This window comes from Phyllobacterium phragmitis, assembly GCF_002980495.1.
Taxonomy (GTDB): Bacteria; Pseudomonadota; Alphaproteobacteria; order Rhizobiales; family Rhizobiaceae; genus Paramesorhizobium; species Paramesorhizobium phragmitis.
Genome location: NZ_PVBR01000002.1, coordinates 228,662 through 341,302 on the forward strand (window position 1 = coordinate 228,662; position 112,641 = coordinate 341,302).

Annotated in this window: 113 protein-coding genes and 1 tRNA gene (2 of these 114 only partly in view); 50 read left to right on the forward strand and 64 right to left on the reverse strand. The window is 60.5% G+C overall.

Annotated elements, in window-relative coordinates; genetic code table 11:
* Both carB and C5748_RS03235 read left to right on the forward strand, forming a co-directional pair.
* A protein-coding gene (gene carB / locus C5748_RS03230) for a carbamoyl-phosphate synthase large subunit (RefSeq protein WP_105740496.1) crosses the window boundary here: on the forward strand, positions 1-430 show its final stretch. 3,056 nt of this gene lie to the left of the window's left edge; 430 of the gene's 3,486 nt are visible here — the last part of the coding sequence; its start codon lies beyond the left edge, outside the window; the stop codon is at positions 428-430.
* A gap of 254 nt (positions 431-684) precedes the next feature.
* Positions 685-894, forward strand: a complete 210-nt coding sequence (locus C5748_RS03235) for a cold-shock protein (RefSeq protein ID WP_105740650.1) — start codon at positions 685-687, stop codon at positions 892-894.
* A 78-nt stretch (positions 895-972) separates the two neighbouring features.
* Here the strand turns inward: C5748_RS03235 and C5748_RS03240 are convergent, their stop codons facing one another.
* Complete coding sequence (locus tag C5748_RS03240; RefSeq protein WP_105740651.1) at positions 973-1,587, reverse strand: glutathione S-transferase family protein; 615 nt, start codon at positions 1,585-1,587, stop codon at positions 973-975.
* A 243-nt stretch (positions 1,588-1,830) separates the two neighbouring features.
* Here C5748_RS03240 and C5748_RS03245 point away from each other — a divergent pair, with 243 nt between their 5' ends.
* Entirely contained in the window at positions 1,831-3,033 is a 1,203-nt protein-coding gene (locus C5748_RS03245) for a pyridoxal phosphate-dependent aminotransferase (RefSeq protein ID WP_105740497.1), read from the forward strand.
* A 492-nt stretch (positions 3,034-3,525) separates the two neighbouring features.
* Here the strand turns inward: C5748_RS03245 and C5748_RS03250 are convergent, their stop codons facing one another.
* Both C5748_RS03250 and trxB read right to left on the reverse strand, forming a co-directional pair.
* Positions 3,526-4,431: a LysR family transcriptional regulator gene (locus tag C5748_RS03250; protein WP_105740498.1), complete on the reverse strand. Its 906-nt coding sequence runs from the start codon at positions 4,429-4,431 to the stop codon at positions 3,526-3,528.
* A gap of 82 nt (positions 4,432-4,513) precedes the next feature.
* Positions 4,514-5,488 (reverse strand): thioredoxin-disulfide reductase, encoded by a 975-nt coding sequence (gene trxB, locus C5748_RS03255; RefSeq protein WP_105740499.1) that lies wholly within the window; start codon positions 5,486-5,488, stop codon positions 4,514-4,516.
* Between the two features lie 344 nt (positions 5,489-5,832).
* Between trxB and C5748_RS03260 the strand changes: the two genes are divergently transcribed.
* Both C5748_RS03260 and C5748_RS03265 read left to right on the forward strand, forming a co-directional pair.
* Positions 5,833-7,233: a TrkH family potassium uptake protein gene (locus C5748_RS03260; RefSeq protein ID WP_105740652.1), complete on the forward strand. Its 1,401-nt coding sequence runs from the start codon at positions 5,833-5,835 to the stop codon at positions 7,231-7,233.
* Positions 7,234-7,337: 104 nt separating this feature from the next.
* On the forward strand, positions 7,338-7,808 hold the full coding sequence (locus tag C5748_RS03265) for an Lrp/AsnC family transcriptional regulator (RefSeq protein WP_105740500.1): 471 nt from the start codon (positions 7,338-7,340) through the stop codon (positions 7,806-7,808).
* On the opposite strand, the gene C5748_RS03270 is transcribed toward C5748_RS03265, so the two are convergent.
* The 3 genes from C5748_RS03270 to greA are packed head-to-tail and all read right to left on the reverse strand — an operon-like array spanning position 7,805 to position 10,077.
* On the reverse strand, positions 7,805-8,545 hold the full coding sequence (locus C5748_RS03270) for a glycosyltransferase family 25 protein (protein WP_105740501.1): 741 nt from the start codon (positions 8,543-8,545) through the stop codon (positions 7,805-7,807). The two genes, C5748_RS03265 and C5748_RS03270, sit on opposite strands and share 4 nt — an antisense overlap.
* Complete coding sequence (locus C5748_RS03275) at positions 8,542-9,594, reverse strand: glycosyltransferase family 4 protein (RefSeq protein ID WP_245428756.1); 1,053 nt, start codon at positions 9,592-9,594, stop codon at positions 8,542-8,544. Before C5748_RS03275 ends, C5748_RS03270 begins: the two co-directional genes overlap by 4 nt.
* A 9-nt stretch (positions 9,595-9,603) precedes the next feature.
* Complete coding sequence (gene greA / locus C5748_RS03280) at positions 9,604-10,077, reverse strand: transcription elongation factor GreA (RefSeq protein ID WP_105740502.1); 474 nt, start codon at positions 10,075-10,077, stop codon at positions 9,604-9,606.
* A 232-nt stretch (positions 10,078-10,309) separates the two neighbouring features.
* Here greA and C5748_RS03285 point away from each other — a divergent pair, with 232 nt between their 5' ends.
* Positions 10,310-11,458, forward strand: a complete 1,149-nt coding sequence (locus tag C5748_RS03285; RefSeq protein WP_105740654.1) for a PQQ-dependent sugar dehydrogenase — start codon at positions 10,310-10,312, stop codon at positions 11,456-11,458.
* A 174-nt stretch (positions 11,459-11,632) separates the two neighbouring features.
* Here C5748_RS03285 and C5748_RS03290 read toward each other — a convergent pair whose 3' ends face one another.
* The gene (locus tag C5748_RS03290; protein WP_245428758.1) at positions 11,633-12,706 is read right to left on the reverse strand and encodes a DUF1176 domain-containing protein; all 1,074 of its coding nucleotides are present in this window, start codon (positions 12,704-12,706) and stop codon (positions 11,633-11,635) included.
* A gap of 158 nt (positions 12,707-12,864) precedes the next feature.
* Between C5748_RS03290 and C5748_RS03295 the strand changes: the two genes are divergently transcribed.
* On the forward strand, positions 12,865-13,752 hold the full coding sequence (locus tag C5748_RS03295) for a DMT family transporter (RefSeq protein ID WP_105740503.1): 888 nt from the start codon (positions 12,865-12,867) through the stop codon (positions 13,750-13,752).
* A 3-nt stretch (positions 13,753-13,755) separates the two neighbouring features.
* Here the strand turns inward: C5748_RS03295 and C5748_RS03300 are convergent, their stop codons facing one another.
* The gene (locus tag C5748_RS03300) at positions 13,756-14,106 is read right to left on the reverse strand and encodes a DMT family protein (protein ID WP_105740504.1); all 351 of its coding nucleotides are present in this window, start codon (positions 14,104-14,106) and stop codon (positions 13,756-13,758) included.
* Between the two features lie 297 nt (positions 14,107-14,403).
* Here C5748_RS03300 and C5748_RS03305 point away from each other — a divergent pair, with 297 nt between their 5' ends.
* A complete protein-coding gene (locus tag C5748_RS03305; RefSeq protein WP_105740505.1) occupies positions 14,404-15,183 on the forward strand; it encodes an extensin-like domain-containing protein in 780 nt (259 codons plus the stop codon).
* Positions 15,184-15,219: 36 nt separating this feature from the next.
* Here the strand turns inward: C5748_RS03305 and C5748_RS03310 are convergent, their stop codons facing one another.
* On the reverse strand, positions 15,220-15,618 hold the full coding sequence (locus C5748_RS03310; protein WP_105740656.1) for an acyl-CoA thioesterase: 399 nt from the start codon (positions 15,616-15,618) through the stop codon (positions 15,220-15,222).
* Between the two features lie 289 nt (positions 15,619-15,907).
* On the opposite strand from C5748_RS03310, the gene C5748_RS03315 reads away from it, so the two are divergent.
* The 3 genes from C5748_RS03315 to uvrB all read left to right on the forward strand — a co-directional run bounded on the left by C5748_RS03315 (position 15,908) and on the right by uvrB (position 20,841).
* Positions 15,908-17,065, forward strand: a complete 1,158-nt coding sequence (locus tag C5748_RS03315) for an alpha/beta hydrolase (RefSeq protein ID WP_105740506.1) — start codon at positions 15,908-15,910, stop codon at positions 17,063-17,065.
* Between the two features lie 231 nt (positions 17,066-17,296).
* Positions 17,297-17,836 (forward strand): SH3 domain-containing protein, encoded by a 540-nt coding sequence (locus C5748_RS03320; protein WP_105740507.1) that lies wholly within the window; start codon positions 17,297-17,299, stop codon positions 17,834-17,836.
* A gap of 140 nt (positions 17,837-17,976) precedes the next feature.
* Entirely contained in the window at positions 17,977-20,841 is a 2,865-nt protein-coding gene (gene uvrB / locus C5748_RS03325; RefSeq protein WP_105740508.1) for an excinuclease ABC subunit UvrB, read from the forward strand.
* A 700-nt stretch (positions 20,842-21,541) separates the two neighbouring features.
* On the opposite strand, the gene C5748_RS03335 is transcribed toward uvrB, so the two are convergent.
* From C5748_RS03335 to C5748_RS03345, 3 genes are read right to left on the reverse strand one after another with little or no spacing between them, the layout of a single operon-like run.
* The gene (locus C5748_RS03335) at positions 21,542-21,892 is read right to left on the reverse strand and encodes a VOC family protein (RefSeq protein ID WP_105740510.1); all 351 of its coding nucleotides are present in this window, start codon (positions 21,890-21,892) and stop codon (positions 21,542-21,544) included.
* A gap of 22 nt (positions 21,893-21,914) precedes the next feature.
* Entirely contained in the window at positions 21,915-22,322 is a 408-nt protein-coding gene (locus C5748_RS03340; protein ID WP_245428760.1) for an SRPBCC family protein, read from the reverse strand.
* Between the two features lie 54 nt (positions 22,323-22,376).
* Positions 22,377-22,838 (reverse strand): Kazal-type serine protease inhibitor domain-containing protein, encoded by a 462-nt coding sequence (locus tag C5748_RS03345; protein ID WP_245428762.1) that lies wholly within the window; start codon positions 22,836-22,838, stop codon positions 22,377-22,379.
* 204 nt (positions 22,839-23,042) lie between these two features.
* On the opposite strand from C5748_RS03345, the gene C5748_RS03350 reads away from it, so the two are divergent.
* The gene (locus C5748_RS03350; RefSeq protein ID WP_245428763.1) at positions 23,043-24,026 is read left to right on the forward strand and encodes a transglycosylase SLT domain-containing protein; all 984 of its coding nucleotides are present in this window, start codon (positions 23,043-23,045) and stop codon (positions 24,024-24,026) included.
* On the opposite strand, the gene C5748_RS03355 is transcribed toward C5748_RS03350, so the two are convergent.
* A complete protein-coding gene (locus C5748_RS03355) occupies positions 23,988-24,287 on the reverse strand; it encodes a hypothetical protein (protein WP_146119467.1) in 300 nt (99 codons plus the stop codon). The genes C5748_RS03350 and C5748_RS03355 overlap by 39 nt on opposite strands.
* A gap of 91 nt (positions 24,288-24,378) precedes the next feature.
* Here C5748_RS03355 and C5748_RS03360 point away from each other — a divergent pair, with 91 nt between their 5' ends.
* Positions 24,379-24,594 (forward strand): cold-shock protein, encoded by a 216-nt coding sequence (locus C5748_RS03360; RefSeq protein WP_105740513.1) that lies wholly within the window; start codon positions 24,379-24,381, stop codon positions 24,592-24,594.
* A 211-nt stretch (positions 24,595-24,805) separates the two neighbouring features.
* The gene (locus tag C5748_RS03365) at positions 24,806-25,273 is read left to right on the forward strand and encodes a BA14K family protein (protein ID WP_105740514.1); all 468 of its coding nucleotides are present in this window, start codon (positions 24,806-24,808) and stop codon (positions 25,271-25,273) included.
* 135 nt (positions 25,274-25,408) lie between these two features.
* Here the strand turns inward: C5748_RS03365 and C5748_RS03370 are convergent, their stop codons facing one another.
* From C5748_RS03370 to C5748_RS03380, 3 genes are all read right to left on the reverse strand, one after another.
* Positions 25,409-26,056, reverse strand: a complete 648-nt coding sequence (locus C5748_RS03370; RefSeq protein ID WP_105740515.1) for an MBL fold metallo-hydrolase — start codon at positions 26,054-26,056, stop codon at positions 25,409-25,411.
* Between the two features lie 236 nt (positions 26,057-26,292).
* Entirely contained in the window at positions 26,293-26,574 is a 282-nt protein-coding gene (locus tag C5748_RS03375; protein WP_105740516.1) for a hypothetical protein, read from the reverse strand.
* A gap of 149 nt (positions 26,575-26,723) precedes the next feature.
* Positions 26,724-27,614 (reverse strand): branched-chain amino acid aminotransferase, encoded by an 891-nt coding sequence (locus C5748_RS03380; RefSeq protein ID WP_105740517.1) that lies wholly within the window; start codon positions 27,612-27,614, stop codon positions 26,724-26,726.
* Positions 27,615-27,900: 286 nt separating this feature from the next.
* Between C5748_RS03380 and C5748_RS03385 the strand changes: the two genes are divergently transcribed.
* The 3 genes from C5748_RS03385 (at position 27,901) to C5748_RS03395 (ending at position 30,630) form a co-directional block, all read left to right on the forward strand.
* Positions 27,901-28,422, forward strand: coding sequence for a MarR family winged helix-turn-helix transcriptional regulator (locus C5748_RS03385; protein WP_105740518.1), 522 nt, complete (start codon positions 27,901-27,903; stop codon positions 28,420-28,422).
* Between the two features lie 29 nt (positions 28,423-28,451).
* Positions 28,452-29,177 (forward strand): response regulator, encoded by a 726-nt coding sequence (locus C5748_RS03390; protein ID WP_105740659.1) that lies wholly within the window; start codon positions 28,452-28,454, stop codon positions 29,175-29,177.
* 112 nt (positions 29,178-29,289) lie between these two features.
* Entirely contained in the window at positions 29,290-30,630 is a 1,341-nt protein-coding gene (locus tag C5748_RS03395) for an ATP-binding protein (RefSeq protein ID WP_105740519.1), read from the forward strand.
* A 159-nt stretch (positions 30,631-30,789) separates the two neighbouring features.
* Here the strand turns inward: C5748_RS03395 and C5748_RS03400 are convergent, their stop codons facing one another.
* The 3 genes from C5748_RS03400 to C5748_RS03410 form a co-directional block, all read right to left on the reverse strand.
* Positions 30,790-31,137, reverse strand: coding sequence for a tRNA-binding protein (locus tag C5748_RS03400; RefSeq protein ID WP_105740520.1), 348 nt, complete (start codon positions 31,135-31,137; stop codon positions 30,790-30,792).
* 35 nt (positions 31,138-31,172) lie between these two features.
* Positions 31,173-31,673 (reverse strand): type III secretion system chaperone family protein, encoded by a 501-nt coding sequence (locus C5748_RS03405; protein ID WP_105740521.1) that lies wholly within the window; start codon positions 31,671-31,673, stop codon positions 31,173-31,175.
* Positions 31,674-32,014: 341 nt separating this feature from the next.
* The gene (locus tag C5748_RS03410) at positions 32,015-32,335 is read right to left on the reverse strand and encodes an accessory factor UbiK family protein (RefSeq protein ID WP_105740522.1); all 321 of its coding nucleotides are present in this window, start codon (positions 32,333-32,335) and stop codon (positions 32,015-32,017) included.
* Between the two features lie 199 nt (positions 32,336-32,534).
* Here C5748_RS03410 and lgt point away from each other — a divergent pair, with 199 nt between their 5' ends.
* The 6 genes from lgt to C5748_RS03440 all read left to right on the forward strand — a co-directional run bounded on the left by lgt (position 32,535) and on the right by C5748_RS03440 (position 38,330).
* A complete protein-coding gene (lgt, locus tag C5748_RS03415; RefSeq protein WP_105740523.1) occupies positions 32,535-33,383 on the forward strand; it encodes a prolipoprotein diacylglyceryl transferase in 849 nt (282 codons plus the stop codon).
* A 10-nt stretch (positions 33,384-33,393) separates the two neighbouring features.
* A complete protein-coding gene (locus C5748_RS03420; protein ID WP_105740660.1) occupies positions 33,394-34,494 on the forward strand; it encodes a class I SAM-dependent methyltransferase in 1,101 nt (366 codons plus the stop codon).
* A 77-nt stretch (positions 34,495-34,571) separates the two neighbouring features.
* A complete protein-coding gene (pgeF, locus tag C5748_RS03425; RefSeq protein ID WP_105740524.1) occupies positions 34,572-35,363 on the forward strand; it encodes a peptidoglycan editing factor PgeF in 792 nt (263 codons plus the stop codon).
* 4 nt (positions 35,364-35,367) lie between these two features.
* Positions 35,368-36,519, forward strand: a complete 1,152-nt coding sequence (locus C5748_RS03430; RefSeq protein WP_105740525.1) for a M24 family metallopeptidase — start codon at positions 35,368-35,370, stop codon at positions 36,517-36,519.
* Positions 36,520-36,601: 82 nt separating this feature from the next.
* On the forward strand, positions 36,602-37,174 hold the full coding sequence (locus C5748_RS03435; RefSeq protein ID WP_105740526.1) for a hypothetical protein: 573 nt from the start codon (positions 36,602-36,604) through the stop codon (positions 37,172-37,174).
* 223 nt (positions 37,175-37,397) lie between these two features.
* Positions 37,398-38,330 carry a ribose-phosphate pyrophosphokinase gene (locus tag C5748_RS03440; protein ID WP_105740527.1) on the forward strand — a complete coding sequence of 311 codons (933 nt, stop codon included), beginning with the start codon at positions 37,398-37,400 and terminating at the stop codon, positions 38,328-38,330.
* Positions 38,331-38,518: 188 nt separating this feature from the next.
* On the opposite strand, the gene C5748_RS03445 is transcribed toward C5748_RS03440, so the two are convergent.
* The gene (locus tag C5748_RS03445; protein ID WP_105740661.1) at positions 38,519-40,030 is read right to left on the reverse strand and encodes a helicase HerA domain-containing protein; all 1,512 of its coding nucleotides are present in this window, start codon (positions 40,028-40,030) and stop codon (positions 38,519-38,521) included.
* A gap of 264 nt (positions 40,031-40,294) precedes the next feature.
* Positions 40,295-40,951: a class I SAM-dependent methyltransferase gene (locus C5748_RS03450; protein ID WP_199194689.1), complete on the reverse strand. Its 657-nt coding sequence runs from the start codon at positions 40,949-40,951 to the stop codon at positions 40,295-40,297.
* Positions 40,952-41,194: 243 nt separating this feature from the next.
* On the opposite strand from C5748_RS03450, the gene C5748_RS03455 reads away from it, so the two are divergent.
* From C5748_RS03455 to C5748_RS03475, 5 genes are all read left to right on the forward strand, one after another.
* Positions 41,195-41,824 carry a 50S ribosomal protein L25/general stress protein Ctc gene (locus tag C5748_RS03455; RefSeq protein WP_105740528.1) on the forward strand — a complete coding sequence of 210 codons (630 nt, stop codon included), beginning with the start codon at positions 41,195-41,197 and terminating at the stop codon, positions 41,822-41,824.
* A 30-nt stretch (positions 41,825-41,854) separates the two neighbouring features.
* Positions 41,855-42,628 carry an aminoacyl-tRNA hydrolase gene (gene pth, locus C5748_RS03460; RefSeq protein WP_105740529.1) on the forward strand — a complete coding sequence of 258 codons (774 nt, stop codon included), beginning with the start codon at positions 41,855-41,857 and terminating at the stop codon, positions 42,626-42,628.
* A 117-nt stretch (positions 42,629-42,745) separates the two neighbouring features.
* Entirely contained in the window at positions 42,746-43,849 is a 1,104-nt protein-coding gene (gene ychF / locus C5748_RS03465) for a redox-regulated ATPase YchF (protein WP_105740530.1), read from the forward strand.
* 121 nt (positions 43,850-43,970) lie between these two features.
* Entirely contained in the window at positions 43,971-44,459 is a 489-nt protein-coding gene (locus tag C5748_RS03470) for a MaoC family dehydratase (protein ID WP_105740531.1), read from the forward strand.
* Positions 44,456-44,920, forward strand: coding sequence for a MaoC family dehydratase (locus C5748_RS03475; RefSeq protein ID WP_105740532.1), 465 nt, complete (start codon positions 44,456-44,458; stop codon positions 44,918-44,920). Before C5748_RS03470 ends, C5748_RS03475 begins: the two co-directional genes overlap by 4 nt.
* A gap of 215 nt (positions 44,921-45,135) precedes the next feature.
* Here the strand turns inward: C5748_RS03475 and C5748_RS03485 are convergent, their stop codons facing one another.
* The 6 genes from C5748_RS03485 to C5748_RS03510 all read right to left on the reverse strand — a co-directional run bounded on the left by C5748_RS03485 (position 45,136) and on the right by C5748_RS03510 (position 52,810).
* Positions 45,136-45,681 (reverse strand): adenine phosphoribosyltransferase, encoded by a 546-nt coding sequence (locus C5748_RS03485; protein ID WP_105740533.1) that lies wholly within the window; start codon positions 45,679-45,681, stop codon positions 45,136-45,138.
* A 234-nt stretch (positions 45,682-45,915) separates the two neighbouring features.
* Positions 45,916-46,785, reverse strand: coding sequence for a cytochrome c1 (locus C5748_RS03490; RefSeq protein WP_105740534.1), 870 nt, complete (start codon positions 46,783-46,785; stop codon positions 45,916-45,918).
* Between the two features lie 29 nt (positions 46,786-46,814).
* Positions 46,815-48,116, reverse strand: a complete 1,302-nt coding sequence (locus C5748_RS03495) for a cytochrome b (protein ID WP_105740535.1) — start codon at positions 48,114-48,116, stop codon at positions 46,815-46,817.
* A gap of 74 nt (positions 48,117-48,190) precedes the next feature.
* Positions 48,191-48,754 (reverse strand): ubiquinol-cytochrome c reductase iron-sulfur subunit, encoded by a 564-nt coding sequence (gene petA / locus C5748_RS03500; protein WP_105740663.1) that lies wholly within the window; start codon positions 48,752-48,754, stop codon positions 48,191-48,193.
* A gap of 266 nt (positions 48,755-49,020) precedes the next feature.
* Complete coding sequence (locus C5748_RS03505; RefSeq protein ID WP_105740536.1) at positions 49,021-50,868, reverse strand: ABC transporter ATP-binding protein; 1,848 nt, start codon at positions 50,866-50,868, stop codon at positions 49,021-49,023.
* Between the two features lie 82 nt (positions 50,869-50,950).
* Positions 50,951-52,810, reverse strand: a complete 1,860-nt coding sequence (locus tag C5748_RS03510; protein WP_105740664.1) for an ABC transporter ATP-binding protein — start codon at positions 52,808-52,810, stop codon at positions 50,951-50,953.
* 435 nt (positions 52,811-53,245) lie between these two features.
* Here C5748_RS03510 and C5748_RS03515 point away from each other — a divergent pair, with 435 nt between their 5' ends.
* Positions 53,246-53,701: a tRNA (cytidine(34)-2'-O)-methyltransferase gene (locus C5748_RS03515; RefSeq protein WP_105740537.1), complete on the forward strand. Its 456-nt coding sequence runs from the start codon at positions 53,246-53,248 to the stop codon at positions 53,699-53,701.
* 73 nt (positions 53,702-53,774) lie between these two features.
* On the opposite strand, the gene C5748_RS03520 is transcribed toward C5748_RS03515, so the two are convergent.
* Entirely contained in the window at positions 53,775-54,035 is a 261-nt protein-coding gene (locus tag C5748_RS03520; protein WP_105740538.1) for a hypothetical protein, read from the reverse strand.
* Positions 54,036-54,188: 153 nt separating this feature from the next.
* Between C5748_RS03520 and hemF the strand changes: the two genes are divergently transcribed.
* Complete coding sequence (hemF, locus tag C5748_RS03525; RefSeq protein ID WP_105740539.1) at positions 54,189-55,103, forward strand: oxygen-dependent coproporphyrinogen oxidase; 915 nt, start codon at positions 54,189-54,191, stop codon at positions 55,101-55,103.
* 180 nt (positions 55,104-55,283) lie between these two features.
* Here hemF and C5748_RS03530 read toward each other — a convergent pair whose 3' ends face one another.
* From C5748_RS03530 to C5748_RS03540, 3 genes are read right to left on the reverse strand one after another with little or no spacing between them, the layout of a single operon-like run.
* The gene (locus tag C5748_RS03530) at positions 55,284-56,504 is read right to left on the reverse strand and encodes a CCA tRNA nucleotidyltransferase (protein WP_105740665.1); all 1,221 of its coding nucleotides are present in this window, start codon (positions 56,502-56,504) and stop codon (positions 55,284-55,286) included.
* A 56-nt stretch (positions 56,505-56,560) separates the two neighbouring features.
* Positions 56,561-57,217, reverse strand: coding sequence for a CoA pyrophosphatase (locus C5748_RS03535; RefSeq protein ID WP_199194691.1), 657 nt, complete (start codon positions 57,215-57,217; stop codon positions 56,561-56,563).
* On the reverse strand, positions 57,214-57,873 hold the full coding sequence (locus C5748_RS03540) for a DUF1285 domain-containing protein (RefSeq protein ID WP_105740540.1): 660 nt from the start codon (positions 57,871-57,873) through the stop codon (positions 57,214-57,216). Before C5748_RS03540 ends, C5748_RS03535 begins: the two co-directional genes overlap by 4 nt.
* A gap of 202 nt (positions 57,874-58,075) precedes the next feature.
* On the opposite strand from C5748_RS03540, the gene C5748_RS03545 reads away from it, so the two are divergent.
* Genes C5748_RS03545 through C5748_RS03560 form a run of 4 tightly spaced genes read left to right on the forward strand, consistent with a single transcriptional unit; the run spans position 58,076 to position 65,037 of the window.
* Entirely contained in the window at positions 58,076-59,083 is a 1,008-nt protein-coding gene (locus tag C5748_RS03545) for an AAA family ATPase (protein WP_105740541.1), read from the forward strand.
* Positions 59,083-59,997, forward strand: a complete 915-nt coding sequence (locus tag C5748_RS03550) for a DUF58 domain-containing protein (RefSeq protein ID WP_105740542.1) — start codon at positions 59,083-59,085, stop codon at positions 59,995-59,997. Before C5748_RS03545 ends, C5748_RS03550 begins: the two co-directional genes overlap by 1 nt.
* On the forward strand, positions 59,994-62,933 hold the full coding sequence (locus C5748_RS03555) for a DUF4159 domain-containing protein (RefSeq protein WP_105740543.1): 2,940 nt from the start codon (positions 59,994-59,996) through the stop codon (positions 62,931-62,933). Before C5748_RS03550 ends, C5748_RS03555 begins: the two co-directional genes overlap by 4 nt.
* 19 nt (positions 62,934-62,952) lie before the next feature.
* The gene (locus tag C5748_RS03560; protein ID WP_105740667.1) at positions 62,953-65,037 is read left to right on the forward strand and encodes a hypothetical protein; all 2,085 of its coding nucleotides are present in this window, start codon (positions 62,953-62,955) and stop codon (positions 65,035-65,037) included.
* 202 nt (positions 65,038-65,239) lie between these two features.
* On the opposite strand, the gene C5748_RS03565 is transcribed toward C5748_RS03560, so the two are convergent.
* The gene (locus tag C5748_RS03565; RefSeq protein WP_105740544.1) at positions 65,240-65,746 is read right to left on the reverse strand and encodes a GNAT family N-acetyltransferase; all 507 of its coding nucleotides are present in this window, start codon (positions 65,744-65,746) and stop codon (positions 65,240-65,242) included.
* Positions 65,747-66,154: 408 nt separating this feature from the next.
* Between C5748_RS03565 and C5748_RS03570 the strand changes: the two genes are divergently transcribed.
* Positions 66,155-67,147: a glutathione S-transferase family protein gene (locus tag C5748_RS03570; protein ID WP_105740545.1), complete on the forward strand. Its 993-nt coding sequence runs from the start codon at positions 66,155-66,157 to the stop codon at positions 67,145-67,147.
* 164 nt (positions 67,148-67,311) lie between these two features.
* Positions 67,312-68,007, forward strand: a complete 696-nt coding sequence (locus C5748_RS03575) for an OmpW/AlkL family protein (protein ID WP_105740546.1) — start codon at positions 67,312-67,314, stop codon at positions 68,005-68,007.
* A 134-nt stretch (positions 68,008-68,141) separates the two neighbouring features.
* On the opposite strand, the gene C5748_RS03580 is transcribed toward C5748_RS03575, so the two are convergent.
* Entirely contained in the window at positions 68,142-68,597 is a 456-nt protein-coding gene (locus C5748_RS03580; protein WP_105740668.1) for an NUDIX domain-containing protein, read from the reverse strand.
* A 97-nt stretch (positions 68,598-68,694) separates the two neighbouring features.
* Between C5748_RS03580 and C5748_RS03585 the strand changes: the two genes are divergently transcribed.
* Complete coding sequence (locus C5748_RS03585) at positions 68,695-69,627, forward strand: metallophosphoesterase family protein (protein ID WP_105740547.1); 933 nt, start codon at positions 68,695-68,697, stop codon at positions 69,625-69,627.
* A gap of 25 nt (positions 69,628-69,652) precedes the next feature.
* Here C5748_RS03585 and C5748_RS03590 read toward each other — a convergent pair whose 3' ends face one another.
* The 5 genes from C5748_RS03590 to putA all read right to left on the reverse strand — a co-directional run bounded on the left by C5748_RS03590 (position 69,653) and on the right by putA (position 79,549).
* Entirely contained in the window at positions 69,653-70,300 is a 648-nt protein-coding gene (locus C5748_RS03590; protein ID WP_105740548.1) for a hypothetical protein, read from the reverse strand.
* A gap of 140 nt (positions 70,301-70,440) precedes the next feature.
* Positions 70,441-72,159 (reverse strand): 2-isopropylmalate synthase, encoded by a 1,719-nt coding sequence (leuA, locus tag C5748_RS03595; protein WP_105740549.1) that lies wholly within the window; start codon positions 72,157-72,159, stop codon positions 70,441-70,443.
* A 524-nt stretch (positions 72,160-72,683) separates the two neighbouring features.
* Positions 72,684-73,592 (reverse strand): cation diffusion facilitator family transporter, encoded by a 909-nt coding sequence (locus tag C5748_RS03605; RefSeq protein ID WP_105740551.1) that lies wholly within the window; start codon positions 73,590-73,592, stop codon positions 72,684-72,686.
* A gap of 84 nt (positions 73,593-73,676) precedes the next feature.
* Positions 73,677-75,863, reverse strand: coding sequence for an anthranilate synthase (locus C5748_RS03610; protein ID WP_105740552.1), 2,187 nt, complete (start codon positions 75,861-75,863; stop codon positions 73,677-73,679).
* Between the two features lie 569 nt (positions 75,864-76,432).
* Complete coding sequence (gene putA, locus C5748_RS03620) at positions 76,433-79,549, reverse strand: bifunctional proline dehydrogenase/L-glutamate gamma-semialdehyde dehydrogenase PutA (protein WP_105740554.1); 3,117 nt, start codon at positions 79,547-79,549, stop codon at positions 76,433-76,435.
* 210 nt (positions 79,550-79,759) lie between these two features.
* On the opposite strand from putA, the gene C5748_RS03625 reads away from it, so the two are divergent.
* Complete coding sequence (locus C5748_RS03625) at positions 79,760-80,221, forward strand: Lrp/AsnC ligand binding domain-containing protein (RefSeq protein WP_105740555.1); 462 nt, start codon at positions 79,760-79,762, stop codon at positions 80,219-80,221.
* Between the two features lie 35 nt (positions 80,222-80,256).
* On the opposite strand, the gene C5748_RS03630 is transcribed toward C5748_RS03625, so the two are convergent.
* The 5 genes from C5748_RS03630 to C5748_RS03650 form a co-directional block, all read right to left on the reverse strand.
* A complete protein-coding gene (locus tag C5748_RS03630) occupies positions 80,257-80,469 on the reverse strand; it encodes a DUF4287 domain-containing protein (RefSeq protein WP_105740556.1) in 213 nt (70 codons plus the stop codon).
* 118 nt (positions 80,470-80,587) lie between these two features.
* On the reverse strand, positions 80,588-82,000 hold the full coding sequence (gene chrA / locus C5748_RS03635) for a chromate efflux transporter (protein ID WP_105740557.1): 1,413 nt from the start codon (positions 81,998-82,000) through the stop codon (positions 80,588-80,590).
* Between the two features lie 5 nt (positions 82,001-82,005).
* Positions 82,006-82,818: a chromate resistance protein ChrB domain-containing protein gene (locus C5748_RS03640; RefSeq protein ID WP_105740558.1), complete on the reverse strand. Its 813-nt coding sequence runs from the start codon at positions 82,816-82,818 to the stop codon at positions 82,006-82,008.
* Between the two features lie 176 nt (positions 82,819-82,994).
* A complete protein-coding gene (locus tag C5748_RS03645) occupies positions 82,995-83,957 on the reverse strand; it encodes a small ribosomal subunit Rsm22 family protein (protein ID WP_105740559.1) in 963 nt (320 codons plus the stop codon).
* 27 nt (positions 83,958-83,984) lie between these two features.
* Complete coding sequence (locus C5748_RS03650; protein ID WP_105740560.1) at positions 83,985-85,223, reverse strand: DUF2333 family protein; 1,239 nt, start codon at positions 85,221-85,223, stop codon at positions 83,985-83,987.
* Positions 85,224-85,575: 352 nt separating this feature from the next.
* Here C5748_RS03650 and C5748_RS03655 point away from each other — a divergent pair, with 352 nt between their 5' ends.
* The 3 genes from C5748_RS03655 (at position 85,576) to choV (ending at position 88,627) form a co-directional block, all read left to right on the forward strand.
* Positions 85,576-86,520, forward strand: a complete 945-nt coding sequence (locus C5748_RS03655) for a choline ABC transporter substrate-binding protein (protein ID WP_105740561.1) — start codon at positions 85,576-85,578, stop codon at positions 86,518-86,520.
* A 169-nt stretch (positions 86,521-86,689) separates the two neighbouring features.
* Positions 86,690-87,520: a choline ABC transporter permease subunit gene (gene choW, locus C5748_RS03660; RefSeq protein WP_105740562.1), complete on the forward strand. Its 831-nt coding sequence runs from the start codon at positions 86,690-86,692 to the stop codon at positions 87,518-87,520.
* A 63-nt stretch (positions 87,521-87,583) separates the two neighbouring features.
* The gene (choV, locus tag C5748_RS03665; protein WP_105740563.1) at positions 87,584-88,627 is read left to right on the forward strand and encodes a choline ABC transporter ATP-binding protein; all 1,044 of its coding nucleotides are present in this window, start codon (positions 87,584-87,586) and stop codon (positions 88,625-88,627) included.
* Positions 88,628-89,146: 519 nt separating this feature from the next.
* Here the strand turns inward: choV and C5748_RS03670 are convergent.
* The 6 genes from C5748_RS03670 to C5748_RS27760 all read right to left on the reverse strand — a co-directional run bounded on the left by C5748_RS03670 (position 89,147) and on the right by C5748_RS27760 (position 94,920).
* A complete protein-coding gene (locus tag C5748_RS03670) occupies positions 89,147-89,995 on the reverse strand; it encodes an ABC transporter ATP-binding protein (protein WP_105740564.1) in 849 nt (282 codons plus the stop codon).
* Positions 89,992-90,843 carry an ABC transporter ATP-binding protein gene (locus tag C5748_RS03675; RefSeq protein WP_105740565.1) on the reverse strand — a complete coding sequence of 284 codons (852 nt, stop codon included), beginning with the start codon at positions 90,841-90,843 and terminating at the stop codon, positions 89,992-89,994. The genes C5748_RS03670 and C5748_RS03675 overlap by 4 nt, the downstream gene beginning before the upstream one ends.
* 4 nt (positions 90,844-90,847) lie before the next feature.
* Positions 90,848-91,756, reverse strand: coding sequence for an ABC transporter permease subunit (locus C5748_RS03680; RefSeq protein ID WP_105740566.1), 909 nt, complete (start codon positions 91,754-91,756; stop codon positions 90,848-90,850).
* Positions 91,757-91,763: 7 nt separating this feature from the next.
* Positions 91,764-92,771, reverse strand: a complete 1,008-nt coding sequence (locus tag C5748_RS03685) for an ABC transporter permease subunit (RefSeq protein WP_105740567.1) — start codon at positions 92,769-92,771, stop codon at positions 91,764-91,766.
* Positions 92,772-92,836: 65 nt separating this feature from the next.
* A complete protein-coding gene (locus tag C5748_RS03690; RefSeq protein ID WP_105740568.1) occupies positions 92,837-94,432 on the reverse strand; it encodes an ABC transporter substrate-binding protein in 1,596 nt (531 codons plus the stop codon).
* A gap of 236 nt (positions 94,433-94,668) precedes the next feature.
* On the reverse strand, positions 94,669-94,920 hold the full coding sequence (locus C5748_RS27760) for a hypothetical protein (RefSeq protein WP_146119469.1): 252 nt from the start codon (positions 94,918-94,920) through the stop codon (positions 94,669-94,671).
* A 28-nt stretch (positions 94,921-94,948) separates the two neighbouring features.
* Between C5748_RS27760 and C5748_RS03695 the strand changes: the two genes are divergently transcribed.
* The 3 genes from C5748_RS03695 to C5748_RS03705 all read left to right on the forward strand — a co-directional run bounded on the left by C5748_RS03695 (position 94,949) and on the right by C5748_RS03705 (position 97,092).
* Complete coding sequence (locus tag C5748_RS03695) at positions 94,949-95,779, forward strand: HugZ family pyridoxamine 5'-phosphate oxidase (protein ID WP_105740669.1); 831 nt, start codon at positions 94,949-94,951, stop codon at positions 95,777-95,779.
* Between the two features lie 129 nt (positions 95,780-95,908).
* On the forward strand, positions 95,909-96,244 hold the full coding sequence (locus tag C5748_RS03700; protein ID WP_105740569.1) for an ArsR/SmtB family transcription factor: 336 nt from the start codon (positions 95,909-95,911) through the stop codon (positions 96,242-96,244).
* Positions 96,241-97,092, forward strand: a complete 852-nt coding sequence (locus tag C5748_RS03705) for a TrmH family RNA methyltransferase (protein WP_105740570.1) — start codon at positions 96,241-96,243, stop codon at positions 97,090-97,092. The genes C5748_RS03700 and C5748_RS03705 overlap by 4 nt, the downstream gene beginning before the upstream one ends.
* On the opposite strand, the gene C5748_RS03710 is transcribed toward C5748_RS03705, so the two are convergent.
* Together C5748_RS03710 and mnmA are read right to left on the reverse strand one after the other, a co-directional pair.
* Positions 97,076-97,747 carry a DUF2268 domain-containing putative Zn-dependent protease gene (locus tag C5748_RS03710; protein WP_105740571.1) on the reverse strand — a complete coding sequence of 224 codons (672 nt, stop codon included), beginning with the start codon at positions 97,745-97,747 and terminating at the stop codon, positions 97,076-97,078. The genes C5748_RS03705 and C5748_RS03710 overlap by 17 nt on opposite strands.
* Before the next feature lie 64 nt (positions 97,748-97,811).
* A complete protein-coding gene (gene mnmA / locus C5748_RS03715; RefSeq protein ID WP_199194692.1) occupies positions 97,812-98,990 on the reverse strand; it encodes a tRNA 2-thiouridine(34) synthase MnmA in 1,179 nt (392 codons plus the stop codon).
* Between the two features lie 302 nt (positions 98,991-99,292).
* Between mnmA and sciP the strand changes: the two genes are divergently transcribed.
* Together sciP and C5748_RS03725 are read left to right on the forward strand one after the other, a co-directional pair.
* A complete protein-coding gene (gene sciP, locus C5748_RS03720; protein WP_068882250.1) occupies positions 99,293-99,568 on the forward strand; it encodes a CtrA inhibitor SciP in 276 nt (91 codons plus the stop codon).
* Between the two features lie 294 nt (positions 99,569-99,862).
* Positions 99,863-100,147: a GNAT family N-acetyltransferase gene (locus tag C5748_RS03725; protein ID WP_105740671.1), complete on the forward strand. Its 285-nt coding sequence runs from the start codon at positions 99,863-99,865 to the stop codon at positions 100,145-100,147.
* Positions 100,148-100,185: 38 nt separating this feature from the next.
* Here the strand turns inward: C5748_RS03725 and C5748_RS03730 are convergent, their stop codons facing one another.
* Positions 100,186-100,572: a flagellar export protein FliJ gene (locus C5748_RS03730; protein ID WP_105740572.1), complete on the reverse strand. Its 387-nt coding sequence runs from the start codon at positions 100,570-100,572 to the stop codon at positions 100,186-100,188.
* Between the two features lie 470 nt (positions 100,573-101,042).
* Between C5748_RS03730 and ctrA the strand changes: the two genes are divergently transcribed.
* A complete protein-coding gene (gene ctrA, locus C5748_RS03735; RefSeq protein WP_105740573.1) occupies positions 101,043-101,744 on the forward strand; it encodes a response regulator transcription factor CtrA in 702 nt (233 codons plus the stop codon).
* Positions 101,745-101,810: 66 nt separating this feature from the next.
* On the opposite strand, the gene C5748_RS03740 is transcribed toward ctrA, so the two are convergent.
* Positions 101,811-102,179: a response regulator gene (locus C5748_RS03740; RefSeq protein ID WP_105740574.1), complete on the reverse strand. Its 369-nt coding sequence runs from the start codon at positions 102,177-102,179 to the stop codon at positions 101,811-101,813.
* Positions 102,180-102,282: 103 nt separating this feature from the next.
* Positions 102,283-102,930 (reverse strand): histidine phosphotransferase ChpT, encoded by a 648-nt coding sequence (chpT, locus tag C5748_RS03745; RefSeq protein ID WP_105740672.1) that lies wholly within the window; start codon positions 102,928-102,930, stop codon positions 102,283-102,285.
* A 477-nt stretch (positions 102,931-103,407) separates the two neighbouring features.
* On the opposite strand from chpT, the gene C5748_RS03750 reads away from it, so the two are divergent.
* On the forward strand, positions 103,408-103,929 hold the full coding sequence (locus C5748_RS03750; RefSeq protein ID WP_105740673.1) for a DUF1134 domain-containing protein: 522 nt from the start codon (positions 103,408-103,410) through the stop codon (positions 103,927-103,929).
* Positions 103,930-104,110: 181 nt separating this feature from the next.
* A complete protein-coding gene (locus tag C5748_RS03755; RefSeq protein WP_105740575.1) occupies positions 104,111-105,082 on the forward strand; it encodes a hypothetical protein in 972 nt (323 codons plus the stop codon).
* 306 nt (positions 105,083-105,388) lie between these two features.
* On the opposite strand, the gene C5748_RS03760 is transcribed toward C5748_RS03755, so the two are convergent.
* Both C5748_RS03760 and C5748_RS03765 read right to left on the reverse strand, forming a co-directional pair.
* Positions 105,389-106,513 carry a DegT/DnrJ/EryC1/StrS family aminotransferase gene (locus tag C5748_RS03760; RefSeq protein WP_105740674.1) on the reverse strand — a complete coding sequence of 375 codons (1,125 nt, stop codon included), beginning with the start codon at positions 106,511-106,513 and terminating at the stop codon, positions 105,389-105,391.
* Between the two features lie 182 nt (positions 106,514-106,695).
* On the reverse strand, positions 106,696-107,673 hold the full coding sequence (locus tag C5748_RS03765) for a Gfo/Idh/MocA family protein (RefSeq protein ID WP_105740576.1): 978 nt from the start codon (positions 107,671-107,673) through the stop codon (positions 106,696-106,698).
* Positions 107,674-107,851: 178 nt separating this feature from the next.
* On the opposite strand from C5748_RS03765, the gene C5748_RS03770 reads away from it, so the two are divergent.
* Positions 107,852-107,928, forward strand: a tRNA-Met gene (locus C5748_RS03770).
* Between the two features lie 124 nt (positions 107,929-108,052).
* Here C5748_RS03770 and C5748_RS03775 read toward each other — a convergent pair.
* The 8 genes from C5748_RS03775 to C5748_RS03810 all read right to left on the reverse strand — a co-directional run.
* Positions 108,053-108,367 (reverse strand): hypothetical protein, encoded by a 315-nt coding sequence (locus tag C5748_RS03775; protein ID WP_146119470.1) that lies wholly within the window; start codon positions 108,365-108,367, stop codon positions 108,053-108,055.
* A 166-nt stretch (positions 108,368-108,533) separates the two neighbouring features.
* A complete protein-coding gene (locus C5748_RS03780; RefSeq protein WP_105740578.1) occupies positions 108,534-109,343 on the reverse strand; it encodes a DNA adenine methylase in 810 nt (269 codons plus the stop codon).
* 130 nt (positions 109,344-109,473) lie between these two features.
* Positions 109,474-110,019: a DUF4376 domain-containing protein gene (locus C5748_RS03785; RefSeq protein ID WP_158259802.1), complete on the reverse strand. Its 546-nt coding sequence runs from the start codon at positions 110,017-110,019 to the stop codon at positions 109,474-109,476.
* A 1-nt stretch (position 110,020) separates the two neighbouring features.
* Entirely contained in the window at positions 110,021-111,124 is a 1,104-nt protein-coding gene (locus tag C5748_RS03790; RefSeq protein ID WP_105740580.1) for a pyocin knob domain-containing protein, read from the reverse strand.
* Positions 111,114-111,470, reverse strand: a complete 357-nt coding sequence (locus C5748_RS03795) for a hypothetical protein (RefSeq protein WP_146119471.1) — start codon at positions 111,468-111,470, stop codon at positions 111,114-111,116. Before C5748_RS03795 ends, C5748_RS03790 begins: the two co-directional genes overlap by 11 nt.
* Positions 111,471-111,486: 16 nt before the next feature.
* The gene (locus C5748_RS03800) at positions 111,487-111,840 is read right to left on the reverse strand and encodes a hypothetical protein (RefSeq protein ID WP_105740582.1); all 354 of its coding nucleotides are present in this window, start codon (positions 111,838-111,840) and stop codon (positions 111,487-111,489) included.
* Positions 111,837-112,268: a hypothetical protein gene (locus C5748_RS03805; RefSeq protein WP_105740583.1), complete on the reverse strand. Its 432-nt coding sequence runs from the start codon at positions 112,266-112,268 to the stop codon at positions 111,837-111,839. The genes C5748_RS03800 and C5748_RS03805 overlap by 4 nt, the downstream gene beginning before the upstream one ends.
* Positions 112,269-112,641, reverse strand: partial view of a hypothetical protein gene (locus tag C5748_RS03810; RefSeq protein ID WP_105740584.1) — the 3' portion only. Its footprint extends 44 nt past the window's final position; the window shows 373 of its 417 coding nt (coding positions 45-417); the start codon falls outside the window, past its right edge; the stop codon is at positions 112,269-112,271. It lies immediately after the preceding gene.

Consider the following 112,641-nt stretch of genomic DNA (forward strand, 5'->3'; position numbering starts at 1 on the left):
GGCACAGCTCGGTGCCGGCGTCGACCTGCCGCGCGATGGCACGCTGTTCGTCTCGGTGCGCGACGAGGACAAGGCCGGCATCCTGCCCGCAGTGAAGCGCCTCGCCGGCATCGGCTTCAAGGTGCTCGCCACCGGCGGCACCCAGCGCTTTTTGGCCGAAAACGGCGTCGAGGCGACCAAGATCAACAAGGTTCTCGAAGGCCGCCCCCACATCGAGGACGCCATCCGCAACCGCCAGGTCCACATCGTCTTCAACACCACCGACAGCGCCAAGGCGGTCTCCGACTCCAAATCCATCCGCCGCGCCGCCCTGATGCAGAAGGTGCCGTATTATACGACGCTTGCCGGCGCAGGAGCCGTGGCGGAGGCCATCGCTGCGCTGAAGGCCGGATCACTGGAAGTGCGGCCGGTGCAGGATTATTTCAATTGAGGCGTGCGTACCGGCAAGGCCCCCTCTCGTTTCTGCAGGGGGCTCTCCACATATGCCCTGTATTCAGTTCAGAGGCGGCTTGTAATCAAGGCAATTGTGTCATAGAATTTTGCCATCGATATTTCGGTCGAGTGACTTTGCGACCCGTGCGGCTAGTTCGCGCTTCCTGACGATCTCCTCTCTATAATCTCGATCCACGGGCACGTATGCAAATCCATACGGGCCTTTATTTTTACGACGCAAAGGAGTTTCCCATGGCTACGGGAACAGTGAAGTGGTTTAACGGCACGAAGGGCTTCGGCTTCATTCAGCCTGATCAGGGCGGCGCGGACGTTTTCGTCCACATCTCCGCCGTCGAACGCGCAGGTCTGCGCGGCCTCGATGAAGGCCAGAAGATCAACTACGAAATCGTGCAGGACCGCCGTTCCGGCAAGTCCTCCGCAGACAACCTCACGGTTGCCTGATCTTCCGCTTCACAGCGATATAACCGAATGAAAAAGGCGGGGGAATCCCGCCTTTTTCTTGTTTTGATCTATTGAACTCTACTCCGGCAGCCAGCCGAGCGGCACATGTCCCGGATCGGCGGCGACACGGCCGAGCCAGGCCGACACGGCGGGACAGCGCCTCAGGTCGAAGCCCCCGCGCTCCGCCTCATGCGTATAGGCATAAAGCGCGATATCGGCGATGCTGATCTCCTCGCCGGCGAGATAGGGCGTCTTCTGCAATTGTGCTTCCATGACGCCAAGCGCCTTGTCCCCGCCTTCCAATGTCGCGGCGAGCCGCTCCGGCGTCGCTTCCTTTGCCCGCTCAGGATAGACCATCAACGCGCGCCGCACGGCGATATAGGGCTCATGGCTATACTGCTCGAAGAACAGCCATTGATAGGCGAGTGCGCGCGCATAGGCATCAGACGGCAGAAATCGCGTGCCTTCGGCGAGATGCAGCAGGATGGCGTTGGATTCAGCGAGAAAGCGCCCATCATCCAGTTCGAGCAGCGGCACCTTGCCATTGGGGTTCTTCGCCAGATAATCCGGCGTGCGCGTCGAACCGTCGAGCGCCGACACCGTCACATGGCGAAAAGACATCCCCAGCTTCGCCATCAAAAGCCGCGGCTTGTAGCAATTTCCTGAGTCAGGCTGTGAATAGAGGATGGGCATCGGTTCGTTCTCCAGTTTCCCCACGAGCATTGTCACGGGCGCCTTTTCCCGTCCAATCAGTTTGGCTGAACTGTTCATCAAGGATTGCTGATGGTTCAGCTGTTTTCGGCAACACGCATATCAAATCGCCGCCTTGTGAAGCCTGAAAGCAAAGCTTTTCTTGCGATCCGTCCCGTACTGCGACATAAAAACCCCGCGAAATCATGCGGCTCCAACCACAGCTGCCATTCAGGAGAACGAACCATGGCATTCCTCGCCGACGCCCTTTCCCGCGTAAAGCCTTCCGCCACCATCGCGGTCAGCCAGAAAGCACGCGAACTGAAGGCGAAAGGCAAGGACGTCATCGGCCTTGGCGCTGGCGAGCCGGATTTCGACACGCCGGACAACATCAAGAAGGCGGCGATCGCGGCCATCGAGCGCGGCGAGACAAAGTATACGCCGGTCTCCGGCATCCCCGAATTGCGCCAGGCGATCTCCGCCAAGTTCAAGCGCGAGAACGGCCTCGACTACAAGCCGGAGCAGATCATCGTCGGCACCGGCGGCAAGCAGATCCTGTTCAACGCCTTCATGGCGACGCTCAACCCCGGCGACGAGGTGATCATCCCCGCCCCCTATTGGGTTAGCTACCCCGAAATGGTGGCGATTTGCGGAGGCACCCCCGTCTTCGTCTCCACGACAATCGAGAATGATTTCAAGGTCACCGCAAAGGATCTCGAAGCCGCCATCACGCCGAAGACCAAATGGCTGATCTTCAACTCCCCATCCAACCCTTCCGGCGCGGCCTATACGGAAGCCGAACTGAAGGCGCTCACCGACGTGCTGGTGCGCCATCCGCATGTCTGGATTCTCACCGACGATATGTATGAGCATCTGGTCTATGGCGATTTCGTCTTCACCACGCCGGCGCAGGTCGAGCCGTCGCTCTATGAGCGCACGTTGACCATGAACGGCGTGTCGAAGGCCTATGCCATGACAGGCTGGCGCATCGGTTATGCCGGCGGCCCGCTCCAGCTCATCAAGGCGATGGACATGATCCAGGGCCAGCAGACCTCGGGCGCCTGCTCCATCGCCCAATGGGCAGCCGTCGAGGCGCTCAACGGCCCGCAGGACTTCATCCCGCAGAACAAGAAGATCTTCCAGGGCCGCCGTGATCTGGTGGTTTCCATGCTCAATCAGGCCAAGGGCATCACCTGCCCGACGCCGGAAGGCGCCTTCTACGTCTACCCCTCTTGCGCCGGCCTGATCGGCAAGACGGCCCCCTCGGGCAAGATCATCGAGACCGACGAGGATTTCGTCACCGAGCTTCTGGAAAGCGAAGGCGTGGCGGTGGTGCAGGGTTCGGCCTTCGGCCTCGGCCCCAACTTCCGCATCTCCTACGCCACCTCGGAAGCGCTTCTCGAAGAAGCCTGCTCCCGCATCCAACGCTTCTGCGCCTCGCTGCGTTGAAGCAGTCGAAGAAAAATTGAGGTTGAGGGGCCGCAAGGCCCCTTTTCTTTTGCCTGCGGTAATGGCCTTGCAGCAGATGTTTAGGAAAAAGGTCAAAAAAAAGCCGGACAAGCTGTCCGGCTTATAGTTTTGAAGGCGCCGTTTCCGGCAAAACCTCCAGAGGGGAACACTCAAGGATGCGCAATGGGAGGAGGAGACGCATCATTGAGATGATGTGGATATGCGCGCTTCAGCCCGTTAATTCAAGTATACGAAATCGCAAGGCAGCCATGCGTTTACTGCATAGCAAAAAAATCCTGAAATTACCCTTAATTTCAAAGGCTTATATGATTATCACGGGAACGTGACTTCTACTGGAGGTGAAAAATCTCAGCCTGAACGGGTATTTTCCTGCCTTCCAAGCGTGCAACGCAGCATGAATTCGGGCAAATCACTGATGAGAAAAGCAGCTGCCTGCCCGATTCCGCGGCGAAAATCCCGCCACAACGCCGGTCAATAGGACCAGGTCCGCGCCTTGGAAAACAGGAAATCGCGGAAGACATGCAGCTTGGCGGAATTCTTCAGCGCTTCGGGATAACAGAAGAACGTATCGAAGGAGGGTATCTCCTCCATCTCAGGAAGAAGCTGCACGAGACCGGATTCCTTTTCGACCATATAGTCGGGCAGGACCGCGATGCCGACGCCGCGATGCACGGCGCGCTTGACCGACAGGAGATTATTGACCTGCAATGTCGGAATGCGTGGATTGCCGTCGCTGCGGCCCGCCACTTCGAGCCAGTTGAGCCCGGTCAGATAGCTCGGGGCCGGTTCACCGAAAGTCACGATGCGATGTTCGTCGAGTTGGTCCACAGAGGCCAACTTGCCATGCTTGGCAATATAGCTCGCGGCGGCATAGACATGCATGTGCACGGTGAAGAGACGGCGCTGGATCAAATCCGGCTGCTGCGGCTGACGCAGGCGGATAGCGCAATCCGCATGCCGCATGGTCAAATCGAGTTCCTCATTGTCGAGGATGAGTTGCAGCCGGACGTCGGGATAAAGCTCGATGAACTCCTGCACCCGCTCGATCAGCCAGCCCGAACCGAGACCGACCGTCGTGGTCACGCGCAGGCGGCCGGTGGGCTTCTCCCGGCTTTCGGCAAGCCGCGAGCGGACATTTTCGAGCTTCATCAGCACGTCATGCGCAGTGCGGTAGAGTAGTTCGCCCTGTTCGGTGAGGATCAGTCCACGCGCGTGCCGCTGGAACAGCGGCACGCCGACATCCTGCTCCAGCGCGCTTACCTGGCGCGAGATCGCCGACTGCGAAAGATGCAGCGTCTGCGCGGCATGGGTGAACGACCCGGCCTCGGCGGCGGCATGGAATATGCGCAGTTTGTCCCAGTCGAGCGGTGCAACCAATTTCCCGTCCTTTAGAGCATGATCCCGAAAAGTTGCAGACTTCCAGGTAAGATCATGCGTGAAGAATGCTCTAATTTGCCAGCTATTCGGCGGCCTGGCGGATCGGCTCTTGTGCAGCCAGCCAGCGCTCCGCTTCGAGCGCTGCCATGCACCCCATGCCCGCAGCCGTCACCGCCTGACGGAACACGTCGTCGGTGACGTCGCCGGCGGCAAAGACGCCGGGAACGTCGGTCGCCGTCGAATCCGGCGCCGTCCACAGATAGCCGTTCGGCTTCTGCTTCAATTTGCCGGTGAAAAGCTCGACCGAGGGCGCATGGCCTATGGCGACGAAGACGCCATGCGTCTCCAGTTCGCTCACCAGCCCCGTATTGACATTCTTCAGCCGCACCCCGGTGACGGTCGCTCCCATGGGCGGCTTGGCCTGCGTCCCGACAATCTCCTCGACGACGCTGTCCCAGATGACCCGGACATTTTCCTTGGAAAGCAGCCGGTCCTGCAGGATCTTTTCGGCGCGGAAGCCATCGCGGCGGTGGATCACCGTGACCGATTTCGCCAGATGCGAGAGATAAAGCGCTTCCTCGACCGCCGTATTGCCGCCGCCGACGACCACGACATCCTTGCCGCGGTAGAAGAACCCGTCGCAGGTGGCGCAGGCCGAGACGCCGCCGCCCATGAACGCCTGCTCACTGTCGATGCCCAGCCATTTGGCCTGTGCGCCGGTGGCGATGATCAGCGCATCGCAGGTATATTCCGTGCCGGAATCGCCCTTCAGGCGAAACGGCCTGACCGAAACGTCGGCTTCGACGATGATGTCATGAATGATCTCGGTACCGACATTTTCAGCCTGCTTGGCCATCTGCTCCATCATCCACGGCCCTTGCACCGTTTCGGCATAGCCCGGATAGTTTTCCACGTCGGTGGTGATCATCAGCTGCCCGCCCTGCTGCAGACCCGCGATGAGCAGCGGCTTCAGCATGGCCCGCGCCGCATAGATCGCTGCCGTGTAGCCGGCAGGACCGGAGCCGATGATGAGGACGGGCGCGTGGCGCTGTGACATGGCAGATCTTTCGCTTTAGCTGCGAGCGGCAGAATGTGACGGTTCTTCAGGCTCGGCGACGTTCCATTTGCGCAGTGCCTGGAAGGACATTGCGCCTGATATCGCCAAGGTAATGTTTCGCATACCTGTTTTGCAAGGTTTGCACAGCGTCGCGAGCGGTTTAGCCACAGCTTCTCCTACCAGCTCCACAGCGGCTCAACACCGGCATTGATGATGCGAGGAGGCAATTGCCGCCCGACATTTATCGCGTTAAGAAGACCGCAATCGAAACAAGGCAGCAGCCAACCGGGATTCCCACCATTTTTCGCACAGTCAGCAACATTTGCGCGCGTTTCGGCCTGGTGATGGCGTTCGCCATGCTGCTTCCGGCCGCCGTGGACCTCAGCGACGGCAATCGCGATTGGCTGGTCTTCGTTCATTCCGCCATCTTCACCGGTATGATCTCCGGTCTTGTCGTGATGGCGACGCAGAATAATACCGTCCGCTTTTCACCGCGCCTCGGCTTTCTGCTGACCGCATCGCTGTGGCTGACCGCCGCGTTTCTTGGCGCCCTGCCACTCTATTTCTCGCATCTGCCGCTCAGTTTCGCCGGCGCTTTCTTTGAAGCAACGTCGGGCATAACCACCACCGGCTCGACCGTTCTCTCCGGCCTCGACGACATGCCGCGCGGCATCCTGCTGTGGCGTTCGCTGCTCTGCTGGATCGGCGGCGCCGGCTTCATCGGCCTGGCTCTGTTGCTGCTGCCGTCGCTGCGCGTTGGCGGCATCCAGCTCCTCCATATGGAATCATCCGACAAATCGGAAAAGATCCTGCCGCGCGTCAACCAGATCGCGCTCGGCATCGTGCTCGCCTATACCGGGTTGACGGCGCTTTGCATGCTTTCCTATTTCGCCGCCGGAATGAGCATGTTCGACGCCATCAACCATTCCATGACCACGATCGCCACGGCAGGATATTCGACCCACGACACATCGCTCGGCTTTTATGCGCACAACCGGCTGCTGCTGGTGATCTCGACCATCTTCATGATGCTCGCCGCACTGCCCTTCGTGCTCTACATCAAGGCGGTCATGCCGCGCCGCCTCGCCTCGCTGATCGACCCGCAGGTCACGCTTTTCCTCTTCCTCGTCGTCGGCTTCAGCTTCATGCTTGCCATCCTGCTGCGCGTCGGTTCCGGCCTCCCATTCGGCGACGCACTCGTCACCGCCGCCTTCAATCTCGTCTCCATCATCACCACAACCGGCTATGCCACGGAGGACTATTCGCTCTGGGGACCGCTATCGATCGGGATATTCTTTCTCGCCTCGTTCATGGGCGGCTGCGCCGGATCGACGTCAGGCGGCATCAAGATGAACCGCCTGATCATCCTGTGGCGGCTGACCATCGCCAACCTGACACGGCTCATCATGCCGCACGCCGTCGTCAAGATTCGCTATGGCGAGACGGAGGTTTCCACCGAGGCGGCGCAGACCGTGCTCCTGTTCTTCTTTCTCTACATGGCCTCGCTCATCCTCGGCGCCATGCTGCTTGCCACGCTCGGCCTTGATTTCGTCTCAGCCTTCACCGGCGCGCTCACCGCCCTTTCCAATGTCGGTCCCGGCCTCGGCGATACGATCGGCCCGTCCGGCAATTTCTCGAGCTTCAAAGATCCCCTACTCTGGGTTCTGAGCTATCTCATGCTCGCCGGACGGCTCGAGATCGTCACCATCGTCATTCTCTTCACACGCAGCTTCTGGGCACGCTGATGGGCTGCGGATAGGGGCAACATCCGGTTGCGGCAAAGCAGGAATCGGGTATTATTATTACCCGCAAGCGCAATTTCCTTGCGCCGTAGGGAGCCCTCATACTGATGCCGATCAAGGCCGATCTCGACGACATAGACTGGAAAATCCTGCGCGAGTTGCAAAACGACGGACGCATCACCAATGTCGAGCTGGCGGATCGTGTCGGCATATCGGCGCCGCCCTGCCTGCGCCGCGTGCGCAAGCTGGAGGAAAGCGGCATCATTCGCGGCTATCGCGCCATTTTGAACGGTGCCGCGCTCGGGCAGGATCTCGTCGCCTTCTGCTCGGTCGGGCTGCACCGGCAGGCGGATGCGGACCTCAAGGCATTTGCCGAGAAGACCAAGCACTGGCCGCTGGTGCGCCGCGCATGGATGGTCTCGGGCGAATCGGATTTCCTGCTCCATTGCGTCGCCCGCGACATCAACACCTTCCAGACCTTCGTGATCGAGGAACTGACGGCGGCGCCCAATGTCGATTCCGTGCGCACCGCACTCACCATCCGTCCGGTCAAGGACGAAGCACTGATGCTGATCTAACCCGGCGATTTGGCCAGCGCGTTGCGAATGGCGACCGATACGCGGTAGAGCGGCCTCCTGATTTCACGGCTGACGATCTCGGCGGGCGTCTTCGACTTGTTCTGCACCACCGTGCCGCCAAGCGTGCCCGAGATTTCGCGGATGCAGATCGGACGAGCGGAAAGAACGCGGACCTCGTTGACCCAGCGCATCTGGGCCGTCGTGTCGACAGGACGGTCGAACTGCCGTGTCGTATCGAGCAAAAGCCTGGCCGCCTCGCGCCCGATCAGCTGCATCTGCATGCCCAAGCCGGGCGAACGCGGCGCAATCAGCGATATTTCGCCGGCCTCGGCCACCACAGGCCCCCTTTCGCCACGCGCGGTGCAGGGAAAACGGATCAGATCCCGCGGCCGGATCGTCTCCAGCGCCAGCCGCAGGACCGGCGCGAACCCTTGCGCGTCGGGCTGCACATCGTCTTCGACGATGAGGCCGACGTCGAGATCGCGATCGATGATCGCCTGCCATGCCCTTCGATGCGACAGGAAGCAGGCGATTTCCGTCCGGCGCAGTGCAAAAGGATAGGCCGGACGATGGAGATTGCTGCGATAGACCGCCGCCACATCTTTCTCGGATAGTGCCGTTGCATCCACCGCATCGATGATCCGCGCCGGCGGACCGAGCTCGCCGAGCAGCTTTTCGGCCTGAGGCCTGCGTGCCTCCGCGCGCGCAAGATGAATGACGAAGGCTTCGGCTTTCATGAGGCGAACACCTGCTCATAGACAGCCGTGACCGCCGCCGCTTCCTTTTCCAGCGGAAAATTTTCCCGCACATGGGCAAGCGCATTGTCGCCATGCATCGCCGCCAAAACGGGATCGGCGAGATAGGCCCGGATCGCCCCCTGCAGGGCGGCGCCATCGCCCGCCGGCACGACCGCCCCGGTCCTGCCGGTCTCGATCATTTCGGCATAGGCTCCGGCATCGCTCGCCACCACCGCCGTGCGTGAAGCCATCGCTTCCAGCGGCGTCAGTCCGAATCCCTCGTTGCGCGACGGTGCGACATAAAGCGCAAGCCGCCGGTACCAGACCCTGATATCCGGCACCTCGCCGAGAAAGCGGATGCGGTCCTGCAGCCCCGCCTCTGCGATCCGTGCCTTCAGCCCGTCCTCGAAACTCTTGTGCTCCGCTGTGGTCCGTCCGGTGATGACAGCCGTCCAGTCCGGATAGTCCGGCAGGAGTGCGATCATCGCATCGACGAAAAGATCCGTGCCCTTTTGATGACGCACCCGACCGAAGCAGCCGACGGCATAACGCCCCGGCAGGCCGGAGGCCAAAAATTCATCGTCTATGGTCTGTGCTGGATGAAACCGCTTCGTATCGACGCCGTGCATGATCACGGTATGCGGCACTTCGAGATAGCTGCCGGAACGCGCACTGGTGGCGATCACCGCATCCATGCGCCGGATCAGCCATTTGGTGAAAGGCTTGTGGTTACGCTGCGCGGCGGAGGTGAAGACGAGGCGCAGCGGCATGCGCAGCACGTCGCGCATGAGAACGCCCGCCACCATCTCATTGTTGCGCCGCGCATGCCAGATGCGGACATCGCGCGCCTTCGGCCTGCGCCACAGGCCGAGCAGCGACGGCCAGCCGATCTTGGGCAGACCGTCCGGCAGACCAGGCCCGAGCGTCGCAATCCGCAAGCCCTGCTGCCGCTGCAAAGGGATGAGCTGCACGATGGTCGAGGTCACGCCCGAAAGCTGGCGCTTGAAATTGGGCGCCACGACCTCGACCTCGTTTATCGGTTCTGACACGCCCGTTGCTTAACTGAACTTGAGACCGATGATCTCATAGGAACGGAAGCCGCCAGGAGCATTGACCTCGATCGTATCGCCCTCGGTCTTGCCGATCAGCGCGCGCGCGATCGGCGAAGAGATGGAAATGCGGCCCTGCTTCACGTCGGCTTCCTGATCGCCGACGATCTGGTATACCTTTTCCTCTTCGGTATCCTCGTCGACCATGGTCACCGTGGCGCCGAATTTGATCTTGCTGCCCGAAAGCTTCGAGATATCGATGATCTCCGCGCGCGCGACATAATCCTCGAGTTCGCCGATACGGCCCTCGTTGAGGCTCTGCGATTCCTTGGCGGCGTGATACTCCGCATTCTCGGAAAGATCGCCATGTGCGCGTGCCTCGGAAATCGCTTCGATAATGCGCGGGCGTTCCTCCTGTTGACGCCAGCGAAGCTCTTCCTTGAGCTTATCGAAGCCGCTTTGAGTCATCGGGAACTTATCCATGCCCAGTCCTTTCCTCTGCCTATGCTGCGCCATCAAGGGGCATTGAGACACAAAAAGAAAACGGCCCCCGGAGCAAAGCTTCGGAACCGTTCAAATTGTCATTGAACATAATATAGCACTGATCGCGGCGATTTCACGAAGAAAATTAAGCAGTCGGAGATAGTTCGGATCGTGCCGCTCACGGGGTAGTGACTTGAAGCTCGCCGCCGCGCCGCTAGATTTGGGAGCCATGATGAACAGAACGACAGCCATCCTCGCCAGCCTCTTCACCATGGCGGTTGCCAGCTTGGCCCCCGCCAACGCGCAGGAAATCACCACGGAAAAGGTCAGGATCAAGGCGGAGACGGTGGCGACCGGCCTCGCCTCGCCCTGGAGCCTGGCCTTTCTTCCCGACGGCTCGCTTCTGGTGACCGAAAAGGCCGGAACCATGCGCATCGTTCGCGATGGCGAACCTTCCGACCCCATATTGGGCGTGCCGCAGGTCTGGGACCGTGGGCAGGGTGGATTGCTCGACGTCGTGCTCGCGCCGGATTTCGCCACGAGCGGCACCATCTATTTCACCTATTCGGAACCCGGCGGCAGTGGGGCCGGCACGGCAATCGCTAGCGCGCGCCTCCAACAGGATGACGAAACGGCCCGCCTCAGCAATGTGAAAACGTTGTTCTCGACGCCGAAAAAGACGTCGCGCGGCCAGCATTTCGGCTCGCGAATCGTCGTCGCCCCCGACGGCACGCTTTTCGTCACCTTCGGCGAGCGCGGCGATAGGAAACGGGCGCAGGACTATCAGGATCCCGCCGGTTCGGTGCTGCGGATCAACGCCGACGGCTCGATCCCCGGGGACAATCCATTTGCCGATGGCCAAGAGGCGCTGCCGCAGATCTGGTCGACGGGACATCGCAACCCGCAGGGCGCCGCCTGGGATCCTCTCACCAATTCGCTTATGCTCACCGAGCACGGTGCGCGCGGCGGCGATGAGGTCAACCGCCCCGAACCGGGCAAGAACTATGGCTGGCCGGTCATCAGCTATGGCCGGCACTATTCCGGCGGCAAAATCGGTGTCGGCACAGCGGCCGAAGGCTATGAACAACCGCTCTATTACTGGGATCCGTCGATCGCGCCGTCCGGCCTCGCCATTTATGATGGAGAAATGTTCCCGGAATGGAAGGGCGATCTTCTGGCCGGCGCGTTGAAAGATCAGATGCTGGTGCGCCTCGACCGCGACGACAACGCGCGCATCACCGGCGAAGAGCGGATGCTCAAGGGCACGTTCGGCCGTATTCGCGATGTGCGCGTCGCCCCCGACGGTTCGGTTTACCTGCTTCCCGATAGCGGCGACGCATCGATCATCCGGCTGTCACGCGCTGGTGCGATGAGCGATTAGAGTGGTCCCTGTTTTGATGGAACCGCCGGATTTTGGATCATTCTGCACCGCTGGCACAGCCTTGTGCTTGTCACAGAAATCCATGCCTCAACGCCGTCGTCGCGGCTTCGGTGAAAATGAAAATGCCGTGCTGATATGATGGGAGTTACTATCTGAAAGTGAACCGCTCTAGAATCAGGACTTCCGCTTCGCCGGCCAGATGGCGGGCCAGTTCTCCGGACCGCCGCCATCATTGCCGTCGCAATCGTCCTTGCTGCGTGACTGCTGCAGCACGAAACTGATCCCGTCCTCATCGCTTTCGCTCGCCTTCCACACATTGTAAACGCCGCAATCGCCAATGCCGCGCGCCCGGAAGAAGGCCGTCAAGGTTTTGGTGCCCTGGTTCCAATCGATATTCCAAGCGGTGCCGCTCGTCGTCGGGCCCGCGTCGCCCATGACAGGCAGCGCCAGCGGCGTCACCCGTCCCCCCTGCTCCTGATAAAACACATAGGGCTGGTTATAGGCGCCGCCCGCACTGCACGGCAGACCAAGCAGGGTCCTGTCGCCGATCTTGGCTGCAAAGCCGCCGACCGTGCTGAACCTGTCGGCATCGATCCCGCCACAGACCGAATCCTCGCCGGTGAAATCAGCACGGATCGGCTTGGGTATCTCGTCGAAACTATCGATTGCACTGACCTGAGGCAGCGGTGCCGGCAGCTTGTTGCCTTTCGCCTGCAAGGCGTCCACCGTCCCGACACGCCCCTGGGTCTCGTCCATGAAGATCAGCCCGCCGACAAAACCGGCAAGCGAGAATTCGGCTTTCAACGGTCCTTCCGTAGTCCGCAACTGGACTTCCGCCGCGTTTCCGGCCTTCAGCGCATCGATCAGCTTTGTCATTCCCGCCTTGTCGGCATAGCGATACTCGCCGTCTTCCCCGCGTGGTGCGAAGGACGAAACCGGGATATCCAATATCTTCCTGCCGTCCACCGAAATGCTGACCGTCGATCGCGGTGCAAGCTCCGATGGGGCAAGCACCAGCACCGGCTCCGTCCGAGGGCCGGCTTTACGTTCGATCGACAGCGTATAGAGCCCCGATACCTTGTCCTGCGAGGTGGAAAGCGTGCAAGTCTCGATGAAGCCGCAGGTAACGGAGATATCGCGCACCTTCTTATAGGCGGCGAAAGCCGGCAAAGCGGAACCCGCTATCAGAGCCGCAGCCAAAACAGCAGCCGGCGCAGTGCGCTTCATCATGATTGTCTTCCGGGCCATCTGCCTCTCCTTGATCGTTTCCCGAACACATCCGGCACTTGCCGCAGCAACTTACAATGGATAAGGCTCGGTGCAAATTCGGTCCGGACAATGAAACAGGCAGCTTTCCCTCACAAGAGGGCGGCCTGAAAAAACAGGAACCGCTCTAGGAGTTCGAAATGCCGCGCACCCGCGCCAATCTGGTTCTTCTTCTTGCCGGCACGATCTGGGGGCTCGGCTTCGTCGCGCAGTCGACGGCAATGGCCAGCATAGGACCGCTGATCTTCATCGGCATGCGTTTTGCCCTCGCAGCGCTGACGGTGCTTCCTTTTGCCATCCGTGAAGCACAGCAGGCACCCAAGGCGCTGAAATCATCCGACCATTTCGCTTTCCTGTTCATCGGCTTCCTGTTGTTCGCGGGCATCACCGCGCAGCAATTCGGCATGCTGACCACATCGGTCACCAATGCGGGCTTCCTGACGGGGCTTTACGTGGTGATGGTGCCGTTTGTCGGCGTCATGCTGTTTCGCAACTGGCCCCACCCGATCATCTGGCCTTGTGCGCTCGCGGCGCTTGCCGGCATATGGCTCTTATCAGGCGGAACACTCGACGCTCTGGCGCCGGGCGATTGGATGGTCATCCTCGGCGCCTTGTTCTGGGCGCTGCAGGTGCTTTTCATCACGCGCTATGCCAACCGCACCGGCAGACCGCTGACGCTCTGCCTGGTTCAGTTCACCTTCTGCGCCGTCATGGGGCTTTCGCTCGGCCTGGCGCAGGAAGGCATCGATTGGACGGCGGTGCAGACCGCGGCGCCCGAAATCCTCTTCACCGGCATCTTCTCTTCCGGAGTGGCGTTCACGCTTCAGGCCATAGGCCAGCGCTACACCACCGCGCCGCAAGCTGCGATCTTCCTGTCGTCGGAAGCGCTTTTCGCGGCTCTTTTCGGCGCAATCCTGCTCGGCGAACGCCTGCCGCCCACCGGGTTTGCCGGCTGCGCGCTGATCTTCGCCGCCATGCTCGCCGTCGAACTCATCCCGATGATGCGCGAGCGCAGCGTCAGCCAATAAGGCTCAAGCCTTGAAGATCAGCGCCGCGCCACAGGCGATCAACGTGAAGCCTGCCAGATGCTGCCATGTCAGCGGCTCCTTGAGGTAGAGCACCGAGAACGCCACAAAAACGGTAAGCGTGATGACTTCCTGTATCGTCTTCAACTGCGACGTCGAATAGACCGCGTGCCCTATGCGGTTGGCGGGGACCGCGAAGCAATATTCCAGCAGCGCGATGCCCCAACTGACCAGGATCACCGTGATCAGCGGCACTTTGGTGAATTTGAGATGTCCATACCAGGCGAATGTCATGAAGACATTTGAAGCGACCAACATCAGGATGGGCAGAATGGCAGGGGATAACAGCACCCGCATGGGACGTCCTCGGAATTAATAAAAGTAAGTCCAGGAAAAATGTGAAGCGGTTTTCCGTCCGGACTTGCGTAAAAACAAACAAACCGCGCCATTGCGCGGCGAATGGCGGGGAAAGCAAGAGCTCAATATCACTGAGGCCCTATCTCCGCGATGATTTCACGGCGGTGCCGCTTTTCGGACACAGCCCTTAACCGCGGCGCTGACTCTTCCTTTACGCTTGCCGCCTATCGTCGCCTCATTCCCGCATCGATGTGGATCATGCGCCGACGTTGAGGCGCGAGATGGAAGTCATTGGACATGAGTACAGCGTTGTCCCTGCCGCCGTTGCGGCCTCGCCGCCTTGCCGTGCTTTTGACCGTCGGCGCGGCACTCTTTATCACTTCATGCTCACGCGAGACGGTCCGCCGCCCCGAGGCCGATGTCGGCATGTCGCTTTCGGCCCCGGCCAGCGAAGACCAGAGCTATGGCTTCCTGCCCCCGGTCGATAATCCGGTCACCGCAGGCGAGAACATCTATGCGCAATCCTCAGACGAAATGGCCTGCCGCCTGCGGCTGAAACGGCTCGGCGTGGTCTTCTCCGAACTGCCGCCCATCAATGGCGGCGGCTCCTGCCGCATCGACAATCCCATTCTGGTGTCGGGCTTTGCCGGCGGCGCCATCGGCTTCAAGCCGGCCGCCAAGCTCAATTGCGCCGTGACCGAAGCCTTCGCTCGCTGGGTCAAGGGAGACCTCGTACCCGCGACGCGCTTCCGTTATTTCTCCGGCGTCGATACCATCTACAATGCCGGCGGATATTCCTGCCGCACCATGAACCACCGGCGCGGCGCCAAGATGTCCGAACATTCGCGCGGCAACGCCATCGACGTCACCCGGATCAAGCTCAACAATGGCAAGGCGGTGAAGGTGCACAAGCCCGGCTGGTTCTCCTTCCGCGAGCGCGGATTGCTCAATAGCGTGCGCGCCGACGCATGCGATTATTTCACCACCGTGCTTGGACCGGGCTACAATCGCGCCCACAACGATCATTTCCACTTCGATCTCATGCACCGGCGCAATGGCTATCGCGCCTGCCGATAAGGATTCAGGAACAGGCGCTTGGATTGAGAAGCTGAATCAGACCATGAGCGGCGCTTCGGGCACCGGTGTCGGCTTGCCATCCTTGTCGAGAGCCACCATGACGAATTCGGCTTGGGTCACGAGTTCCATGGTGAGCGTCAGATATCGCTGCGCCCACGCCTCCACCTTCAGCGTGATCGAGCTGCGTCCGACCCGGACGATGTCGGTATAGACGCAGAGCGTATCGCCGATCTTGACCGGCTTGGCGAAGGACATTTCCTTCACCGCGGCGGTCACGACGCGCCCCTGCGCCCGCTCCGCCGCACGCATCCCGCAGGAGGAATCCATCTGCGCCATCACCCAGCCGCCGAAAATGTCGCCCGCCGCATTGGCGTCACGCGGCATAGCCTGGGTGCGCAGGGTGAGCACCCCCGTGGGATTTGCCTCTTCCGTCATCATCAATCGTCCTTTCGCTGGATATCGGGGAAACAGAATCGCACCCTCGACCGCCATGATGATGCAGGGAAGAACCGCTGAGAAGCGCTTTGTATGGGCCTGGGGGGATAGGCTCCGTATGCCGCAGGTGTATGCCAGAAGCAATACTGCGTGCCCTGCTCCATCCATCCGTGGATAGGTGCGATATCGGGTTGCGGCACCGCCCGATTGCTGGTTTTGTGCATGCACTCGCCCCGGGTGGGCGGCCGGAATGATACAACTTACGACCGCAAGGCAAACCCAGGGCACGATGACGATTGCACGAATTTCTGCGCTTTTGCTGACGGTGCTGCTTCTGGCGGGTTGCGGAGGGCCGCGCGCGGTGCTGTGGCTCGGACCGAATGCGACCATCCCTGTCGCCGCGGCGGCAAAGCCTGAAGCCATCGTGCCGATTTATGTCGCCACCAGCCGCCAGCGCTCCGATAATCTGTCCCTGCCCTACAATGCCAAGCGCTCGGCCACGCTCAATTTCGCGCGCGTCGATGTCGGCATTCCGCCCGCTCACAAGAACGGTCTCGTCGAGAAGACGGGCTACAAGCCCAATCCGGCCAAGCATTTCGCTGCCGTCGCCTTCCAGACGTTCGACAACAGCAAGATCTTCACCGAAAAGCTGAACGCCGCCCTTGCCGCCCGTCCGGCCGACGAGCAGGAAATCCTGATCTTCGTGCATGGCTACAACAACAATTTCGCCGACAGCACCTTTCGCGAGGCCCAGTTCGTCCACGATTACGGTTTCAAATCGGTCGCCGTCCATTATGCTTGGCCATCCGGCGGTTCGCTCGGCCTCTACGCCTATGACCGTGACAGCGCCAATTTCGCCCGCGACGGGCTTGCCGAACTGCTTGAGATCGTCAGCCGGACCAAGGCCAAGCGTATCCTGCTGGTCGGCCATTCCATGGGCACGCTGGTGGTCATGGAAGCGCTGCGCACCCTCGCCATCTCCGGCAAGCGCGGCCCGCTCGACCGGCTGACCGGTGTCATGCTCGCCGCCCCCGATATCGATGTCGACGTGTTCGAGGAGCAGGTCAGGGATATCAAAAAATTGCCGCGCCCCTTCGCCGTCCTCGTTTCCAGCCAGGACCGGGCGCTCAACATCTCCGGCCGCATCACCGGCGGCCATCCCCGTGTCGGCGACGGCTCAAGCATCCCGATGCTGCGGGACAACGGCATCACCGTGCTCGATTTGTCCGCCGTCGATGGCGGCAGCCATGACGTCTTCGCCAGTTCGCCCACCTTGATGACGCTCGTGCGCCGGGGCGGACTGACGCAGCGCACGCTGGAAGGCGAAGGTCCAACGCCGGGCGAGTCGATCCTTGCCGATGGCTCCTCGGTCATCCAGGGCGCCGCCTCGCTGGTGATCTACCTGCCGGTGCGCCTTCTCACCGCGGCCGCCGAGCTGCCCCGATAAGCCTTTGGGAAACACCCGGCATCTCCGCTGAAGTCGAATATCAGTAAATGTCGCCATAGGCTGAAAATGATTCAACAATCGCGCTGCACGATCACCCTGCCACGGAGGCAAAGATTCGCCGGGGATTCGGTCAATATTTCCTTTACCCTATAGCGGTCAACCGGAACATTAATCCGCAATTGGCGTTATCATGTGCGGAGGGATGGATGGTCTGCAACACGGAGCATATCCATGAAACCATTACTGAGAACAACTTTTCTGGTCGCAGGACTGCTGGCCACCAGCGCTGCGCAGGCGGCAACCGCGCTCGTGACCACGGATCTGAACCTGCGCAACGGGCCGGGAACCAGATATGCCACCATCGGCGTGCTGCCCGATGGCGCACGCGTCAATGTCAGCGGCTGCACATCCGGCTACGGCTGGTGCCGCGTCAACTATGGCGGCAGGTCAGGCTGGGCGTCTTCGCGCTATCTCGCTACGCGCCAGGGCTCGACGGGATATTCCGGCGATTTCAGCAACAGTGCTGCCGCCATCGGCATTCCGCTGATCGCCGGCGCCCTGATCGGTTCGGCCCTGAGCGACCGCCATTATCACCGTGACCGCCGGCACTATCGCGATCGCTGGGATCGCCCGCGCTGGCGTCATCGCGACCGCTGGAACCGGCCGCGTTGGCGGGGTCGTGATCGCTGGGATCGCTCGCGTTTCGACCGGGACCGCCCACGTTGGCGTGGCAGCAGGCGCATCGTGCCGAATATGGATGGTCCCCGGTGATCAGCCGCCGTGATCAGGCGAAAAGTCGAATGCACTCCTGACAACCTACTGTCAGGAGACGCCGATAGAGTATGAGGGGACGTAGAGGTTTTGCCTGCTGCGCCCTTTTCATTTTTCCGGACTCTCTCCATATTAGCGCCATGGCATCTTCAGCGAAGAATTCATCTGCTCCGCGCCCGAGCGAGCCGGACAACAACGATACGTCTGAGCCCACCGGCTTCGGCGAAGCGCCGCAAGCTGCGCTGACAGGCGCCCCCCTGTCCGGCTCCATCGCGGATTGGGCGGCCGGGATCGGCGCCGAGGCGGAAAAGGCAAAGCCCGACAAACCGAAGCAGGGGTCGAAACAGCCGAAGAAGATACCCGAGCGCAGCAGCGCGCCCTCACGCTCCGGCCGCGGCACTTCGATGGGCGGTGCGGCTTCGGCCAAGGAGCGTGCAGCTGCGGGCCTGAATCCGGTCTCCGGTCTCGACATCAGCCTGGAGGACGCGACAGGGCTTTCGCCTTCCGGCGCGACGGCGACCGTCGATGCCCTGTCGAAGCTGATCGAATCCGGCAACCCGCTGTTCAAGAATGGCGAGATGTGGACACCGCACCGCCCGGCGCGGCCTGCGAAATCCGAAGGCGGCATCCAGATCCGCATGGAGACCAGCTTTCAGCCCTCCGGCGATCAGCCGACGGCGATCCGCGACATCGTCGCCGGCATCGGCGACGATGACCAGACGCAGGTGCTGCTTGGCGTCACCGGCTCCGGCAAGACCTTCACCATGGCCAAGGTGATCGAGGAGACGCAGCGCCCGGCGCTCATCCTCGCCCCCAACAAGACGTTGGCCGCGCAGCTCTACGGCGAATTCAAATCCTTCTTTCCCAACAACGCGGTCGAGTATTTCGTCTCCTATTACGACTACTACCAGCCCGAGGCCTACGTCCCGCGCTCGGACACCTTCATCGAGAAGGAATCCTCCATCAACGAGCAGATCGACCGCATGCGCCACTCTGCCACCCGCGCCCTGCTCGAGCGCGATGACGTGATCATTGTCGCCTCTGTCTCCTGCATCTACGGTATCGGCTCGGTCGAGACCTATACCGCCATGACCTTCGAAATGAAGATCGGCGACCGGCTCGACCAGCGCCAGCTTCTCGCCGATCTCGTCGCTCAGCAATACAAGCGTCAGGATATCAATTTCGTCCGCGGCTCGTTCCGCGTGCGCGGCGACACGATCGAGATTTTTCCGGCCCACTTGGAAGATTGCGCCTGGCGCATCTCACTCTTCGGCGACGAGATCGAGACCATCACCGAATTCGATCCGCTGACCGGGCATAAGACCGGCGATCTGAAATCGGTCAAGATCTACGCCAATTCGCACTATGTCACGCCGCGCCCGACGCTCAACCAGGCGATCAAATCGATCAAGGAAGAGCTGAAGCACCGGCTCGACGAGTTGAACCATGCCGGACGCCTGCTCGAAGCGCAGCGCCTGGAACAGCGCACCACCTTCGATCTCGAAATGCTGGAGGCGACCGGCTCCTGCGCCGGCATCGAGAACTATTCGCGTTATCTCACCGGCCGCAAGCCGGGCGAGCCGCCGCCGACGCTGTTCGAATACATCCCCGACAATGCGCTGGTATTCATCGATGAGAGCCACGTCACCATTCCGCAGATCGGCGGCATGTATCGCGGCGACTTCCGCCGCAAGGCGACATTGGCCGAATATGGCTTCCGCCTGCCCTCCTGCATGGACAACCGGCCCCTGCGCTTCGAGGAATGGAATGCGATGCGCCCGCAGACCATCGCCGTCTCGGCCACACCGAGCAAATGGGAGATGGAAGAGGCGGGCGGCGTTTTCGCCGAACAGGTCATCCGCCCGACCGGCCTGATCGACCCGCCGGTCGAGGTGCGCCCGGCCAAGTCGCAGGTCGATGACGTCCTGGGCGAGATCCGCGACACCGCCAAAGCCGGCTACCGCACGCTGGTCACCGTGCTGACCAAGCGCATGGCCGAGGATTTGACGGAATATCTGCACGAGCAGGGCGTGCGCGTGCGCTACATGCACTCCGACATCGACACGCTGGAGCGCATCGAGATCATCCGCGACCTGCGCCTCGGCGCCTTCGACGTGCTGATCGGTATCAATCTCCTGCGCGAGGGCCTCGACATCCCCGAATGCGCGCTGGTCGCCATTCTTGACGCCGACAAGGAAGGCTTCCTGCGCTCCGAAACCTCGCTGGTTCAGACCATTGGCCGCGCCGCGCGCAATGTCGATGGCAAGGTCATCCTCTATGCCGACCGGATCACCGGCTCGATGGAACGCGCCATGGCGGAAACCACGCGGCGCCGTGAGAAGCAGACCGAATACAATGTCGCCCACGGCATCACGCCGGAGAGCATCAAGAGCAATATTTCGGATATTCTCAATTCCGTCTACGAACGCGACCATGTGCGCGCCGATATCTCCGGCTTCGCCAAGCAGGGCGCGCTGGTCGGCAGCAATCTCAAAGCGCACCTCGAACATCTCGAGAAGGAAATGCGCAACGCCGCCGCCGATCTCGATTTCGAAAAGGCCGCGCGGCTGCGCGACGAGATCAAGCGCCTGCGCGAGACGGAGCTTGCCATCGCCGACGATCCGCTTGCCCGCGAGGTCGAGATGGAAAGCCCCGTGACGGGCCGCACCAAGGGCCGGCACAATGCCGGTCGCAAAGTGCATCGCACCGTCACCGATGAGGGATCCGGCGGCGAACCCGGAAAAGCGTCCCTCTTCCAGAAGCCCACGCTGGACAATATGGGGCCGGGAACCGACATGGCCAGGCCGCGCCATGAAGGCCCACAGCCGGAAAGCCGGTTCCGCAAGAATTCGCTCGATGAGATGACCGTGCGCCGCACCGAAGTGCCAGCGGGCGGCGAGGCCCCGATCAAGCGCGAACGCGCCGGCATCGGCTCCTACGAGGATCCGGCCGAAGCATCCCGCAAGAAACGGCGGCCGGGCAAGACCGGCCGGCCTGGGCAGTAAGCCCCGTCCCGAAAGCGCAGACGCGTTTTCCCTGCCTTACCATCAACCGCCGGTGGATCGGAAAGCGGGATGATGATCGTTGCCCCGCCTCGAGTCACACGCTATAGTAGCTGCTATGCCGGAATTTCGGTTGCACTTGGCTATCTAATTATATTTTTATTAAGCGCATTTCAAACATATTTTTATTGCCGGAGAAATGAATGAACTTCATAAATGATCGCGAACTTGCATTGCGTTTTAAGAATAACGCAGTTCATTCGAATGAACGTTTTTTGTACTTTATTATATATATGACCATTTCGACACTCTTTAGCGGATACATACTTGGATCGACGCTTTATGCGGATCCGATAAATAAATTCGATGTTTTATCCGACATTATAAATGTTATTATTATTATTGCCGGCACGACTATCTGTTATAGAACGAATAGGGCTGGAGACGATAGAGAATTCATAGAAAGAATGATGTGCATAGGTTTTCCAGCCGCAATTAGATCATTCATTATATTATTTATTTTTATTATATTATACTTAATATTTATCGGATCGATTGAACGAGAAAGAACATCCGAAGAATATTCACTCTACGCCATTCCGCCCGTGATCGCATATGGGTTGTATTTTTACTGGCGCATGAATGCCTCTATCAGGATAGCGGCAAATTAGGCCGACATCGGCCATTTCGGCGTCCATATCAGTCACATATGGCTGAGAATATTGACGAGCCGCCCGAACGGATCGCGCACATAGAACCGCCGCACGCCCCAAGGCTCGTCGGCCGGCCCGTATTCTATTGCAAATCCCGCCTGCCTCATACGCTCCAGCGCGGCATCGACATCATCGACTTCGATCGACAGATCGGGCACCGGCGTGCCGGAGCCGCCCTGTGTGGCAAAACTGATCTGGACACTCATCGCCTCGCGCGAACCATAGGTTTCGATCCAGCCATGATCCATCAACAGGTCGAGACCGAGCACATCCCGGTAAAACGGCTTGGCGGCGGCGATATCAGCCGTGGCGATATTGGCGACGATCCGCTTGACCTTCATCGCACTTCTCCCACTCCAGGCCTCAGGACGGCGCATTCTCCATTAATGCCTTCAATGTCTCCAGGTCGCGTTCGACCCATTCGGCATCTGATTGGAACCGCGCCTCGTCCATGCCCTCGATCCGGAACAGCGTGAATACGACCTCGCTGCCGTAGCCATTGCGGATGACGCGCAGCGGAATGTAAACCTCCGCCCCGTCGCCAAGCATGACCGTATGGTCGACGACACCGAAATCATTCGGCAGAGAAAACCGTATCCGGACGCGGCCCGATGGACCGTCTGCGAACCATTCGTCGCCGGATTTTTCAAGGCCGTTGACGAGGCCGGAAGCCCATAGAGGGAAGTTCTCCGGCCTCGCCAGAAACGTGTAGACCTCGCGCCAGTCGCGATCAATGGTGATGCTGATGCTGCGGCATTCATAGGTGCTCACCAGCATTCTCCTTCAATTCCAGTACGCTTATCAGCACCAATTCCATTGCCTTCGCTACCGGCAGGCGCCTCTGCCGACGATGCTGTAGCCGCCGCGCTCCGCCTCGCAGGAGTTCGAGAAGGTCCGAACGGAACTGCCTCGACGTGCGCAAACCGGCGCATATTCGCGTGTACAGAACTCCGGTCGCTCCGGTCGTTCCGGCCTTCCTGGACGCGGCGGACGAACAGGTCCGGGCCCTCCCCCACCATTCCAGCCGCCGCTGCCCGGACGGCCGCTGCATTCACCGCGACGCACGATCCGGAAGCCTTCCGCATTCGCCTGGCAGCTATTACCGAAAGTCCGGCGCGACCCACCACGCTCACCACAGACCGGCGCATAGATCATTGGACACATTTGCGGCTTGTCTGGCCGCGGCTTCATAGGACCGCCACCATCCTCGACCGCAACGCAGCCCGTCAGCAGCAGCACTGCAGCAAGCGCACCCAGCCTAGGCATTTCCGTACGGATAAATGTCATGAAACCCTCTCCTCGCCATTTGCCCCGACCGCGTCCGCTTCAAGGCGCGCGATTCCACCCCGGCGCCATCGTAAGCCAGCGCGCCTGAATGACAAGACGGGAGGTAAGGAAGCCATTACCACCACGCGCATTGCAGCTTCGCTTTTTGCCGTGTCTGTGCTTATCCTCTGTCAAACGGCGGCAGCTGCGGATAAGGACACAGTATTGGGAAAAACGGAACGCAGCTTCGGGACGGATGGCGAATATGAGCGCCTTGGCTGGCTTTTTCGAAGCGCCGCCCTTTTGAGCTTTGCCCTGGGTTTGGCCCTGGATTTGCCTGGCGCATTGGCGGATCCCCAGCCCGCCATAACCGAGGAAAAAGTCTCCGCTGCCGGAACGACGGCATCGCCGCCGGAAACCTCACCGGCGAAACCAAAGGAAGCGCCCGCCCCGACCGTTGCCCAGATCTGTTCGCTGATCGCCACCAATGCCGACGGCTATGGCCTGCCGCGCGAATTCTTCGCCCGGCTGATCTGGAAGGAAAGCCGCTTCGATTATCGGGCCGTCAGCCCCGTCGGAGCGCAGGGCATCGCCCAGTTCATGCCCTACACGGCGAAGGAGCGCGGCCTGGCCGATCCATTCGACATCAAACAGGCCATCCCCGCCTCCGCGTCGCTTCTCAAGGATTTGCGTACCGCCTTCGGCAATTGGGGGCTGGCGGCGGCAGCGTATAATGCCGGCGCCGGAAGGGTCTCGTCATGGCTGAAATCGGGAGGTTTCCTGCCGCTCGAGACAGAGGGATATGTGCTCGATATCACCGGCCAGGCGGCGGATAATTTCGCCGCAGGCGCAAAACTGCAGTCAAGGCCGCTTGATGCCAAGCTCTCTTTCGACCAGGCCTGTCGCCGCATGCGCATCATCAAGACAGCGACCATCCCCATGGCACGTATCAAGCCCAAGCCATGGGGCATCCAGGTGGCGGGCAATTTCCGCCGCTCGGCTGCCGTCAGGCAGTGGAAGCGGACGAGACGCCAATTCCCGTCCATCCTCAAGGGACATCCCGCCGTGGTCAGTCGTATCCGCTCGCCAATAGGCAGGCGCGGCATCTATACCGTCAGGATCGGCGCAGATAGCCGAGCGGAGGCGGACCGCATCTGCAGCAATCTGCGCTCAGCTGGCGGCGCCTGCATCGTTCTGAAAAACCGTTGACAACTTTTGTTCCAAGAAGAATTTCTCTGTGAAGTCAGGCGTTCGAAGCTTATGCTGCGCATGGCTGAAATAAGGCGAAAAACTTTTGCCCGCCAAAATTCGCTTGCCAAAATTCGCTTCATAGATCAGTCTCATCTCGTTCGGGCATTTTGCGAACAATGGAAGACTGGAAGAACGGCGCGCCGGAACCGCTATAAGTACCGGGCCGGGAATTTCCTGGCAATGATCGGCTCCTTCCCTGATTTCGAGAACTGCCTGCATGACCCCTCCGCCGGGCGTGGTGCGCATGGCGGTTCGACTAAATCCGCTTTTCCCAGAGGGGGAGCGGCGCCAAGGAAAAGGAACGGATCCCATGGCACAGACCGGTTTGGTCAAATTCTTCAACAGCGAAAAAGGCTTCGGCTTCATCAAGCCGGATGATGGCGGTCCGGACATCTTCGTCCACATCTCCGCCGTACAGGCTTCCGGCCTCACGGGGCTTGCCGATAACCAGAAAGTTTCCTTCGACACCGAGCCGGACCGCCGCGGCAAGGGTCCGAAGGCTGTGAATATTTCGGTCGCTGACTGACCTTTCGTTCCCGGTCGAACCGGAACGAACCCCGGCCTCCGAGCCGGGGTTTTTTGTTATCCCACTTCGATTTCTCCATACCGATTCAGGCCATAATTATACCGTGTTGACCGTTCAGCTTGCGTTCATACGGTTTTGGATAGACCTGCAATCAGGTTGGTATCGAAATACTGTCCAGCCGGAATATCCATGCTTCTGAAGGAGGCAAAAAATGAACCGCATTGTTAAGGCAGCAATTCTGGCAACTGCGTCGGTGGCAGCCGTGATAGCCCCCATATCGATGACCACAGCGTCCGCCGGCGACTGGGGCCATCGCGGCGGCTGGGGCCACCATCGCCACGGGTGGGACCGTCCGCATTACCGTCATCGCAATCGTAGCGGGGATGCGCTCGCAGCCGGTGCCATCGGCCTCGCCGCCGGCGCCCTGATCGGCAGCGCGCTGTCGCAGCCGCGCTACGTCGAAGAGCCGCGCGTCATCTATCAACCGCGCCCGGCCTATAATGGCGGTTACTATCCGGCCGCTCCGCGCCGTGTCGTGACCTATCAGCGCTCCGGCGGCTTCGAGCCGTGGACGCGCGAATGGTACCGCTATTGCGCCGACCGTTACCGCTCGTTCAACCCGCAGACGGGCACCTATCGCGGTTATGACGGTGCGGACCATTTCTGCACCGCCAACTGATCACTACTAAGGGAGTAAGGGAGTAAGGGAGTAAGGGAGTAAGGGAGTAAGGGAGTAAGGGAATGAAGCCGATTCTTCGGCCATTTCTGCCCTTATTTTCTGCCTTACTCCCCTATTCACTTATTCCCTTACTCTCTATTCCCCTATCAAAAACGGATTTGTCCGCCGCTCCTCGCCGAAACGTCCGCCTGGCCCATGGCCGCAGATGAAGCCTATGTCGTCGCCGAGTGGCAGGAGCTTTTCCCTGATCGAGCGGAGCAGTGCCGCGTGATCGCCGCCAGGCAGATCGGTGCGCCCGATCGAACCGTGGAACAACACATCGCCTACATGGGCGAATTTCGCATCCCGGTTGAAATAGATGACATGACCCGGCGCGTGGCCCGGACAATGCAGCACCTCGAATACATGGCTGCCGAAGGAAACCCTGTCCCCGTCCTGAAGCCAGCGGTCCGGCGTTACATTGCGGACGCCGCCGCTGATCCCGTATTTCTGCGCGACCAGCTCGAGATTATCGAGGAGGAATTTGTCGGCCTCATGCGAGCCGATGATCTCGACGCCGAGCGCATCCTTGAGATCGAGCGCGCCGCCTGCATGATCGATATGGCCATGGGTGAGCCAGATGGCCTCGATTGTGATCCCGTTGGAACGCACCGCTTCCAGGATCTGGTCCACATCACCTCCCGGATCGATGACCACACCCGTCTTGTCCTCGTCATCGAACAGAATCGTACAGTTCTGCTGGAACAGCGTGACGGGAATGATCAGTGCTTTCAGTTGACCCATGGACTGCCTCCGGTAGGAAAAGAAACGGGGTTTTGAATGGTTTTAGTATCTTTCGCCTTCGGACGGAAGCAGAACGGAAAACGGGCGGTCGAAGACCGCCCGTAAACCGTAGAGTGTGGCAATTCCCCTTTTGATCGGCCGCAACGCGAACGATCAATTTCCCATCCCAGCATTCTCGCATGGGCAGCCGGAAGGCCGATATCAGGCCTTATTCCGAGATGCCCATACAGTCTCGCTCAAGCCTTGCTGGCAACAGCGTTCTTGATCAGCCCGACAACAGCGGTCAGCACCAGTCCGCCGATACCGCCGCCGGCAATGTGGCCGACAACGCCGCTGAGCGCGGAATCAAGGCTGCCATTGGTCAGAAGCGGTAGAAGCTGGCTGAGCACGACGCCGCCGATGCCGCCTGCTACTGTATTTCCAGCAGTACCGAGACTGAGGTTCTTGGCTGCGCCGGCAATATTGCCGCCGACAGCACCCGAAACCAGCTGAATGATGATAGGAAGAAGAGCTTCCATAATTGTCACCCCGTCAAAGTGTTTCTCGCCAAAGCAGAATCTCCGGCAAGGTGATGTTGGACGGTTTACCGGCAAAGTCAAACCGGATCGCAGTTCAAAAAGAAAAATGCGACGGAAACTGCCGCATTTCTTGTTTAAAACTTAACAGATTATTCTGCTGCGGCCCGTTTTGGTTGAACTTCAGCCATATAATCGTGCATCAGGTTGGTGGCGACATCGCCGACGGTGAACCGATATGGCCCGATTTCGGCAACTGGAGTGACTTCCGCCGCCGTGCCGGTGAGGAAGCATTGCTCGAAATCTTCAAGCTCCTCCGGCATGATGACCCGCTCCACCACTTCGTAGCCACGGCGCCTGGCCAGGTCGATGACCGTGCGGCGCGTGATGCCGTCGAGGAAGCAGTCGGCGAGAGGCGTGTGGATGACGCCGTCCTTGACGAAGAAGATGTTCGCGCCGGTCGCCTCGGCCACCTGGCCACGCCAGTCGAGCATCATCGCATCGGCGTAACCCTTGGCCTCTGCCGCATGCTTGGAGAGCGTGCAGATCATATAGAGACCTGCGGCCTTCGATTTCGAGGGCGCGGTTTTCGGGTCTGGACGGCGATATTCCGCGATATCGAGGCGGATGCCCTTCAGCTTCTGCGCCGGATCGAAATAGCTTGGCCACTGCCAGATGGAGATGGCGAGATTGATCCGGTTGTTCTGTGCCGACACGCCCATCGATTCACTGCCGCGCCAGGCGATCGGGCGGACATAGGCATCCTCGAAACCCTGCTTGGCCAGAAGCTGGCGGGATGCCTCGTTGATCTCGGCGACGGAATAGGGAATATCGAAGCCGAGGATATGGGCGGATTCGTGCAGGCGCTCGGTATGCTCGTTGAGCTTGAATATCTCACCGCCATAGGCGCGCTCGCCTTCGAACACGGCGCTGGCGTAGTGCAGACCATGGCTCAACACATGCACCTTCGCATCCGCCCAGCGAAGGAACTCGCCATTCATCCAGATGGTACCTTGAAGCTGATCGAACGGAACGGATGCCATGTTAACCTCCAGGCGTTTTCATTCCCCAAGCATGATCCGGAAAAGTTGCAGACTTTTGCGATAAGATCATGCGGTTAAAAAATTTCCGGGTCTTGTGCGGTGCCGCCCGTTCCCGGTTACCAGACGGCAGACTATTGGACAAAAATGATTATATACGCAATTCAGAGAGGGATTATGTCTTGAAAAGCCGTACTAACTTTACGTTTCATTCAAAATATGGCCAACAGCTTAGCGAAAATTATCAGCGCGCCTAAATTAAGTCAATAAAGCTGACATATCTTTTCAGATGACCGGAGCCCGTAAAGTGAAGCGCACCAGGGACGCATCCTATATCACCGAGGCCCTTTCCAACGAGGACGCCGCGGATCTCAACATTATCGAGCTCCTGTTCTTTGCCTATCGGGACTTCACCGCCGATCCGGACCTGATCCTGGAAAAGATCGATTTCGGACGGGCGCACCATCGTGTTCTCTATTTCATCAACCGAAAACCGGGCATGACGGTCGCCGAACTCCTGGATGTGCTGAAGATCACCAAGCAGAGCCTTGCCCGCGTTCTCAAGCAGCTGATCGACACGGAGCACGTCGTGCAGGTGACAGGCCCGCGCGACCGCCGCCAAAGGGAACTTTATCCCACCGCAAAGGGGCGCGAGCTGGCGCTTGCCCTCGCCCTGCCACAGTCCCGCCGTATCGCCCGGGCGCTGCAGGAAAGCGGCCCCGACAACCGCGCGGCGATCGAACACTTCCTCAAAGCGATGGTCAATCCCGACCAGCGCGTGCAGATCGACAGTTTGCCCGCAGCAGGTTAGAATTCGTGAAGAAAGCAGGTGGCGAGATGATGAAGACAAAGGATGCCGACATGGTCATCGAAGAAAAACTGGTTACCGACGACGCACCGCATCTTCTCGTTGTCGATGATGATACCCGTATCCGCAGCCTTCTGTCGCAATATCTCACCGGCAGCGGCTTCCGCGTCACCGTGGCGGCGAATGCGGCGGAGGCACGGCGCAAGCTGGAAGGTATCGATTTCGACCTGCTGATCGTCGACATCATGATGCCCGGAGAGAGCGGCGTTTCGCTGACGAAATCGCTGCGCGAGCAGAAAGAGGTGCCTATCCTGATGCTGACCGCCCTTTCGGAGACCGACAGCAGGATCGACGGTCTGGAAGCGGGCGCGGACGATTACCTGCCCAAGCCTTTCGATCCGCGCGAGTTGATCCTGCGGATCAACAATATTCTTCGGCGCGGCGCGCCGCCGCTGCAGCCGAAAATCGAGCAGGTGGTCTTCGGTCCCTACACCTTCTTCATTCCGCGCAAGGAGCTGAAGAAGGCGGGCGAAAACATCAAGCTGACGGATCGCGAACAGGACATCATGGCGATCTTCGCCAAGCGGGCGGGCGAGACCGTACCGCGTCACGAACTGACAGGACAGGAAGGCGAAGTGGGCGAGCGCACCATCGACGTGCAGATCAACCGGCTGCGCCGCAAGATCGAGCAGGACCCGGCAAATCCAATCTGGCTTCAGACCGTGCGCGGCATCGGATACAAGCTCAGTATCGAATGAGACATTTCGCATCCATTGGGGCTAGCCGGGATTTTGGAGCGGTTCCTGTTTCGATGGAATCGCGAGGCGCCCCCTCTGTCCCGCCAGCATTTCTAAAAATGAATTGCTCCATATGAAATCGCTCTGGACGCAATTTGCCAGATGGCTGGCGCGCAAGATGCCGAAGCGGCTTTATGCCCGCTCGCTCATCATCATCATCGCGCCCATGGTGCTGCTGCAGTCGGTCATCGCCTTCGTCTTCATGGAGCGCCACTGGCAGATGGTCACCGAGCGCCTCTCGACGGCGGTCGTGCGGGATATCTCCGCCATCATCGACATTCTCGAGACCTACCCGCAGGATCCGGGATATGAAAACATCATCCGCATCGCCCAGCAGCGCCTGGCGCTCAACATATCCATCCTGCCGCCCGATCCCCTGCCCCCGCCCGGTCCCAAGCCGTTCTTCTCCATCCTCGATTATTTTCTGAGCGAGGAGATCACGCGCCAGATCAACCGGCCATTCTGGATCGATACCGTCGGCGATTCCGATCTGATCGAAATCCGCGTCCAGCTCGAAGACAAGGTGCTGCGCGTCTTTGCCCGGCGCAGCCAAGCCTATGCCTCCAACACGCTGATCTTCCTGATCTGGATGGTCGGAACCGCGCTGGTGCTGCTCACTATCGCCATCCTGTTCCTGCGCAATCAGATCAAGCCGATCCAGCAACTCTCCCAAGCCGCCGAAAGCTTCGGCAAGGGGCAGCCGATGCCGCAGGGCTTTCGCCCGCGCGGCGCCGAGGAGGTTCGCCGCGCCGGCCTGGCCTTCATCCAGATGCGCGAACGCATCGAGCGCCAGATCGAGCAGCGCACGGCAATGTTGAGCGGCGTCAGCCACGATCTGCGCACCATATTGACCCGCTTCAAGCTGCAATTGGCGCTTGCCGGCTCCAAGATCGATGCCGAGCCGCTCAACCAGGATATCGCCGACATGCAGACCATGCTGGAGGGTTATCTGGCCTTTGCCCGCGGCGAAGCCTCCGAGGAGCAGGGAACCTTCGATCTCGCCCGCCTTTTCGACAAGCTGGATGAGGAGGCGAAACTTCGCCAACGCGATTTCACCTCGCGGATAGAAGGCGACAGCATCGTGCAGGTCCGCCCCAACGCTTTCGCCCGCCTGATCAGCAATCTCGTCGCCAACGCCTTCCGCCATGCGCAGACGGTGGAGGTGACGGCAATCCACAGCGCAGCCGGGCTGACCGTCACGGTCGATGATGACGGGAGCGGCATTCCCGCTGAAAAACGCGAGGATGTCTTCAAGCCGTTCGTCAGGCTCGACGAGGCGCGCAACCAGGACGCGGGCGGCACCGGCCTCGGCCTCGCCATCGCCCGCGACATCGCCCGCAGCCACGGCGGCGACATCACGCTCCACGACAGCCCGCTGGGCGGCCTGCGCGCCATGGTGAGAATACCGGCCTGAGGCTTGGGATAGCTGACGCAGCCTGTCCGACGACGCTATATTTTCATCGTAGCATCAACGGTAACGCCGAGGATTCCTGTGACAATCACAGGAATCCATGCCTCGGCCTCTCCACCGCGTTAACAGTATGATGATCTCAAGGCCAAGCACATAAACGTTCTAAAACAGCTTGCCGCCGTTCGGCACCGGCTTATCGACGGATGCAAGCACGACCGCGCCCTCATCGTCCGGCAGGCCGAGCGTCAGCACTTCGGACATGAACGGGCCGATCTGGCGCGGCGGGAAATTGACCACCGCCAGCACCTGGTAGCCGACCAATTGCTCAAGCGTATAGTGCTTGGTGATCTGGGCCGAGGATTTGCGGATCCCGATCTCCTCACCGAAATCGATCTTCAGCTTGATGGCCGGCTTGCGCGCTTCCGGGAAGGGTGCGGCTTCGATGATCGTGCCGCAGCGTATATCCACCTTCTCGAAATCGTCCCAGCTGATCGTATCAGGCTTGCTCATTCCTCTATATCCCGAAAGGATTACGTGGCCGCGCGTCAGGCGTGGCCAACGGTTTCGAACAGGACGCTATCCAGCGCCTCGCGCGCCGAAACACCCGACCAGACGACGAACTGGAACGCCTGGAAATAGCATTCGCAGGCATCGAGCGCACTCGCCAGAAGCACTTCCACCTGCCGGCTCGTCGGCTCGGCGCCACCGGCCAGAAGCAGCGACTGGCGGAACATGACCGCGCCTTCTTGCTGCCAGAGGTCGAAATGTCCCATCAGCAATTGCTCGTTGATCAGCGAGAGAAGCCGCATGACTTCGTTGACGCGTGGCTCAACCACTTTGATATCGAACGCGCAGGCCAGATGGAGCGCCTCGAAATCTTCCATCCACGAGAAGGAAACGTGATAATCTGTCCACAATCCCGCCACCGACATGGCAATTTCATCGTCGCCTGTACGCTCGAACGACCAGTCGTTTGAATGCGCGACCTGCTCGATGACATCCACGGGATGCGCATCGCGAGCGATTTCAAGCTCAAGAAGGCTCATAACCATTTCCTGTATCTGGAGCAGACCTTCACAAAGAGGTCATACTCGAAATCTTGACGAGCGCACCACACGCCCGCCTGAAAGCACACGCAAACACATACTGATACTGGAGAACGGCCTGTAAGGCACTTGACCCGCTAACACCCCCCGCGCCGTCACCACATGACCCGGTTTCGAATCATGTAGTGTTTTCAGTCTATTGATGCTGAGTCACAGCGCTACCCCCTTTTCGAAAAGAGGCGCGAAAGCATGTGGACAGAGCCTGTCGCGCAGATTCACGCGGCACCTGTAACTGACTCTAAGACAAGGGTTTTTACTGTCCGGAGCCTGTTGATAAAATTTTAGGAATTATCTCTGGATTTTGACGAAGCAGAAGGCGATTTCGTCGATTTGGGCGCGGATTGCCGCTCGATTTTAGCAAGACGCGCTTCGAGCGCTTCGATCCGCGTGATGAGTGCACTGTTCTCGGTGCGTGCCTTCACGGCCATTTCGCGCACGGCCTCGAAATCCTCGCGCTGCACGACATCCATGGAATTGAGGATTCGCTCGACCTGTGCGCGCATGGCGGTTTCCACTTCGCGCCGGACGCCCTGAGCCGCTCCGGCCGCATCCGTCACAAGTTTGGCGAGTTCATCGAGCACCCGGTTCGTTCCGTTGGTCATGGCAAGTCACCTCTATTGAGCGCCCTAAAGGTCGCACGGCGCTGTGTGTGAAATAAGCCTCCATATTATGCGATGCAAGCACCGGATTGAAATCGTGATGAATTCATGCACCTAAGAGCTGCCTGACATGATGGCCTGACACGATACTTGACCGGCGCGGGATCGTCTTGCATGGTCCGCGCAATTTTCGGAGAGACCCATGATCGAGCCGCTTCTGCCGCTGTCCGCCCTCGCCTTTCCCGACATCGATCCGGTGATCTTCTCGATCGGCCCGCTGGCGGTGCATTGGTATGGTCTCGGCTATGTCGTCGGCATCCTCTTTGCCTGGTGGTACGGCAAGCGCCTTCTCTCAACCCCGCGTCTTTGGGCAGGCGACCAGCCGCCGATGAAACCGGATATGCTCGACGATTTCGTGGTCTGGGCTGCTCTCGGCGTCGTCCTTGGCGGCCGCATCGGCTACGTGCTCTTCTATAATTTGAGCTATTATCTCGCCAATCCCCTTGCCATTGTTGCGGTGTGGGATGGCGGCATGTCGTTTCACGGCGGCATTCTCGGCACCACGCTCGCCATGTTCCTCTTTGCCCGCTCGCGCGGCATCGGCGTGTGGAGCATGTTCGACACCGTCGCGGCGGGCGTTCCCGTCGGGCTCGGACTGGTGCGCATCGCCAATTTCATCAATTCCGAACTGTGGGGCCGTGTTACCGACGTCCCATGGGCCTTCTATTTCCCCAATGGCGGCCCGCTGCCGCGCCATCCCAGCCAATTATATGAGGCGGCGCTGGAAGGTCTCGTGCTTTTCACGGTTCTGTGGCTGCTCATCCATAAGAGCCTCAAGCTCAAGGTATCAGGCTATATCAGCGGCATCTTCGTCGCCGGCTACGGCCTCAGCCGGATCATCGTGGAATTCTTCCGCGAGCCGGACCCGCAACTCGGCTATCTCTTCGGTGGCTGGCTGACCATGGGCATGGTGCTTTCCCTGCCGATGGTGCTGATCGGCCTTTGGGCGGTGCTGCGCGCCAAGAATGCCGCACGCCGCACCCTGGCTTGATGATGTCGCGATGACGGCCCTGAAACAGCGCCTTGTCAGGCTGGTCGAGGCGGCAGGACCGATCAGCGTCGCCGAATATATGACGGCCTGCCTCGGCGACCGCGAGGCAGGCTATTACACGACGCGCGAGCCTTTCGGGCGCGATGGCGATTTCATCACCGCGCCGGAGGTGAGCCAGATGTTCGGCGAGTTGATCGGCGTCTGGTGCGTCGGCGCTTGGGCTGCGCTCGGCCAGCCGCAGAATGCAGTGCTTTGCGAAATCGGCCCCGGACGCGGCACGCTGATGGCGGATATGCTGCGCACCCTGGCACGAATTGCCCCGGCCTTCCTCCGCTCCGTCCGCATCGCCATGGTCGAGACCAGCCCGCGCCTCACCGAAATCCAGCAGCAAAAATTGAGCGGTGCTGCGCCGTCTATCAGTTGGCATCAACACATCGAGGATATCCCCGAAGGGCCGCTGATCCTCGTCGCCAATGAGCTTTTCGATGCGCTGCCGATCCGCCAGTTCGTCAAGATCAATGATCGCTTCGTCGAACGCCTCGTCACAACAGTGTCAACGGATGAGGGTACGGGCCTGGGCTTCACAGCAGGCGCCGGCTCGATCGATGCCGCACTTCTGCCCGATGGTCACATGCAGGCACCCGACGGCGCGATCTTCGAGGCAGCGCCCGTCCGCACCGCATTGATGCAGCAGATCGCTGAGCGCATCGGCGCCGGCCGGGGGGCCGCCCTTCTCATCGACTATGGTCATCTCGAAGCCGGCTTCGGCGACACGCTGCAGGCGGTTTCAAAGCACAAGCCGCAGGGCGTGTTCGAAAGACCCGGCCAAGCCGACCTGACCAGCCATGTGGATTTCGCCGCACTGGCCGAGACGGCGCGCGCCCTCGCCTGCCGGACAGGCACGATGACGCAGGGCGATTTCCTGATCGCCATGGGGCTGCTCGACCGCGCCAGACAACTTGGCGCGAACAAGGATGAAACCTATCGCGAGCAGATAAGGCATGATGTCGAACGCCTCGCCGGCCCCGACCAGATGGGGACGCTCTTCAAGGTGCTCTGCGTCAGCGATCACCAGAGCCGCATCTTTCCGTTCGACCGGCAATCGGAGTAGAATTCGCCCTCCGAAATGCAGCGATTGACTTCCCTTCCCCCCTCCCTCACCATCCCGCGCCTTGAGGAACCCCGCCGATGCCGACAATCGACCGCCCCGCCCCGATACGCTCGCCGCTGCTCGAAACCGGAGACGGCAAATACATTGTGCATGGCTTCTTCACACGCCAGGGCGGCGTCTCCCAAGGAATTTATCACGGCCTCAATGTCGGCGCCGGCTCCCATGACGAACCGAAAAACGTTGCGGAGAATCGCCGCAGGGTGGCCCATAGCCTTGGCGTGAAGCCGGAGAATCTCCTGACCGTCCATCAGGTGCATTCCCCCGACGTCATCACCGTTACCGGCCGCTTCGACGGCGAAAGGCCGAAGGCGGACGCCATGGTCACCAACACGCCGGGCATCGCGCTCGGCGCGCTCAGCGCCGATTGCGGACCGGTGCTCTTCGCCGACATCGAGGCCCGTGTCATCGGTTCGGCGCATGCCGGCTGGCGCGGCGCGATCGGGGGCATCCTCGAGAATACGGTGGAAGCCATGATCGCGCTCGGCGCGGATCGCTCGCGCATCGTCGCCGTGCTCGGACCGACGATCGGACCGGAGAATTATGAGGTCGGCCCGGAATTTTTCGCCGAATTCATTGCGAAGAATGCCTCCTATGCCCATTATTTCAGCCCGTCCCGGCAGGAGAACTATAAAATGTTCGACCTGTGGAGCTTCATCCTCGACAGGTTGAAAGCATCAGGCGTAAATGCCGATGCGCTCAAGAAATGTACTTATGCCGACGAAGCGCAATTCTTTTCCTATCGGCGCACCACCCACCGCAACGAAGCGGATTATGGGCGCCAGATTTCAGCCATAGCCATCGTGGAGTAGACTAATGGCCCTTCATTTCGAGCCGGAAGAATATACCGCACGCCACGACCGCCTGGTCCTGAAAATGGCGGAAGAAAAACTCGACGCGCTGCTCCTGTTTTCGCAGGAGAGCATGTACTGGTTGACCGGCTACGACACGTTCGGCTTCTGCTTTTTCCAGTGCCTGGTCGTCAAGGCCGACGGTTCGATGCTGCTCATGACCCGCTCGGCGGATCTGCGGCAGGCGCGCCAGACCTCCAATATCGAGAATATCGTGCTGTGGACCGACAGGGAGAACGCCAATCCGGCGATCGACCTGCGCAATATCCTCAACGAGATGGACCTGCTCGGCTGCCGCATCGGCATCGAATATCAGACCCATGGGCTGACCGCTGCCAACGGTCGCCTGCTTGATGAGCAACTGACTTCCTTCGGCAAGCTGATGGATGCATCCGGCCTCGTCGACCGGCTGCGGCTTCTCAAGAGCCCGGCGGAAATCGCCTTTGCCCGCAAGGCAGCCGGCTTGAGTGACGATGCGCTCGACGCTGCTTTGAAGATCACCAAGGCAGGTGCCAGTGAAGCCGATATCCTGGCCGACATGATGAGCGCGAACTTCCGCGGCGACGGCGATTTTCCCGCCAATGAATTCATCATCGGCTCGGGCCCTGACGCCCTGCTTTGCCGCTATAAATCCGGCCGGCGCAAGCTGACGAAGAACGATCAGCTGACGCTCGAATGGTCGGGCGTCTATAGGCACTATCACGCGCCCATGATGCGCACGATCCTGACCGGAAAGCCGTCCAAGCGTCACATGGAGCTTTATGACGCCGCCCGCGAGGCGCTCGAAGCCGTCGAAGCGGCGATGACCCCCGCCTGCACCTTCGGCGATGTGTTCGATGCCCATGCCAAGGCGATGGAAGCCCATGATTTGACCCGGCACAGGCTGAACGCCTGCGGCTATTCGGTCGGCGCACGCTTCACGCCGTCATGGATGGACCCGCAGATGTTCTATTCCGGCAATCCGGAGCGTATCGAGCCTGACATGACGCTCTTTGCCCATATGATCATCATGGATTCAGACAGCGAAACCGCGATGACGCTGGGGCGCACCTATCTGACCACAAGCGGCGCGGCCGAGCCGCTTTCCCGTCATTCTCTCGACTTGATTGTCAAGTGAATCGAAATCCTTATAAGTTGGCAATAGTATAGGTTGGAGATCAGCGGGGATCGCCGCAGCTTCTGGAGCAAGCAGCCGAAAAATGAAAAAACAGATCACTTCGATTGTTCTGCTGTTCGTCGGAGCGCTTGCCGGCTGCAACAGCACCGAAGCAACACTGTCCGTGCCGAATTCCAGTGGTACGGCTGCAGCCGCGGCGTCAACCGGCCAGGCGGCGGGACTGACCACCAACCAGCCATCGACGACCCAACCAGGCATGGCATCCCAGACTGCCGGAACGCTGCGCCTCGACAAGCTGCAGATCGCCCCCATCGTCGGCGCCCCTGTCAGCGTCGTCACGCCGCTGTCGCGCCGGTTGGCCGCCGATGCGAAAGCCAGCGGCGTGATGCTTGCCGGCGCCAGCGAAACCGGCCAGGCCTACGTCATGAAGGGCTATTTTTCGGCACTTCCAGAAGGTGCCCAGACGACGATCGTCTATGTCTGGGACATCCTCGATCCCTCAGGCAACCGCCTGCACCGCATCCAGGGCCAGGAAAAGGTCGCAGGCAGCGCACTGCAGGAACCCTGGAGCGTGGTTCCCGCCTCGGCGATGGAAGCGATCGCCGCCCGCACCATGCAGGAATACGCAGCCTGGCTTGCGGCAAACCGCGCATGAGCCACATAGGCGTTGCGTGCCAGACCGATAGTAGGAAAGCAGCATAAACCTCTGAAACCAAGAAGATAATGCCGCCTCACGACCTCGGTTTCCGTTACTGGAGCCCGAAAATTTTTCAGTGATTGTTAGCCACATATCGTGATTGCGCGCTTGCATTGTGCGAGAGTCGCGGTAAAAGGCCGCTCATCCATAAGGCTCGACCAGCGCCAGGGGCAGATGAAGCATGAAACTTTTCGCGGGCAACTCCAATCGTGTGCTGGCTGAATCCGTTGCAAAATATCTGAACATCCCACTCGGCAAAGCCAGTGTCAGACGCTTTGCCGATCAGGAGATTTTCGTCGAGATTCAGGAAAATGTCCGCGGCGAGGATGTGTTCGTCCTCCAGTCCACGTCTTACCCGGCAAACGATCATCTGATGGAACTGCTCATCATGATCGATGCGTTCCGACGTTCCTCCGCCCGCCGCATCACCGCCGTCCTGCCCTATTTCGGTTATGCCCGGCAGGACCGCAAGCCCGGCCCCCGCACGCCGATTTCGGCCAAGCTGGTCGCCAATCTCATCACCGAGGCCGGCGCCAACCGCGTCCTGACCCTTGATCTCCATGCCGGCCAGATCCAGGGCTTCTTCGATATTCCGACCGACAATCTCTATGCGGTTCCGGTCATCGCACGTGATGTGAAGGCGCATTACAGCACCTCCAATGTCATGGTCGTTTCGCCTGATGTCGGCGGTGTGGTGCGCGCCCGCTCGCTGGCAAAGCGCATCGACGCGCAACTCGCCATCGTCGACAAGCGCCGCGAACGCCCTGGCGAATCGGAAGTCATGAACGTCATCGGCGACGTGACAGGCAAGGATTGCCTGCTATTCGATGATATCGTCGATTCCGGCGGCACACTCTGTAACGCCGCCGAGGCGCTGCTGGCCAAGGGTGCGAAGAGCGTTACCGCCTATATCACCCATGGCGTGCTTTCCGGCGGGGCCGTCGCGCGCATCGCCGCTTCCAAGCTGAAGGAACTGGTGATCACCGATTCCATCCAGCCCACCGCCGCCATCACCTCGGCCCATAATATCCGCGTCCTGCCGATTGCCGACCTGATCGGCGAAGCAATCTCGCGCACAGCTTCCGAAGAGTCCGTCTCCAGCCTCTTCGACTGAAGCGGTTCCCCCTTCCTTCTCCCCTTGTGGGAGAAGGTGGCCGAGCGTGAGCGAGGTCGGATGAGGGGTCGATGCGCGCATTCCCGCTCGCCGAGCCGCCATCGAGGCGGCTTACTCACCACCCCTCATCCGCCTTCACTTCGTTCAGGCACCTTCTCCCACAAGGGGAGAAGGAAGGGGAGAAACATTTATTCCGCAGCAGACCGTTCTTCTGACGCCTCATCAGGCGCATTGGGATCGCCCGGTCCCGTCTCGCAGCCAAGATCGGGAAAGGCGACGACGCGTTTTCCCGTGAAGTCGGTGCGAACCACCAAAAGCCCCCTCTCCTCGAAATAGGTCAAAAGCCGCCGCGCCCGGCTGGTCGAGTGCGTGCCATAGGCACGCGCCAGCACCGCATCCGACGGGCAAGGCGCGCCCGTGACGGCCGCCTGCGCGACGATCAGGAACACACCCTGCACATCGTCGGTCAGGCTTTCCGAAAGGTTCAGCGCCTGCTGCCAGGCCTGGCCCGAGGCGGTTTCACCGTCAAGATTGGTCTGCGCCAGCGCCAGCCTGCGGCGGAAGGCGGGCAAGGCCAGGGGCTCTCCCGATACGCGGTGGATGCGGCAACGGACGAGAAAATCCTGATAGAGCACGGCGACGGAGCGGAACGAGGCTTCGGGATCGTCGATGATCTCGCGCATCACCTTATCGATGCGGTTCTCGCGCTCGGCATCGGCAATGCCCGGGAAAAGTGGTTCCACCGGCGCTTCGGGCTCCGGCTTGGCCTTGGTGAGCTGGGCCAGGATCTCGGCGGTCGGGCGCGGCGGCGGCGCGACGGGCGCACGCCTTGCGATGGGGCGTATCTCGCCGGGGCTCGGCGTGAAGATGAGTTCGCGCGCATCTTCAGGCGCATCCGGCAGCGGCATCAGCTTGGGGCTGCCCGACCGGGCGGAGGTTTCCACCGTGCCGATCTTGATCGGCAGCGGCCGCCGTGACAGCGCCGGCCCGAGCGCCACGAAATGGCCGCGCGCCAGATCGCGGAACATCTCCGCCTGCCGCCGTTCCATGCCGAGTAGATCGGCGGCGCGCGCCATGTCGATATCGAGGAATGTCCGACCCATCAGGAAGTTCGAGGCCTCGGCCGCCACGTTCTTGGCGAGCTTCGCCAGCCGTTGCGTGGCGATGACGCCGGCAAGCCCGCGCTTGCGGCCGCGGCACATCAGATTGGTCATGGCGCCGAGCGACAGCTTGCGCGCCTCGTCAGCCACCTCGCCGCCAACGGCGGGAGCGAAAAGCTGCGCCTCGTCGACGACGACCAGCATCGGATACCAGAAATCGCGGTCGGCATCGAACATGCCACCGAGGAAGGCCGCGGCACAGCGCATCTGCTGTTCGACATCGAGCCCTTCCAGATTGAGAATGACCGAAACGCGATGCTGCCGGATACGCGCGGCGATCCGCGTCAGCTCGGCCTCGGTGCGCGCGGCATCGACCACGACATGGCCAAAGCTATCTGCAAGCGTGACGAAATCGCCTTCCGGATCGATGATGCATTGCTGCACCCAGGGGGCGCTCTGTTCGAGCAGGCGGCGAAGAAGATGCGACTTTCCCGAACCCGAATTGCCCTGCACCAGCAGGCGCGTCGCGAGCAATTCCTCCAGATCGAGCATGGCCGCGGTCCCGCCGGACGTGGCTCCCATGTCGATGCCGACCTTCATCCTGCCTCCTGAATTGCTGTTCGAATCGATGGCGGCGGCGCGGACCAAAACAGTGCCGACGCAAGCCCGCCATCCCTTTAGCACTCCAAACCCGCCAGCGCGCCTGTCTTGTCGCGAAACCCACAACAAGTACCGCAGGACTGCGCAAGAGGGGATCCATGACCGGTAAGGACGGAAAACGCCGATAGTGTCTCAGTTTGATTTTTCGGCTGTGGGTGGAAAGCGAACCTTGCAATCGTAACAGCAATCGCTGTGACGCCCGTTTCAAGAATGGTTCGGTTCGAGACAAACGAAGCTCCACTTTACCTCGCTCCTACCGAGCATGTCGTCACGTTCGTTCTGGTGAATGCAACGGAGGCCAACCGCTGCCGCGAGCGCAATGGTCTCGGCTGTCGAGACATCAAACATCTTCCGCCTTGCCGGTACAGGTCCGTGTCGCAAAGACATGATGATCCTGCCTTCGCGTTCCATGAGATTCGCAAGATGCCGCATAGCGATGCTGCGTTCGGCTTCCTCCAGATGCATCCACACCGCCGTGAGCATGATAACATCGTAGCGTGCACCTTGATTTCTCACGACCGAGAGGTCCGGCAAAGTGTCGTCGACCCACTCAATTGCCTTCCCGGCATGAAGGCGTAGCCCCTCACCGCGAAGCTCCGCCGTGGGTTCCACAGCGACAACTTTGTGACCCTTTGCCGAAAGCGCCGCTGCGTCACGCCCCGACCCTGCTCCGATATCGAGGATGCGACTTGGATTGTCGGGAAACAGGTGAAGGACGTCACGGTGAACGTCGGAGAATTTTATGCTTTCATACTGTTCGGCAAGCGTCTTTGCGTTTTCACCGTAACCATCTGTTCCCCGCATCCCTGCCCACTTAAACCCTGTTAGTGTTGACGTCGCCACGAAACTGGCATCCCACATAAACTTCCGCAACGGGTCGCCAGCCGGAATTCGAACCGAGACGCAACCGAACGCCCTGCGAACTTGCACATTTGCGGCCTTTCCGTTATAGAGCCGCCATCCGTGTAGACACCCTTGGAGGCAACACGGAATGGGGCGGCCTTTCGTTCGTGCGTCGAACGGCAAATCGGCCGCTTCATGTTTTTCTGCCCCGGCCAGCCGGACAGGAGAACACTCCAGATTAGAACCTCGAAAGGAAATGCCATGAGCGAACAATACGAGCTCAAGGCCGAGGCGCGCGAACGGGTCGGTAAGGGGTCCGCCCGGCAACTTCGGCGCAACGGTAAAGTGCCTGCAGTCATCTATGGCGACAAGCAGCCCCCCATCTCGATCGCCTTGCCCTACAAGGAACTCTTCCTCAAGATCCACAGCGGCGGTTTCAGGACGACCGTCGCGACGATCGACGTCGACGGCAAGAAGATCCAGGTCCTGCCGAAGGACTATCAGCTTGATCCGGTTCGTGATTACCCGGTTCATGTCGACTTCCTGCGCGTTTCGGAGAAGTCGGTCGTTCAGGTCAACATTCCCGTTCACTTCACGAATGAGGAAGCGGCTCCCGGCATCAAGCGCGGCGGCGTTCTCAACATCGTTCGTCACGAGATCGAGTTCACCGCGCCTGCCAATGCGATTCCCGATTTCATCGAGATCGACCTGACCGGCAAGCAACTCGGCGATTCCATCCATATTTCCGCGATCAGCCTGCCGAAGGGTGTCACGTCGGTCATTCAGGACCGCGACTTCACCATCGCGACCATTGCCGCACCCGCTGGCCTCAAATCCGAGGAAGGCGCGGCTACGGAGGAAGCTGAGACGGAAGAGAAGGAAGGCGAGTAATCGTCTTTCCGCATATCGGGAGCCGTTTCCATGCTGCTTATCGCAGGACTTGGCAATCCAGGCTCCCGCTATGCGAAAAACCGGCACAATATCGGTTTCATGGCGGCGGACGAGATACACCGCCGCCATCGCTTTTCTCCCTGGCAGAAAAAATTCCAGGCTGAAATCGCCGACGGCACCATCGACGGCGAAAAGGTGCTCCTCATCAAGCCGCAGACCTTCATGAACCTTTCCGGCCAGGCGGTCGGCCAGGCCATGCGTTTTTATAAGCTTTCCCCCTCCGATCTCGTGGTCATCTATGATGAACTGGATCTGCCTGCCGGCAAGGTCCGCGCCAAGACCGGCGGCGGAGCGGGCGGACACAATGGTATCAAGTCGATCGATGCGCATTGCGGCAAGGATTACCGCCGCATCCGGCTCGGCATCGGCCATCCCGGCGTCAAGGAACTGGTGCACGGCCATGTGCTGGGCGATTTCGCCAAGGCCGACAGTGAATGGCTGGAGCCGCTTCTGGCTGGCATAGCGGACAATGCGGGATTTCTGGTGAAGGGTGACGACAACGGCTTCATGAACCGCATATCGCTCGCGATGGGCGGCGGTGATCCTCGGTCGATCGCGAGGAAAGAGCCGAAAGAAGGGAAAGACAAGGCCAAGGAGGACAGGGGCGAAGCCGGAAAACCGGCGGGCGCGGCAAAGGGCCAGAGCCATATACGCCAGGCGCGCGCGCCCAAGCCCGCGGCCGATATCCCCGCCAGCGGACCGATGGCCGACATGCTGAAGAAGCTGCTCGGCAAAAAGGATTGAAATTCGCCCTTTAAGGGCATTCAAAAGCATGATCCCGAACCGAAGGTCGGCGTCAGCAAAAAGTTGCAGACTTCCAGGTAAGATCATGCGGCCAAACAAGGATAAGGACGGAATATCATGGGTTTCAAATGCGGCATCGTCGGCCTGCCGAACGTCGGGAAATCGACGCTTTTCAACGCGCTGACCAAGACGGCGGCGGCGCAAGCCGCGAACTACCCCTTCTGCACCATCGAGCCCAACACCGGCGAAGTCGCCGTGCCCGATCCGCGCATGAAAGAAATCGCAGCCGTCGCCAAGTCGCAGAACATCATCCCGACCCGCATCTCCTTCGTCGATATCGCCGGCCTCGTGCGCGGCGCGTCGAAGGGCGAAGGCCTCGGCAACCAGTTCCTCGCCAATATCCGCGAGGTCGATGCCATCGTTCATGTGCTGCGCTGCTTCGAGGATGATGACATCACCCATGTCGAGGGCCGCATCGATCCGGTTTCCGATGCCGAGACGGTCGAAACGGAACTCATGCTCTCCGATCTCGAAAGCCTGGAGCGCCGCATCGTGCAGATCCGCAAGCGCGCCACCGGCAAGGACAAGGAAGCATTGGCGGTGCTGCCGATGATGGAAAAGGCGCTCGAACTCCTGCAGGACGGCAAGCCCGTGCGCATGTTGCTCAGGGATATCGCGCCTGACGACCTGCCTATCCTCCAGGAGCTGAACCTGCTCACCTCGAAACCCGTTCTCTATGTCTGCAACGTCGCCGAAAGCAACGCTGTGGCGGGCAATGAGCATACCAGGGCCGTCGCTGCCATGGCCGAAGCGCAAGGCGCCGAGACGGTCGTCATTTCGGCTGCCATCGAGGCGGAAGTCGCGCAGCTTTCCGACGAGGAAGGCAAGGAATTTCTCGATGCCATCGGCCTTGAGGAGCCCGGCCTCGATCGGCTGATCCGCGCCGGATACAAGCTTCTCGACCTCATCACCTACTTCACCGCCGGCCCCAAGGAGACACGCGCCTGGACGGTGAAGCGTGGTTCCAAGGCACCGCAGGCGGCGGGCGTCATCCACACGGATTTCGAGCGCGGCTTCATCCGCGCCCAGACCATCGCCTTCCATGACTATGTCGCCCTTGGCGGCGAAGTGGCAGCCAAGGAAGCGGGCAAAGCCCGCGACGAAGGCAAGGAATATGTGGTGCAGGATGGCGACGTGATGCTGTTCAGGTTCAATACCTGATTCAGCATTAGGCAGTTTTCATGGTTGAAACATAGAAGGACAAAGCCCCTTCTCCTGCCGTCATTCTCGGGCTTGTCCCGAGAATGACGGCTAGGGGAAAGCTTCGAGGAGGAGGCGGAATATGGACATGAAGCTTCACCATTATGCCTATGAGGACCTCGCAATAGGCTTGGAATTTCCGCTGGGGCCGAAGGACGTGACGGCGGAGGAGATCATCGCCTTCGCCCGCGAATTTGACCCGCAGCCCTTCCATCTCGATGAGGCGGCGGGCAAGGCAAGCGTTCTCGGCGGGCTCGCGGCCTCGGGCTGGCACACCGTTTCCATGCTGATGCGCATGATGTGCGACGCCTATATCACCGGCTCCACCTCTCAGGGCGCGCCCGGCGTCGACTTCGTCAAGTGGAAGAGGCCGGTTCTGGCGGGCGACACGCTTGCGGGCAGGACGAAGGTCCTCGACCGTCGCGTTTCCCGATCGAAGCCCGATCTCGGCTTCGTCACCGTGCACCATGAATTGTTCAATCAGAATGGTGAAAGTGTCTGCGAGGCGCAGCACATGGGCATGTTCCTGCTACGCGATCCGCAGCACAAGGCAGAGGAAGCGCCACGATGAGCCTGCTGGAAGAACAGATCGGTATCGAGCAGACGCTCGGCAGCTACACCTTCAGCGCCGACGAAATCATCCGCTTCGCCACGCTTTACGACCCGCAGCCGTTCCACACCGATCCCGAAGCCGCGAAGAACAGCAATTTCGGCGCACTCTGCGCCTCCGGCTGGCACACCACCGCCGTCTGGATGAAGCTCAACGTGCAATCCATGGGAGAAGCGCTGAAAACGGCCAGGGCGCGCGACGAAACACCCCCCGTCTTCGGCCCTTCGCCCGGCTTCGAAAACCTCAAATGGCTCAGGCCCGTCTATGCCGGCGATACCATCACCTATAAGCGCACCATCAAGGCCGTCCGTCCTCTTGCCTCCCGTCCCGGCTGGTCGATGCTGATCATGCACTCATCCGCGTATAATCAGGACGGCGTGAAGGTGATGGAATTTGATAGTGCTGCGCTGGTTAGAGTGTGAAACGAGATTGAGGTAGCGAACGTCATCTCACCCCCCTCTGGCTTGCCAGCCATCTCCCCCTCAAGGGGGGGGAGATTAGCTGATATGCGCGACGGCATTCACTCTTCAACGCTTGTTGATTGATGGAGGCACCGATGCAGGCCTGATCTCCCCCCTTGAGGGGGAGATGCCCGGCAGGGCAGAGGGGGGTGAGATCGAAAAACACCGCCCAACGATCACTCCCCCTCAAATTCCACAAGCGTGCGCACGGTAACGCCGAGCGCCTCGATCTTCTTGGCGCCGCCCAGATCGGGCAGGTCGATGATGAAGCAGGCGGCCACGACATCGGCCCCCATCTGCATGAGAAGCCTGGCCGCGCCCTCCGCCGTTCCGCCGGTGGCGATCAGATCGTCGACGAGGACCACCTTTTCGCCCGGTACGATGGCATCGCGGTGCATCTCCATTTCATCGACGCCATATTCGAGACTGTAGGCGATGCGCACCGTATCGTGCGGCAGCTTGCCCTTCTTGCGGATCGGCACGAAACCGGCCGAAAGCTGATGCGCGATCGCGCCGCCCAGGATGAACCCGCGCGCTTCGATACCCGCCACCTTGTCGATCTTGCCGCCCGCATAGGGGTAGACCAGTTCGTCCACGGCGCGCCGGAAAGCGCGTGCATTGCCCAGAAGCGTCGTGATGTCGCGAAACATGATGCCGGGCTTCGGATAATCCGGAATGGTCCTGATGGATTCTTTCAATGTTTCGCGCAGCGCCAAATCCATGTGATTTCCTTTCGGTTCATCAGGTATCTTATCAAAGAAAAGGGCGCCGTTGGCGCCCTTCCCTCAAATAGCTAAAACTTGCAGAATTACCTTGAAACAGCATCCCCACTGGCCGTCATTCTCGGGCTTGTCCCGAGAATCTACAGCGGCATGATGTTTCAGCACCGTAATTGCTCTTCTTTTCCTTGTCGCAGATTCTCGGGACAAGCCCGAGAATGACGGCAAGGCTAAGGCTCAATGTGGGACATTCTCCCAGACCCGGCGCTTGACGGCATAGACCAGGCCGGCAAACAGGATGAGGAAGATCATGACGCGGAAACCCGTCCTCTTGCGCGCCTCCAGATGCGGCTCGGCGGCCCACATCAGGAATGCCGAAACGTCGCGCGAATACTGGTCCACCGTCTGCGGCGCGCCGTCGTCATAGGTGACCTGATCGTCCGAGATCGGCTTGGGCATGGCAAGCGACTTGCCTGCAATGAAATACGGGTTGTAGTAAGTGCCTGCCGGAACCTGCATTCCTTCCGGTGGCGTGTGGTCATACCCCGTCAGAAGTGCGTGGATATAGTCCGGTCCCGCTTCCGCATATTGCGTGAACAGGTCGAAGATGAAGGTCGGGAAACCGCGCTCGACGGCGCGCGCCTTGGCGATCAGCGAGAAATCGGGCGGAACAGCGCCACCGTTGGATGCGGCCGCCGCCTCGTCATTTGGGAATGGCGGCGGAAAATAATCGGTCGGAATGGCCTTGCGGGTGAACATCTCGCCATCCGCGTTCGGGCCGTCCTGGACCTCGTATTCGGCAGCGAGCGCCTTCACCTGATCTTCCGAATAGCCGAGTTCCTCGAACGACCGGAACGCCACGAGATTCATCGAATGGCAGCTGGAGCAGACTTCCTTGAAGACCTTGAGACCGCGCTGAAGCTGGCCCTTGTCATAGGTCCCGAAAGGACCGGCGAAGGACCAGTCTTCCTGATGCGGCTTGATGATCGGGAAATGCGCTGGCTCTGCTTCGCTGTGTTCTTCCTGGGCAAGAGCGCCGCCGACAAGACCGACAGCAAGCATGACGCCGAAGCTGAGCGTAGCGAAACCGGTGAGGATCGTTTTCATGAGACAGTCCTTAATATCTGGCAGTTCGCTCAGCCTTTGGTTTCCGGAGCGGCGGTCGCGCTGGCGGGCACGGCACCGCCTTTTTTCGACTTGGCCAGCACCGCTTCGGTAATCGAGTTCGGCAATCGCTTCGGCGTCTCGATCAGCCCGAGAACCGGCATGATGACGAGGAAGAACGCGTAGTAGTAAAGCGTGGCGAACTGCGCCATGTGGACATAGCTGCCTTCCGCCGGACGTGAGCCGAGCCAGCCGAGGAAGATGGCATTGGCCGCAAACAGCCAGAAGAACACCTTGTACCACGGGCGGTAGACCGCGGAACGCACCTTCGACGTGTCGAGCCAGGGAACCAGGAATAGCACCGCGATCGAGCCGAACATGACCAGAACGCCGCCGAGCTTGGAATCGATCGGACCGACATTGAACGTGATGGCGCGCAGCATCGCGTAGAACGGCAGGAAGTACCATTCAGGAACGATGTGGGCTGGCGTCTTCAGCGAATCGGCCGGGATATAATTGTCCGGGTGGCCGAGATAGTTGGGCATGTAGAAGATGAAATAGGCAAACACGATGAAGAACAGCACCATGCCGAACGCGTCCTTGACGGTCGCATAAGGCGTGAACGGCAGCGTGTCGGTCTTCGACTTCACCTCGATGCCGGTCGGGTTGGTCTGCCCCGTCACATGCAGCGCCCAGACGTGCAGGACGACGACGCCCGCAATCATGAACGGCAAGAGGTAATGCAGCGAGAAGAAACGGTTCAGCGTCGGATTGTCGACCGCGAATCCGCCGAGCAGCAATTGCTGGATCGGATCCCCGATGATCGGGAAGGCGGTAAAGAAGCCGGTGATGACGGTCGCGCCCCAGAACGACATCTGTCCCCACGGCAGAACATAGCCCATGAAGGCCGTCGCCATCATCAGGAGATAGATGATGACGCCGAGGATCCACAGGAGCTCGCGCGGCGCTTTATAGGAGCCGTAATAGAGACCCCGGAATATATGGAGATAGACGGCGACGAAGAACATCGAAGCGCCATTGGCGTGCATGTAGCGCAGGAGCCAGCCAAAATTGACGTCGCGCATGATCTTCTCGACCGAATTGAACGCGATGCCGGTGTTCGCTGCGTAGTGCATGGCCAGAACCACGCCCGTCAAAATCTGCGAAACCAGCATGATCGCCAAAATTCCGCCGAACGTATAGGCATAGTTCAGATTGCGCGGAACCGGATAGGCGATGAAGGAATCATAGACGAGACGCGGCAATGGCAGCCTTGCGTCGATCCATTTTTCGATGCCGGTGCTCGGCGTATAGGTGGAATGTCCGCCACTCATATCGTGTCTCCCAAAAACCCTTTTAGAGCCGCATGGTCTTATCCGAAAAGTCTGCAACTTTTCAGGATCATGCTTTAGCCGATCTTGATCTGCGTATCAGAGAGGAACGCGTACGGCGGAATGAACATATTCTCCGGCGCCGGACCGCTGCGGATGCGCCCGGCCGTATCGTAGGTCGAGCCGTGGCAGGGGCAGAACCAGCCTCCGAACTCTCCTGATTCGCCGAGCGGAATACAGCCCAGATGCGTGCAGATGCCGATCATGATGAGCCAGTTTTCCTTGCCCTCGCCCGCCGAACGGGCCAGATCGGTGGCCTGCGCGTCGGACGCCAGATTGGCATTGCGCGCAATCGGATCCTTGAGGGCCGAAAGGGCGGTATCCTTGGCGTCGCCAACCTCTTTGGGTGTGCGGTTGCGGATGAAGATCGGCTTGCCGCGCCATTTGACCGTCAGCGACATGCCCTCCGTCACGGAAGAAATGTCCACTTCGACCGAGGCTGCCGCCAGTGTCGAGGCATCAGGGCGCATCTGGTCGATGAAAGGCCATGCGAGACTTGCCGCCCCCACGACGCCCGCCATACCGGTCGCTATGTAGAGAAAATCACGCCGTGTCGGCTCAGCCGTGTCGTGTGCGCTCACGAGACCTATCCTTTCCAACTTTCATTTCCACGAGGCATTCCGCGTCCCCTCTCATGAGATCGGCCCATGGCGAATGGGCCGGGCGGAATCCCCCGGCATGTTGCGTGGTTTCTAGGCGTGATGTTACGGCTTGTCCAGACGGCAGGATGGCAGGACGGCAGGATGTCGCAGGCTATGCACAGCGGTGATTTGGAACGGGAAACAGCGGGGGAGCGTGTAGGGAATAGTGAGATGGTGAAGAAAGAAAGCTCCCATTCGCTATCTCACTACTCACTCCTTCCGATGAAGCCGCCGGACTGGCGCGCCCACAGCGAGGCGTAAATTCCGCCGCGTGCAAGCAGTTCTTCATGCGTCCCCTCTTCAACGATACGACCGTGATCCATCACGACAAGACGGTCGAGCCGCGCGATGGTGGAGAGCCGGTGCGCGATGGCGATGACGGTCTTTCCCTCCATCAGACGGTAGAGATTGTCCTGTATCGACGCCTCCACTTCCGAATCGAGCGCCGAGGTCGCCTCATCGAGAATGAGGATCGGCGCATTCTTCAAGATGGCGCGCGCAATCGCTATGCGCTGGCGCTGGCCGCCGGAAAGCTGGACGCCCCGCTCGCCGACAAATGCCTCGAAGGCCTTTCGCCCCTTGAAATCCTCCAGCGAGGCGATGAACTCGTCGGCTTCCGCCTGGCGCGCGGCGGTGAGCACTTCCTCCTCCGTCGCATCATCGCGGGCAAGCAGGATATTGTCCTTTAGCGAACGGTGTAGCAGCGCCGTTTCCTGACTCACCACGGCAAAGGCCCGCCTGAGCGAAGCCTGCGTCACGCCGCTTATATCCTGCCCATCGACCAGTATACGCCCCTTTTCGACATCGAAGAGCCGCAGGATCAGATTGATCAGCGTGGTCTTGCCGGCGCCCGAATGGCCGACGAGGCCGATGCGCTCGCCACCCCTGATGGAAAGGTCGATATCGTCCAGCACACCGCCCGCCTTTCCATAATGGAAGGTGACGTGCTGGATATCGATCGCCCCTTTCGTGATCTGCAGCGGCTTGGCGCCCGGCCGGTCTTCGAGGCCGAGCGGCGCGGCGACCAGTCGCATCGAATTCTCGATCAGGCCGAGTTGCCGCAGCATGCCGTTGAGCTGCATCATCAGCCGGCTGAGCAGCATGCTGAGACGCAGCACCAGCCCCAGCGTGAACGACACCTCCCCTACCGTCATGGTCCCCTTGGTCCACAGATCGATGGAAAGGGCCGCCACGCTCACGATCATCAGGCCCGAAAGCGCGGTCAGCACTATGCGCACGCCGGTAACCGAGCGGTACAATGGCAGGAGCGCGCCCAGATAACGGTCGAACCCGTCGCGCAGATAGGCTTCGTCCGCATCAGCCGTGTTGAGCTTGATCGTCTGGATGTTGGAATAGCTGTCGACGATGCGCCCGTTGATCATCGAGCCGGCTTCGGCGGACGCCTCGGCACGCTTGCGGATCACCGGCAGGTAATGCCGCGCGATGAACACGAACGTGACGATCCACAGGATCACGGCCGCTGCCAGCCGCCAGTCGAGGCGGCCGATCAGCGCAAGCGTCGTGAAACTGTAGATCAGCATGAACCAGACCACCTGGATGAAACTGGTCATCAGGTCGCCAGCCGCCTGCCCGGCCTGCCAGACCTTCGTAGCGATGCGCCCGGCAAAATCGTTCTGGAAAAACGCATAGGACTGGCGCAGCACGTGAGCATTGGCCTGCCAGCGGATCATATTGTAGAAACCCTGCGACAGCGTCTGATCATCCAGAAGCGTGTTCACCGCCGTGACGGCGAGACGCACGAAAAGGACTGTCGCCGCCATGAACAGCAGTTCCGGCCCCGCCGCCGCCATCAGGCCCTGCCAGCTCTTCTCCGCCGTCTGGTCCAGAATATCGACCAGCCTGCCCATGAAGTAGAACAACCCCGCCTCCACCAGCGGCGCCAGCCCACCGACGATGAGGGCCAGCGCAAGCGCCCCCTTCGCCTGCCGGGCATAATGCCAGAGAAAGCGCGCGGTCGTGCCGGGCGGGCGCAGATCGTCCGTCTTGCGGAAGGGATCGACCCAGCGTTCGAAGAGGCTGTAGATCGCGTTCATGCCTTCCTTTCTTAAGGGAATATGGGAATAAGTGAGTAAGGGGGAAAAACATATTCCCCTATTCCCTGACTCCCCTACTTACTTATTCAGCGGCGACATCCTCCGACAAATGATCGTCGAAGCCGAGGAACCCGCCGGATTGCCGCGCCCACAGTCCGGCATAGATGCCGCCCTGCGCGATCAGTTCCTCATGCGTGCCCTCTTCGACGATCCGCCCGCGATCCATCACGATCAGGCGGTCCAGTGCGGCGATCGTCGAAAGCCGGTGCGCGATGGCGATGACCGTCTTGCCCTCCATCAGGCGGTAGAGATTGTCCTGTATCGCCGCCTCCACTTCCGAATCGAGCGCCGAGGTCGCCTCATCGAGAATGAGGATGGGTGCATCCTTCAGCATGACCCTTGCAATTGCAATGCGTTGGCGCTGCCCGCCGGAGAGTTTTACACCACGTTCGCCGACATGCGCATCGAAGCCCTTCCGCCCTTTCAGGTCGGTCAGCGACTGGATGAACTCGCCCGCTTCGGCGTGGTTCACCGCTTCCCGCATCATCTCCTCCGTCGCGTCCGGACGGCCGTAAAGAATGTTGTCGCGCACCGAGCGGTGGAGGAGCGATGTGTCCTGCGTGACCATGGCGATATTGGCGCGCAGCGAATCCTGCGTCACTTGCGCAATATTCTGCCCGTCGATCAGGATGCGGCCGGCCTCCAGATCGTAGAAACGCAGGAGCAGGCTGACCAGCGTCGACTTGCCGGCGCCGGAGCGTCCCACCAGGCCGATCTTCTCGCCCGGACGGATCTTCAACGCCAGATCGTCGATGACGCCCTCGCCCTTGCCGTAATGGAATCGGATATGATCGAAAACGATCTCGCCCTTCGAAACATGCAGGGCGGACGCTCCCGGCACATCAGCGACAAGCCGCGGCTGCGCGATCGAGGCCATACCGTCCTGCACGGTGCCGATATTTTCGAACAGCGCTGACATTTCCCACATGATCCATTGCGACATGCCGTTGAGGCGCAGCACCAGACCGATGCCGACTGCCACGGCACCGATGGTCACGGCTTCGCCGAGCCATAGCCAGATGCCGATGGCGCCCGCCGAAAAAAGAAGAAGGCAATTCAGCATATAGAGCGAGAAATAGAACTTCGTCACCAGCCGCATCTGGCGGTGAACCGTATCCTGGAACGTCAGCAGGCTTTCGCGGGCATATTCCTCCTCGCGGTTCGAATGGGAAAACAGCTTGACTGTCGCGATATTGGTATAGCTGTCGACGATCCGACCCGTCATGGTCGAGCGTGCGTTCGCCTGTTCTTGCGAAATGACGCGCATCTTCGGAATGAAGAACCGTAAGAGCCCGATATAGGCGGTCACCCACACCAGGAAGGGTAGCATCAGCAGCCAATTCGCCGAGGCTGCGATGATCAGCGTGCCGGCGAAATAGACCACGACATAGTTGAGCACGTCGAGGAGCTTCATCACCGTCTCGCGCACGGCGAGCGCCGTCTGCATCAGCTTGGTCGAGATGCGGCCGGCGAACTCATCCTGGAAGAAGGTCATCGACTGGCGGATCAGATAACGATGGATCATCCAGCGCACCCGCATCGGGTAATTGCCGAGCAGTGTCTGGTGGATGATCAGCGAGTGGAACAACGCCACTGCCGGCAGGATCACCAGAACGACACCGGCGATCAGCGTGAGCCGCCATCCCTCATTGGCAAGGAACGTCTCCCGCGACTGGTTCGAAAGCCAGTCGACGATATTGCCGAGGAATGCGAACAGCGAAACCTCGATGACGGCGATCGTCGCGGCGCCAACCGCCATCAGCCCGACCCATGGCCAGGCGCCTCTGGTGTAATACATGCAGAACGCCACCAGACTGCGCGGCGGCTCGCGCAGATCGACGTCGGGAAATGCATGTAGCCTTTGCTCAAACCAGCGGAACATCATGAAACCTCATATGCGGCGGCCTGACCAACCCGGCAAGATCATACCGGCGGAGAGACCGAAAAGAGAGCGAAACGGATAAAACCCGTCGAGCCAACGGCGGTGTTAAAAACGGGAACCTATCGACATGACGCAAACCTGCGAGCACAAGAAAACGGCTGCGGTAATGCGTCGAAACAGCAAAACGAAATCTGGAGAAGAACTACCGGAAACGATCGGACGCAGAACTGCGTGACATGGAGGAAGGAGAGACCTTCGGCCATGGGAGAAGTCTGGTCATGATGATCATCGACACCTCCATCGGTTCGTCTGCGGGAGCCCCGTATAGACAATCCCGACGCTTTTGGCGAGAGCCCGCGCGACAAAATGTCCTGCCGCCTGCCCTCAACTGACAGCTGTTGCCATTCAGCCACCATCCGGGCTAGGCCCGCATCCATGGACCTTCGCATAGCCCTCTACCAGCCGGACATTCCCGGCAACACCGGGACGATCCTGCGCATGGCCGCCTGTCTCGGCATCGGCGTGGATGTGATCGAACCCGCCGGCTTCGACATTTCCGACAGGGCGCTGAAGCGCGCCGGCATGGATTATCTGGAACAGGCAGCCCTCACCCGCCATCTCGATTGGGCGCATTTCGACAGATGGCGGAAAGGCGCCGGCCGGCGGCTGGTGCTGTTTTCGACCAGGGCCGCCGAGCCCTATACGCGCTTTGTCTTCAACCCCGGCGATGTGCTCCTGTTCGGGCGGGAATCGGCGGGTGTGCCCGATCACGTGCACGAAAGCGCCGATGCCAGGCTGCTGATCCCGATGGTGGAGAACGCCCGCTCGCTCAACATCGCCCTTTCCGCCGCAATGGCCACCGGCGAGGCGCTGCGCCAGATCCGCGCGTGAGCGAAAACGAATCACCAAACAACGGGATAGGACGAAAAGCCAAATCAGAATCTGAACAACGAATGCGGTCTTCTCAGTCCGCCGTCGGCAGCCGCCGCATGGTGAATTCGATCACGTCGTCGGGCCGCTCGCACCAGCTCTCGATCTCGGTCCAATAGGCGGCCTTTGGAAACATCGCGAACCATTCCCGCGCCTTTTCACGGGCGTCGTCGCGCGGCAGTGTGAATGTTTCGCGGATGAAGCCATCGCGCGGCAAACGCTGTTTGCGGGCGCGGCCTGCCTCAAGCTGCTTGCGCAGGCCATTGAGCGGTGGACGGGGTAGATTGGCGGCCATCGTGAACCCTCGCAAAACCCTTCGTCCGCAAGGTAGCGTGGTTGTAATGGGAAAACGAGTCATTTCTTGGGGAGCAAGCCTTCCTGTCTCTGTTCGCCCTTTGCGCCATATCGATAGTTTGCTACGAATCCATGAAAAAGGATAAAATACCTCATGCAGCGCTCTGATATTCCCAGCACGCTTCCGCCCGAGCTCGAAGAGAAGAAGGCCCTCGCCAAGGTCTGGTTCGAGGAATTGCGCGACAGGATATGCGCGGCGCTGGAGCAATTGGAGGACGAGCTCGACGGACCGCTTTCCGACCGCGGGCCCGGCCGATTCGTCCAGACACCCTGGCAGCGGGATGAAGGCAATGGCGGCGGCGGTGTGATGTCGCTCATGCACGGCCGCGTCTTCGAAAAGGCCGGGGTCCACACCTCGACCGTCTTCGGCGAGTTTTCGCCCGAGTTCCGCAATCAGATCCCCGGCGCGGAAGAAGATCCGCGCTTCTGGGCTTCCGGCATTTCGCTGATCGCGCATCCGCAAAACCCCAACGTGCCCGCCGTGCACATGAACACGCGCATGGTCGTCACCTCGCGCCAATGGTTCGGCGGGGGCTCCGATCTGACACCGGTCCTCGACCGCCGCCGCACGCAGGACGATCCCGACACCAAAGCCTTTCACAAAGCGCTGAAATTCGTCTGCGACAAGCATCGCGATGTCGCCGACTACGACAAGTTGAAGGCATGGTGCGACGAATATTTCTTCTTAGCCCACCGCAATGAGCCGCGCGGCATCGGCGGCATTTTCTACGACTGGCTGCATTCCCCCGACGAGGCCGGCGGATGGGAAGCGGATTTCAACTTCACCCGCGATGTCGGGCGCGGCTTTTCGGTGATTTACCCGCATCTCGTGCGGCAGAACTTCAACCTGGACTGGACCGCCGACGACCGCCAGGAGCAACTGGTCCGGCGCGGTCGCTATGTCGAATTCAACCTGCTCTACGACCGCGGCACCATTTTCGGCCTGAAGACCGGCGGCAATGTCGATTCCATCCTGTCATCCATGCCGCCGACGGTGAAATGGCCGTGATGGCGCGTTGCCACCTCTCCTTCTCCCCTTGTGGGAGAAGGTGGCCGAGCGAAGCGAGGTCGGATGAGGGGTGGCAAGCAAGCCGCCTCAACGGCGGCGCGGCGAGCGAGGATGCACGAGAACCCCCCCTCATCCGGCCCTTCGGGCCACCTTCTCCCACAAGGGGAGAAGGAAGAGGCGTCAGCCCTCGCCCGTCCCCGTCACATCCGGTAATCTCGTCAGCAGCGCCTCGCGGTCGAGCGTGAAACCCGATTCGATCCAGAGGTCCTCGAGCGCCCGCTGCGCCCGACCGATCTCCGGCCCCTTCTTCATGCCTGCCGCAACCAGATCGCCACCGGTAAGCGGAAAGCGCGGCGTCTCATAGGTTTCAGCCTGCTGCAGGAGGCGTAAATAGCGCCCCGCCTCTATCATGGCCGTCGCATTGCCTGCCGCGGCATCGACGCGGACCGCCGCAAGCGCCAGCCGCAATCTGTCGAGAACGGCCTGCCTGCTGCCGCGATAGATTCGCCTGATCAGCCCGAGATCCGAAAGGCTCGGCTTGAGCGCATCCGCGCGTGCCCACGCCTCGATCCTGGCCCGTTCGGCATTCGACATTTTCAGCCGCTCGCCCAGCACCGCCATCCGTGCTGCATCGGGCGGCACCAGGCTTTCGAGACGCAAAAGCGCGTCCGCCGGCCAGTCGAGCTCCTGTTCGGCGCGGACCAGGCCGTGAACGGCATCGATGCCCCATTTCTCGCTTTCCGGCAGGACGACGTTCAAAACGCCGGTTTGCCGCATCCATAAGAGAGCCCGTGATGGATCGGGCGCCGAGAGAAGCTTCTTCAACTCGTCCCATATCCGCTCCTTCGACAGGCCCGTCAGCCCATCCTTCAGGCGCGAGCAGGCTTTCAGCCCCCCCGCTTCCGGCCGCCCCGATCCATACCAGGCGAAGAAGCGGAAGAAGCGCAGGATGCGTAGATAATCCTCCTGGATGCGCAACTCGGCATCTCCGATGAAGCGCAAGGTCCGCGTCTCGATATCCCTCTGTCCTCCGACATCATCGACCAGCGTGCCGTCCGCCCTGGCGTAGAGCGCATTGATGGTGAAGTCGCGCCGCTCGGCATCGGCCTTCCAATCGCGCCCGAAGGCGACTTTCGCCCGCCTTCCGTCGGTTTCGATATCGGCGCGCAGCGTCGTCACCTCGAAGGGTCTGCCGCCGGCGACGACAGTCACCGTGCCATGCTCGATACCGGTCGGCACAACCTTGAATCCGCAGCCTCTGGCGCGGCGCATGGTTTCTTCAGGCAGGGTGGTCGTCGCGATATCGATATCCGCGACCTTCTGGTCGAGAAGCGTGTTGCGGATCGCACCGCCGACGACACGCGCCTCCTCGCCGTCGCTGGAAAGCGCGGCGAGCAGCATTTGCAGGTGTTTGTCGGACAGCCATGGCGCCCGTCCTTCAATGGAAACGATATCGCTCAAGCGTAGAGCCTTTCATAAAGCGTGCGGATGATGCCGGCGGTCACGCCCCAGATGAAGCGATCCTGATAAGGCATCGTGTAATAGAACCTCTCACGGCCTTCCCATACCCTGCTTTCGCGGCGGTGGTTGCGCGGGTTCATCAGGAAGGAAAGCGGCACCTCGAAGACGTCAGCCACCTCATCCGGATTGGGGATGATATCAAACGGCGTGCGCACGACCGCCAGCACCGGCGTGATCGAATAACCCGTCGTCGTGAGATAGCGCGGCAGCCGGCCGAGAAGTTCCGCTCTGTGGGCTTCAAGGCCGATTTCCTCGTGCGCCTCGCGCAGCGCCGCATGTTCCGCCGTTCCATCCTCCGGATCGATGGCGCCGCCGGGAAAGGCGATCTGGCCCGAATGCTTGCGCATGGAGGCATTGCGCAACGTCAGGAGCATCGTCGCTTCCGGGCCGCGATCGACGACGGGAACCAGCACCGCCGCATCGCGCATCCTCGTCGTCGCGAGCATCTGGCCCAGATCGGGATTGAGCAGATGATCGCCGCGATCCTCGCTGACGCCGCCATGGCCGATATCGGCAATGCGCGCCGCAAAGACCTGCGCCGAAAATGCACCGGCCTCCCCGTCATGCCTGGATTCTCCAGCAAGGAGCTTCACGAGCGAAAAGCCTCTAGTTCATCGGCGGGCTGGATCGGAAAGACTGCGCCGTTCGAGCGGACGGCGAACATCGGCTCCCCGTCGATCTCCACATCCTCGCCCAGCGCCACCAGATCGTACATGACGGGCCGCGCCAAAAGCGCCTCCAGCCTGCCGCGCACCAGGAGATAAGGTTTCAGCCCCTGATTTTCCTCCGCGGTCTCGAACCGCAGCGGATTGCCGGATCCCGCCTCCACCACATCGCCGACATTGGTGCGAAATGTCAGGACCTGCTTGGCGCCTTTGCCCGACACGTTCATCTCAACCGCCAGGAACGGCGCGTCCTCGACCCGGATGCCGACCTTTTCCACCGGTGTGACCAGATACGTCCGGCCATCCTCGTCCTTGCGCAGGATCGTCGAGAAAAGCCGGACAAGCGGTTTGCGGCCGATCGGCGTCCCCATGTAGAACCATGTCCCGTCTGCGCGGATTTCCATGTCTATATCGCCGCAGAAATCGGGATTCCATTTCTCGACCGGCGGCAGGCCTTTTTCGCCTTTGCCCGCCGCGCGCGTCCCGTCATCGAGCGCGCGGCCGATCAGCGCCTCCAGCCCCGATGCGTCCGGCCCGGAAACGAACTCCCGTTTCGATCCAGAAACTACACTGCTTTTTCTCATACGACTCGGCTATTCTCACATTGAAAATTAAGGCTACGTCACGAAATAGTCACCGTTACGCGGCTTGTCAGCATGTCATAGTGATTTAACTTGTCCAGATAGGGCATAGTTGCAGCCCGGCAGGGCCGAGTTAAAGCCCGGTAGGGCCCAATTAAAGCATTGTCCCGCTCGTCATAGCGGTGAGACCGATTGCGAGGAAGCCATGAGCGTTGTCAAAACAGCCGACCCCATCGATCCCAAGGCTCTGGTTGCCGAAGCCGAGCGCGCCCTGCACGATATCTCGACAATCCGCGACGCCGTCGGCACCGTGATCTTCGGACAGGAAAGCGTCATCGAGCGCGCCCTCGTAGCACTTCTGGCCGGCGGCCACGCGCTTCTCGTCGGCGTTCCCGGCCTCGCCAAGACCAAGCTGGTGGAAACGCTTGGGCTCGTGCTCGGTCTCGACGAGCGCCGCGTGCAGTTCACGCCCGACCTGATGCCATCGGATATCATCGGTTCGGAGGTCATGGAGCAGAATGCCGACGGCCGCCGTTCCTTCCGTTATGTGAAAGGTCCGATCTTCGCGCAGCTCCTGATGGCCGATGAGATCAACCGCGCCTCGCCGCGCACCCAGTCGGCGCTGCTGCAGGCGATGCAGGAATATCACGTGACGGTCGCGGGCGAGCGTCATGACCTGCCTTCGCCCTTCCATGTGCTGGCGACGCAGAACCCGCTCGAGCAGGAAGGTACCTATCCGCTGCCGGAAGCCCAACTCGACCGTTTTCTCATGCAGATCGACATCCTCTATCCCGAGCTGGACGCGGAGCGCCGCATCCTGCTCGAAACCACCGGCACGTCGGATGCCAAGGCTCGGGGCGTCATCACCGCCCTGCGGCTGAAGGAGATGCAGAACCTGATCCGCCGGATGCCGGTTTCGGAAAACGTCGTGGAAGCGATCCTGAACCTGGTGCGCTCGGCGCGCCCCGGCACCGGCAGCGAACATGCCGACCGCCACATCGCATGGGGTCCGGGACCGCGCGCCAGCCAGGCGATGACGCTCTGCGCCCGCGCCCGTGCACTCTATGACGGCCGTCTGGCCCCTTCGGTGGACGATGTGAAGGCGCTTGCCGAGCCCGTCCTCCAGCACCGCATGGCCTTGACCTTCGCCGCACGTGCCGACGGCATGAACGTCCGCGATGTCATCGCCAATCTCGTGAAGGCAGCCATTTGATGGCGGCGCTCGGGCAGCGCGTCCAGCCGGTCGCAACGACCGATGCGCTTGCCCGCGCCAGACAGCGCGCCGCGCTGGTGCCCGATCTCCTGGTCGAGGCGCGCCGGGTGGTCAACACCGTCATCACCGGCTGGCATGGCCGGCGCAGACGTGGAATGGGCGAAAATTTCTGGCAGTTCCGGCCCTATGTCGAAGGGGAAGCGCTGTCGCGTATCGACTGGCGGCGTTCGGCCCGCGATGATCATACCTATGTGCGCGACCGCGAGTGGGAAGCGGCACATACCGTCTGGCTGTGGGCCGATCCTTCCGTCTCCATGCATTTTCAATCCAACCTTGGCGAAGTCTCCAAGGAGTGGCGCTCGCTGGTCGTCACGCTGGCGCTCGCCGAGCTTTTGTCCCGCAGCGGCGAGCGTATTGCTTTCCCCGGCATCATAGACCCCTTCGCCGCGCGCAACGGCGCCGAGAGGCTTGCGGCGGCACTTGTCCATTCCACCGGCGTGTCCGCGCTGCCCGAGATCGCGAATATCCGCCGCTTCTCCGACATCATCATGGTCAGCGATTTTCTCCAGCCTGTCGAAGAGATGCTCGAACTTCTCGAACGTCTGGCCAAACACGGCGTCCGCGCCCATCTGATCGAGATCGCCGACCCCGCGGAAGAGGTGTTTCCCTATTCCGGCCGCACCGAATTCCGCGATCCCGAGACGGGTGAAAGGATCACCGCCGGACGTGCGGAAACCTATGCACAGGACTACCGCAAGCTCTATCTCGCCCGCCGCCAGACGCTTTCCGACTATTGCAAGCGGCTTGGCTGGAGCTTCACCGTCAATCACACCGACCGCCCGGCATCCGAAGCGCTGGTGCGGGTGCATATGAACATGACCGCCGATATGGGCTATCGCGGAGGCGCCGCATGAACGCACTTCCGCTTGCTTTCGGCGCGCCGATGATCCTGGCCGGCCTGATCGCGTTGCCCATCATCTGGTGGCTCCTGCGCATGACGCCGCCGCGCCCGCAGGAGGAAGTGTTTCCGCCGCTGAGAATCCTCGCCAATGTGTTGAAGAAGGAGGAGACCCCGAGCAAGAGCCCGTGGTGGATGACGCTTTTGCGCCTCCTTCTGGCCGCGCTGGTGATCCTGGCGCTGGCCGAACCGGTCTGGAATCCCCGCCCGGTCACGCTGACCGGCAATCAGCCCGTCGCCATCGTCCTCGACAATGGCTGGGCATCGGCGGAAGACTGGCAGATCAAGCTGGAAACGGCGGAGCGCCTCGTCTCCGACGCGGAAGAGGCAGGCGCGCCGATCTATGTCATGGGCACGGCGGAGCGGACCAATACGGAGATCGGGCCCTTCGACGCCACTGGCGCGCTGGAAAGGCTGCAGGCTTTGAAGCCCCGTCCGATTCCTGTCGATCGCCAGGAAGCGTTCGGCCGCCTCGCCTCTGCGATAGCTGCAACCCCTGGCGCCCGCGTCGCCTATCTCAACGATGGCGTCGAAACGGCGGATGCCGCAGCCGCTCTTGGCCAACTCGAAGAGAGCGGCGCAGCCTCGATGCTCTGGTACAGGCCTGATACCGCCAATCTCGCCGGCCTGGTCTCGGTCGACAATGGCGCCGACGCACTGGTCGTCCATGCGGTGCGGCCGACCGATGCCGGTCAGCCGCGTAGCGTCACCGTCGGCGCTTTCGACAATAAGGGACGCCGTATCGCCGAAACAAGCATGGCATTCGGCGCCGGAAGCAGCGAGGCGGAGGGCCGCATCGAAGCGCCGATCGAACTGCGCAATGATTTTACGACCATCCGCATCGACAGTTCCCGACAGGCCGCCGCGACGCGCCTTCTCGACGACAACACGAAAAGGCGACGCGTGGCGCTGCTTTCGGGCGCCGAGGCCGATACCGCCCAGCCGCTGCTGTCGCCACTTTATTACATCTCTCGCGCCCTGCAGCCTTTCGCCGATATCCTGCAGCCGCGCACCGCCGATCTCGCCGTGTCGGTGCCCGAACTGCTCGACCATACGCCATCGGTCGTGGTGATGGCCGATATCGGCAAATTGCCGGAGGCGGCGGAACAGCGGCTTGCCGATTGGGTCGCCAAGGGCGGGACGCTCATCCGCTTTGCCGGGCCGAGGCTCGCCGGCGCGAGCGACGACGACACATTGCTGCCGGTCACGCTCAGGCGCGGCGAACGCTCGCTCGGCGGAACGCTTTCCTGGACCGAGCCGCAGCGGCTTGCAGCTTTTCCGGCAACGGGGCCGTTCTCCGGCCTTCCCACACCGCAGGATGTCACGGTCAGCCGGCAGGTGCTGGCCGAACCCTCCCCTGAGCTTTTCGAGAAGAGCTGGGCCAATCTGGCCGACGGAACGCCGCTCGTGACAGGAGAAACGCAAGGCCGCGGCCGGATCGTGCTTTTCCATATCGCGCCTGACGCCACCTGGTCCAACCTGCCGATCAGCGGCACCTTCGTCGACATGCTGCGCCGCATCGTCGTTCTCTCCCGCAATCTCGGCGGCAGCGAAGAGAACGGCACGGCCAGCGTCTCGCTTCCGCCCTATCTCATGCTGGCGGCGGATGGATCGATGATACCGCCGACATCAGAAACCAAGCCGCTTGCCATCGGCGGCAACGCCACGCCTGAGGTGAGCTACGACAATCCGCCTGGCTTCTATGGTTCCGAGGACGCGCTCTATGCGCTCAATCTTCTGGGCCCGCGGACGGAGCTGACACCGCTGGTCCAGCCCTCGCTTTCCTTCCCCGTCACCGCGACGGCCTATGCCGCCGATGAATCGATCCGCCTGCGCGGGCCGCTTTTCGCGGCGGCGGCGATCCTGCTGGCGCTCGATACGCTGCTCGTACTCTGGCTCGGCGGGCATTTCCGCCCTGGTCCATACAAGGGCTCTCGTAAAGGCACGCGCAAAGCGGCAGCCCTTGGCGCGCTGGCGCTTTTGCTTCTGCCGGCAGCGCTGTTTTCATCCGCTTTACCGCTTGCCGGCGGACAGGCCCTGGCGCAAACGTCGAGCCCAGCACCCGCCGAATCGCCAAAAGACAACGATACCATCGCGCGTGACAACGATACCATTTTACATGATGACAGCAGGCCCGGCGACCAAACGATGATTAATGCGGTGTCCGTCACCCATCTTGCCTATGTCACCACCGGCGACAAGGCTGTCGACGATATCAGCCGGGCCGGCCTTCAGGGCCTCACCCGGTTCCTGATGGAGAAGACGGCGCTGGAGCCCGGCGCGCCGATCGGCCTGGACCCGGCACGCGACGAGCTTTCCTTCTATCCGCTGATCTATTGGCCGATCGACGCCAATGCGCCGATGCCGAGCGAGGCCGCGATCGCCCGCATCGACGCCTATATGCAGCAGGGCGGCACCGTTCTGTTCGACACCCGCGACGAATTTGCCGCCGGCGCCGGGCTCGACGGCTCCACCACACCCGCCGGCCAACGGCTGCGCGCCATTCTCGACGGCATGAACGTACCGCCGCTCGAACCCGTTCCAAGCGACCATGTCCTGAGCAAATCCTTCTATATCATGCCGGATTTTCCGGGCCGCTATCGCGGCAGCCCGCTTTGGGTGGAAGCTTCTCTCAACAGCGAGAGCCGCCAGGACCGCCCGGTGCGCACCGGCGATGGCGTCAGCCCGATCCTCATCACCGCCAATGATCTGGCCGGCGCATGGGCCGTCGACCCGCAAGGCGCGCCATTGCTTCCGACCGTTCCCAACGACCCGATGCAGCGGGTCTATGCGCTGCGCGGCGGTGTCAATATCATGATGTACATGCTGACCGGCAACTATAAGTCCGATCAGGTCCACGTCCCCGTTCTGCTTGAACGGCTCGGAAACTGAGCGGGAGAAGCCGATGTATATGTCGCTCGATTTCCAACCGCTTTTCTCTCTGCCCTGGCTTGCAGCACTTCTCGTGCCGCTGGCGCTCCTGGTGCTCGCCGGGCTTTTCTTCCGCCAACGCGGCAGCGTCATCCGCCTGCTGGCGTTTCTGGCGCTCGTCCTTGCCCTCATCAATCCGATCCTGATCGATGAAGAGCGCGAGCCCCTGAAAAGCGTCGTCGCCGTTGTCGTCGATCGCAGCCAGAGCCAGGATATCGGCAACCGCCGCGCCGATACCGACGCCGCCGTCAAGCTGGTCGAGGAGCAGCTTGGAAAATTGCCGCAATTCGACGTGCGCGTCATCGAGGCCGGCCGGGCGAGCGATGATGACGACGGCACCTCCACAAAACTGTTCCAGGCGCTGAACGGCGCATTCCGCGATGTGCCGCCCTCGCGTGTCGGCGGCGCGATCATGGTGACGGATGGCCAGATACACGACATTCCGGAAAACGCCGCCGGGCTCGGCTTCAACGCCCCGATTCACGGGCTGATCACCGGAACGCCCGACGAATTCGACCGCCGCATCCGTTTCGTGCACGCACCGCGCTTCGGCATCACCGGAAAGCCGCAGCAACTCGTCTATACCGTCACCGATGAAGGCGAAAGCCCGCCGGCAAGCGGAACGGCGCGCGTCCGCGTCATCGTCAATGGCGATGTGGTGAGCGAGGAGAATGCCGTCATCGGTGCCGAAACGCCTGTCGAAGTGGTCTTGCCCAGGGCGGGCACCAACATTGTCGAGATCAGGACTGACCCGCTTCCAGGCGAAGTCACCGAGACCAACAACCGCGCCGTGGCGATGATCGACGGCATCCGTGAAAATCTCCGCGTGCTCCTGGTTTCAGGCGAACCGCATAATGGCGAGCGCACCTGGCGCAATCTTCTCAAATCCGACGCGTCCGTCGATCTCGTCCATTTCACCATTCTGCGTCCGCCGGAAAAGCAGGACGGCACGCCGATCAACGAATTGTCGCTGATCGCCTTTCCGACGCGCGAGCTATTCGTTGAAAAGATCGAGGATTTCGATCTCATCATCTTCGACCGCTACCAGCACCGCGATGTGCTGCCGCTGCTCTATTATGATTACATCGCACAATACGTCGAAAATGGCGGCGCGCTGCTGATCGCCGCGGGCTCCGAATATGCCGGCAACCAGTCGATCGCGCGCACACCGCTGCTCAGCGCCCTGCCGGCACTTCCGACCGGCCAGATCACCGAAAAGGCCTTTTTCCCGCGCCTGACCTATACGGGCCAACGCCATCCCGTGACGCGCGGACTGGAAGGCGGCGCACAGGAGCCGCCGCAGTGGAGCCGCTGGTTCCGCATCATCGACGTCGACAGGCCGCAGGGCGAGGTGATCATGAAGGGTGCCGACAACAGGCCGCTTCTGGTGCTCAACCGCGTCGGCGAAGGCCGTATCGGCATGTTCCTGTCCGACCAGGGCTGGCTCTGGGCGCGCGGCTTCGAAGGCGGCGGCCCCTATGCCGCACTCTACCGCCGCATCGCCCATTGGCTGATGAAGGAGCCGGAACTGGAAGAGGAAGCGCTGACGGCAAGCGGCAGCGGCCGTACGCTGCAGGTCCGCCGCCAGACCATGGGCGACAATCCCGGCAATGCCAGCGTCATCACGCCGTCAGGCCGAACCGTCGAGGTGCCGCTGAGCCAGAGCGAGCCCGGCATCTTCAGCGGATCGCTGCAATCCGACGAAATCGGCCTGTTCCAGGTCGCCAATGGCGACCTGAACACGCTTGCCCATGTCGGCCCCGTCGACGCGCCGGAATTCACCGACAGCATCTCGACGACTGCGAGACTCGATCCGCTGGCCAGCGAAACCGGCGGCAGCGTCCGGCGACTGCGGGCAGAAGCCGATCAGAGCAATGTTGAAGTGCCCGGGATCATTGCCGTGCGCAATACGGCGGCGGCGAGCGGCAATAGCTGGATAGGCCTGCGTGAAACCGGCGACACGGCGCTCAGGAGCGTCAACCGCCTGCCGCTCTTCTCAGGCTTCCTCGGCCTTGCCGCCATGCTTCTGGTGCTTGGCAGCATGTGGTACCGCGAGGGGCGGTAGAACCGTCCCATCGCTCGAGTCCAGGGCAATGTGAACGCGGATAAGGGGTGGCGAACAAGCCGGCTCGATGGCGGCGCGGCGAGCGGGTATGCGCGGCATCTACCCCTCATCCGACCTCGCTTACGCTCGGCCACCTTCTCCCACAAGGGGAGAAGGAAAGAGGGGGCACCGTCACATCTATTCCATATGCGATTTCCCCGCCTCAAGCCCGGTCGGCGTGGCGCACAAGGCCTGACACGTTCTCCAGCGCGCGCGGTGAAAACTCGCATGCGAGCAGCCGGTTGGGATCGACGGGCGCCGGCATCATGATCCGGCCGGGCTCGACCTTGCGGAAGCCGAAAGGCGCGTAATAGAGTTCGTCGCCGACGAGCACGACCAGCCTGTGGCCGGCGAGCCTTGCTGCTTCCATCGCCATGCGCATCAACGCCCGGCCAATCCCCCGGTTCTTCCATTCCGGCCTGACGGCAAGCGGTCCGAGCAAGAGCGCCGGCGTTATCCCGATCACCACATGCGTCATGCGCACCGAGCCGACGACGATGCCACCCTGAAGCGCCACGAAGGAAAGCGACCGGTCATGCGGCCCCCCTTCGCGAATGCGATAGGCGGCACGCGTAAAACGGCCCGGCCCGAAGGCCTGGCTGTTGATGGCTTCGATTTCGGGATCGTGCGCGGGACCTTCCTGCACGTAGGTCAGTTCGAGTTGCAGCATGGCAAAGGCGATCGCAAATTGAGAAATCGGAACGCCGCGAAGGGCGCAGACAGGCATCGACAGCAACGCACCTAGAGCGCCGTGCGTCCAATTGGACGCGCAAAGGACGCTCTAGCACTTTTAAATGCTGCATAATTTTATCCTTAAATCGATTCCGATTTAAGGAATTATGCAGTAGCGCTGGTCCGGTTTCATCGTCGGATGAAAGGCAATCCCGTCAAAGCATTTCTCCCAAAATACGGCCACACTAAGTACCGCATTCATGATCAGGCGGGCTCCGTATCATCAAAATCACCTGGCGTAAACGAAATAAATCGCACGGATGCGGGAAGGGTTACACTGCGTTCAACGATCCACGGCTGCCAAGCCATGCCCCCTCCCCTATATTGGGCTGAAAGGAGACAGACCATGGGACTTCTGGTAGACGGCATCTGGCATGACAAATGGTACGACACATCGGACAGCGGCGGACGCTTCGTGCGTTCCAAATCGCAGTTCCGCAACTGGGTGACGGCGGATGGCAGCGCCGGGCCGAGCGGCGAAGGCGGCTTCAAGGCGGAACCGGGACGCTATCATCTCTACGTTTCCCATGCCTGCCCCTGGGCGCATCGCACACTGATCTTCCGCGCCCTGAAGAAGCTCGAGGACGTGATCTCCGTCTCGGTGGTCGACTATCACATGGGCGAGGAAGGCTGGACGCTCTATGGCCGGGACGGCGGAACCGGCGATCATCTCTACGGAGCCAAACGCCTGCACGAGATCTATACCCGCGCCGATCCGAACTATTCCGGCCGCGTCACCGTGCCGGTTCTGTGGGACAAGCAGCGCCAGACCATCGTGTCGAACGAATCCGCCGAGATCATCCGCATGCTCAATTCGGCCTTCAACGAATTCGACGACGCATCGCTGGATTTCTATCCCGAGGGTTTGCGCGCCGAAATCGATGCGATGAACGATTTCGTCTATCCCAACATCAACAATGGCGTTTATCGCGCCGGCTTCGCGACGACGCAGGAGGCCTATGAGGAAGCCTTCAACCAATTATTCGCAGCGCTCGATGAAATCGAGGAGCGGCTTTCGCGCCATCGCTATCTGACCGGCGACCAGCTGACCGAAGCCGACTGGCGGCTGTTCACCACACTTCTGCGTTTCGACCCGGTCTATGTCGGCCATTTCAAATGCAACCGGCAGAGGATCGCCGATTATCCGAACCTCTCAAACTATACCCGCGACCTCTATCAGGTGCCGGGCGTCGCCGGAACGGTCAACATGCGCCACATCAAGGCGCATTATTACGGCAGCCACAAGATGATCAACCCGACCGGAATCATCCCTGCGGGGCCGGCGATCGACTACGGCGCGCCGCATGACCGGAATCGGTTTGCCAGCAAAGCCGCATGAGGCGGGCGCTTTCACATTCAGCAATCGTGGCATTTTTGTTACACGATTGATCGAAGATCAGCGCCTTTTACATACAAGCAGTTATCGTTGACCCAGATCAAACTGCCCTCTCTCCGGCGGCGTCATGTTGCGCCGTCATCCATAGGGATCAAGGAGAGAAGATCATGGTGAAACAGCGTAAGGGCTTGGTACAGGGAATGGCGGCGGCCGCTGCCCTCCTTCTCGCGGGGCATGAGGCCGCCGCGGCCGACCTCATAACGGCTCCCCAGGCGCCCGTGGCGGAAGCGCCGGCGGCTTTGAGCCCATGGCAGTTCCGCCTGCGCGCGCTGGGCGTCATCACCAATGACAAGGGCAGCGTCGACCAGATCCCCGGCTCCGACCTGTCCTATTCGGACACGGTGATACCGGAGCTCGACATCACCTATTACTTCACCGACAATTTTGCAGCCGAGCTCATCCTGGGCACCACCAAGGCCAATATCGACGGTGGCGGAGCGATCGGCGGCCTCGGCAAGCTTGGCGACGTCTGGGTGCTGCCGCCGACGCTGACGCTGCAATACCACTTCACCAATTTCGGCGCCTTCAAGCCCTATGTCGGCGCGGGCGTGAATTACACGATATTCTACAATCAGGACGCCACCGGCGCCCTCTCCGATATCGACGTCGAGAACACCTTCGGCACCGCGCTGCAGGTCGGCTTCGATTACATGATCGACGAGCATTGGGGCCTCAATTTCGACGTGAAGAAGATCTTCCTCAAGCCCGACTTCAACGCCACATTGGCCGACGGCACGGCGATCTCGGGCGAAGCCAAGCTTGATCCATGGCTGATCGGCGCCGGCGTGACCTACCGGTTCTGATGACGGGAACGGGCGGGGATTCCCGCCGACTGTCGACTTGCGATTAAGGGCGTGATGCGCCCTTTTTCATGCGCCGCATGACCGGAATCGATTTGCGAGCAAAGCCGCGTAAGCGATTCAACCAGCAGGCTAATTCACCAGAGCTCCGACGGCTTTTCGCCTTCAAGGATTTCCTGGAGACGGCGGCGCGTCGATTTCGTCGTCGCCTCGGGTAGATCGTCGATGGGAAAGAAACCGGCCTCGGCGATTTCGCGGTCGGCAAGGCGCGGCGCGGTCTGCCGGAAATCGCGGCAGACATAAAGTGCCACATGATCGCGTTTGGAGGCATGCGCGTTCTTGTAGAGCGCGAAAAGCGCGGGCGTTCCGGTGAGCTCGATATTACCCTCCTCGCGCAGTTCCTTCGCCAATGCCTCGGCAAAGGTTTCGTCGGTTTCGACACCGCCGCCCGGAAACTGCCAGCCCGGCACGTAGGTGTGGCGGATGAGGAAAACCGTTCCCGCCTTTTCATCCAGCACGACCGCGCGCACGCCGAGCGTCATCGGGCGACGGAACAGGAAATAGCTATGGAACACCCAGTGCCGCAGTCTCATGCTGATGTCTGCCATGTGGGACGGGTTCCCTCGTTTTTCATGCTGCGACGCAGCCGGACGCTGGATTTAAGACCAGTGCTATTCTAAACCGGTGTACATGTTTCATCTGGCGCACATTTCCGACATACACCTTTCTCCGCTGCCCGGCATCACCTATCGCGAACTCGCGTCCAAGCGCATCACCGGTTACATCAACTGGCGGCGCAACCGTCAGGGCGTGATGACCACAGGCGCGCTCGAAGCGCTGATGGCCGACCTGAAGGCACAGGCCCCGGATCATATCGCCATAACCGGCGATCTCGTCAATCTGGCGCTCGATTTGGAACTGGAAGCCGCGAAGCTGTGGCTCGAAACGCTGGGCGATCCCGCCGATGTTTCCCTCGTCCCGGGCAATCATGACGCCTATGTGCCCGGCGCCCTCGACAAGGCGTGCCGCATCTGGGAACCATGGATGCGCGGCGACGGCATCGACAATGCCGGCCATCGGGTCCAGTTTCCCTATATGCGCGTGCGCCAGGGCGTGGCTCTGATCGGCGTATCCTCGGCGCGCGCCACCGCGCCCTTCATGGCCAGCGGCGATCTCGGGCGCGGCCAGGCCAGGCGTTTGGCCAAGATGCTGGACGAAGCGGCAGGGCGCGGCCTTTTCCGGGTAGTGATGATCCACCATCCACCGGTGCGCGGCGCGGCCCCCGCCCATAAGCGGCTCTATGGCATCGGCAGGTTCCAGAAGATCATCGGCAAGCACGGCGCCGAACTCGTCCTGCACGGACACACCCATCTCGCAACGCGTTACGAGATCGACGGCCCGTCATGGAAGGTCCCCGTCATCTGCGTGCCTTCCGCCAGCCAGAGTTTCGGTGAAAAGCGTCCCGCGGCGCGCTTCAATCTTTTCAGCATCGAAAAACAGGACGGGACATGGACCTGCCGCTGGACCGAGCGGGGCGTCATCGATTCCGACAGGGTGATCGCCACGATCGCCGAGCATGAACTCGATGTCGCCCATGCATCGCAGCCCGCAACAGGCTCTTAGGGTAAGTCGGAAAAAAGCGGGACGCCTAGATCACCAGCCCGATTCGGTCCTGCAGCAGCGCCAGCACAAGGCCACCGGCAACGAGAGCGCCGATCAGGAACCAGACGAGCCCCGCCACGAACCCGGCCCACCGGCTTTGCCGGCGCGGAGCCTCGGCAAGTGCCGCCGCCTGGACGGAAACCGGCGCGGGCGTCTCCTCGACCTCCGTGGCCTGGGGCCCCGAAACAGGCACGCCGCCGCGCAGGCTGATGAGATCGCCTTCGAGAAGACGCTCCCGTTCGACGATGCGCTCCGCAATATAGGCGGTCACCGCATCGGAAACCGGCTTGATCTCGGTGGATTCGACGATGACGATGCGCCCCAGCCGCGTATCGCGCACAAAACGGTAGGTGCGGCGGTCCCGCGCCATCATCACATGCGACGTGGCGTCGATCCACAGGCGCGGCTGCAGCCCGGTCGAGAGCGCGAAATCCCATTGCGGATCGTCGGAGGGAACGTCGTCGAACACCGGCTGCAGATCCTGCGCCAAAAGTTCGAGCCTGGCACGGTCGGCCTCCTTCATGTCGACCACCACGTCGCCACGATCGGCGGCGGCGATCTTCGCCGTGCGCACCGCATCCGACAGCCTGTTCATGGCTCCGGCTGAACTGACCTTCTCGCTCGTCTCGCTCATGGTACGTCCTGATCTTGGGCCTTGATTAATCAAGCATTAACCTAGAGCAAGACGCGAGCAAATGGAAATGATCTGTTTGAGCGGCGTCCCAACCCCACCGGAAAGGAGCGACGCGCGCCCCTTCCCCGAAGACCGAGCGATTATTCCTGCCGCTGCGCCGCGACAACCCGGTTCGCCGCCGCGATGATCGCTTCCAGCGAAGCCGTGACGATGTTGTCATTGATGCCGACGCCGAATATCCGGCCGGCGGGATGGGCGATTTCCATGTAGCAGACGGCGGACGCATCCGACCCCTGACGCAGCGAATGCTCGGAATAATCGACGACCGAAAGCTGGATGCCGAGATAATGCGAGAGCGCATCGACGAAGCCATCGATCGGCCCGGTGCCATTGCCCTCAATCCGCTTCGTCTCGCCATTGTCGGTGATGTCGGCGGCCATGATCCGGCGGCCCTTGCGCTCAGTATCGGGAAAGGTGTGGTGATCGATGAATTTCAGCCGCGCGCCCGGCTGCTCCACATAATGCTTCTGGAACTCGTCATGGATGCGCTTCGAGGGCAGTTCCTTGCCTTCCTCATCGGTGATCTGCTGGATCACGTCGCGGAACTCGACCTGCAGATTGCGCGGCAGATTCAGCCCGTAATCGGCCTGCAATATATAGGCGAGACCGCCCTTGCCCGATTGCGAATTGATGCGAATGATCGCCTCATAGGAGCGCCCGACATCCTGCGGATCGATCGGCAGGTAAGGCACCTCCCACAACGGCTTGTTGGCCTGCCGGATCGCCTTCATGCCCTTGTTGATCGCGTCCTGATGCGAGCCGGAAAACGCCGTATAGACCAGTTCGCCCACATAGGGGTGCCGCTCGGTGATCTTCATCTGGTTCGAATATTCGTAAGTCTCCTTCATCCGGTTGATGTCGGAGCAGTCGAGTTCCGGATCGACGCCCTGCGTCAGCATGTTGAGCGCCAGCGTCACCACATCGACATTGCCGGTGCGCTCGCCATTGCCGAACAGCGTCCCCTCCACCCGGTCCGCGCCCGCCATCAGGCCCAGTTCGGTCGCCGCGATGCCGGTGCCGCGATCATTATGCGGATGCAGTGAGACGATCAGGTTTTCGCGATTGTCGAGATTGCGGCACATCCATTCGATCTGGTCGGCATAGATGTTCGGCGTCGCCATCTCCACCGTCGAGGGGAGATTGATGATGAGCTTGTTTTCCGCCGTAGGCTGGATGATCTCAGCCACCGCGTTGCAAATCTCGAGCGCCACGTCCAGTTCCGTGCCGGTAAAACTCTCCGGCGAATATTCGAAGCGGAAGCCGCCCCCGGCCTTGGCCGCCATGTCGGTGATCATCTTGGCCGCATCGGTGGCGATCTGCTTGATGCCCGCGACATCCTTGGCGAACACCACCCGGCGCTGCAATTCGCTGGTGGAATTGTAGAAATGGATGATCGGGCGCTTTGCGCCCTCAAGCGCCTCGAAGGTCCGGGTGATCAGTTCGGGCCGGCACTGCACCAGCACCTGCAACGAGACATCGTCAAGAACGTTGCCTTCTTCGACGCACCAGCGGGCGAAGTCGAAATCCGTCTGCGAGGCCGAGGGAAAGCCGATCTCGATTTCCTTGAAGCCCATGTCGAGCAGAAGCTGAAACATCCGCGCCTTGCGGTCATGCCCCATCGGGTCGATCAGCGCCTGATTGCCGTCACGCAAGTCCACGGAACACCAGATCGGCGCTTTCTCGATGCGCTTGCCCGGCCAGGTCCGGTCTGGAATATCGACCGCCGGATAGGCCTGGTACTTGGTGGCGGCGACGGGCATGCCTTTGGCAAAGGCGGAAGGCGTTTTGTTCTCGTTCATGTTTCTTCTCAAACGTTGAAGGCTGGAACATACCGGCAGGATATGACCGGATATCGACAGCGGAGGGTCTCGTCAGAAATTCCTTGATGGGCAAAAGGAGCTTGGGGCCTGGCAGCCATTCGACCGCCGGACGCTCCTCTTACCGAGCCCGACGGTCGCCGATAAGGCCGAGAAGAAGCGAGAGTGGCAGCGCGCAAGCCTTCGCGTCCGCAAATGCGGAGCGTGCGAAGGGGGACATGGCCGGGCGCGTATTCATGGAAATGATTGATAATGGAGATGCGGGGAGGACGCAAGAAGATCTTGAATTGGAAACAGTGGTGGGGTGGCTCACCCCCCTCTGGCTTGCCAGCCATCTCCCCCACAAGGGGGGGAGATTGGCCTTCATGAACGTGCGGCATCAATCGCAGAGGTTGCAAAAGGAATGCGGAGAGTAATATCAGCCAATCTCCCCCCTTGTGGGGGAGATGCCTGGCAAGGCAGAGGGGGGTTGCTTCGCGATTCCATCAAACAGAAACCGCTCCCCCTCAAGCAAAGGGCACCGCAGCCGTCCCCTTTGGCAATTTCGCCTCGTTCTCCGGTTCCACATGGATGACGACGCGGGCGCTGGGGATCGTCGCTTTCAGCGCGTCCTCGACACGGTCGCAGATGACATGCGCGTCGCCGACTTTCATCTCCGCTGCCACCACCAGATGGAATTCGATGAAAGTGGCGCGGCCGGCGATGCGGGTCTTCAGATCATGCACCTCGATCGCCCCGCCCGCATTGGCGGAAATGATGTCGCGGATGCGCATCGTTTCGTCAGGATCGACGCCGACATCCATCAGCCCCTGCACCGACGAATTGATGACATGCCAGCCCTGCCAGAGGATGTTGAGGGCGACGATGACCGCAAGCAGCGGGTCGAGCACTTCCCAACCGGTGGCGAGCGCCGCGACAAGGCCGATGACGACCCCGACCGAGGTGATCACGTCGGTCATGATATGCTTGCCATCGGCCAGAAGCGCCGGCGATTTCTCCCGTGTGCCGACGCGGATCAGCAACATCGCCCAGAAGACGTTGATCACGCTGGCGGCGCCATTGATGGCAAGGCCGATCCAGGGTTGCTCCAGCATCCGCGGCGCGCGGAACGCCCCCCACGCTTCGCGAAAGATGAGAAGCGCGGCAACGACGATCAGCACACCTTCGAGCACGGCGGAGAAATATTCGGCCTTGTGATGGCCATAGGGATGGTTCTGGTCGGCGGGCTTATGGCTGACGCGGATCGCCCACCAGGCGGCAATTGCTGCAATGACGTTGACGATGGATTCGAGCGCGTCCGAATAAAGCGCAACCGAGCCGGTGACGGTGAAGGCTACGTATTTCAGCCCGAGAACGCAGAAAGCGACCGGGATGGACCATATGGAAAGAAGTTGAATCTTTTTCTTCGCGTCCATGGTCAATCCCAAAGAGTGAATGGTGAAATAGTGAATGGTGAATAGTGGTTTTTCTATTCACCATTCACTACTCGCCATTCACCACTAAGCCGCGCGTTCTTTCGCCCGCCGCGGCAGATGCGCCACGACATTCTCGATCATGCGCATGCCGGCATCATGGCCCAGCGTCATAATCGATTCGGGGTGAAACTGCACCGCTGCGATCGGCTCCTTCTTATGTTCGAACGCCATGATGACCCCATCCTCCGTCTCCGCCGTGACGATGAAATCGTCCGGCAGGCGCACCGGATCGGCAAAGATCGAGTGATAGCGCCCGACCGTCACCTCCTTCGGCAGGCCGGAGAAGATGCGGCCCGGCTTGAGCACGCGGATGCGCGAAGGCTTGCCGTGCATCGGCTCGTGCAATTGCCGAAGCGTGCCGCCATAGGCCTCGGCGAGCGCCTGCAGCCCGAGACAAACGCCGAAGATCGGCAGCTCGCGCTGGCGTGCCTTGGCGATGGTCGCCTTGCAGTCGAAATCCTCCGGCTTGCCGGGACCCGGTGAAAGCACGACGAGATCCGGCTTGAGCCGGTCGAACAGTTCCTCCGGCACCGGCGAACGGACCGTCGAGACAGTCGCCCCGGTCTGACGGAAATAATTCGCCAGCGTATGCACGAAGGAATCCTCGTGATCGACGAGCAGGATCGACAGTCCTTCGCCGACACGCGACGCGGCCCGCGCCTCTCCCGACACATTGGCCTTGTGCGCATCGCGAATGGCCGACAGCATGGCGGAAGCCTTCAGCTCCGTCTCCGCCTCTTCCTCCTCGGGAATGGAATCGTAAAGAAGCGTCGCGCCGGCGCGCACCTCGGCGATACCGTCCTTGATGCGGATGGTGCGCAGCGTCAGGCCGGTGTTCATGTCGCCGTTGAAATGCACCATTCCGATCGCGCCGCCATACCAGGCGCGTGGGCTCTTCTCGTTTTCCTCGATGAAACGCATCGCCCAGAGTTTCGGCGCGCCCGTCACCGTCACGGCCCAGGCATGGCTGAGGAAGCCGTCGAACGCGTCCATCCCCTCGCGCAACCGCCCCTCGATATGATCGACGGTGTGGATGAGCCGCGAATACATCTCGATCTGCCGCCGCCCGATGACGCGCACCGAACCCGGCTCGCACACTCGGCTCTTGTCGTTGCGGTCGACATCCGAGCACATGGTCAGCTCGGATTCGTCCTTCTTCGAGTTCAGCAGCTTGAGGATCTGTTCCGAATCCGAGATCGCATCGTCGCCGCGCTTGATCGTGCCGGAGATCGGGCAGGTCTCGATCCGCCGGCCATTGACCCGCACGAACATCTCCGGCGACGCGCCGACCAGATATTCACCTTGTCCGAGATTGATGAAGAAGGAATAGGGCGACGGATTGATCGCCTTCAACCGGCGCGCAATCTCCGAAGGTTTGGTCTCGCAGCGCTCATAGAAGATCTGGCCCGGCACCACTTCGAAAAGGTCGCCGCGCTTGAAGCTCTCCTTGGCCTTCTCGACCAACTGCGCGAATTCGCCCGGATTGTGATCGCCGCGCGACGGGATGCTGGCCGAGGGCTCGAACGGCGCGGCTTTCGTCTCGCGCGACAGCCCTTCCGTGGAGGAACCGCTGAAGGAGAACTCATAACGGTCGAACCAGGCCTTGGCCGAATAATGATCGGCGACCAGGATCTCGTCCGGCAGGAACAGCACCAGATCGCGCTGATCGTCGGGACGCTTCAGCTTGAGGTCGATCGGATCGAACTGAAACGCCAGATCGTAACCGAAGGCGCCATAGAGCCCGAGACTGGCATCGTCCTCGGAGAAGAACAGGCCGACGATGGCGCGCAGGACCGTGAACACCGAAGGCGCGCGCGACCGCTCCTCCTCGGTGAAATGCCGCTGCGGCTTGGCGATCTCCAGTTCGATCCGCTTTTCCTCCGCCGTCACCACCGTTACGTCGGCGAGACCCTTCAGAATGCCGAGGATCGGGCGCAGCATCACCACGCCACGCGTGTTGAGCGCCTCGATCTTCATGTGGCGGCCGCTTGAGGTGATGACCACAGGCGGATCGATGATCGCCGTATCCCAGCGCGTATAGCGGCCCGGATATTCATAATTGGAGGAAAAAACCGCCCCGCGCCGCCCATCGAGCGCATCGATGCGGGCTTCGATCGCCCCTGCATAGCCAGTCGGAACCCGCGTCCGCGTGATGGCGATACCGCCAGCCGTTACATATTCGTGCATTTCGTTTTCGGCAGTCATTGCCATCGTCCTCAACTCCGTTGCGCTCTAGCCCTGGCGGCTCTGCGGACGGTCAAACAAAAAGGCCGCCCGGAAAATCCGTTGCGGCCCTGTTCACTTTTGCGCGCGTGCAAAAACGACTGCGTGGCCGCTATTAGCGGACCCACCACCAGCCATTCACGATAATGCGCGCGTTGTTCATGGAGGTGATTGTTAGCGTCGAGCCGCGCATCTTGCAACCGCAAATCATATGACCTTCAACGGCCCCGGCGAAAAAGGCCCTGAAAAGCGGTCCGAAAAAAGGAAAGTCCGGATCGTGTGGAGCGATCCGGACTTTCATTGCCCGTTCGACGGACAATACCAAGCAGGGCATAAGCGGGGGGACCCTGCCTGATCTCGCCCGAATATCGGAAATGCCCCATTTGCGATATTCGGATATATGCAATCATTAGGTGTTAAAATTCATCAAGTACGGTTCATATCTATCGTAGGTTGTATTCCCATTCAAGCAAAAAAAGCCTCGCCTCCGAAGCTTTTCCACAGAATGGTTAAAACCACAATGATATGTTGCCTTAAAGCAACAACCTATGAGGGCATCAGCCTTCACCCATGGCGATCAGGCTGGCATTGCCGCCCGCAGCCGCCGTATTGACCGAAACCACCTGTTCCAGCACAAAGCGCGTGAGATAGGTCGGCCCGCCAGCCTTCGGCCCGGTGCCGGAGAGGCCGGAGCCGCCGAAGGGCTGCGTGCCGACGACCGCGCCGATCGTGTTGCGGTTGACATAGATATTGCCGACATCGAGACGGTCCACCGCCTTGGCGACCGTCGCTTCGATGCGCGTGTGCAGGCCGAAGGTCAGGCCGTATCCGGTAGCGGCGATCTGATCGAGCACCCGGTCGAGCTCTTTAGCCTTCCAGCGCACGACATGAAGAATAGGGCCGAACACTTCGCGCGTCAGCACTTCCGGACGGTCGAGCTCGACGATATGCGGCGCGAAGAAAATGCCCTCCTCCGGCGCGGTGCCGGCGAAGCGGACCTTCTGCGTTCTTGTCATTTCGGCGATGTGCTCGGCGAGCATGGCACGCTGCGCCTCGTCGATGATAGGGCCGACATCGGTGGACGGCAAGGCGGGATCGCCCATGACAAGCTCCCGCGCAGCACCCTCGATCATCTCCAGCATCGGGTCGGCGATATCCTCCTGCAGATAGAGGATGCGCAGCGCCGAGCAGCGCTGCCCGGCGGAACGGAAGGCCGACATGATCACATCGTCGGTCACCTGTTCGGCAAGCGCCGTCGCATCGACGATCATCGCGTTGAGCCCGCCGGTTTCGGCGATCAACGGCACGATCGGCCCCTTCTTGGCTGCCAGCGCCCGGTTGATCGCCCACGCCGTCTCGGTCGAACCGGTGAAGGCGACACCGCCAATGGCCGGGTGCGCAGTGAGTGCCGCACCGACCGCGCCATCGCCCGGCACATAGAGAACGGCATCTTTGGGGATACCCGCCTCGTGCAGGAGCTTCACCGCCTCGAAGGCCACCAGCGGCGTCTGCTCGGCCGGCTTGGCGATCACCGCATTGCCGGCGGCAAGCGCCGCTGTCACCTGGCCAAGGAAGATCGCCAGCGGGAAATTCCACGGGCTGATGCAGACGAAGACGCCGCGCCCGCGATGGCGCAGCCGGTCATCCTCACCCGTCGGCCCCGGCATCACCTGGTCATGGCCGAACTGGCGGCGCGCTTCCGCCGCATAATAGCGGCAGAAATCCACCGCCTCGCGGATTTCGGCAATGCCGTCATCGAGCGTCTTGCCCGCCTCGCGCGAAAGCAGATCGAGCAGCCTGTCGCGGTTCTTCTCCAGGAGATCGCTGGCGCGTTCGAGCGCCACGGCACGGGTCTCGACCGCCACACGCGACCAGGCGACAAAGCCCTTGCGAGCGATCTCGACCGCCCGCCCCGCCTCTTCCGCGCTAGCCGCGACGACGCTGCCGACAGGCGCACCATCGACAGGCGAAAGCACTGGCTCCGCCCTGCCCGAAACCTTGATGCCGGGGATGAGCGGCGACGCATCGACATTGCCACGGGCAGACGCCATGCCGCTAAGGAGACCGGCAAGCGCCTCACGATCGCCGAACTCAACACCGGCCGAATTGCGCCTTCTGCCGTAGAGGTCGCGCGGCAGCGGGATGGCCGGATGGCGATAGCCCTTGCCGTCCTCAAGCTTTTGCGCCGGACGCACCAGAAGATCGGAGATCGGCACGCTCTCGTCGCCCACCACGGAGACGAAAGACGAATTGGCGCCGTTTTCCAGAAGCCGGCGCACGAGATAGGCGAGCAGGTCGCGGTAGCCGCCGACCGGCGCATAGATGCGGCAGGCGATCTTCTCGCCCTTCTCGGTAATCTGCTTGAAAAGGCTTTCGCCCATGCCGTGCAGGCGCTGGAACTCAAAGCCGCTCCGGTCAGTGCCCGCCATATCCAGGATGGCGGCGACCGTCAGCGCATTATGCGTGGCGAACTGCGGAAAGATGCGCGGCCGCGCCGCAAGCATCCGCTGCGCGCAGGCGAGATAGGAGACATCCGTCGCCGGCTTGCGGGTGAAGACGGGATAATCCGCAAGCCCGCGCTCCTGCGCGCGCTTCACTTCCGTGTCCCAATAGGCGCCCTTGACGAGGCGCACCATCATGCGTCGCCCGAACCGCCCGGCAAGCGCATCGATATGCTCGATGACGGCGAGCGCCCGCTTCTGATAGGCCTGGATGGCGAGGCCGAAACCGTCCCAGCCGTCGAGCGAGGGATCGGCAAACACCCGGTCGATCACATCGAGCGAAAGTTCCAGGCGATCCGCCTCCTCCGCATCGATGGTGAAATTGAGATCATAGGCTTTCGCCTTCTGCGCGAGCGCCAGCACATCGGGCACCAGCTCTTCCAGCACCTCATCGCGATGCGTGGCGAGATACCGCGGATGCAGCGCCGAAAGCTTGACCGAGATGCCCATGCGGTCCGGCAAAGGCTTGTTGCCCGTCGCCCGGCCGATGGCGTCGATCGCATCGGCGTAGGATTTGTAATAGCGTTTCGCGTCGGCGCTCGTCCGCGCGCCTTCGCCCAGCATGTCGAAAGAATGGCGATAGCCCTTGGCCTCGTTCGTGCGCGCCCGCTTCAATGCCTCGCCGATGGTTTCGCCCAAAACGAAATGATGACCGAGAAACCGCATCGCCTGCTTGGTCGCGGTGCGCACCGTCGGCAGGCCGACGCGCTTAACCAGCACCGAGACGACGCCCTCCGGCGTCTCGCCCGGCTTGATCACCTTGGCGGACAAGCCCAGCGCCCAGGCGGAGGCCGAGACGAACCAGGTGTCGCCATGCCCCTCATGCTCGGACCAGTGGCCCTGCTTCAGCTTGTCCTCGATCAGCTTGTCCTGCGTCGCCGCGTCAGGCACCCGCAAAAGCGCCTCCGCCAGCACCATCAAGGCCAGCCCCTCGCGCGTCGAAAGCCCGTATTCGCGCAGGAAATCCTCCACGCCGCCAATGCCGCTCGCCTGTTTGCGGATCGAGGCGATATAGTCCGCCGCCCGCTCGTCGATGCGCCGGTTGGCCGCCGCATCGAAGCTGACGGCCTTGATGAGCGACGCGACCAGCGCCTTGTCATCGGACGCATAAGGCGCCGCGAAAGGCGCGATCGTCGGTTTGGCGGACGAAAGAGTGGCGGCCCGAACCGTCATGAGTATTCTCCATGAGCAAGTCGGGAAAAATACGTAGCGGTTTCCCAAGGCTTGCGTAAAAATCAAAGGCTATAGAACGGTTTCCCCAATTCCATGGGAACAGGAACCGCCCCATGGATTTCACCCATATATTTTATTTTACATAGTTGTTCTCACCGATTAAAAACCCTTCAATAGTGATTTTTCCCAAGGAAAAGGGATTTTTAGGGAATGAAGGACCTCGACCAGATGGACCGCAAGATCCTGCGCGCATTGCAGGACAATGGCAGGCTCACCAACACCGAATTGGCCGACTATATCAATCTATCACAAACGGCGACGGCGGAGCGCGTAAAACGCCTGACGCGCGACGGCTATATCCTCGGCTATGCCGCCAAACTCTCGCCAAAGCTGCTCGACCGCTCGATGCTGGTCTTCGTCGAGATCAAGCTCGACCGCACCACGCCTGAAGTCTTCGACACCTTCGCCGCGGCGACGCGCAAGAACCCCGACGTGATGGAATGCCACATGGTGGCCGGCGGCTTCGACTATCTGGTCAAGGCGCGTGTCGCCGACATGGAACACTACCGCCGCTTCCTCTCCGACGCGCTATTGTCGCTGCCGGGGATACGGGAGACGCATACTTATGCGGTGATGGAGGAGGTGAAGGAGACGGCGAGCATTCCGATTTGAGAGGGGAGGGTTTGGCATCGGTGACGTGACGGAGGTCAAGCATCACCCTTGGCCAGATGATAGGCAACAAGCGCATTGGCATGCCCGTGCCCCAGTCCGTGCTCCGACTTCAACACGGAAACCATCTCCATATGCTTCTTTCCCTTCATCCCATCCAGCACCGCCAGCCAATGACCGATCGGCTGGCCATATGTCTTCTCGATGGAAGGAAAGTAGGAAGCAGGCCCTTTGACCTTCTCTGCCGGCATTTGGGTGATCTCCTGTCTCTGGCGGAACCGTGTTTGTGAATATGCTGTCATCAGAGGACGATTGATGGGCGCGCGATCCGACAGAGGGGGCGGATTATTCTGCAGCCCCAACGGAGACTTACCGTCCCCACGACATCAGCAGCGCCCAGGCAATTCCGAAAACCGCTGATAATAGGAGCGTAGTGATCACGGTCATCCTGAAATGGAAAATGGCGAGTGATGCCAATATTGTCAGCACGAGCGACGGCCAGACAATTGAACTGATGACCGGCACATTCATCGACCATAGGCCCCATGAGACGGTCCACATCTCGGTGAACAGCACATGCAACCCAAACCAGATGGCCAAGTTGAGGATCACGCCCACGACCGCTGCTGTGATGGCCGACATTGCTCCTGCCAGAGCGGCATTGCCGCGCATGCTCTCGATGAATGGTGCTCCCAGGAATATCCAAAGGAAGCTCGGCAGAAATGTCACCCAGGTGGTCAATATCGCAGCGAGTGTTGCCGTCACCAGCGGATTGAGCACTCCCGGATCGCGATATCCCGCGAGAAAGCCGACGAACTGTGTAACCATGATCAGGGGGCCGGGTGTGGTTTCAGCCATGCCAAGCCCATCCAGCATCTCGTGCGGTTGCAGCCAACCGAAATGCTGGACCGCCTCCTGAGCAACGTAGGCAAGGACAGCATAGGCGCCGCCAAACGTGACCACGGCCATCTGGCTGAAGAAGACACCGATCTTGGCAAAAACGTTCGTTGGCCCGAGTGTCAGCAAGATAGCGATGACGGGGAGGAACCAGAGAGCGGCCAGAATAGCCGAAATCCTTATGGACCAGGCCAGGTTTGGGCGGGCGTGAACAGGAATATCCGCTCCAAGAAGCGAATCCCGGTCTTCCAGTATCTTTCCTGATTGAGCTTTGTGACCGCCGCCCACCTTGAAAGCCGCAATGCCCGCCCTGCCACCGAGGTAGCCGATCACGCCGGTTGCGATGATGATGAACGGAAAGGGGATCTGGAGGAAGAAGATGGCGATGAATGCCGCAGCGGCGATAGCGACCATCACCCTGTTCTTCAGGGCGCGGCTGCCGATACGGAAGACCGCCTGCAACACAACGGCCAGGACCGCGCATTTCAAACCGAAGAACATGCCTTCGATGAAGGTGACATTGCCGAAAAGCACATAGATGTAGCTAAGCGCGAGGATCGAAAGAAACCCCGGCAGGACAAACAGGATACCGGCGATCACGCCGCCCAATGTCCTGTTGAGCAACCAGCCGATGTAGATGGCAAGCTGGTGGGCTTCCGGTCCGGGCAGAAGCATGCAGTAGTTGAGCGCATGCAGGAACCGGTGCTCTCCGATCCATCGTTTCTCGTCAACCAGGATGCGATGCATTACCGCGATCTGCCCTGCGGGACCGCCAAAACTGAGGGCGGCGACCCGAATCCAGACTCTTATGGCTTCAGACAAGGGGATGATATCGGCCGCCCTCCCGCGTCTGGCGCTCAACGTGCCTTTGGCGAGGTCGGCCATTGTTCTTACCCCTTCCTCGGGTTCGGCCAGTTATGTGTCTCGTCAGCCGCGTCACGGCACCATCTATAGAACGCATCGTAGAGCGTCAGTCCGGCGTCCAATTGTTCGAGATCGTCGTTGAACATGCGGGAGAGCCCAAGTGATGCGGCCAGCAGGCCAGGCACTTCCGGCGCAAGCTCGGGCCGCGCAGTATCCGCTCCTCGCACGATCGTGGCGAGATGCAGGAGTGGTTCGGATTTGAGGGCGAACTCCTCCACCATGACATCGAAGGTGCAAAGCTCTCCTCGATGGCTCCAGAATACATCGTCGATGTCAAATGGCGTTGCATTGAAGCGGTCCGCAACGGCGGGCACGTCACGGGCGGGAACGTAGAGGAAGACAGCGAAGGGATCGATGAAGCGGCGGATAAGCCACGGGCATGCAATCCGATCTATCTTCGGGCGAGCACGTGTCACCCAGACCGTCCGTCTTCGCGCATCACGCGGCGGGAGTTTCTCATTGGGAACCAGCATTCCCCTTGCCGCTTTCCAGGCTTCAAAACCGCCCTCTAGCACCTCTGACGGTGTTCGTTCGTGGCGAAGATGCGCCGCAACACCGTGGCTGAGTTTCTGTCCTTTCTGGCAGATAAGGATCGACGGACCTATCACGTCCGATCTCCACACCTCCACCTCGCGGTAATCGCGCTTGATCGAGCCGGGAATGATCCTGGGATCGCTGGCAAAATCATCATCAGTGCGCACATCGATAAGAATCGGCGCGCTCGGCGTCCCAATGATACGATTTAATTTATCAGAAGTAATTTCGAGAAATGACGGCATAACGCGTCCCTCCGGTTGACTCGGGTTCCAAGGACGCGATTCTTCAGCCGTGGCCTCGTGGGGTGATCGCTACCCCATAGTGGGATTTTGCAGCAGCTAAAGCGGATGTCAATATCCTTCGTCAAGTGTCACAAATGACTGTCCGTGGCACGGCTCCGCCGTTCGCTTCCTCTCCTCTACCCCACATCCCCCCAATCCACCCGCCTCGTCTTCCTATACCCCTCCCTGTCCCGCTTCGTCACAAGTCTCTCCTCCGCCGTCCCGTCCGCAAGACACAGCTTCAGCGTGATCCGGCCAACTCCCGCCTTGGGCGGAGCGATCACGCGGGCCTTTGCCGCCACAGTGGGAAACCGCGCCGCCGCGAGGTAGATGTATTTCTCGTCTTCCCACGGCACTTCGCCGGCCTTGGCCAGCCGGTGCAGGCGCGAGCGGGCGACACGGCGGGAGAAATGGCACCAGTCTGGCGCACTAAGCGGGCATGTCGCCTCGTGCGCGCAGGGGGCTGCGAGATGCGCGCCTTTTTCGAGAAGGCTCTGGCGCACCGCCATCATGCGTCGCCAGCCGGCAGGCGTGCCCGGCTCGACCACGACCAGCATGCCCGTTGCCGCCTGCCAGAGCTTGTTCGCAAGCGCCAGCCCCTCAGCCAGTGAAAGCTCGTCGAGCACATAGGCGAGCGTCACCAGATCGAACGGCCCTGCCTCCGGCAGGCTGTTTGCCACATTGGCCGCCCGCCATTCCACTTCTTCAAGCCGCGAATGCCGCGAAAGCTCCTGGCCGAGCGCCCGGATCGACGGGCTCGCCTCCAGAAGTACGGCCTTCTCGAGCGACGGCCAGCAGTCGGCTGCGGCCCACAGCGCCGTGCCCGGCCCTGCTCCGACATCGAGCAGGCTTTTGGGCTTGAAACCGGGGGCAAGCTCGGCAGCGCTTTCCAGGCTGGCGCGCACCGCCGCATAGGTCGCCGGCAGCCTTGTCGTGAGATAGGCGCGCGCCGCGAGATCGCTTGAGAGATGCAAGGTTCCGTCGCGCGTCTCCGCCCGGTAACGGCGCGAGAGAAGGTCGGCGGCGCGCTTGAGATCGGCAAGCGCGATGCCTTCCAGCGCCGCATCGACGGCGAGCCTGAGAGGTGAAGGGAGTTCCATGACGGGGTGGGTGTCCGGCTCGGCCTTTTAGCGTTCCAGCACCTGCCTGATATCCACCAGATTGGAGCGTATGCGCAGGACATAAAAGCCCATCGTCGTCAGGTGTGACGGCGTGAACCAGGCATCCTCGCTCCCGTTCGAGACGATCCCCGGCTGCATGTTCAGCGCGGCGCGCAATTGCTGCTCCATCGTGTCCCACAGCCCGTCGAGATGCTTTTCGGCGAGCACGCCCTTGAAATCCGAATGCGCCGCGCGCAGCAGCCCGTAATAGGCATAGATCTGGCCATAGGCGAACCAGAACCGGTCGTCGGCGCGCGTGTCGAACCAGCCGGCATTGTAGTTCTCCGCCCGGTCCTTGAGGATCGCCGAGGTGGAGCCGAGATCATTGGCGATGCGGTCGACATACTGGATGAGATTGTCGGCGCGCGCATCGAACACCGCCTGGCAATTCTCCAGCCGCGCGTTGAACGACCGCAGATCCCTGATCGCCGAGCGGTAATAGCTCGGCGTCGGCGTCTTCGGGCCGAAGGGGCTCAGGCCGAAATACCAGCTGTCCTCGGCGAACTGCAGATTGCCGCGCGCTTTCTGCAGATCGGAGTCGATCTGCGATGTGCCGCGCAGGCGGCCGAGCGAATCGACCAGTTCGATCGCCGTGCGCCGCACGGCGGCATTGATGCCGCGCTGGAACGACGCCTTGTTGTCGAGAAACGGCGTGCGGTCCCAGTCAAGACCGAAGAAGCCCGCCTTATAGAGCACCATCGACGAGATCCAGGCGTTCTGGTTGACGTTGAAATCGGTGAGATCGGCGGTGACCTCGGCGATCGCCGAGGGCGCGCATGTCTTGGCCGCAGCGGGGGCCTGCGGTTGCACAGCAGGCTCGGGCGCCTGCGCTGTCTCGTTGGCTGCGCCGGGCGATGCGGTCGTATCCTCCGTGGATGAAGGTTGCGGCGATGCCGCCGGCGCCTCGCCTGCCGGTGCGCCAACCGGTTCGCCCGGCGTCTGCGCCTTCTCATAGGCATATCTGGCGGGATAATCGGGATTGAAATTGGTCCAGACCTGCGTCTGCCAGACGAAATAGATGTAAAGCGCCGCAAGCCCGACGACCAGCACGCCGATCACGCCCTTCCAGATGAGGCCGAGCTCCAGAAACATCCGCCACAGCGCACCGAGCGGCACGGCGATCAGCCGGGCGAGCGCCCATAAAAGCCGTCCGACAAAGGAGAAACCGCCCCGCAAAACCCTCAAAACATTATCCAGCACGTTCATCCCCAGTTGAATCGACAGTCGAGGCCGCACCGGCGGCGGCCTCTTCCCCCTTCAAATAGAGCGCTTTTCGCCATTCAACAACCGGGCGGCCAAACGCCTCGCCTTCCCTGGTGCGGTTTTTTTGCCCTTTCGGGGTTGCGGTGCGCCGACTGATCCTTAACATCGCGGCTTCCTCACCCCTGAAACAGCAACTGATTTTTCCCCGATTCCGCATCGCGCCTTCACTATCAAATCTCCAATTGTCGTTATCCAGAGCATTTTTCGCCGCGCCGGTGCTTGAATGGCTGCCGCTTTGGTGCTTGGTTCATCAATTGGAGACCGGAGAAAAATGAGCCCGGTAATGGAGAACACTATGAAATCCTTGACCCTCGCAATCGCGTCGTCCCTTTTTGCGCTGTCGCTTTCCGGCACGGCCCAGGCCGCAGAGCCCGAAAGCTGTTCGACAGTGCGCTTTTCCGATGTCGGCTGGACCGACATCACCGCCACCACGGCCGTGGCCACCGAAATCCTCAAAAGCCTCGGCTACGAGACCGACATCAAGGTCCTGTCGGTTCCCGTCACCTATGCCTCGCTCAGCAAGAAGGATATCGATGTCTTCCTCGGCTATTGGAAGCCCTCGATGAACGCCGATCTCCAGCCCTATCTCGACGACAAGACGGTGGAGACGCTGCGCACCAACCTGACCGGCGCGAAATACACGCTCGCCGTGCCGAAATACACCTATGACGAAGGCCTGAAGGACTTTAGGGATATCGCCAAATTCAAGGACGAGCTCGGCGGCAAGATCTACGGCATCGAGCCCGGCAATGACGGCAACCGCCTGATCCTCGACATGATCGAAAAGGATGCCTTCGGGCTGAAGGATTTCCAGGTGGCGGAATCCTCCGAGCAGGGCATGCTGGCGCAGGTCGCCAAGGAAGTGAAGCGCAAGGAGCCGATCGTCTTTCTCGCCTGGGCGCCGCATCCGATGAACAGCAATTTCGAGATCGAATATCTCTCGGGCGGTGATGAATTCTTCGGCCCTGATTTTGGTGGAGCGACCGTCGGAACCAATGTGCGCGCCGACTATGCCACGGAATGCCCGAATGTCGGCAAGTTCCTGGCCAATCTGGAATTCTCCCTCGATATGGAAAACCAGATCATGGGCAAGATCCTCGACGATGGCGAGGACCCCGCCAAGGCCGCGACCGACTGGCTGAAGGCCAATCCCGCCGTGCTCGACCAGTGGCTGGCCGGCGTCACCACCAGGGATGGCGGCGACGGTCTGCCCGCAGTGAAGACCTCTCTCGGCCTTTGAGTATATCATCACCGCCCGGATCATCCGGGCGGTTTTTTTGTGCCTGGAGCATTGGCCTCACATCGGCAACAAGGCGATAAAGCAACGTGTTGGAGCGGTTTGATGAATCAAATGAATCAAATCGGCAAAAAACCGCTCTAAACGCCCGATAATGCAGGGAACTTGAAGTTTGGATTGGCTAACTGGATACAAGATACCCGTCGGGCGCACGGCCAAGACCGTCGTCGACTGGTTGACGGAAAATTTCGCCTGGTTTTTCGACGGTCTGGCAACCGTCATGCAGACAATGATCGACGGGCTCCTGTTCATTCTCAACACTCCGCCCCCGCTGGTGATGGTCGTCATTTTCGCAGGCATCGCATGGCTCCTGCAGCGCAAGATCTCGGTGACGCTTCTGACCGTGCTCGGTTTCCTCTTCATCCTCAATCAGGGATATTGGGAGCGGACGATGGAAACGCTGACGCTGGTGCTCTCCTCCTGCGTCCTGTGCATGGCTCTGGGCGTACCGCTCGGCATCGCCGCCGCGCACCGCCCGAAGCTCTACGCCGCGATGCGGCCGGTGCTCGACCTCATGCAGACGCTGCCGACCTTCGTCTATCTCATCCCGGCCATCGTCTTCTTCGGCATCGGCATGGTGCCCGGCCTCTTGGCAACCGCGATCTTCGTTCTTCCCGCCCCGGTGCGCCTCACCCATCTCGGCGTCTCATCGACGCCCGAGCACCTGATCGAGGCCGGTGAAGCCTTCGGCGCCTCGCCGCGCCAGCTCCTGTGGAAGATCGAATTGCCCTATGCCATGCCGCAGATTTTGGCCGGCCTGACGCAGACCATCATGCTGTCGCTGTCGATGGTGGTGATCGCCGCACTCGTCGGCGCCGACGGCCTCGGCGTCCCCGTCGTGCGCGCGCTCAACTCGGTCAACACCGCGCTTGGTTTCGAGGCCGGGCTGGTCATCGTGGTCGTCGCCATCGTGCTCGACCGTATCTTCCGCCCTAAAGCATGATCCAGAAAAGTTGCAGACTTTTCGGATAAGATCTTGCGGCTAAAACGAGCAAGGAGAACTGAGATGACCGCCATCACGATCGATAAGGTCTGCATCATCTTCGGCCGCCGGACGGATAAAGCGCTGGCGCTGGCGGACCAGGGCGGCACGCGGTCGCAGATCCAGTCCGAGACCGGCCATATACTGGGCGTCCATGATTGTTCGCTGGAAATCCAGGAAGGCGAAATTCTCGTCCTGATGGGCCTTTCCGGCTCGGGAAAATCGACACTGCTGCGCGCCATCAACCGGCTCAATCCGATCACGCGCGGCCGCGTGGTCGTGCACAATGGCGATCACGCCATCGATATCGGCAAGGCCGGCAGGGCGACTTTACGCCATCTGCGCACCCATCTCGTCTCCATGGTGTTCCAGCAGTTCGGCCTCCTGCCCTGGCGCACGGTCGAGGAAAATGTCGGTTTCGGCCTCGAAATGTCAGGCAGTCCGAAGGAAGAGCGCCGCGAGGCGGTGCGCCAGCAATTGGAGCTGGTAGGCCTCACGGATTGGGCCTCGCGCCGGGTCGGCGAACTCTCCGGCGGCATGCAGCAGCGCGTCGGCCTTGCCCGCGCCTTCGCCACCGGCGCGCCGATCCTTTTGATGGATGAACCCTTCTCCGCGCTCGATCCGCTGATCCGCGCCCGGCTGCAGGACGAGCTTCTCGATCTGCAAACGCGGCTGAAGAAGACCATCGTTTTCGTCAGCCATGATCTCGACGAAGCCATGAAGATCGGCAACCGCATCGCCATCATGGAAGGCGGGCGGATCGTCCAGTGCGGAACGCCGCAGGAGATCCTGCTCAAGCCCGCCAATGATTACGTCGCCGATTTCGTCGCCAACATGAACCCGCTCGGCGTGCTCAAGGCGGATGACATCATGGCGCCGCTCGACCGCACGCCCGGCACCCGCCCCTTCGCCGCCACGGCCAGGCGCGACACGCCTGTGCGCGAGATCATGCAGGCGGTGGCGAAAAACGGCGGCGACGTCGGCATCGTCGAGAAGGGCGCGATCATCGGCAAGATTTCCTCCGACGATATCGTACGCGGGCTGTTGCAGCATCAGCGGCGGGGGTAGCGGGAATGTAAGGAATAAGCGTGACGGGAGCGCTTACCCCCCCCTCTGCCCTACCGGGTATCTCCCCTTCAAAGGAGGAGATTGGCTGTTATAGGCGGTCATGTTCATTCTCAAACGGCTGGGATTGATGCCGATTTTAGAGCAGTTCACTTTCAGACGGAAACGATGCGTTCAGGCGCTCCTCAATCTTGACGGTGGCGAACACCCTATTCCAACCGTAGCAACAGCGGCATCGCTGAAGCATGGCAACCTGTGACAAGCACAGGAATGACGGAGGATTGACTATTGTCGGCCAATCGCGGGCGTTTTCACCCCGCAGAACGATAGCTTATAGGAACGAAATCCTCTCCATTTCCGTCATTCCTGTGCTTGTCACAGGAATCCTCGCCATCTCCACAGTTCCGGCGATGCAGAATGATAAGGCTGGACGATTCCATCAAAACAGGAACCGTTCTAAAGGAAGCGTAATCTCCCCCCTTGTGGGGGAGATGGCCGGCAGGCCACAGGGGGGGGTTGCAACTATACCCCCGCCGCCGCCCTTTCCTTTTGCCGCGCGGTCACTCTCTGGCGGATGCTTTCCACATCGGCGTTCGGTGTCGCGGCGAACAGCGTCTTGGTATATTCATGCTGCGGGTCGGAGAACACCTTCTCGCGGGCGCCGTATTCGACCACTTCGCCATAATACATCACCATCACCTCATCGGCGATGTAGCGCACGACGGACAGATCATGGCTGATGAACACATAGGTCAGCCCGAACTCATCCTGGAGGTCGGCGAGAAGGTTCAAAACCTGCGCCTGCACCGAGAGGTCGAGCGCCGAGACCGGCTCGTCGAGAACCAGCAGGCTCGGGCTCAACATGAGCGCGCGGGCGATGGCGATGCGTTGCCGCTGGCCGCCGGAGAACATGTGCGGATAGCGGTTGAAATGCTCTGGCCCGAGCCCGACCTTGATCAGCATCTGCATGGCCAGATCGCGTCGCTCGGCGGCCGATTTATTGGTGTTGAGCAGGAGCGGTTCGCCCAGCACATCGCCGATCTTCTGGCGCGGATTGAGCGAACCATAGGGGTTCTGGAAGACGATCTGCACCTTCTGGCGCATGTCCCGCGTCAGCCCGTCACGCAGAATATCGATCTCCATCCCGTCGATGAACAATTCACCTGAAGTCGGCGCGTCGATCAGCGTCAGGATACGTGCCAGCGTGGACTTGCCACAGCCGCTCTCGCCGACGATGGCGAGTGTCTTGCCCTTTTCGACCGAAAAGCTCACGCCCTTGACGGCGTGAATGATCTTCGGCTTGCCGAACAGGCCGCCGCCGACGTGATAATCACGGACGATATTGCGTGCCTCGAGAACGGGTTGCGTCATTGTGCGGCTCCCGGCGCGGTTTCATCCATCACGAAATCGGAGACTGTCGGCAGGCGATCGCCGACCGCGTTCTCCGGCAATGCGGAGAGAAGCGCGCGCGTATAGGGGCTCTTCGGCGCCTCGAACAGCGAAAGCACATCGGCCTCCTCCATCTTGCGGCCCTTATATTGGACGATGACGCGGTCCGCCGTCTCGGCGACGACGCCCATGTCATGGGTGATCATGATGAGCCCCATGCCGTGTTCCGCCTGGAGACGCATCAGCAGGTCGAGGATCTGCTTCTGGATCGTCACGTCGAGCGCGGTGGTCGGCTCGTCGGCGATAAGCAGCTTCGGATTGCAGGCGATCGCCATGGCGATCATCACGCGCTGGCATTGGCCGCCCGACATCTGGTGCGGAAACGCGCCAAGGCGCGCCTCGGCATCGCGGATGCCGACCAATTCCAAAAGCTCGATCGCGCGCTTTTGCGCCTGCGACCGGTTAAGCCCGAGATGTTGCCGCAGCACTTCCTCGATCTGGAAGCCCACGGTGAAGCAGGGATTGAGGCTCGCAATCGGCTCCTGGAAGATCATCGACATATCGCAGCCGACGATCGACCGCCGCTGGCCCGAGGTCAGCGTTCGCAGATCCGCGCCGTCGAATGTCATGACATCGGCCGTCACCTTGGCCGTTTTCGGCAAAAGCCCCATCACGGCCAGCATGCCGACCGATTTTCCGGAGCCGGACTCGCCGACGATGGCAAGCACTTCGCCCTTGTCCACCGTCAGATCGATACCGTCGACGGCTTTGAACCCGCCAAAGGAGGTTTCGAAGGAGACGGAAAGGTTCCTGATTTCGAGAAGCGCCATGGAATCAACTCCTCTTCAGCTTGGGGTCGAGCGCATCGCGCAGACCGTCGCCGGCCAGATTGATCGCGAGAACGGTGATGAGGATCGCGAGCCCCGGGAATGTCACGATCCACCACGCGCTGAGGATGAATTCGCGCGCCTCAGCCAGCATGGAACCCCATTCCGGTGTCGGCGCCTGCGCGCCCATGCCGAGGAAACCCAAAGCTGCCGCGTCGAGGATCGCGTTCGAGAAAGACAGCGTTCCCTGCACGATCAGCGGCGCCAGACAGTTGGGCAGGATCGTCTTGAACATCAGCCGCAGCCGACCTGCCCCGGCAAGCCGCGCCGCAATGACATATTCCCGGTTCTTCTCGGCCATCACCGCAGCCCGCGTCAGACGGGCGAAGTGCGGCTGCAGGACGAGCGCGATGGCGATCATCGCATTCGTCAGCCCAGGCCCGAGAACGGCGACCAGCACCAGCGCCAGGAGCAGCGACGGAAAGGCGAGGATAACGTCCATGACGCGCATGATGACGGTATCGATCCAGCCGCCGAAGAAACCGGCGATCAGGCCGATGACGATGCCGCCGACCAGCGCGATGGAGACGACGACCACGCCGATGAACAGCGAATATTGCGCGCCATAGATCAGACGCGAGAGAATATCGCGGCCGACAGGGTCAGTGCCGAGCAAGAACTCAGGTCGCCCGCCCGCCTCCCAAGCCGGTGGTACCTTCAGTGCATCACGGAATTGCTCAATCGGACTATGCGGTGCGATTAACGGCGCGAAGATAGCGACAAGCACAAGAGCCACAAAGACCCAGAACCCGATCACCGCACCGCGGTTTTCGCTGAAATAGAACCAGAAATCAGCCAGAGCACGGCGGCGTATCGCGCCGGACGAGGTTTCTGCCGGGAGTGTTGCGTTGCTCATGGGAACCTCAATTATGCCGGATGCGCGGATTGATCAGACCGTAGAGCATGTCGACGATCAGATTGACGATCATCACCATACCCGCGATCAGGAGCAGGCCGCCTTGCACCGCAGGATAGTCCCGTCGGAAAATGGAATCGATCATCCATTTGCCAACCCCCGGCCAGGAAAAGATCGTCTCCGTCAAAATCGCGCCCGCCATGAGCACGCCGATCTGCAGGCCGATCGTGGTGATGACAGGGATCATCGCGTTACGTAGCGCATGAAGCCCCACGACGCGACGCGTCGGGAGCCCCTTGGCGCGTGCGGTGCGTACATAATCCTCACCCAGCACTTCCAGCATGGCGGAACGGGTTTGCCGCGCGATGACGGCAAGCGGGATCGTCGCCAGCACGATCGTTGGCAAGACCAGATGCGATACGGCGGAGGCGAACGCGCCTTTCTGTCCCGAAAGCAGGCTGTCGATCAGCATGAAGCCCGTCACCGGGGGAAAATAATAGAGAAGCGAGATGCGGCCCGACACCGGCGTCCATTGCAGAATGCCGGAGAACAGGATGATCAGCAGCAGCCCCCACCAGAAGATCGGCATGGAATAGCCGACGAGCGCCGTTCCCATCGATAGCTGGTCGAACCACGAACCGCGCTTCACTGCGGCCAGAACACCCGCCGGAATGCCGATGAGCGTCGCCAGAAGGATCGCGCAAAGGCCGAGTTCGACAGTGGCCGGAAAAAGCGTCAGGAATTCCGTGAGAACCGGCTTCTTGGTGATCAGCGAGAAACCGAGATCGCCATGCATGAGCCGCCAGAGATAATCGAGATATTGTGTCCAGATCGGACGATCGAAACCGAATTGGGCCATCAGCTGGGCATGTCGCTCAGCACTGATACCTCGCTCGCCCGCCATCAGCAGAACCGGATCGCCCGGCAACACCCGTACGAAACCAAAGGCGACGATGGTGATGCCGATGAATGTCGGGACCAGATAGGCCAGTTTTCCAAGGATGAAACGCAGCATGTACAAAAACTCCAACCGGGCGCGGGACATATCCGTCCCGCGCCCGGCCACTTCGTTGTCAGAGATTATTCAGCGATGTCAACGCCGTCGAAGCGATGGATGCCGACCGGATCCATCGTAAAGCCGATGACCTTCTTCGACATCGGCATGAAGACTGTCGAGTGCGCCAGCGTCGCCCAGGGCGCCTGCTCCTTGAAGATGACCTGCGCCTCTTCATAGAGCTTGGCGCGCTCGGCCTGGTCGGACGCAACCTTCGCCTTCTGGATCAGATCCTCGAACGGCTGGTAGCACCATTGCGCACGGTTGTTGCTGCCGACACCGGCACAGCCGAGCAGCACACCCAGGAAGTTGTCCGGATCGCCATTATCGCCGGTCCAGCCGAGGATGACGGAACCGTCGCGGTCCTTGTCGGACGATTTCTTGAGATATTCGCCCCATTCCATCGAAACGATCTCAACGCTAACGCCGACCTTGGCGAAATCCGACTGCATGAGTTCGGCGGTACGGCGCGCGTTCGGCATGTAGGGACGGCTGACCGGCATCGCCCAGATTTTCATCTCGAGGTCCTTCACGCCGGCATCCTCAAGCATCTTCTTGGCTGCTTCCGGATCGTACGGATCGTCCTTGATGGCGTCGTTGTAGCCCCACATCGTCGGCGGGATCGGGTTCTTGGCCACCTGGCCGGAGCCCTGGAACACGGCGTCGATGATCGCCTGCTTGTTGATCGCCATGTTGAGCGCCTTGCGCACTTCGGGCTTGTCGTAGGGCGCGACCAGCGTGTTATAGGCGAAATAGGCGACGTTGAGGCCTGCCTTTTCGCCCACCTCCAGGTTCGGATCGGCCTTCAGCCCTTCGATGTCGGCCGGAGCCGGATAGGACATGATGTGGCATTCGCCGGCCTTCAGCTTCTGCGCGCGCACGGCCGCGTCGGTCGTGATCGCGAAGACCAGATCGTCGATCGGCTGCTTGCCGCCCCAATAGTCGGGATTGGCCTTGTAGCGGATGACCGCATCCTTCTGATAGGCGACGAAGGTGAACGGACCGGTGCCGACAGGCGCCTGGTTGAGATCCTGCATCTTGCCGTCGGCCTGGAGCTTGTCGGCATATTCCTTCGACAGGATCGAAGCGAAGTCCATGGCGAGATCGGCAAGGAACGGCGCTTCCGGACGGCTGAGAACGAACGTGACGGTATGGTCGTCGACACGCTTGATTTCCTTGATGAGCGTCGGGAATTCCATGCTGTCGAAATATTCGTAGGAAACGCCCGACGTGTACGCGAACCACGGATTGTCCTTCTTCGACTGGCGCTCGAAGGAGAAGATCACGTCATCGGCGTTGAGTTCGCGCGTCGGCGTGAAGAAATCGGTGGTCTGAAACTTGACGCCCTGGCGCAGATGGAACGTGTATTCGAGGCCGTCTTCCGAAACGTCCCACGTCTCCGCCAGCCCCGGCTCGATCGTGGTTTCGCCATGCTTGAATTCGACCAGTCGATTATAGGCCGTGCGCGACGAAGCATCGAACGTGTCTCCGCCGGTATAGGCCGCCGGATCGAAGCCTTCCGGCGAAGCAGGCGAGCAATAGACGAGCGTTTTAGCCGAAGCGCTTCCGGCCATCAGAACGGCAAGCGCCGTCGCGGCCAGCATTTTTTTATAGAGTTTCATGATTCCGCCTCCAAGAGGTACTGTTGCCGCGGACACCCCTTGCCCGCAACCTGCCCTCATGGAAACCCTTGCAACGACTCTTTGCAAGCCCATTTCGTAAAACAAAATAGCAATTTTACAGTTGACGTAAGGGTAATCTGTGGAAAAATATGCCCCTAAACTAATTGGGAGCGAAAATTTATGATTCGCAGCGCGTGATTCCCAGCGCATCTGCCTGTGGTTTTGCAGTCGGCAAATCAATAACCTGTCTCGTGCTGTAGCAGGTCGGGGAAGCAGGAAACGGCTTGCGTCAGCGGCGCGTAAAGGATTGGAACGGTTCGCTGATTCCATAAAAATAGAACCGCTCTAACAATCAATAGCCGGCCAAGCACAGGCAAAGGAAGAATGGCAGCTTCATTGATGAATGTTGCCTTCATTACTGCCGGCCCGAGTTTTCTTGAAAAGACAACTTGTACACCGATACCGCTTTGTCTTATGAGAGCGCACATTCTGCATCCTGCAGTTGATAGGTCTATGATGCCTGACACGAACAAGGTCATCCGAGAAACCGATGCCGATGCGCTGCATCTGGCAAAGGCATTGCTGCGAACGGCGCGCTATGGAGCGCTGGCGGTTCTTGATTCGCAGTCCGGCAGACCGCTGGCAAGCCGCGTGGCGGTGGCAACCGATATCGACGGTGCACCGGTCGTGCTCGTATCAGCGCTTTCATCCCACACGCCGGCGCTTCTCGCCAATGGCCGCTCTTCGCTTCTCCTTGGCGAACCCGGCAAGGGCGATCCCCTCGCCTATCCGCGTATCACGCTTCTTTGCAGCGCGCGGCAGGTCGGGCACAGCGATCCGGATTACGAGCGCCTTCGCCGCCGCTACCTGAACCGTCACCCGAAGGCGCGGCTCTATGTCGACCTCGGCGATTTCACCTTCTTCCGGTTTGATCTGGAGGGTGCCAATCTCAACGGCGGCTTCGGCAAGGCCTTCGTGCTGACCCGCGACGATCTGATATCGGCGCACGCTGCGAATGCCGACATTGCGGCAGTGGAACAGTCCGCGCTCGATCATATGAACAGCGACCATTCCGATGCCATCGCGCTCTATGCCAAACACTTCGCAGGCGCCAAAGCCGGCGACAGGACCAAAGGCAGGACATGGCGCATGAGCGGCATCGACGCCGAGGGTTTCGATCTGATCGCGGATGACGATGTTGCCAGCCGTGTGTTTTTCGACGCGCCGATACAGGGCGCGGGAGATATTCATCGGGTGCTGGCGGAAATGGCCAAGCAGGCTTGCCAGCAACACGCTGCATCGTGCAACGCTAATCAAGCTGAAACAGGCAGCTTCAATAAAGTGTGATAAAATTCTTGGGATTGCGCGCATTATAGACTTGCAACGGGAAATTCTATCGTTAGTTGTATATCGCTTTTGCGACAATCGCATTATTAGGCAACGCTTCATGCAGTCATACGGGGGTAGGACGGCTTTATGAAATCCGAGAGATATTTTGCGGATTTGATCGCAAACGTCGACCAGGCGGCAGATTTTCTGTCTGCTCTGGCGAATAATAAACGTTTGCTGATCTTATGCGAATTGCTGAAGAACGAGATGTCAGTGGGGCATCTGGCTAGGACGGTCAATCTGAGCCAATCGGCCCTGTCGCAGCATCTGGCGAAGCTGCGGGCGCTCAACCTGGTTTCCACACGGCGTGACGCGCAGACGATCTATTATATCGTGTCGTCGCACCATATCGAACTGATGCTCGCCACTCTCGATAGCCTCTATATGGGCGCAAGGGCTGCCAGCGATCAGACCAGGCAATGATCCCCGCAGGGACGAAACCGGGAGCCACCCCCGGATTTCGGCCGGAGGAACGCGTCCTTAAAATCGAGGATGCAGACGATCCTCGTCTCCTGCCCTATCGCAATGTCCGGGAAAAAGATCTCGTCGGACGCAGCCAGCGCTTTATCGCGGAAGGCAAGGTGGTGCTCAACGTGCTGCTTTCCTCCGCCCGTTTCGAGGCGGAATCAATCCTCATCCTGGAAAATCGGCTGAATGGCCTTGAACGGCAGTTGAGCCTCTGCCCCGAAGATCTTCCCGTCTATTGCGTTTCCCGCGACATCATGGATGAAATCGCCGGCTTCCATGTCCATCGCGGCATATTGGCGATCGGCCGGCGCAAGGCGGTCCCCTCCGCCGCCGAACTGCTCTCCAGCTTGCCGGACAAGGCGCTCGTCGCCGTCCTCTGCGGCATTTTCAATCACGACAATGTCGGCTCGATCTTTCGCAACGCCGCTGCCTTCGAGGCCGATTGCGTGCTGATGGACGAAACCTGCTGCGATCCGCTCTATCGCAAGGCGATTCGCGTTTCCGTCGGCGCAACGCTTAAAGTTCCTTACGCCCGCCAAGGATCGATCGACGAGATCATGGCGGCGCTGGCAGACGCGGATGTCGAGACGCTGGCGCTCAGCCCATCAGGAACGCGGAGCATCTACGATACGCCCCCTGCCCCGCGCCTAGCGCTTCTATTGGGCACGGAAGGCGAAGGCCTTCCGAAACCGTTGCTCGAAAAGCTTGGCACCGCCCGCATCCCCATGTCATACGATTTCGACAGCCTCAACGTCGCCACCGCGTCGGGCATCGCGCTTTCGCGTTTCAGCCGGTTTTCGTGATCAGCCCACCCTTCTCCGCCGCTTCGATAATCGTGACGGCGGGAACGTTGACCCACATTGCTGCATCGATTTCGCCCGCCTCGTTCAGCCAGCTTCCCACCATCTCGAAGCCGAGCGTATAGCCGAGCCAGCGGGGCTGCGCGCCGGTCCCGTAGAACCATGCGGGGTGATTGTAATCCTTCGCCCTCAAGCTCTCCATATCGACGGGATTGCGTCGCAGTTGCTCCAGCGGCACCGCCCGCTCCCAAGGCTCAGGACCGGATTGGAACAGTTTTCGCACAAACTGGCCGGCGAGCCCCTCGCTTACCAGCGCCTCCCCCAAGGTCCAGCCATAGCCCGGCCCTGCCATGCGCAGGCAATGATGGACCTCGTGAATGATCTGGCGATGAAGCGCGCCATTCCTGAGACTGTTCGCGAAACTGGGATTATCAGGATCGACCGTCATCGCGAACAGCGTGCCCCGATAGGCGCGGCCAACAATTCCCATTTCCGGAATGGTCACACCCGCCAGCCACTGGACCAGGATATCGAGGCGCGGCGGCGGCAGAAGCGCCGATAAAATGCGATAGGCCACTTCAAAATTGTCAACGATTTCCGCCCGAAAATCGCCAAGTTCGCCTGGCGCTTCCAGCCAGTGCAATGTCCAGCCTTCCATAAAACACCCCCGGCTTTGAATTGTCCGGGGAATATAACGCAAGCTGGGCAGTTTGTTCCAGAAGTTATGCAGCCTGCGTCAGGCGACGCAGCATTTCCTCGGCTTGGCGTGAGCGCTCCGACCGGCAGATGAAGCCGCCGCCGAAGACGCGTGCGGTATTGCTGTCGTCGGAATAGAGCACGCAGGCCTGCCCCGGCGCGATTCCGCTTTCGCCATCGACCAGTTCGACCCATGTTTCGCCCTTGGCGTGGTGCAGCACCGCCGGACGCGGCGGCCGGGTGGACCGGACCTTGGCAAAGACCTCGATACCGGAATCTGGAATATCTTCCAGCGCACCTTCGCCGAGCCAGTTGACATCGCGCAGGAAAACCTTGTGCGTCTCCAGCGCCTCGCGCGGACCGACGATCACCCGCGCCTGTGCGGCGTCGAGATGCACGACATAGAGCGGCTCCCCGGTGGCGACACCGATGCCGCGGCGCTGGCCGATCGTATAGTGGACGATCCCCTCGTGCTGGCCGAGCACGCGCCCGTCAATATGCACGATATCGCCGGGATTGGCCGCTTCCGGCTTCAGCTTGGCGATGATGTCGGAATATTTGCCCTGTGGAACGAAGCAGATATCCTGACTGTCCTGCTTCTTGGCGACGGTGAGGCCCAGCTCCTCGGCGATTGCCCGCACCTCGCTCTTCGGCATATGGCCGAGCGGAAAGCGCAGATAATCGATCTGCTCCTGCGTGGTTGCGAACAGGAAATAGCTCTGGTCGCGGTCCGTATCGACAGGACGGGAGAGCGAACGGTGCGCGCCATTGGCATGGCTACGGATATAATGGCCGGTGGCGAGGGCTGCCGCGCCGAGATCGCGCGCTGTCTGCAGCAGGTCGGCAAATTTGACAGTCTGGTTACAGGATACACAGGGGATCGGCGTCTCGCCGCTGACATAACTGTTGGCGAAGGGATCGATCACCGCCTCGCGGAAACGCGCTTCATAATCGAGCACGTAATGCGGGATGCCGAGGCTTTCCGAAACGCGGCGCGCATCCTCGATATCCTGCCCAGCACAGCACGAGCCGGCGCGATGCACGGCAGCGCCATGATCATAGAGCTGCAGCGTCACGCCGACGACATCATAGCCTTCGCGCTTCAGAATTCCCGCCACCACTGATGAATCGACACCGCCCGACATGGCGACGACGATGCGGGTGTCTTCCGGCTTGCCCGGCAGATCGAGGCTATTCAGGGTCATGATCGGGTCCGGCTTGCGGGCAGATGCCCTACTGTCTCTCGGTTCGTTCTTTTTTATATAGGGCAAAGCGCATGGGTTTGCCAAGATGCCGCACGCATTTGCGACATGCGGCCGGATCGGGCTTGGGCCAATGGGAGCGGCGCTCCCAAGGCTTTGCGCGGGCCGATCTGGACGGAAGAAAAAGATTAAGATGCGAAACACTATTCGTTACCAGAGCATTACCGCCTGCTTAGTCAAATTTTAAAGCTGTCGCCGTATGTTGGTCTGCGATTAGGTCCTTGAAGTGTTGTGTAGAGAGTACAATGACCGATCTGGTAAGACCACGTGTCAAATATGTTATCGGCCCGGATGGCAGTCCGCTGACCATCGCCGATCTTCCGCCCGCCAATACGCGGCGTTGGGTCATTCGCCGCAAGGCAGAGGTTGTCGCCGCCGTTCGCGGCGGTCTCCTCAGCCTTGAGGAAGCATGCCAGCGCTATACGTTGACGGTGGAAGAATTTCTATCCTGGCAGTCCTCGATCGACGAGCATGGTCTCGCCGGTCTACGGACCACCCGTATTCAGCAATATCGTCATTAGACCATGGTGCCGGAACATCGAATTCGTTTTCCGGAAATGATCATGCTTTAGACATTTGCACTTCGAAGATTACCGGATGGCCGGCCCCTTGGGCTGGCCATTTTTGGTTTGATGGCCGTGACAAGAGTCTTTGGCCGACCCATAAAGCATACGCATCGGCCCGAAAATCGGAATCGATTTCGGAAAGCACGATGCGTAGAATCAAAGTGTTGGAGCGTCCTTTGTGCGTCAAAATGGACGCACGGCGCTCAAATCTCAGGAAAAGCGGGAACGGAGAGCGCCATGAACGACGAAATGACAATTCGTAAGGAAGAAACCGGCACAGGTGGCCGTTATGTCGCGGAAATGGCCGGTCACGCGGCTGAAATGACCTTCTCACGCGTCAACGCCGCTTTGATCATCATCGATCATACCGAGGTGCCGGACGCACTGCGCGGCAAGGGCGTGGGTCAGGCGCTGGCGCTCCACGCGGTGGAGGATGCACGAAAAGGCGGCTGGAAGATCCTGCCGCTTTGCCCGTTCATGCGCGCCCAATCATTGCGCCATTCCGATTGGGGTGACGTTGTCCAGCAAAGATAGGCTTATCGCGCGGACGAGCCCATCGGTAATCCAGCCTCTCAGCCGATCATCGCGCGCCGGTCTGGCGCCGGACGTTCTTCCGCGTCACGGGATTTACCGTCGCGCTCCTCCAGCGCTTCCGCCTTGGCCAGTTCCGCCTCCGCTTCGGCGAGTGTGGCCTCGGCTGCTTCCTTCTGCGCCATCAGATCGCGGATCGATACGAAGAGGTTGTCGCGGCGCTGACGCGCGGCCTTGGCGAAGGTCGGATAGGCGAAATGCGACATATCGGCGATACCGGCCTTCTTCTCCTCCGACTGTATCTGCGCATCCAGTTCGCTCGCCATGCGCTCGAACTCGCCCATCATCAGATCGAGTTGCCCCAGTTGCCGGCGCTTTTCCTTCACCTGGAACAGTTTAAGCCTCACGAGGCTCTCACGCGGTTTCATACGCAATACTCCTTGAACGCCAGGAATCTTGGTTCCAAATGGGAGCGACAATGCGTTCACATTTCGAACCAGCCCGCATGTTCCGCATCAGAATCACCTTCCGAAAACGAAACAAAAAATTAAAGGTCGACGCGTTTGGTAACCTTTTCTTTACGAGCAGCGTTAATCATACGCGTTAGGACTTAAGGCTCGGTAAATCCGATGTGGCTTTTTCGCAACATCGAAACATTGAGTCGAAAGAATCATTTAGGCGGGATTCTTAATGTGGAAAATTCAGGCTTTCTGCAGGGAGTTTCATAAGGCAAATCAGGGAAATACGGCAAATTTTTAATTAACATCTAAAGTCGCTTGCCAAGCGGAATCAGATTTTGTTAACCATTTGCTGGCAACCTTCATACAAAGGCAACGACTGTTCCGTGTGCTGCTTTGAGGGCCATACCTGTTCGGCGGCGGAAAGGGGATTTTGAAAGATGCGCGTTCTTTTGATTGAAGACGATAGTGCGACGGCGCAGAGCATCGAATTGATGCTCAAGTCGGAGAGCTTCAACGTCTATACGACGGACCTCGGCGAAGAGGGTGTCGATCTAGGCAAACTGTATGATTACGATATCATCCTGCTCGATCTCAACCTTCCGGACATGTCCGGTTACGAGGTCCTGCGCACCCTGCGTCTGTCCAAGGTCAAGACGCCGATCCTGATCCTCTCCGGCATGGCCGGCATCGAGGACAAGGTCCGCGGTCTCGGCTTCGGCGCGGATGACTACATGACCAAGCCGTTCCACAAGGACGAGCTCGTTGCCCGCATCCATGCCATCGTCCGCCGGTCCAAGGGTCATGCCCAATCGGTCATCACGACGGGCGATCTCATCGTCAATCTCGACGCCAAGACCGTGGAAGTCGGCGGCACACGCGTGCATCTGACCGGCAAGGAATACCAGATGCTGGAGCTGCTCAGCTTACGCAAGGGCACGACGCTGACCAAGGAAATGTTCCTCAACCATCTCTATGGCGGGATGGACGAGCCGGAACTCAAGATCATCGACGTGTTCATCTGCAAGCTGCGCAAGAAGCTCGATGCCGTCTCCGGCAGCCAGAGCTATATCGAAACGGTATGGGGCCGTGGCTATGTTCTGCGCGAACCCGAAGCGACGGACATGCGCGCGAGCGCCTGACCGATCCGCACATCCACCTGAAAGGCCCCGCAAAATGCGGGGCTTTTTCGCTTGCAGCCCGGTTCTTCAGGCAGCCTTGATGTAATCGGCGAAATGCGCCGTCAGATATGGCCGGTCGAACGGCTTCAGCATGTAGCTGGAAGCACCCGCGCGCTTGGCCCGCATGATCTTCGTCAGATCCACCTCGTTGAGGCAGAGCATGATCCTGGCCTGTTTGCCGCCGGGCATCTCCCTTATCGCACCGATGATTTCGAGTGTCGGCAGATCGGGCAGGTCGCTGTCGAGCAGGATGACATCGGGCATCTGCGTCATGCATTCCTCGATGGCCTGCGACCCATTCGCCGCATCGGTGATGACCATCGCGCCGTCGGACAGAATCCGCCTGGCGACCTTCCTGATAACCGATGAATCGTCGACGATGAGACAACGCGGCATGAATTGCTTCCCCTGCGACCCAATTTGGAACGGGCCTCAAGGCGCAACCTAGCCGCCAGCCATGAAAAAACAGCCAAGCGACATGGTAAAGTTTTGGCTATCTCTAGCTTGCGGCTGCCGTCGATCCGGCGGAGAAGACGATCTCGTCTGCCGTGGCGTGAATGGAGATGGTCATGCCGGCTTCCTGTGCCAGGAGCAATGTATAATAGGGCTGCACGGAATGCGCATCGACCGGCTCCTCCGGCATCTTTCCGCTGTGCAACTCCAGGAATTTCGGCGGCACGCGCAGCATCGGCCCCTTGACCGACAAAACGAAGCGCGGCTCGGTTTCCGCATTCTCCAGGACCACCGAAAGCGAACCGCCGCGCGGGATGGCAGCATTGCCGATGAGGATCAGGTTGAGCAAAAGCTTCACCTTGTTCTTGGGCAGGAGAACGCGATTGCCGCTCCACGAGAATTCAGCCTTCTCGCCCTTCATATATTCGTTCGCCACGTTCTGCGCGTCGCCCGTGTCGATCTGCACCCCGGCTGAGCCGGCTGCGCCGAAAGCGATGCGCGCGAACTGCAGCCGCGCCGAAGCATTGCGCGCGCTCGACTTGATGAGGTTCATCGCGTCTTCGTCAGCGCCGCCCTCCTCCAGGAGTTCGAGACCATTGTTGATGGCGCCGACCGGCGAAATGATGTCGTGGCAGATACGGCTGCACAGAAGAGCACCGAGATCGGTTGCGGAAAGAACGACGGGCAAGGGCATGGACATATCTCCGGACAGCATGATTGCCTCCAGTGGGCAATCGGACGGGTATGAATTCAGGTTCCCGGACCGAATCGCCCGGTTTCATCGCCTCTCTGGATACACAGGGCTTTTGACGACGGCAAGAAAAGCCCGAGCCGGGATGCGAAAACTTCGCAGTCGCCATGATCGGGCGATCGGAAGCAATTCCGGTGCGTCCCTAGGGCCTGCCCCTATGCCAGCCCAAAGCCGGCCATTGAAATGCCAAGATCGAAACATAACGATTTGGAAAACAATTAGTCTTTTAATAACGATGATTCGGCAAAGCGGACGCTAGATTCGTATGCCCGTTCTCTTCAGGTTCCAGCGTCAGACAGAGAAGCGAGCAGCCAGAAGGAAAATTGAATGGCCTCTCTATCCCTGTCCCTATCCCAATTCCAGGTCTTGACCCGACCCTTGGCCCTCCTGCGGCTCGCGGCGGTTTTTTTCGCGTTGCTCATGGTGACGCTCACGCTTGCCTCCCAGGCCCGCGCCAATGAAACCTACACGATGGAGGAGATCGTCGAATCCGGCCATCGGTTCTTCGGCTCCACCTCCGGCGGCATTGCCACGGCGATCGAAAAGGTCTTCCAGAGCTATGGCCTGCCCAATGGCTACATACTGGGCGAGGAAGGCTCCGGCGCGTTCATCGGCGGCCTGACCTATGGCGAAGGCACGCTCTACACCAAGAACGCAGGCGACCACAGGACGTTTTGGCAAGGCCCCTCGCTCGGCTGGGATTTCGGCGGCCAGGGTTCGCGCGTCATGATGCTCGTCTATAATCTCGATGACATACAGAACATGTATGGGCGCTATGCCGGTGTTTCCGGCTCAGCCTATCTCATCGCCGGCGTCGGCTTCAACGTGCTGAAACGCGAGAACATCCTGCTCGTGCCGGTGCGCACCGGCGTTGGCGCGCGCCTCGGCGTCAATATCGGCTATCTCAAGCTGACACCGTCACCGACCTGGAACCCGTTTTGATGCGGATCCGGCAGGCGAGCATGCTGGATTACGGCCCATGCATGTGTCATTCTACTGCGTGGCCCCTTGATCGGTACCGATCAGGGATAAAATAATACAGCAATTCAACGCTATGGAGCGTCTTTTGTGCGTCCGGTAGGGTGTACGGCGCTCCGGCGTTCAACAGCTCCGGGTCTCGGATGTGATCGAGTCTGCCCTTTTCTTCGTCCTAGGCTTCCTCTGCGCCGCATTCCTTGCGGCGCTGGTCGCGCCCTCCATATGGCGGCGCGCCACCGTTCTGACACGGCGGCGCGTCGAGACCGAAGTCCCGCTGACGCTCAACGAAATCCAGGCCGACAAGGACAGCTTGCGCGCGCAACACGCAATGTCGGTTCGCAAGCTCGAAATGCGCTTGAAGGCGCTCAATGAGAAATATGCCGAGCAGAAGATCGAGCTCGGCGCCAATCACGAGAAACTCAAGCGGCTCGCCATGCTTGAACGCGAATTGGGCGAGTTGCGCCAGCGCCAGGACGAACGCGAGAGCGAGCTTGCATCCACCTCCAATGCGCTCGCGACAGTCGAACAGAATTTCGAGCAGCACAAGGGCGAACTGGAAATGCTGCAGCTCCGCCATGGCGAACTTTCGAGCCTCACCGATACGCTTCGCATAGAAATCGCCGTGCGCGAAACGGAACTGGAGCGGTTGAAGGGAGAATTGAGCGATATGCGGCACGATCGCAAGACAATCGATACAAAGCAGCGCGAACTATCGACCGAGGTCAAATCGGCCCAGGCGGCGCTGACAGCCGAACGCAAGCGCAATACCGCGCTGGAAAAGAAGCTGGAACGCTTGCTGACAAATCTCACCGATGCGCGCGAAAAGCTCGAGCGGCGCGAAAAGGAACTGGCGCAGCTGCGCAAGAAGGGCGGGACCGCGCCCGCCATGCAGGAAAAGGTCGAAGCCAGATCAGATCAGGCTGCGGCGGATGCCGCCCTGCGCAAACAGATGAACGAGCTCGCCGCCGAGGTGGTCGTCATGACGGCGGAGCGCGAAGGCCCGCAATCGCCCATCCACAAGGCATTGGAACAGGCGGAGACGAAAAACGGCGGCGGGAAGGCCGATGCACCGGAAAGCCTCGCCGACCGCATCCGCAATCTGAAAAAGCCGGAATAGCGGAACGCGGCGTCCGGGTGTGATGGCGTTCTTGTGTTCCCCTACCCGGTGCGAAAGGCCGTTGGTGACGCCGATAGAGTTATCCCGCTCTTCTTCCTCATTACGGACAGCCGGTTGAACATGTCCGGCCGTCGAGCCTGAGGTTGAGATTTGGATGGGAGTTCGACGTTCCGCAATGGATCGTCGGATCAAGTCCGGAACGCGGGGGGCGTGGTGACAGTCGCCGCTGCCAACAACGAGTGATCAAATTAGATCGCGAGAAATTTACGGGCAGCCGAATAACCCTCAGCGGTACTCCGCAAGAACTTATCCATTCTTCCCATGAAACTCGCGGATGGCGCTGATGATGCGGCCCTGATCGGCCTCGGTCAGATAGGGATGCATCGGCAAGCTGAGGATACGCGCCGGCAACGCCTCCGACACCGGCAGGCCACCGGGTGCTTGCCGGTAATGCTTATAGGCCTGCTGCAGATGCAGCGGCTTGACGTAATAGATCACCGAGGGGATGCCGGCGGCCTGCAGATGCGCCTTCAGGCCATCGCGGTTCTCGCTCTCGATCGAATATTGCGCCCAGGCGGAGCGGTATCCCGACGGCAGGTGCGGAACCTTGACCACATCCTTCAGGCCCTCGGCATAGCGCTTCGACACGATCTGCCGGGCCTCCATCTCGTCCTCGAGAATGGTGAGCTTCTCGATCAGGATCGCCGCCTGGATCGTGTCGAGGCGGGAGTTGAGGCCGATGCGCACATTGTCATATTGCGTCTCGCCCTTGCCGTGGAACAGCACCGAGCGCAGCGTCTCTGCCAGATCGCCATCATTGGTGAACATCGCGCCGCCATCGCCGTAACAGCCGAGCGGCTTGGCCGGATAGAAGCTGGCCGCCGCGACATCGCCGAACGCGCCGCACATCACATTGTCGCGCTTGCCGCCGATGGATTGCGCTGCATCCTCGATGACGAAGAGCCCCTCTCGCTCGGCGAGCACGGCGAGTGCGTTGTATTCGGCGGCAAGACCGAAGAGATCCACCGGGATGATCGCCTTCGGCTGCAGACGCCCTTCCCTGCGGGTCTCGGCGATCGCCGCCTCGAGCTGCGCGACATCCATGTTGTAGCTATCAGGGTCGACGTCGACGAAAACAGGCTCCGCGCCGACAAGCGCCACCACTTCGGCCGTGGCCGCGAAGGTGAAGCTCGGGCAGAAGACGGCATCGCCCGGCCCGATGCCCCGCGCCATCAGCGGCATCAAAAGCGCATCGGTGCCGTTGGCGCAGGCGATCACGTGCTCGACGCCGATATAACGGCCAAGCTTCTTCTCGAATTCCGCGACTTCAGGGCCGAGGATGTAGCGCCCGTCGGCCACCACCTTGGCGATGGCCGCGTTCAGCCGGTCTCCGATGCGCTCGCGTTGCGCCGCCAGATCGATGAATTGCATGTCTGCTCCAATGACGATTGATCCGCGGCCGATTTTCGCGCGAATCCGGTGGACTGTGTAACGGCTCATTCGGACGGCTTCCATCGCGCCGCCGTTCAAAGATTGATCGGTTATGTAACAACGCTTGAGGCTGTTGTCACCGTTTGCCAATCACAACGCTGTGTCGGGATTTTGACGCCAGCCTATCGAAGCGGTTTGCCGTGCTGTTGGCCGTGATTGACGGTCCCGGCAGTCAGGATACGCAGCACGTTGATTGCCTCCTCGCCATCGGTGCGCGGCTTTGCCCGCATTTCGATGCAATCGATGAAATGCTGGCATTCGCGGGTGAGCGGCATGCCCTCGTTCACCGGGATATAGGTCGGTTCTTCTGCTGTGAACGCCCATTGCCCATTGTCCTGCCAGACGGCATGGCGATAGACGGCAAGCTTGCGCTCCCAGCGCTCGACATCGTCGAACACCGCCATGGCCTTGGTACCGACCACCGTCAGGCGGCGTTCGCGATAGGGATTGAGCCTGGAGGCGAAGAGATGACCGCGCAGGTTCCCCGGAAACTTCAGGTGCAGATGGGCGAAATCGCTCAAATGATCGAGAAGTGCTGCCCCCTCGCCGCGCACCTCGACGGGTTCGCAGCCGGTCAGCGCCAGGATCATCGAGAGATCGTGCGGCGCCAGATCCCACAGCGCATCGTTTTCGGTGTGAAACTTGCCGAGGCCGAGGCGGTGCGAATGGATGTAGCGCACTTCGCCCAACTCGCCCGCCTGCACCAGTTCGAGGAGCTTTTCGAAGGCCGGATGAAAACGCAGCACATGACCGACCATAAAGACGCGGCCATTGTCGCGCGCCGCCTTCACCTCAGCTTCAGCATCGGCAACCGTCAGCGCGATCGGCTTTTCCACGAGCACGTCCTTGCCGTTGGTCACGGCGCGGATCGCATATTCGGCGTGGAACTGCGGCGGCAGCGCCAGCACGATGGCGTCCACATCGTCGCGGGTGAAGAGATCCTCGACCTCGATATGGAGCACGCCCTGCTCCGCCGCGAAACCCGCGGCACGGTCACTGTTCTGGTCCGACACCGCGTAAAGCGCGCCGAGGGACTTCAATGTACGGATATGATTGCTGCCCCAATAGCCGCAACCCAATACTGCAATGCGCGGTGCCATTAATTCCAAGCCTTTGCGTTCGCCACTCCCTTATCGAGGCAAAAGCGCGAAGACAAGTCTTGGCCGTGATGAAGAACGCTTGACACGGCATTGTTACCCACCTTATACCCGCGCCGTTCCCCGCAGAACAAAGCATTGCGAAGCTTCGACGATCGAAGCAAGATCGATGGGGCACCGGGGCGGAGTAGCTCAGTAGGTTAGAGCAGAGGAATCATAATCCTTGTGTCGGGGGTTCGAATCCCTCCTCCGCTACCATCAATACAGGGTCCGTTCGTGTAGCGCACCGCTGACTTTTAGATTTTTTCCGGTGACATTTAGAGCAGATCGATTCTGGGAACTGGCCTTTGAATACCTTTCAAAGGCCAGTTAAAGGGGCGCTTCATTTAAAATGAAACTCGACGTCGAGGATCAACTGGTCCCCACCGGCAAATCGAAAGCGCTCAAACTCGATAAGATCACTGTCTCGCCATTTAGTCTCAAAAGCCTGAGCCTGTTTGAGGATCCTGTTCACGGCATAAACCTTGGCTTTCGGGTTCATATCCGCCAGCTGGCGTTTGGTCGTGCCAGAGAGACTATAGAGTGCGAGCAGATCCGAAGAGAATTCTTCTAGCGAAGCATTGGAGTTGTCGGTCGCAAGAGCTAACGGCTGTAACCCCATTAACATCGACAAAGCTAAAAGTGCTGTACGTTTCATATGTGTATGCCCCCTTTCGAACGAGGGGACGTTATGTCGGTGCCGACGATCTGGCAACGGCAATTCTTGACCCTGAAATTACCGTGTCGCATGGCGGGGCGCGCAAGATCAGACGGCAACAAGTTTTCCTGCACCCTTTGATCGTTAAAGGCAGCTTGCGGGGCCATTAAGCCCCACCGCTGATGATCAGCTCCTGCACCGCTTTTCCCTTACCGCCAGACACCGAATAGGTCAGCGACACGTCTTCGATCGCGAAGGCCGAGAAGATCGAGCGGATCTCCGGCACGTCATTGATCGACACAATGAAGCGGCCTTTAATCCGACCGAGGCGCTCGGCCATCACCTCATACTGATCCCGGCCGAACAGCTCTTTGCCATACACGTTCTCGGTGCCCCAATATGGCGGGTCCAGATAGAACAGTGTCTCCGGGCGATCATAGCGGTCGATGAATGCCTGCCAGTCAAGGTTCTCGATCACCACACCAGAAAGCCGCTCATGCACGTCCTGAAGCAACGGTGCGAGCGTCGTGAGGTTGAAGCGTGACGGTCCGCTATAGTTCACGCCGAACGAACGTCCCGCCACCTTGCCGCCGAATGTGAGCCGCTGGAGATAGAGGAAGCGAGCGGCCCGCTCCAGATCGGTTAGCGTCGTGGGATCGCTGGCCTTCAGGCGTTCGAACTCGCGCCGGCTGGTAATCTGGAACCGCAGCGTATCCATGAACTGGGGATAGTGGCGCTGAAGGATGCGGAACAGATTCACCACGTCGCCGGAACGATCGTTGATGACTTCGGCGCGTGGCGCTGACGCGCGCCTGAAGAACACACCGCCCATGCCGACGAACGGCTCTGCATAGAGCGCATGAGGAATCGTCTCGATCCGCGTGCAGATGCGCTTGGCGAGTTGCCGCTTGCCGCCGATATAGGCTGCGGGCGGAGATACCGGATCGACGGTGACAGAGTTGGTCCGAATGGTCATGTACTGCTTCTCAAGAATCAGTCACAAGCCGAACGCCCGAAAGGGCCGGATGCGACGGTTATCTCTGACGGCTGTCGGGCGGGTTGCTCTTGCCGGATTGGCCCGCCGCCACGAATTGACGTGGCCGTCCCTACTCGTCAGTTCCCTGGCTGAGGCCATTCAAGAACACGGCGTCAATCTCCGCAGGTGCGGTAATCACGCCAGCCATAATGTCGGCGATTATGGCGGCCTCAATCGAAAAGCAGCCGGATACATGTGCGAGGATAGCATCACTTATCGCAACGACAGCCGCCGCATCGATGGTGACGAAGGTGCCGTCCTGCGATTTCCAGTCAGTTGTGAATTCTGGATTGCTCTGTGCGGCGACACGCGCACCAGAGATCATGATCTTTGATCGGTCATCCGTAGCGACGATCAGTCCATTCACAACAATGCCGCCGACTTCCGTTTCCCATCGCTTTTGAGCTGTATACGCCACCAAATCGACTGGTGCTGACGGCGGCTCGTGCGAAACGAGAGTCATCCCGTCCCATCGCCATCCGTCCGGAGAATCGAGCAGCCGCTGATGGTCGCTGTCCTCAATTTCGATGGTGCCGGAAGGTGGCTCTGGAAAAAGGTCAGCCGGGTAAAAGCCGGTCACGCGACCCATATCATCGAATTTAGCTCTCATGGTCATCTTAATACCCATACGATATGAACTGGACGCGGATAGCTGAAGATGCCGCCCCGTTAGAGCATGCAAAACTGATCGTTGATCTTGGTCCCGTTTGAGGTCCAACGAGGACAAAATTTGCCGTCCGTTGCTCGGTTACTCCCCAGTCGCCATTCATTAGAATCGTTGTGACATGATTGGCCGGGTATGCCGTTGGGAGAGTGACAACCCCCGCATTTGTCGCCGCAAGCGTGACGACCTGGCTGCCGATTTGACAGATCAGCCCTGATGGCAGTTTCTGGTATCCGTTAGCACTAAGGCTTTGCGCAAATCCCAAATTCGCCGCGGCCTGCAACCGCTGCCCAGACGTGAGCGATTGCGCGGCGATGAACGAGAGGTAAGTTGCGTCCGCAATGCTTTGTGTGACCACGCGTTCCCAAGGCTTCCATTCGGTGCCGTTGTTATAGCGGTACTGGATATCAGCGGTCGCCCTGCTGAGCGCAAATTGGGTATGGATCGTTGATGTCCTCGCCATATGAAAGACGAGCCAGTTACCGCCATCGCCCGGTCGGTTTAAGGTGGTGCTGTCCGCTCCGTAGAAGCCATTTTCGGCAATGGTGTTGAGATCTGCAGCGCCGGTAGCGATGGTGCCGAGCCTCGATCCGTTTGTAAGGGTCGCGAGCGCCGCTGCCTGATCTGGATCGTCCAGCAGCGTACGCGCGTAAGCGGTCAGCGCCGCGAGCTCCATTTGCCCAATGCCGGAAAAGAATGGCATCGTATTCGCTTGGCTCTCGAGATCGGCAAGAGAGGTGACATTGCCGCTGCTGAAGCGCGAGAGGATGGCGGCCGCTGTCGCCATCAGGCGACTGCCCTCAGGTTGGAAACGGATGCGCAGGGGAAGATCGACCCCCGCCGCCTGGGCCGGACAAGGAAATACCAGCTTTCCGCTTTCGGCCCCGGTGATCTCCGCAATGACCAGAAATAGCCCGGACGGGGTCAGGATCGTATCACCTGCCTGAACGGCTATGATATCGAGCGAGCCGCCCACCGTGGTGAACACGTCGAGCCCGGCCGTCAGCGTCACCTTGCCAAGGTCGTAGTCAGGCCTCGGGCCTGTGCTAATGGCCATAAGGCACCTCCGATCCGTCCATTTCCTCTAAAGATTGGCTTGGCTCGTCAGCGCCGTATTCTGCTCGCAGGCGGTTGATCTCGGCCTGAGCCGTGGTCAGATCGGCAAACAGGACATCGCGGTCACCGCGTGCATTACTCAGCTCCTCTTCGGCGGCCGCCCTGGCCGCTTCCATCTCTCTCAGTTCGCGCCGGAGGGTGCTGATCCCATTTGCCAGAACCAGATTGCGGGTTTTGAAATAGTCGTTAAGAGCCAGCGCTTCTTCCGCAACGGCGGCCGGATCGAGTTCGATCCGCTTGCCGGGCATTTCGGCGGGAGGCATCAAAGGAGAGTGATCATCGGACATAGGAACCTCGTTTCAATTAGCTGGTGCGGAGAACGAAAAAGGTGACGGTGCGCGCCACACCGTCGATGTTGCGGATGCGCACGGTGCGGTAGGCATTGTTGTCGAGCCAGATCTCAGCGCAGTAGGACCGGCGATTTGCCGCCTTGTTGTCATTGCCGCGCAGCACGATGTAGGGAATCGTGGTGAGCGGCTGCGGCAAAGCAAAATCCTGACTGCCGCCACCGGCGAAATTGGCGAAACTGGAAAATGCCGGGATCATCGGATCCATGCCGGGGATCATGGCCATATTGATGTCGGCTGCATTATTGGCGTCAAATCCGCGCTTGGACGCGCGGATGCCGGATGGAGATATGATGATCCGGTCCTTCATAGGTCCGCCAACTTGTTCTTGAACACCACCCAGCGAACAAAGACGTCCTGCCTGAAATTGTAGCCTCGGATTGAAAAATAGATGGCGTTGTCGGTGATCACATACTCGCAGTTCGGCAGCAGACTGGAGTCGAGACTGCTATCATTCGGGAAGAAAATCCGACGGCTGTCGTCGCCCACGCAAAAGCTGCACATATGCAGCGGGTAGTAATCGAGCTTCGGGAACTGAACACTCCCCTCATAAAGATATGGGTTTGAAGTGCCCGCGTAGCGCTGAATTTGATACGTGCCCTGGGCGTGAATTTTCAGGTAGTCGTACTGCGAGCTGAAAATCATCCGATCCGCAGCGTTGCCAACGTTGCGCCCTGGAAGGGATACCCAGACACCCATTTCGTCGCCGCGCAGGCCTATGAGGATGCGATCTGCCATCTAAGCCTCGAACACCACGACATAGGCGTCATAGGTAAACTGCGTATAGGCTCCATCCGTTGGGAATGGTCCGACGCGCTGGCTCGTCACCTGAAGGTTGTTCAATGGCCGGGTGTTGGCGTCCGCAGACACACAGATGCCGGCCGCTGGCCTGTTATCCCCCTGGTACGATTTCAGGGGGAGCGTCTTGATCACGACAATCGCGGGTATGAAATTCAGCGGCTGAGGGAACGTATAATAGACCCCGGTATTGCGATGGGGCACAGTCACCTTACCGATCCAGCGGATCGCCCCTCCATAGAACCAGTTGCTGTCAAAGGATTTGAAGTCATCGGCAAGCGAAGGTGACGCATTGTGTCCGGGCTTCGATGTG

Bases quoted from the DNA above. Each gene is read 5' to 3' on its own strand.
- C5748_RS03235 (WP_105740650.1), top strand. From the start codon at position 685: ATGGCTACGGGAACAGTGAAGTGGTTTAACGGCACGAAGGGCTTCGGC.
- C5748_RS03240 (WP_105740651.1), bottom strand. From the start codon at position 1,587: ATGCCCATCCTCTATTCACAGCCTGACTCAGGAAATTGCTACAAGCCG.
- C5748_RS03245 (WP_105740497.1), top strand. From the start codon at position 1,831: ATGGCATTCCTCGCCGACGCCCTTTCCCGCGTAAAGCCTTCCGCCACC.
- trxB (WP_105740499.1), bottom strand. From the start codon at position 5,488: ATGTCACAGCGCCACGCGCCCGTCCTCATCATCGGCTCCGGTCCTGCC.
- C5748_RS03260 (WP_105740652.1), top strand. From the start codon at position 5,833: ATGGCGTTCGCCATGCTGCTTCCGGCCGCCGTGGACCTCAGCGACGGC.
- C5748_RS03265 (WP_105740500.1), top strand. From the start codon at position 7,338: ATGCCGATCAAGGCCGATCTCGACGACATAGACTGGAAAATCCTGCGC.
- C5748_RS03270 (WP_105740501.1), bottom strand. From the start codon at position 8,545: ATGAAAGCCGAAGCCTTCGTCATTCATCTTGCGCGCGCGGAGGCACGC.
- greA (WP_105740502.1), bottom strand. From the start codon at position 10,077: ATGGATAAGTTCCCGATGACTCAAAGCGGCTTCGATAAGCTCAAGGAA.
- C5748_RS03285 (WP_105740654.1), top strand. From the start codon at position 10,310: ATGAACAGAACGACAGCCATCCTCGCCAGCCTCTTCACCATGGCGGTT.
- C5748_RS03290 (WP_245428758.1), bottom strand. From the start codon at position 12,706: ATGGCCCGGAAGACAATCATGATGAAGCGCACTGCGCCGGCTGCTGTT.
- C5748_RS03295 (WP_105740503.1), top strand. From the start codon at position 12,865: ATGCCGCGCACCCGCGCCAATCTGGTTCTTCTTCTTGCCGGCACGATC.
- C5748_RS03300 (WP_105740504.1), bottom strand. From the start codon at position 14,106: ATGCGGGTGCTGTTATCCCCTGCCATTCTGCCCATCCTGATGTTGGTC.
- C5748_RS03305 (WP_105740505.1), top strand. From the start codon at position 14,404: ATGAGTACAGCGTTGTCCCTGCCGCCGTTGCGGCCTCGCCGCCTTGCC.
- C5748_RS03310 (WP_105740656.1), bottom strand. From the start codon at position 15,618: ATGACGGAAGAGGCAAATCCCACGGGGGTGCTCACCCTGCGCACCCAG.
- C5748_RS03315 (WP_105740506.1), top strand. From the start codon at position 15,908: ATGACGATTGCACGAATTTCTGCGCTTTTGCTGACGGTGCTGCTTCTG.
- C5748_RS03320 (WP_105740507.1), top strand. From the start codon at position 17,297: ATGAAACCATTACTGAGAACAACTTTTCTGGTCGCAGGACTGCTGGCC.
- uvrB (WP_105740508.1), top strand. From the start codon at position 17,977: ATGGCATCTTCAGCGAAGAATTCATCTGCTCCGCGCCCGAGCGAGCCG.
- C5748_RS03335 (WP_105740510.1), bottom strand. From the start codon at position 21,892: ATGAAGGTCAAGCGGATCGTCGCCAATATCGCCACGGCTGATATCGCC.
- C5748_RS03345 (WP_245428762.1), bottom strand. From the start codon at position 22,838: ATGACATTTATCCGTACGGAAATGCCTAGGCTGGGTGCGCTTGCTGCA.
- C5748_RS03355 (WP_146119467.1), bottom strand. From the start codon at position 24,287: ATGCAGGCAGTTCTCGAAATCAGGGAAGGAGCCGATCATTGCCAGGAA.
- C5748_RS03360 (WP_105740513.1), top strand. From the start codon at position 24,379: ATGGCACAGACCGGTTTGGTCAAATTCTTCAACAGCGAAAAAGGCTTC.
- C5748_RS03365 (WP_105740514.1), top strand. From the start codon at position 24,806: ATGAACCGCATTGTTAAGGCAGCAATTCTGGCAACTGCGTCGGTGGCA.
- C5748_RS03370 (WP_105740515.1), bottom strand. From the start codon at position 26,056: ATGGGTCAACTGAAAGCACTGATCATTCCCGTCACGCTGTTCCAGCAG.
- C5748_RS03375 (WP_105740516.1), bottom strand. From the start codon at position 26,574: ATGGAAGCTCTTCTTCCTATCATCATTCAGCTGGTTTCGGGTGCTGTC.
- C5748_RS03380 (WP_105740517.1), bottom strand. From the start codon at position 27,614: ATGGCATCCGTTCCGTTCGATCAGCTTCAAGGTACCATCTGGATGAAT.
- C5748_RS03385 (WP_105740518.1), top strand. From the start codon at position 27,901: ATGACCGGAGCCCGTAAAGTGAAGCGCACCAGGGACGCATCCTATATC.
- C5748_RS03390 (WP_105740659.1), top strand. From the start codon at position 28,452: ATGAAGACAAAGGATGCCGACATGGTCATCGAAGAAAAACTGGTTACC.
- C5748_RS03395 (WP_105740519.1), top strand. From the start codon at position 29,290: ATGAAATCGCTCTGGACGCAATTTGCCAGATGGCTGGCGCGCAAGATG.
- C5748_RS03400 (WP_105740520.1), bottom strand. From the start codon at position 31,137: ATGAGCAAGCCTGATACGATCAGCTGGGACGATTTCGAGAAGGTGGAT.
- C5748_RS03405 (WP_105740521.1), bottom strand. From the start codon at position 31,673: ATGAGCCTTCTTGAGCTTGAAATCGCTCGCGATGCGCATCCCGTGGAT.
- C5748_RS03410 (WP_105740522.1), bottom strand. From the start codon at position 32,335: ATGACCAACGGAACGAACCGGGTGCTCGATGAACTCGCCAAACTTGTG.
- lgt (WP_105740523.1), top strand. From the start codon at position 32,535: ATGATCGAGCCGCTTCTGCCGCTGTCCGCCCTCGCCTTTCCCGACATC.
- C5748_RS03420 (WP_105740660.1), top strand. From the start codon at position 33,394: ATGACGGCCCTGAAACAGCGCCTTGTCAGGCTGGTCGAGGCGGCAGGA.
- pgeF (WP_105740524.1), top strand. From the start codon at position 34,572: ATGCCGACAATCGACCGCCCCGCCCCGATACGCTCGCCGCTGCTCGAA.
- C5748_RS03430 (WP_105740525.1), top strand. From the start codon at position 35,368: ATGGCCCTTCATTTCGAGCCGGAAGAATATACCGCACGCCACGACCGC.
- C5748_RS03435 (WP_105740526.1), top strand. From the start codon at position 36,602: ATGAAAAAACAGATCACTTCGATTGTTCTGCTGTTCGTCGGAGCGCTT.
- C5748_RS03440 (WP_105740527.1), top strand. From the start codon at position 37,398: ATGAAACTTTTCGCGGGCAACTCCAATCGTGTGCTGGCTGAATCCGTT.
- C5748_RS03445 (WP_105740661.1), bottom strand. From the start codon at position 40,030: ATGAAGGTCGGCATCGACATGGGAGCCACGTCCGGCGGGACCGCGGCC.
- C5748_RS03450 (WP_199194689.1), bottom strand. From the start codon at position 40,951: ATGTGGGATGCCAGTTTCGTGGCGACGTCAACACTAACAGGGTTTAAG.
- C5748_RS03455 (WP_105740528.1), top strand. From the start codon at position 41,195: ATGAGCGAACAATACGAGCTCAAGGCCGAGGCGCGCGAACGGGTCGGT.
- pth (WP_105740529.1), top strand. From the start codon at position 41,855: ATGCTGCTTATCGCAGGACTTGGCAATCCAGGCTCCCGCTATGCGAAA.
- ychF (WP_105740530.1), top strand. From the start codon at position 42,746: ATGGGTTTCAAATGCGGCATCGTCGGCCTGCCGAACGTCGGGAAATCG.
- C5748_RS03470 (WP_105740531.1), top strand. From the start codon at position 43,971: ATGGACATGAAGCTTCACCATTATGCCTATGAGGACCTCGCAATAGGC.
- C5748_RS03475 (WP_105740532.1), top strand. From the start codon at position 44,456: ATGAGCCTGCTGGAAGAACAGATCGGTATCGAGCAGACGCTCGGCAGC.
- C5748_RS03485 (WP_105740533.1), bottom strand. From the start codon at position 45,681: ATGGATTTGGCGCTGCGCGAAACATTGAAAGAATCCATCAGGACCATT.
- C5748_RS03490 (WP_105740534.1), bottom strand. From the start codon at position 46,785: ATGAAAACGATCCTCACCGGTTTCGCTACGCTCAGCTTCGGCGTCATG.
- C5748_RS03495 (WP_105740535.1), bottom strand. From the start codon at position 48,116: ATGAGTGGCGGACATTCCACCTATACGCCGAGCACCGGCATCGAAAAA.
- C5748_RS03505 (WP_105740536.1), bottom strand. From the start codon at position 50,868: ATGAACGCGATCTACAGCCTCTTCGAACGCTGGGTCGATCCCTTCCGC.
- C5748_RS03510 (WP_105740664.1), bottom strand. From the start codon at position 52,810: ATGTTCCGCTGGTTTGAGCAAAGGCTACATGCATTTCCCGACGTCGAT.
- C5748_RS03515 (WP_105740537.1), top strand. From the start codon at position 53,246: ATGGACCTTCGCATAGCCCTCTACCAGCCGGACATTCCCGGCAACACC.
- C5748_RS03520 (WP_105740538.1), bottom strand. From the start codon at position 54,035: ATGGCCGCCAATCTACCCCGTCCACCGCTCAATGGCCTGCGCAAGCAG.
- hemF (WP_105740539.1), top strand. From the start codon at position 54,189: ATGCAGCGCTCTGATATTCCCAGCACGCTTCCGCCCGAGCTCGAAGAG.
- C5748_RS03530 (WP_105740665.1), bottom strand. From the start codon at position 56,504: ATGCTGCTCGCCGCGCTTTCCAGCGACGGCGAGGAGGCGCGTGTCGTC.
- C5748_RS03540 (WP_105740540.1), bottom strand. From the start codon at position 57,873: ATGAGAAAAAGCAGTGTAGTTTCTGGATCGAAACGGGAGTTCGTTTCC.
- C5748_RS03545 (WP_105740541.1), top strand. From the start codon at position 58,076: ATGAGCGTTGTCAAAACAGCCGACCCCATCGATCCCAAGGCTCTGGTT.
- C5748_RS03550 (WP_105740542.1), top strand. From the start codon at position 59,083: ATGGCGGCGCTCGGGCAGCGCGTCCAGCCGGTCGCAACGACCGATGCG.
- C5748_RS03555 (WP_105740543.1), top strand. From the start codon at position 59,994: ATGAACGCACTTCCGCTTGCTTTCGGCGCGCCGATGATCCTGGCCGGC.
- C5748_RS03560 (WP_105740667.1), top strand. From the start codon at position 62,953: ATGTCGCTCGATTTCCAACCGCTTTTCTCTCTGCCCTGGCTTGCAGCA.
- C5748_RS03565 (WP_105740544.1), bottom strand. From the start codon at position 65,746: ATGCTGCAACTCGAACTGACCTACGTGCAGGAAGGTCCCGCGCACGAT.
- C5748_RS03570 (WP_105740545.1), top strand. From the start codon at position 66,155: ATGGGACTTCTGGTAGACGGCATCTGGCATGACAAATGGTACGACACA.
- C5748_RS03575 (WP_105740546.1), top strand. From the start codon at position 67,312: ATGGTGAAACAGCGTAAGGGCTTGGTACAGGGAATGGCGGCGGCCGCT.
- C5748_RS03580 (WP_105740668.1), bottom strand. From the start codon at position 68,597: ATGAGACTGCGGCACTGGGTGTTCCATAGCTATTTCCTGTTCCGTCGC.
- C5748_RS03585 (WP_105740547.1), top strand. From the start codon at position 68,695: ATGTTTCATCTGGCGCACATTTCCGACATACACCTTTCTCCGCTGCCC.
- C5748_RS03590 (WP_105740548.1), bottom strand. From the start codon at position 70,300: ATGAGCGAGACGAGCGAGAAGGTCAGTTCAGCCGGAGCCATGAACAGG.
- leuA (WP_105740549.1), bottom strand. From the start codon at position 72,159: ATGAACGAGAACAAAACGCCTTCCGCCTTTGCCAAAGGCATGCCCGTC.
- C5748_RS03605 (WP_105740551.1), bottom strand. From the start codon at position 73,592: ATGGACGCGAAGAAAAAGATTCAACTTCTTTCCATATGGTCCATCCCG.
- C5748_RS03610 (WP_105740552.1), bottom strand. From the start codon at position 75,863: ATGGCAATGACTGCCGAAAACGAAATGCACGAATATGTAACGGCTGGC.
- putA (WP_105740554.1), bottom strand. From the start codon at position 79,549: ATGACGGTTCGGGCCGCCACTCTTTCGTCCGCCAAACCGACGATCGCG.
- C5748_RS03625 (WP_105740555.1), top strand. From the start codon at position 79,760: ATGAAGGACCTCGACCAGATGGACCGCAAGATCCTGCGCGCATTGCAG.
- C5748_RS03630 (WP_105740556.1), bottom strand. From the start codon at position 80,469: ATGCCGGCAGAGAAGGTCAAAGGGCCTGCTTCCTACTTTCCTTCCATC.
- chrA (WP_105740557.1), bottom strand. From the start codon at position 82,000: ATGGCCGACCTCGCCAAAGGCACGTTGAGCGCCAGACGCGGGAGGGCG.
- C5748_RS03640 (WP_105740558.1), bottom strand. From the start codon at position 82,818: ATGCCGTCATTTCTCGAAATTACTTCTGATAAATTAAATCGTATCATT.
- C5748_RS03645 (WP_105740559.1), bottom strand. From the start codon at position 83,957: ATGGAACTCCCTTCACCTCTCAGGCTCGCCGTCGATGCGGCGCTGGAA.
- C5748_RS03650 (WP_105740560.1), bottom strand. From the start codon at position 85,223: ATGAACGTGCTGGATAATGTTTTGAGGGTTTTGCGGGGCGGTTTCTCC.
- C5748_RS03655 (WP_105740561.1), top strand. From the start codon at position 85,576: ATGAAATCCTTGACCCTCGCAATCGCGTCGTCCCTTTTTGCGCTGTCG.
- choV (WP_105740563.1), top strand. From the start codon at position 87,584: ATGACCGCCATCACGATCGATAAGGTCTGCATCATCTTCGGCCGCCGG.
- C5748_RS03670 (WP_105740564.1), bottom strand. From the start codon at position 89,995: ATGACGCAACCCGTTCTCGAGGCACGCAATATCGTCCGTGATTATCAC.
- C5748_RS03675 (WP_105740565.1), bottom strand. From the start codon at position 90,843: ATGGCGCTTCTCGAAATCAGGAACCTTTCCGTCTCCTTCGAAACCTCC.
- C5748_RS03680 (WP_105740566.1), bottom strand. From the start codon at position 91,756: ATGAGCAACGCAACACTCCCGGCAGAAACCTCGTCCGGCGCGATACGC.
- C5748_RS03685 (WP_105740567.1), bottom strand. From the start codon at position 92,771: ATGCTGCGTTTCATCCTTGGAAAACTGGCCTATCTGGTCCCGACATTC.
- C5748_RS03690 (WP_105740568.1), bottom strand. From the start codon at position 94,432: ATGAAACTCTATAAAAAAATGCTGGCCGCGACGGCGCTTGCCGTTCTG.
- C5748_RS27760 (WP_146119469.1), bottom strand. From the start codon at position 94,920: ATGTGCGCTCTCATAAGACAAAGCGGTATCGGTGTACAAGTTGTCTTT.
- C5748_RS03695 (WP_105740669.1), top strand. From the start codon at position 94,949: ATGCCTGACACGAACAAGGTCATCCGAGAAACCGATGCCGATGCGCTG.
- C5748_RS03700 (WP_105740569.1), top strand. From the start codon at position 95,909: ATGAAATCCGAGAGATATTTTGCGGATTTGATCGCAAACGTCGACCAG.
- C5748_RS03705 (WP_105740570.1), top strand. From the start codon at position 96,241: ATGATCCCCGCAGGGACGAAACCGGGAGCCACCCCCGGATTTCGGCCG.
- C5748_RS03710 (WP_105740571.1), bottom strand. From the start codon at position 97,747: ATGGAAGGCTGGACATTGCACTGGCTGGAAGCGCCAGGCGAACTTGGC.
- mnmA (WP_199194692.1), bottom strand. From the start codon at position 98,990: ATGACCCTGAATAGCCTCGATCTGCCGGGCAAGCCGGAAGACACCCGC.
- sciP (WP_068882250.1), top strand. From the start codon at position 99,293: ATGACCGATCTGGTAAGACCACGTGTCAAATATGTTATCGGCCCGGAT.
- C5748_RS03725 (WP_105740671.1), top strand. From the start codon at position 99,863: ATGACAATTCGTAAGGAAGAAACCGGCACAGGTGGCCGTTATGTCGCG.
- C5748_RS03730 (WP_105740572.1), bottom strand. From the start codon at position 100,572: ATGAAACCGCGTGAGAGCCTCGTGAGGCTTAAACTGTTCCAGGTGAAG.
- ctrA (WP_105740573.1), top strand. From the start codon at position 101,043: ATGCGCGTTCTTTTGATTGAAGACGATAGTGCGACGGCGCAGAGCATC.
- C5748_RS03740 (WP_105740574.1), bottom strand. From the start codon at position 102,179: ATGCCGCGTTGTCTCATCGTCGACGATTCATCGGTTATCAGGAAGGTC.
- chpT (WP_105740672.1), bottom strand. From the start codon at position 102,930: ATGCCCTTGCCCGTCGTTCTTTCCGCAACCGATCTCGGTGCTCTTCTG.
- C5748_RS03750 (WP_105740673.1), top strand. From the start codon at position 103,408: ATGGTGACGCTCACGCTTGCCTCCCAGGCCCGCGCCAATGAAACCTAC.
- C5748_RS03760 (WP_105740674.1), bottom strand. From the start codon at position 106,513: ATGCAATTCATCGATCTGGCGGCGCAACGCGAGCGCATCGGAGACCGG.
- C5748_RS03765 (WP_105740576.1), bottom strand. From the start codon at position 107,673: ATGGCACCGCGCATTGCAGTATTGGGTTGCGGCTATTGGGGCAGCAAT.
- C5748_RS03775 (WP_146119470.1), bottom strand. From the start codon at position 108,367: ATGAAACGTACAGCACTTTTAGCTTTGTCGATGTTAATGGGGTTACAG.
- C5748_RS03780 (WP_105740578.1), bottom strand. From the start codon at position 109,343: ATGACCATTCGGACCAACTCTGTCACCGTCGATCCGGTATCTCCGCCC.
- C5748_RS03785 (WP_158259802.1), bottom strand. From the start codon at position 110,019: ATGACCATGAGAGCTAAATTCGATGATATGGGTCGCGTGACCGGCTTT.
- C5748_RS03790 (WP_105740580.1), bottom strand. From the start codon at position 111,124: ATGGCCATTAGCACAGGCCCGAGGCCTGACTACGACCTTGGCAAGGTG.
- C5748_RS03795 (WP_146119471.1), bottom strand. From the start codon at position 111,470: ATGTCCGATGATCACTCTCCTTTGATGCCTCCCGCCGAAATGCCCGGC.
- C5748_RS03800 (WP_105740582.1), bottom strand. From the start codon at position 111,840: ATGAAGGACCGGATCATCATATCTCCATCCGGCATCCGCGCGTCCAAG.
- C5748_RS03805 (WP_105740583.1), bottom strand. From the start codon at position 112,268: ATGGCAGATCGCATCCTCATAGGCCTGCGCGGCGACGAAATGGGTGTC.